97 protein-coding genes, 1 other RNA gene and 1 pseudogene (2 of these 99 only partly in view) are annotated in these 113,169 nt (G+C 67.7%); 60 read left to right on the top strand and 39 right to left on the bottom strand.

Annotated features, from left to right (window positions below):
• A protein-coding gene (locus AC07YZ_RS10775) for a molybdopterin-containing oxidoreductase family protein (RefSeq protein ID WP_494794738.1) crosses the window boundary here: on the bottom strand, positions 1–970 show its 5' portion. Its footprint begins 1,109 nt before the window's first position; the window shows 970 of its 2,079 coding nt (coding positions 1–970); its start codon is at positions 968–970; its stop codon lies off the left edge, out of view.
• Between the two features lie 94 nt (positions 971–1,064).
• Here AC07YZ_RS10775 and AC07YZ_RS10770 point away from each other — a divergent pair, with 94 nt between their 5' ends.
• The 3 genes from AC07YZ_RS10770 (at position 1,065) to AC07YZ_RS10760 (ending at position 4,641) form a co-directional block, all read left to right on the top strand.
• The gene (locus tag AC07YZ_RS10770; RefSeq protein WP_264181818.1) at positions 1,065–2,216 is read left to right on the top strand and encodes an ABC transporter substrate-binding protein; all 1,152 of its coding nucleotides are present in this window, start codon (positions 1,065–1,067) and stop codon (positions 2,214–2,216) included.
• A gap of 101 nt (positions 2,217–2,317) precedes the next feature.
• Positions 2,318–3,535 carry a M20 aminoacylase family protein gene (locus AC07YZ_RS10765; protein ID WP_494794737.1) on the top strand — a complete coding sequence of 406 codons (1,218 nt, stop codon included), beginning with the start codon at positions 2,318–2,320 and terminating at the stop codon, positions 3,533–3,535.
• Positions 3,532–4,641 carry a M14 family metallopeptidase gene (locus tag AC07YZ_RS10760; RefSeq protein ID WP_494794736.1) on the top strand — a complete coding sequence of 370 codons (1,110 nt, stop codon included), beginning with the start codon at positions 3,532–3,534 and terminating at the stop codon, positions 4,639–4,641. The genes AC07YZ_RS10765 and AC07YZ_RS10760 overlap by 4 nt, the downstream gene beginning before the upstream one ends.
• Positions 4,642–4,758: 117 nt before the next feature.
• Here the strand turns inward: AC07YZ_RS10760 and AC07YZ_RS10755 are convergent, their stop codons facing one another.
• The 3 genes from AC07YZ_RS10755 to AC07YZ_RS10745 all read right to left on the bottom strand — a co-directional run bounded on the left by AC07YZ_RS10755 (position 4,759) and on the right by AC07YZ_RS10745 (position 7,344).
• On the bottom strand, positions 4,759–5,418 hold the full coding sequence (locus tag AC07YZ_RS10755; protein WP_226491411.1) for a TetR/AcrR family transcriptional regulator: 660 nt from the start codon (positions 5,416–5,418) through the stop codon (positions 4,759–4,761).
• A gap of 3 nt (positions 5,419–5,421) precedes the next feature.
• Positions 5,422–6,681 carry a patatin-like phospholipase family protein gene (locus AC07YZ_RS10750; RefSeq protein WP_226491412.1) on the bottom strand — a complete coding sequence of 420 codons (1,260 nt, stop codon included), beginning with the start codon at positions 6,679–6,681 and terminating at the stop codon, positions 5,422–5,424.
• Positions 6,682–6,810: 129 nt separating this feature from the next.
• Entirely contained in the window at positions 6,811–7,344 is a 534-nt protein-coding gene (locus AC07YZ_RS10745; protein ID WP_494794735.1) for a phasin family protein, read from the bottom strand.
• Positions 7,345–7,553: 209 nt separating this feature from the next.
• Here AC07YZ_RS10745 and AC07YZ_RS10740 point away from each other — a divergent pair, with 209 nt between their 5' ends.
• The 11 genes from AC07YZ_RS10740 to AC07YZ_RS10690 all read left to right on the top strand — a co-directional run bounded on the left by AC07YZ_RS10740 (position 7,554) and on the right by AC07YZ_RS10690 (position 21,071).
• Complete coding sequence (locus AC07YZ_RS10740) at positions 7,554–9,539, top strand: SDR family oxidoreductase (RefSeq protein ID WP_226491414.1); 1,986 nt, start codon at positions 7,554–7,556, stop codon at positions 9,537–9,539.
• A gap of 158 nt (positions 9,540–9,697) precedes the next feature.
• The gene (argB, locus tag AC07YZ_RS10735) at positions 9,698–10,609 is read left to right on the top strand and encodes an acetylglutamate kinase (protein ID WP_494794734.1); all 912 of its coding nucleotides are present in this window, start codon (positions 9,698–9,700) and stop codon (positions 10,607–10,609) included.
• A gap of 126 nt (positions 10,610–10,735) precedes the next feature.
• Complete coding sequence (locus AC07YZ_RS10730) at positions 10,736–11,428, top strand: response regulator (protein WP_226491416.1); 693 nt, start codon at positions 10,736–10,738, stop codon at positions 11,426–11,428.
• On the top strand, positions 11,412–12,944 hold the full coding sequence (locus AC07YZ_RS10725; RefSeq protein WP_413465717.1) for an ATP-binding protein: 1,533 nt from the start codon (positions 11,412–11,414) through the stop codon (positions 12,942–12,944). The genes AC07YZ_RS10730 and AC07YZ_RS10725 overlap by 17 nt, the downstream gene beginning before the upstream one ends.
• A gap of 124 nt (positions 12,945–13,068) precedes the next feature.
• Positions 13,069–13,722, top strand: a complete 654-nt coding sequence (slmA, locus tag AC07YZ_RS10720) for a nucleoid occlusion factor SlmA (RefSeq protein ID WP_226494645.1) — start codon at positions 13,069–13,071, stop codon at positions 13,720–13,722.
• 283 nt (positions 13,723–14,005) lie between these two features.
• On the top strand, positions 14,006–14,698 hold the full coding sequence (locus tag AC07YZ_RS10715; protein WP_494794733.1) for a TetR/AcrR family transcriptional regulator: 693 nt from the start codon (positions 14,006–14,008) through the stop codon (positions 14,696–14,698).
• A 39-nt stretch (positions 14,699–14,737) separates the two neighbouring features.
• On the top strand, positions 14,738–16,534 hold the full coding sequence (locus AC07YZ_RS10710; RefSeq protein WP_494794732.1) for an acyl-CoA dehydrogenase C-terminal domain-containing protein: 1,797 nt from the start codon (positions 14,738–14,740) through the stop codon (positions 16,532–16,534).
• 5 nt (positions 16,535–16,539) lie between these two features.
• Positions 16,540–16,977 carry a DUF2147 domain-containing protein gene (locus AC07YZ_RS10705; protein WP_226494646.1) on the top strand — a complete coding sequence of 146 codons (438 nt, stop codon included), beginning with the start codon at positions 16,540–16,542 and terminating at the stop codon, positions 16,975–16,977.
• 31 nt (positions 16,978–17,008) lie between these two features.
• Positions 17,009–19,408 carry a 3-hydroxyacyl-CoA dehydrogenase/enoyl-CoA hydratase family protein gene (locus tag AC07YZ_RS10700; protein ID WP_494794731.1) on the top strand — a complete coding sequence of 800 codons (2,400 nt, stop codon included), beginning with the start codon at positions 17,009–17,011 and terminating at the stop codon, positions 19,406–19,408.
• 4 nt (positions 19,409–19,412) lie between these two features.
• Entirely contained in the window at positions 19,413–19,847 is a 435-nt protein-coding gene (locus tag AC07YZ_RS10695; RefSeq protein WP_494794730.1) for an endonuclease domain-containing protein, read from the top strand.
• A gap of 18 nt (positions 19,848–19,865) precedes the next feature.
• The gene (locus AC07YZ_RS10690) at positions 19,866–21,071 is read left to right on the top strand and encodes an acetyl-CoA C-acyltransferase (protein ID WP_494794729.1); all 1,206 of its coding nucleotides are present in this window, start codon (positions 19,866–19,868) and stop codon (positions 21,069–21,071) included.
• A 22-nt stretch (positions 21,072–21,093) separates the two neighbouring features.
• Here AC07YZ_RS10690 and AC07YZ_RS10685 read toward each other — a convergent pair whose 3' ends face one another.
• Positions 21,094–23,409, bottom strand: coding sequence for a patatin-like phospholipase family protein (locus AC07YZ_RS10685; RefSeq protein WP_494794728.1), 2,316 nt, complete (start codon positions 23,407–23,409; stop codon positions 21,094–21,096).
• Positions 23,410–23,641: 232 nt separating this feature from the next.
• Here AC07YZ_RS10685 and AC07YZ_RS10680 point away from each other — a divergent pair, with 232 nt between their 5' ends.
• The gene (locus AC07YZ_RS10680; protein WP_494794727.1) at positions 23,642–24,406 is read left to right on the top strand and encodes an enoyl-CoA hydratase; all 765 of its coding nucleotides are present in this window, start codon (positions 23,642–23,644) and stop codon (positions 24,404–24,406) included.
• 6 nt (positions 24,407–24,412) lie between these two features.
• Here AC07YZ_RS10680 and AC07YZ_RS10675 read toward each other — a convergent pair whose 3' ends face one another.
• From AC07YZ_RS10675 to AC07YZ_RS10660, 4 genes are read right to left on the bottom strand one after another with little or no spacing between them, the layout of a single operon-like run.
• On the bottom strand, positions 24,413–25,012 hold the full coding sequence (locus tag AC07YZ_RS10675) for a PqiC family protein (protein WP_494794726.1): 600 nt from the start codon (positions 25,010–25,012) through the stop codon (positions 24,413–24,415).
• Positions 25,009–26,043 (bottom strand): MlaD family protein, encoded by a 1,035-nt coding sequence (locus tag AC07YZ_RS10670; protein ID WP_494794725.1) that lies wholly within the window; start codon positions 26,041–26,043, stop codon positions 25,009–25,011. The genes AC07YZ_RS10675 and AC07YZ_RS10670 overlap by 4 nt, the downstream gene beginning before the upstream one ends.
• The gene (locus AC07YZ_RS10665; RefSeq protein WP_494794724.1) at positions 26,040–26,858 is read right to left on the bottom strand and encodes an ABC transporter ATP-binding protein; all 819 of its coding nucleotides are present in this window, start codon (positions 26,856–26,858) and stop codon (positions 26,040–26,042) included. Before AC07YZ_RS10665 ends, AC07YZ_RS10670 begins: the two co-directional genes overlap by 4 nt.
• Positions 26,858–28,027, bottom strand: a complete 1,170-nt coding sequence (locus AC07YZ_RS10660; RefSeq protein ID WP_494794723.1) for an MlaE family ABC transporter permease — start codon at positions 28,025–28,027, stop codon at positions 26,858–26,860. The genes AC07YZ_RS10665 and AC07YZ_RS10660 overlap by 1 nt, the downstream gene beginning before the upstream one ends.
• A gap of 149 nt (positions 28,028–28,176) precedes the next feature.
• On the opposite strand from AC07YZ_RS10660, the gene AC07YZ_RS10655 reads away from it, so the two are divergent.
• The 6 genes from AC07YZ_RS10655 (at position 28,177) to AC07YZ_RS10630 (ending at position 35,066) form a co-directional block, all read left to right on the top strand.
• On the top strand, positions 28,177–30,327 hold the full coding sequence (locus AC07YZ_RS10655; protein WP_494794722.1) for an AsmA family protein: 2,151 nt from the start codon (positions 28,177–28,179) through the stop codon (positions 30,325–30,327).
• 186 nt (positions 30,328–30,513) lie between these two features.
• Entirely contained in the window at positions 30,514–31,542 is a 1,029-nt protein-coding gene (locus AC07YZ_RS10650) for a sulfate ABC transporter substrate-binding protein (RefSeq protein WP_494794721.1), read from the top strand.
• A complete protein-coding gene (locus AC07YZ_RS10645; protein WP_226491430.1) occupies positions 31,539–32,102 on the top strand; it encodes an RBBP9/YdeN family alpha/beta hydrolase in 564 nt (187 codons plus the stop codon). Before AC07YZ_RS10650 ends, AC07YZ_RS10645 begins: the two co-directional genes overlap by 4 nt.
• A gap of 20 nt (positions 32,103–32,122) precedes the next feature.
• Positions 32,123–32,968 carry a sulfate ABC transporter permease subunit CysT gene (gene cysT / locus AC07YZ_RS10640; protein WP_494794720.1) on the top strand — a complete coding sequence of 282 codons (846 nt, stop codon included), beginning with the start codon at positions 32,123–32,125 and terminating at the stop codon, positions 32,966–32,968.
• The gene (cysW, locus tag AC07YZ_RS10635) at positions 32,965–33,921 is read left to right on the top strand and encodes a sulfate ABC transporter permease subunit CysW (RefSeq protein ID WP_494794719.1); all 957 of its coding nucleotides are present in this window, start codon (positions 32,965–32,967) and stop codon (positions 33,919–33,921) included. The genes cysT and cysW overlap by 4 nt, the downstream gene beginning before the upstream one ends.
• A gap of 53 nt (positions 33,922–33,974) precedes the next feature.
• Positions 33,975–35,066: a sulfate/molybdate ABC transporter ATP-binding protein gene (locus AC07YZ_RS10630; RefSeq protein ID WP_494794718.1), complete on the top strand. Its 1,092-nt coding sequence runs from the start codon at positions 33,975–33,977 to the stop codon at positions 35,064–35,066.
• A 16-nt stretch (positions 35,067–35,082) separates the two neighbouring features.
• On the opposite strand, the gene AC07YZ_RS10625 is transcribed toward AC07YZ_RS10630, so the two are convergent.
• From AC07YZ_RS10625 to AC07YZ_RS10605, 5 genes are all read right to left on the bottom strand, one after another.
• Positions 35,083–35,568: a GNAT family N-acetyltransferase gene (locus AC07YZ_RS10625; protein ID WP_494794717.1), complete on the bottom strand. Its 486-nt coding sequence runs from the start codon at positions 35,566–35,568 to the stop codon at positions 35,083–35,085.
• Positions 35,569–36,101: 533 nt separating this feature from the next.
• On the bottom strand, positions 36,102–40,013 hold the full coding sequence (locus tag AC07YZ_RS10620; RefSeq protein WP_494794716.1) for an ATP-binding protein: 3,912 nt from the start codon (positions 40,011–40,013) through the stop codon (positions 36,102–36,104).
• A gap of 408 nt (positions 40,014–40,421) precedes the next feature.
• Positions 40,422–42,482, bottom strand: a complete 2,061-nt coding sequence (gene fusA, locus AC07YZ_RS10615; protein ID WP_494794715.1) for an elongation factor G — start codon at positions 42,480–42,482, stop codon at positions 40,422–40,424.
• A 588-nt stretch (positions 42,483–43,070) separates the two neighbouring features.
• Positions 43,071–43,424, bottom strand: coding sequence for a hypothetical protein (locus tag AC07YZ_RS10610; RefSeq protein ID WP_494794714.1), 354 nt, complete (start codon positions 43,422–43,424; stop codon positions 43,071–43,073).
• A 222-nt stretch (positions 43,425–43,646) separates the two neighbouring features.
• Positions 43,647–44,435: an NIPSNAP family protein gene (locus tag AC07YZ_RS10605; protein WP_494794713.1), complete on the bottom strand. Its 789-nt coding sequence runs from the start codon at positions 44,433–44,435 to the stop codon at positions 43,647–43,649.
• A 158-nt stretch (positions 44,436–44,593) separates the two neighbouring features.
• On the opposite strand from AC07YZ_RS10605, the gene AC07YZ_RS10600 reads away from it, so the two are divergent.
• The 5 genes from AC07YZ_RS10600 (at position 44,594) to AC07YZ_RS10580 (ending at position 47,805) form a co-directional block, all read left to right on the top strand.
• Positions 44,594–44,959, top strand: a complete 366-nt coding sequence (locus AC07YZ_RS10600; protein WP_494794712.1) for a YciI family protein — start codon at positions 44,594–44,596, stop codon at positions 44,957–44,959.
• 152 nt (positions 44,960–45,111) lie between these two features.
• Positions 45,112–45,555, top strand: coding sequence for an SRPBCC family protein (locus tag AC07YZ_RS10595; RefSeq protein WP_494794711.1), 444 nt, complete (start codon positions 45,112–45,114; stop codon positions 45,553–45,555).
• 19 nt (positions 45,556–45,574) lie between these two features.
• Positions 45,575–45,997 (top strand): YciI family protein, encoded by a 423-nt coding sequence (locus AC07YZ_RS10590; protein ID WP_494794710.1) that lies wholly within the window; start codon positions 45,575–45,577, stop codon positions 45,995–45,997.
• Positions 45,998–46,051: 54 nt separating this feature from the next.
• Positions 46,052–46,462: a VOC family protein gene (locus AC07YZ_RS10585; RefSeq protein ID WP_494794709.1), complete on the top strand. Its 411-nt coding sequence runs from the start codon at positions 46,052–46,054 to the stop codon at positions 46,460–46,462.
• An 80-nt stretch (positions 46,463–46,542) separates the two neighbouring features.
• Positions 46,543–47,805, top strand: a complete 1,263-nt coding sequence (locus AC07YZ_RS10580) for an RNA polymerase sigma factor (protein ID WP_494794708.1) — start codon at positions 46,543–46,545, stop codon at positions 47,803–47,805.
• A 6-nt stretch (positions 47,806–47,811) separates the two neighbouring features.
• Here the strand turns inward: AC07YZ_RS10580 and AC07YZ_RS10575 are convergent, their stop codons facing one another.
• From AC07YZ_RS10575 to AC07YZ_RS10560, 4 genes are all read right to left on the bottom strand, one after another.
• Entirely contained in the window at positions 47,812–49,863 is a 2,052-nt protein-coding gene (locus AC07YZ_RS10575) for a sensor histidine kinase (RefSeq protein WP_494794707.1), read from the bottom strand.
• 41 nt (positions 49,864–49,904) lie between these two features.
• Positions 49,905–51,221 (bottom strand): ABC transporter substrate-binding protein, encoded by a 1,317-nt coding sequence (locus AC07YZ_RS10570; protein ID WP_494794706.1) that lies wholly within the window; start codon positions 51,219–51,221, stop codon positions 49,905–49,907.
• Positions 51,222–53,159 (bottom strand): sensor histidine kinase, encoded by a 1,938-nt coding sequence (locus tag AC07YZ_RS10565; protein WP_494794705.1) that lies wholly within the window; start codon positions 53,157–53,159, stop codon positions 51,222–51,224.
• A gap of 251 nt (positions 53,160–53,410) precedes the next feature.
• Positions 53,411–54,322 (bottom strand): Tim44 domain-containing protein, encoded by a 912-nt coding sequence (locus AC07YZ_RS10560; protein ID WP_226491454.1) that lies wholly within the window; start codon positions 54,320–54,322, stop codon positions 53,411–53,413.
• A 177-nt stretch (positions 54,323–54,499) separates the two neighbouring features.
• Here AC07YZ_RS10560 and AC07YZ_RS10555 point away from each other — a divergent pair, with 177 nt between their 5' ends.
• The 3 genes from AC07YZ_RS10555 to AC07YZ_RS10545 all read left to right on the top strand — a co-directional run bounded on the left by AC07YZ_RS10555 (position 54,500) and on the right by AC07YZ_RS10545 (position 56,522).
• Positions 54,500–54,937 (top strand): VOC family protein, encoded by a 438-nt coding sequence (locus AC07YZ_RS10555; RefSeq protein WP_494794704.1) that lies wholly within the window; start codon positions 54,500–54,502, stop codon positions 54,935–54,937.
• 64 nt (positions 54,938–55,001) lie between these two features.
• Positions 55,002–55,286, top strand: a complete 285-nt coding sequence (locus AC07YZ_RS10550; RefSeq protein ID WP_494794703.1) for a hypothetical protein — start codon at positions 55,002–55,004, stop codon at positions 55,284–55,286.
• Positions 55,287–55,475: 189 nt separating this feature from the next.
• Entirely contained in the window at positions 55,476–56,522 is a 1,047-nt protein-coding gene (locus AC07YZ_RS10545; RefSeq protein ID WP_494794702.1) for an AI-2E family transporter, read from the top strand.
• Between the two features lie 30 nt (positions 56,523–56,552).
• Here the strand turns inward: AC07YZ_RS10545 and AC07YZ_RS10540 are convergent, their stop codons facing one another.
• Positions 56,553–57,158 (bottom strand): hypothetical protein, encoded by a 606-nt coding sequence (locus tag AC07YZ_RS10540; protein WP_226491459.1) that lies wholly within the window; start codon positions 57,156–57,158, stop codon positions 56,553–56,555.
• Between the two features lie 113 nt (positions 57,159–57,271).
• On the opposite strand from AC07YZ_RS10540, the gene AC07YZ_RS10535 reads away from it, so the two are divergent.
• From AC07YZ_RS10535 to AC07YZ_RS10505, 7 genes are all read left to right on the top strand, one after another.
• The gene (locus AC07YZ_RS10535; RefSeq protein ID WP_494794701.1) at positions 57,272–57,985 is read left to right on the top strand and encodes a TetR/AcrR family transcriptional regulator; all 714 of its coding nucleotides are present in this window, start codon (positions 57,272–57,274) and stop codon (positions 57,983–57,985) included.
• Complete coding sequence (locus AC07YZ_RS10530; protein ID WP_494794700.1) at positions 57,982–58,947, top strand: SDR family oxidoreductase; 966 nt, start codon at positions 57,982–57,984, stop codon at positions 58,945–58,947. Before AC07YZ_RS10535 ends, AC07YZ_RS10530 begins: the two co-directional genes overlap by 4 nt.
• Before the next feature lie 118 nt (positions 58,948–59,065).
• Positions 59,066–60,769 (top strand): acyl-CoA carboxylase subunit beta, encoded by a 1,704-nt coding sequence (locus AC07YZ_RS10525; protein WP_494794699.1) that lies wholly within the window; start codon positions 59,066–59,068, stop codon positions 60,767–60,769.
• Between the two features lie 72 nt (positions 60,770–60,841).
• Positions 60,842–62,014 carry an acyl-CoA dehydrogenase family protein gene (locus AC07YZ_RS10520; RefSeq protein WP_494794698.1) on the top strand — a complete coding sequence of 391 codons (1,173 nt, stop codon included), beginning with the start codon at positions 60,842–60,844 and terminating at the stop codon, positions 62,012–62,014.
• Positions 62,015–62,204: 190 nt separating this feature from the next.
• The gene (locus AC07YZ_RS10515) at positions 62,205–63,089 is read left to right on the top strand and encodes an enoyl-CoA hydratase/isomerase family protein (RefSeq protein ID WP_494794697.1); all 885 of its coding nucleotides are present in this window, start codon (positions 62,205–62,207) and stop codon (positions 63,087–63,089) included.
• Entirely contained in the window at positions 63,086–65,104 is a 2,019-nt protein-coding gene (locus tag AC07YZ_RS10510; protein ID WP_494794696.1) for an acetyl/propionyl/methylcrotonyl-CoA carboxylase subunit alpha, read from the top strand. The genes AC07YZ_RS10515 and AC07YZ_RS10510 overlap by 4 nt, the downstream gene beginning before the upstream one ends.
• 36 nt (positions 65,105–65,140) lie before the next feature.
• A complete protein-coding gene (locus AC07YZ_RS10505; RefSeq protein ID WP_494794695.1) occupies positions 65,141–66,307 on the top strand; it encodes an acyl-CoA dehydrogenase family protein in 1,167 nt (388 codons plus the stop codon).
• A gap of 72 nt (positions 66,308–66,379) precedes the next feature.
• Here AC07YZ_RS10505 and AC07YZ_RS10500 read toward each other — a convergent pair whose 3' ends face one another.
• Positions 66,380–66,748, bottom strand: a complete 369-nt coding sequence (locus AC07YZ_RS10500; protein ID WP_494794694.1) for a DUF4148 domain-containing protein — start codon at positions 66,746–66,748, stop codon at positions 66,380–66,382.
• Between the two features lie 209 nt (positions 66,749–66,957).
• On the opposite strand from AC07YZ_RS10500, the gene AC07YZ_RS10495 reads away from it, so the two are divergent.
• From AC07YZ_RS10495 to AC07YZ_RS10465, 7 genes are all read left to right on the top strand, one after another.
• On the top strand, positions 66,958–67,644 hold the full coding sequence (locus AC07YZ_RS10495) for a heavy metal response regulator transcription factor (protein WP_226491468.1): 687 nt from the start codon (positions 66,958–66,960) through the stop codon (positions 67,642–67,644).
• Positions 67,641–69,050, top strand: coding sequence for a heavy metal sensor histidine kinase (locus AC07YZ_RS10490; protein WP_494794693.1), 1,410 nt, complete (start codon positions 67,641–67,643; stop codon positions 69,048–69,050). Before AC07YZ_RS10495 ends, AC07YZ_RS10490 begins: the two co-directional genes overlap by 4 nt.
• Positions 69,051–69,253: 203 nt before the next feature.
• Entirely contained in the window at positions 69,254–69,736 is a 483-nt protein-coding gene (locus AC07YZ_RS10485) for a thioesterase family protein (protein WP_494794692.1), read from the top strand.
• A gap of 26 nt (positions 69,737–69,762) precedes the next feature.
• Positions 69,763–70,188: a signal peptide prediction gene (locus AC07YZ_RS10480; protein ID WP_494794691.1), complete on the top strand. Its 426-nt coding sequence runs from the start codon at positions 69,763–69,765 to the stop codon at positions 70,186–70,188.
• Between the two features lie 356 nt (positions 70,189–70,544).
• Entirely contained in the window at positions 70,545–71,618 is a 1,074-nt protein-coding gene (locus AC07YZ_RS10475) for a hypothetical protein (protein ID WP_494794690.1), read from the top strand.
• A 917-nt stretch (positions 71,619–72,535) separates the two neighbouring features.
• Positions 72,536–73,054, top strand: a complete 519-nt coding sequence (locus tag AC07YZ_RS10470) for a hypothetical protein (protein ID WP_494794689.1) — start codon at positions 72,536–72,538, stop codon at positions 73,052–73,054.
• The gene (locus AC07YZ_RS10465) at positions 73,051–73,320 is read left to right on the top strand and encodes a hypothetical protein (RefSeq protein WP_494794688.1); all 270 of its coding nucleotides are present in this window, start codon (positions 73,051–73,053) and stop codon (positions 73,318–73,320) included. The genes AC07YZ_RS10470 and AC07YZ_RS10465 overlap by 4 nt, the downstream gene beginning before the upstream one ends.
• Before the next feature lie 23 nt (positions 73,321–73,343).
• Here the strand turns inward: AC07YZ_RS10465 and AC07YZ_RS10460 are convergent, their stop codons facing one another.
• On the bottom strand, positions 73,344–74,228 hold the full coding sequence (locus tag AC07YZ_RS10460) for a LysR family transcriptional regulator (protein WP_494794687.1): 885 nt from the start codon (positions 74,226–74,228) through the stop codon (positions 73,344–73,346).
• A 77-nt stretch (positions 74,229–74,305) separates the two neighbouring features.
• On the opposite strand from AC07YZ_RS10460, the pseudogene AC07YZ_RS10455 reads away from it, so the two are divergent.
• A pseudogene (locus AC07YZ_RS10455) lies at positions 74,306–75,007 on the top strand (glutathione S-transferase family protein); the annotation flags it as partial.
• 22 nt (positions 75,008–75,029) lie between these two features.
• Here the strand turns inward: AC07YZ_RS10455 and AC07YZ_RS10450 are convergent.
• The 7 genes from AC07YZ_RS10450 to AC07YZ_RS10420 form a co-directional block, all read right to left on the bottom strand.
• Entirely contained in the window at positions 75,030–75,431 is a 402-nt protein-coding gene (locus tag AC07YZ_RS10450) for a DUF2784 domain-containing protein (protein ID WP_226491477.1), read from the bottom strand.
• A 103-nt stretch (positions 75,432–75,534) separates the two neighbouring features.
• On the bottom strand, positions 75,535–76,707 hold the full coding sequence (locus AC07YZ_RS10445) for an ABC transporter substrate-binding protein (protein ID WP_494794686.1): 1,173 nt from the start codon (positions 76,705–76,707) through the stop codon (positions 75,535–75,537).
• A 71-nt stretch (positions 76,708–76,778) separates the two neighbouring features.
• Complete coding sequence (locus tag AC07YZ_RS10440; protein ID WP_494794685.1) at positions 76,779–78,635, bottom strand: AMP-dependent synthetase/ligase; 1,857 nt, start codon at positions 78,633–78,635, stop codon at positions 76,779–76,781.
• A 2-nt stretch (positions 78,636–78,637) separates the two neighbouring features.
• Positions 78,638–79,426 (bottom strand): ABC transporter ATP-binding protein, encoded by a 789-nt coding sequence (locus AC07YZ_RS10435; protein WP_226491480.1) that lies wholly within the window; start codon positions 79,424–79,426, stop codon positions 78,638–78,640.
• Between the two features lie 79 nt (positions 79,427–79,505).
• The gene (locus AC07YZ_RS10430) at positions 79,506–80,336 is read right to left on the bottom strand and encodes an ABC transporter ATP-binding protein (protein WP_494794684.1); all 831 of its coding nucleotides are present in this window, start codon (positions 80,334–80,336) and stop codon (positions 79,506–79,508) included.
• Positions 80,333–81,409, bottom strand: coding sequence for a branched-chain amino acid ABC transporter permease (locus AC07YZ_RS10425; RefSeq protein ID WP_494794683.1), 1,077 nt, complete (start codon positions 81,407–81,409; stop codon positions 80,333–80,335). The genes AC07YZ_RS10430 and AC07YZ_RS10425 overlap by 4 nt, the downstream gene beginning before the upstream one ends.
• Before the next feature lie 58 nt (positions 81,410–81,467).
• A complete protein-coding gene (locus tag AC07YZ_RS10420) occupies positions 81,468–82,343 on the bottom strand; it encodes a branched-chain amino acid ABC transporter permease (RefSeq protein WP_226491483.1) in 876 nt (291 codons plus the stop codon).
• A gap of 238 nt (positions 82,344–82,581) precedes the next feature.
• On the opposite strand from AC07YZ_RS10420, the gene AC07YZ_RS10415 reads away from it, so the two are divergent.
• From AC07YZ_RS10415 to AC07YZ_RS10405, 3 genes are read left to right on the top strand one after another with little or no spacing between them, the layout of a single operon-like run.
• Positions 82,582–83,985, top strand: a complete 1,404-nt coding sequence (locus AC07YZ_RS10415) for an acyclic terpene utilization AtuA family protein (RefSeq protein WP_226491484.1) — start codon at positions 82,582–82,584, stop codon at positions 83,983–83,985.
• Positions 83,982–84,431 carry an AtuA-related protein gene (locus AC07YZ_RS10410; protein ID WP_494794682.1) on the top strand — a complete coding sequence of 150 codons (450 nt, stop codon included), beginning with the start codon at positions 83,982–83,984 and terminating at the stop codon, positions 84,429–84,431. Before AC07YZ_RS10415 ends, AC07YZ_RS10410 begins: the two co-directional genes overlap by 4 nt.
• Position 84,432: 1 nt before the next feature.
• On the top strand, positions 84,433–85,233 hold the full coding sequence (locus AC07YZ_RS10405) for a crotonase/enoyl-CoA hydratase family protein (RefSeq protein WP_494794681.1): 801 nt from the start codon (positions 84,433–84,435) through the stop codon (positions 85,231–85,233).
• A 38-nt stretch (positions 85,234–85,271) separates the two neighbouring features.
• Here the strand turns inward: AC07YZ_RS10405 and AC07YZ_RS10400 are convergent, their stop codons facing one another.
• Complete coding sequence (locus AC07YZ_RS10400) at positions 85,272–86,069, bottom strand: MipA/OmpV family protein (RefSeq protein ID WP_494794680.1); 798 nt, start codon at positions 86,067–86,069, stop codon at positions 85,272–85,274.
• 44 nt (positions 86,070–86,113) lie between these two features.
• Positions 86,114–86,797, bottom strand: coding sequence for a TetR/AcrR family transcriptional regulator (locus AC07YZ_RS10395; RefSeq protein ID WP_226491488.1), 684 nt, complete (start codon positions 86,795–86,797; stop codon positions 86,114–86,116).
• 88 nt (positions 86,798–86,885) lie between these two features.
• Between AC07YZ_RS10395 and AC07YZ_RS10390 the strand changes: the two genes are divergently transcribed.
• The 4 genes from AC07YZ_RS10390 to AC07YZ_RS10375 all read left to right on the top strand — a co-directional run bounded on the left by AC07YZ_RS10390 (position 86,886) and on the right by AC07YZ_RS10375 (position 93,467).
• On the top strand, positions 86,886–88,436 hold the full coding sequence (locus AC07YZ_RS10390; RefSeq protein ID WP_494794679.1) for an efflux transporter outer membrane subunit: 1,551 nt from the start codon (positions 86,886–86,888) through the stop codon (positions 88,434–88,436).
• Positions 88,429–89,550, top strand: a complete 1,122-nt coding sequence (locus AC07YZ_RS10385) for an efflux RND transporter periplasmic adaptor subunit (RefSeq protein WP_494794678.1) — start codon at positions 88,429–88,431, stop codon at positions 89,548–89,550. Before AC07YZ_RS10390 ends, AC07YZ_RS10385 begins: the two co-directional genes overlap by 8 nt.
• Positions 89,547–92,624, top strand: coding sequence for an efflux RND transporter permease subunit (locus AC07YZ_RS10380; RefSeq protein ID WP_494794677.1), 3,078 nt, complete (start codon positions 89,547–89,549; stop codon positions 92,622–92,624). Before AC07YZ_RS10385 ends, AC07YZ_RS10380 begins: the two co-directional genes overlap by 4 nt.
• 105 nt (positions 92,625–92,729) lie before the next feature.
• Positions 92,730–93,467 (top strand): type 1 glutamine amidotransferase, encoded by a 738-nt coding sequence (locus AC07YZ_RS10375; protein ID WP_494794676.1) that lies wholly within the window; start codon positions 92,730–92,732, stop codon positions 93,465–93,467.
• A gap of 14 nt (positions 93,468–93,481) precedes the next feature.
• On the opposite strand, the gene AC07YZ_RS10370 is transcribed toward AC07YZ_RS10375, so the two are convergent.
• A complete protein-coding gene (locus AC07YZ_RS10370) occupies positions 93,482–93,922 on the bottom strand; it encodes an acyl-CoA thioesterase (RefSeq protein WP_494794675.1) in 441 nt (146 codons plus the stop codon).
• 36 nt (positions 93,923–93,958) lie between these two features.
• On the opposite strand from AC07YZ_RS10370, the gene AC07YZ_RS10365 reads away from it, so the two are divergent.
• Entirely contained in the window at positions 93,959–95,821 is a 1,863-nt protein-coding gene (locus AC07YZ_RS10365; RefSeq protein WP_494794674.1) for an ABCB family ABC transporter ATP-binding protein/permease, read from the top strand.
• 112 nt (positions 95,822–95,933) lie between these two features.
• Here the strand turns inward: AC07YZ_RS10365 and scpC are convergent, their stop codons facing one another.
• Positions 95,934–97,484: a succinyl-CoA:acetate CoA-transferase ScpC gene (gene scpC, locus AC07YZ_RS10360; RefSeq protein ID WP_494794673.1), complete on the bottom strand. Its 1,551-nt coding sequence runs from the start codon at positions 97,482–97,484 to the stop codon at positions 95,934–95,936.
• Positions 97,485–97,589: 105 nt separating this feature from the next.
• Here scpC and AC07YZ_RS10355 point away from each other — a divergent pair, with 105 nt between their 5' ends.
• The 6 genes from AC07YZ_RS10355 (at position 97,590) to htpX (ending at position 103,483) form a co-directional block, all read left to right on the top strand.
• A complete protein-coding gene (locus tag AC07YZ_RS10355) occupies positions 97,590–98,516 on the top strand; it encodes a LysR substrate-binding domain-containing protein (RefSeq protein ID WP_494794672.1) in 927 nt (308 codons plus the stop codon).
• Positions 98,517–98,528: 12 nt separating this feature from the next.
• Positions 98,529–99,575, top strand: coding sequence for a dihydroorotase (gene pyrC / locus AC07YZ_RS10350; RefSeq protein ID WP_494794671.1), 1,047 nt, complete (start codon positions 98,529–98,531; stop codon positions 99,573–99,575).
• Positions 99,572–100,342 (top strand): NYN domain-containing protein, encoded by a 771-nt coding sequence (locus AC07YZ_RS10345; protein WP_494794670.1) that lies wholly within the window; start codon positions 99,572–99,574, stop codon positions 100,340–100,342. The genes pyrC and AC07YZ_RS10345 overlap by 4 nt, the downstream gene beginning before the upstream one ends.
• Positions 100,339–101,094 (top strand): DUF3025 domain-containing protein, encoded by a 756-nt coding sequence (locus tag AC07YZ_RS10340; protein ID WP_494794669.1) that lies wholly within the window; start codon positions 100,339–100,341, stop codon positions 101,092–101,094. The genes AC07YZ_RS10345 and AC07YZ_RS10340 overlap by 4 nt, the downstream gene beginning before the upstream one ends.
• Positions 101,095–101,169: 75 nt before the next feature.
• Positions 101,170–102,555: a glutamine synthetase family protein gene (locus AC07YZ_RS10335; RefSeq protein WP_494794668.1), complete on the top strand. Its 1,386-nt coding sequence runs from the start codon at positions 101,170–101,172 to the stop codon at positions 102,553–102,555.
• Positions 102,556–102,613: 58 nt separating this feature from the next.
• Positions 102,614–103,483 (top strand): protease HtpX, encoded by an 870-nt coding sequence (gene htpX, locus AC07YZ_RS10330; protein WP_226491501.1) that lies wholly within the window; start codon positions 102,614–102,616, stop codon positions 103,481–103,483.
• Between the two features lie 73 nt (positions 103,484–103,556).
• On the opposite strand, the gene AC07YZ_RS10325 is transcribed toward htpX, so the two are convergent.
• Both AC07YZ_RS10325 and AC07YZ_RS10320 read right to left on the bottom strand, forming a co-directional pair.
• Positions 103,557–104,231, bottom strand: coding sequence for a glycine zipper 2TM domain-containing protein (locus tag AC07YZ_RS10325; protein WP_494794667.1), 675 nt, complete (start codon positions 104,229–104,231; stop codon positions 103,557–103,559).
• Positions 104,232–104,347: 116 nt separating this feature from the next.
• Entirely contained in the window at positions 104,348–106,180 is a 1,833-nt protein-coding gene (locus tag AC07YZ_RS10320; RefSeq protein ID WP_494794666.1) for an NAD(P)/FAD-dependent oxidoreductase, read from the bottom strand.
• 114 nt (positions 106,181–106,294) lie between these two features.
• On the opposite strand from AC07YZ_RS10320, the gene AC07YZ_RS10315 reads away from it, so the two are divergent.
• Together AC07YZ_RS10315 and rnpB are read left to right on the top strand one after the other, a co-directional pair.
• Positions 106,295–107,680: an MATE family efflux transporter gene (locus AC07YZ_RS10315; protein WP_494794665.1), complete on the top strand. Its 1,386-nt coding sequence runs from the start codon at positions 106,295–106,297 to the stop codon at positions 107,678–107,680.
• Between the two features lie 28 nt (positions 107,681–107,708).
• Positions 107,709–108,109: RNase P RNA component class A (gene rnpB, locus AC07YZ_RS10310), an RNA gene on the top strand.
• Positions 108,110–108,122: 13 nt separating this feature from the next.
• Here the strand turns inward: rnpB and AC07YZ_RS10305 are convergent.
• From AC07YZ_RS10305 to AC07YZ_RS10285, 5 genes are all read right to left on the bottom strand, one after another.
• Entirely contained in the window at positions 108,123–108,923 is an 801-nt protein-coding gene (locus AC07YZ_RS10305) for a metallophosphoesterase family protein (RefSeq protein WP_494794664.1), read from the bottom strand.
• Between the two features lie 18 nt (positions 108,924–108,941).
• Positions 108,942–110,642: an MBL fold metallo-hydrolase gene (locus AC07YZ_RS10300; RefSeq protein WP_494794663.1), complete on the bottom strand. Its 1,701-nt coding sequence runs from the start codon at positions 110,640–110,642 to the stop codon at positions 108,942–108,944.
• A 163-nt stretch (positions 110,643–110,805) separates the two neighbouring features.
• On the bottom strand, positions 110,806–111,543 hold the full coding sequence (locus AC07YZ_RS10295; RefSeq protein WP_494794662.1) for an aspartate/glutamate racemase family protein: 738 nt from the start codon (positions 111,541–111,543) through the stop codon (positions 110,806–110,808).
• Between the two features lie 2 nt (positions 111,544–111,545).
• Entirely contained in the window at positions 111,546–112,265 is a 720-nt protein-coding gene (locus AC07YZ_RS10290) for a GntR family transcriptional regulator (protein ID WP_494794661.1), read from the bottom strand.
• A 112-nt stretch (positions 112,266–112,377) separates the two neighbouring features.
• Positions 112,378–113,169, bottom strand: partial view of an ABC transporter permease gene (locus AC07YZ_RS10285; protein ID WP_494794660.1) — the 3' portion only. It continues 81 nt past the right edge of the window; 792 of the gene's 873 nt are visible here — the last part of the coding sequence; its start codon lies beyond the right edge, outside the window; its stop codon occupies positions 112,378–112,380.

Here is a 113,169-nt window from a genome sequence, read left to right as displayed (position 1 = left end):
GGCAGGCGATGGCGCGCACCGCGTTGCCGCCGCCGCGCACCCGCTGCATGCCGTAGTTCAGCCGGATCGCCGCGGGTTGGGTGTTGCCATAGGCGCGCGCCAGCTCGGTGATCTGCTGAACGGGAATGCCGCAGACCTCGGCGGCGCGCTCGGGCGGCCACTGCAGGGCACGCTCGCGCAGGCCTTCCCAGCCCAGGGTGTGGTGCTCGATGTAGTCGTGGTCCAGCCAGTCGTGCACGATCAGCTCGTGCATCAGCGCCAGCGCCAGCGCAGCGTCGGTGCCCGGGCGCAGGGCAATGTGTTCGTGGCACTTGTCGGCGGTCTCGGTGCGGCGCGGGTCGATGCAGACCAGTCGCGCACCGTCGCGTTTGGCCTGCTGGGCCAGGCGCCAGAAATGCAGGTTGCTGGCGATGGAGTTGCTGCCCCAGATCAGGATCAGTTTGGCCTCGGCGAAGAACTCGACCTTCATGCCCACTTTGCCGCCCAGGGTGTGGGTCAGGCCCTCGCCGCCCGCGGTGGCGCAGATGGTGCGGTCCAGGTGCGAGGCGCCGAGCCGGTGGAAAAAGCGCGCCGCCATGCCTTCGCCCTGTACCTGGCCCATGGTGCCGGCGTAGCTGTAGGGCAGGATGGCCTGCGGGTCGCGCGCGGCGATGGCTTTGAGCCGGGTGGCGATGTCGTCCAGCGCGTCGTCCCAGCCCACGGGTTCAAACCGGCCACTGCCCTTGGGGCCCACGCGCTTGAGCGGTTGCAGGATGCGCTCGGGGTGGTAGCTGCGCTCGGTGTAGCGCGATACCTTGGTGCACAGCGCACCATCGGTGTGCCGGTGCGCCGGATTGCCCTGCACCCGCAGGGCCACGCCGTGGTTGACCGTGGTCAGCAGGGCGCAAGTGTCGGGACAGTCGTGTGGACAGGCGCCACGCACCACGGTGTCCATCGGGTCGCCGCCGCCGGGGGTCGGGGTGTCGATCATGGGTGTAAAAAAATGTTGTACGCTGGGCATCCTGTTGAGCATGGTTTTTGCTGTGCACAAACCGGTCCCAAATCAGCATAGCAGGAGATTCAGTATGCAACGTCGCCAGGCACTTTCAACCGTGTGCAAGCTCGTGGGTTCCTCTGCCTTGGGGGTATGGGGAGGGGCGGCACAGGCGCAAAGTCAGGGTGTGAGCGACAGTGCCATCGTGCTGGGGCAGTCGGGGCCCTTCACCGGCCCTTCGGCCCAGTTGGGCCTCCAGTTCCATATCGGGGCTCAGCTGTACCTGGAGCAGGTCAACGCTCAGGGCGGTGTTCATGGGCGGCGCATCGAGATCAAGCGCCTGGACGACGGCTACGAGCCCGAGCGCTGCGTGGCGAACACGAAGCAGTTCATTGCCGACGGCGTGTTTGCCCTGTTCGGCTATGTGGGCACACCCACCAGCCTCGCGGCCCTGCCGGTGGCGACCGCGGCCAAACTGCCCCTTTTTGCGCCTTTCACCGGTGCGCAGGCGCTGCGCGAACCGTTCAACCGCTACGTCATCCACGTGCGAGCCTCGTATTTCGAAGAGACAGCCGCCATCGTGCGCCAGATCACTTCGGTAGGCATCAAGAGGGTGGCGGTCTTCTACCAGAACGACGCTTATGGCGCGGCAGGCCTCGAGGGCGTGCAACGTGCGCTCAAGACGCTGGACCTGGAGCCCGCCGTGGTCGGCACCGTGGAGCGCAACAGCACCGACGTGACCCAGGCGCTGAAGGACATCTTGGCCGTCAAGCCCGAAGCCGTCGTGCAGGTCGGTGCCTACAAGGCCTGCGCGACCTTCATTCGGTTGGCGCGGCAGCAAGGGTACTCCGGCAATTTCTACAACGTCTCCTTCGTCGGCACCCAGGCCTTGCTCGATGAACTGGGTTCCGTGGCGAAAGGGGTGTCGGTCAGCCAGGTGATGCCCTTCCCCTATTCGCCGGCCACCCCGGTGTCGGGCGAGTACCTGACGGCGCTCAAGGACAAGCGGGGCCTGTCGCCGAACTACTCGGGCATGGAGGGCTTCGTCGCGGCCAAGGTGCTGGTCGAGGCGCTCAAGCGCGCGGGGCGCGGCGTCACCCGCGAGGGCTTCATCGACGCCATCGACGGCATGAAGAACGTGAACCTGGGTGGTTTCCCGGTCGATTTTGGCCCTCAGAAGCACACCGGCTCGCGCTTCGTTGAGCTCACCCTGCTGACCGAAGACGGTCGCGTGCGGCGCTAGAGCGGCTGCCCCGCCGGGCAGCAGGGTTGTCGCCTGGCGGACCACCCGGTTGTGTTGCTTGGGTACCATGGGCGCTTGATTTCCAGCCCTCCAAGGTTCCCATGAAACTGATCGATTCCATCCTCACACAGGCCGCCGGCATCGCCGCCCTGCGGCGCGACATCCACGCCCATCCCGAGCTCTGTTTTGAAGAGGTGCGCACCGCCGACGTGGTGGCGCAACAGCTCACCGACTGGGGCATTCCGGTGCACCGCGGCATGGGCACCACCGGGGTGGTGGGCATCGTGCATGGCCGCGATGGCGGGGCCTGTGGCCGGGCGATCGGCCTGCGCGCGGACATGGACGCCCTGCCCATGCAGGAGCACAACCACTTCGCCCATGCGAGCCAGCATGCCGGCAAGATGCACGCCTGCGGCCACGACGGCCACACCGCCATGCTGCTGGCCGCGGGCCAGCATTTCGCGAAACACCGCCACTTCGACGGCACGGTCTACCTGATTTTCCAGCCGGCCGAAGAGGGCGGAGGCGGTGCGCGCGAGATGATCAAGGACGGCCTGTTCGAGCAGTTTCCGGTGGAGGCGGTGTTTGGCATGCACAACTGGCCGGGTCTGCCGGTGGGCAGTTTCGCCGCCAGCACGGGGCCGGTGATGGCGTCGAGCAACGACTTTCGCATCGAAATCCGTGGCAAGGGCGCACACGCCGCGTTGCCACACAACGGCATCGACCCGGTGCCCGTGGCCTGCCAGATGGTGATGGCCTTCCAGACCATCATCACGCGCAACAAAAAGCCGCTGGATGCGGGTGTGATCTCCGTGACCATGATCCACACCGGCGAGGCCAACAACGTGGTGCCCGACCACTGCGTGATCCAGGGCACGGTGCGCACCTTCACCTACGAGGTGCTGGACCTGATCGAGCGCCGCATGCGGGAGATCGCCGAACACACTTGCGCGGCCTTTGGTGCGGGCTGCGAGTTCCACTTTCACCGCAACTACCCGCCCACCGTCAACCACGCAGAGCAGACCGCGTTCGCGCGCGGCGTCATGGCCGACATCGTGGGGCCCGACCGGGTGCTGGACCAGGAGCCCACCATGGGCGCGGAGGACTTCGCCTACATGCTGCAGGCGCGGCCGGGCTGCTACGCCTTCATCGCCAACGGCGACGGCGTGCACCGCGACATGGGCCACGGCGACGGGCCCTGCATGCTGCACAACCCGAGCTACGACTTCAACGACGACCTGATTCCGCTGGGAGCGACCTACTGGGTGCGGCTGGCCGAACAATGGCTGGGCCAGCCGCGCACCGGGGACGCGGCGTGATAGGCCCGCAGCGCGCTTTTTCGTCCTCTTACGCTCGGGCCCGGGTGCAGTTCCTGGAAAGCGCCGCCGCGGCCGGCATGGCCATCCGCAGCCACAACCACCCCCTCCTGGGCCGGGACGGCGAAACACTGGCGATGGACGTGGCGCTCGACGGTCCGGCCGACGCCCGGCAACTGCTGATCGTCAGCAGCGCCTGCCACGGGGTCGAGGGCTACTGCGGCTCCGGCGTGCAGGTGTTTGCCGTCCACGACGCCGAGTGGCGCGAGCACGCGCGTGCGGCCGGCGTGGCCGTGCTCTACATCCATGCGCTCAACCCCCATGGTTTTTCCTTCGTGCGCCGCGTGACGCACGAGAACGTGGACCTGAACCGCAACTTCCAGGATTTCTCGCAACCCTTGCCCGCCAACCCGGCCTATGCGGATCTGCACGCGCTGCTGTTGCCCGACACCTGGCCGCCCGGGCCCGACAACCAGGCCGCCGTCGGCGCCACCATCGAGGCGCACGGACTGGCGGCCTACCAGGCGGCGGTGACGCAAGGGCAGCACCGGTTTCCCGACGGGCTGTTCTTCGGCGGCACCTCGCCCACCTGGAGCAACCGGACCCTGCGCCAGGTGCTGCGCCAATACGGTGGCCAGGCCCGGCAGATCGCCTGGATCGATCTGCACACCGGCCTGGGGCCCAGCGGCGTGGGCGAGCGCATCTTCGCCTGCCGCGATGACGCGGTCGCGTTGGCGCGCGCGCGGGCCTGGTGGGGCGGTGACGGGCAGACGCCGGTGACGTCCATCTACGACGGCACCTCCACCTCGGCCCGGCTCAGCGGCCTGATGTGGGGCGCGGTCTACGAAGAGTGCGCGCAGGCCGAGTACACCGGCATCGCCATGGAGTACGGCACGGTGCCGATCCTGGACGTGATCGACGCCCTGCGGGGCGACCACTGGCTGCACCTGCACCCCGATGCCCCGGCCGAGCTGCGGCGGGCCATTCAGCAGCGCATGATGGATGCGTTTTACGTGGACACCGACCTCTGGCGCGCCCAGATCGTGGCGCAGGCGCGGCAGGCGCTGTTCCAGGCGGTGGACGGCTTGAAGGCATCTGTCCTGGGTTGATATGCGTGGGGCCAGGGCTCCGCGCCGCCCCGGCGCAGCCGGCCCCAGTGGGGTGTCAGGCTCGCGCTGTCGACCGGTATTCACCGGCGTGGCGGCCGCGGGTTCCTTGGGCCGGGGTCACGCGGGGCTGTTGTAGGGGCCGCTGAGCTGCAGCAGGTGCTGTCGCTGGTCGGCACCGAGGTAGGGGGCCAGCAGGTTGAGCACGTGGTGGGCGCCGCGCATGAGCGCCTGCTGGGCCTGCTCGGGTTCCAGGGCGTGGCGTGGATCGCGCACGTATTCGAAGCTCAGCCAGTAGGTGAGCACCACCACCATGCAGTTGGCCGTGGGCTCCAGCTCGCGGGCGTCGATGTCCAGCCCGCCATGCCGGCCCATGCCGGCGAGCAGGGTGCGCACCGCGCGGGTCTTGTTTTTCAGCACGGTCTGGAAATGGGTTTCAAGCAGCCGGTTCTTGGACAGCAGGTCGTTGAGGTCCCGGTACAGGAAACGGTATTCCCAGATGAGCTCGAACAGCGAGTGCATGAAGAACCAGGCGTCCTCCACGTTGCGCACGCCATCGGAGGCGCCCAGCAGATCGCCGAGTGCGCGCTCGTAGCGCTCGAACAGCGAGTTGATCAGCTCGTCCTTGGCCGGGTAGTGGTAGTACAGGTTGCCGGGGCTGATGCCAAGTTCGGCCGAGATGAGCGTGGTCGAGACATTGGGCTCGCCAAAGCGGTTGAACAGCTCCAGCGTGACCTCCAGGATGCGTTCGGCGGTGCGGCGGGGGGCTTTCTTCACCATGGGTCAGGCCCGCTTGGGCAGGGTCTGCAGATGCTGCTGCAGGCGGTCGAGGGTGGCATGGAGTTGGTCCACGGCGCTCGGGGTTGGGGCGGCCTCGGGCATGGCGGGGATCAGGTGGCGTTCGGTGTCGTTGAGCGCCACCGGGTCCAGGGTCACGCCATGCCGAAGCAGGCGCGGTGCCAGTTCGGCCTGGCGCTCGCGCAGCATTTGCCGGGTCTGCTGGTAGGCGTGTTCGGCCAGCTCGCGGCGCTGGCGGTAGCTGAAGGTGTTGGCGAAAAACAGTTCGGCGTCGCGCTGGTCGGGCTCGATGAGCACGATGTCGGTGTGCGGATACGCGCGTTCGTAGTGCTTCATGCCCAGCGCCAGCCGCGAATGGATCATGGAGCGGAAGGTCTGGCTCATCACCGTGGGCAGGCCGCCTTCGACCAGCGACGGGATGCGGCGCGAGCGACCTTCCTGGGGCGCCGCATGGAAAGGCACCAGCGGGTTCAGGCACAGCAGCAGGTCCACCCCTTCGTCGAGTGCCACGGTGGCGTGCAGGGTCTTCTTGAGGGCGCCGTCCACGTAGTGCTTGCCGTCGATGTTCACCGGTGGAAACAGCCCTGGCAGGGCGGCGCTGGCCTGAATGGCGCGCGAGATCGGCACGTGGTCCCAGCCGGGCCGCCCGAACGGCGCCGCTTCGCCGGTGTCGAGCTGGGTGGCCACCAGGGTCAGGCGCGCGCGCAACTGGCGAAAGTCGTTGCTGCGGCCGGGCTTGTTGAACAGGTGCTCGATCTGGCGGTGGATGTCCTCGTTGTCGAGCACGCCCGTGGGCAACAGCGCGCCCAGCCGTTCAAAGGCATTGGTCAGCGGGCGACCCTGCACGCCCCAGGCCCACAGGGCCTCGCCCAGCAGACCGGGCAGTCGGCGCAGACGGCCCCCCATCTCGGCCCAGGCGGGTTTCAGGAGCAGCGAGGGGTCGAAGCTTTCTTCCGTGGGGCGGTCTTCGATGAAGGCGTGGCAGAGCTGGTGCGGCGTGAAGCCGTTGGCCAGTCCGGCGGCGATGAAGCCGCCCGCCGACACGCCCACGTAGTGATCGAAGCCGTTGAAGTCGATCCCCTGCAGGCAGTCGTCGAGGGCGCACAGGGCGCCGATTTCATAGATCGCGCCGAGCGGGCCACCGCCCGCGAGCGCCAGCGCGGTGCGCGGGCGGGCGGGTTTTGACGCGTGGGGGTGCGCCGCTTGCGCGGCAGATCGGCCAGTGGCTTTGCGGGGGGGCGTCATGCGTTCGAGTGTAGACCGCAGGGGTGGGTGGGATTGCTGCGTCGCAACAAATGGGACGGGCATGAAAAAGGGGCGCCTGGCGCCCCTCTCGTCGCGGCGCAGTGCGCCGCTCGCTCAGCTCTCAAGCGTTCAGGCGGCCTTGGCGCGGCTGGGGGCCTTGCGTGCGGCGGGCTTGGCCACTTTGGCCGGAGCCGCCTTGGCCGCAGGCTTCGCCGCAGCCTTGGGGGCCGCGGCCGCCTTGGGGTTCAGGCGGTGCACCTGCTGGCTCAGCGCGTCGATGCGCTCCATCAGGGCCTCGATGTCGCGCGCCGATGGCACGCCCAGCTTGTTCAGCGCCTTGGCGACGCGGTCTTCGAAGATGTTCTCCAGCTTGTCCCATTGGCCCGCCGCCTTGGCGGAAATGTCGGTCGCCATGCTGCTCATGCGGTTGGAGGCTTCGGAGATGCGCTCTTCGGCCACGGCCTGGGTCTTGCGCTGGATCGACAGACCTTCCTTGACCAGGGATTCAAAGGCCTTGCCGCCTTCGGCCTGTGCCTTGGAGAACGCGCCCAGACCGGCCAGCCAGATCTGCTGGGCCGAGTCCTTGATCGCGCCCGACAGCGGCGAGTTGGCGGGGGCGCCGGCCTTGGCGGCGCTGCTGGACTTCTGGATTTTCTTGACCATGTGGGACTCCGTTGGTGGAAAAAATGGGGGTGTGGGCATCGGCCCACAGCGTGCAGGCACTTTACGGGCTGCGCGCGGGGCCTGTGTAGGGGCGCGCGACTAATCCCCGAGGGGCCAAACACGGGTTTCTGCGGAATCGTTTGCACCTGCCGTTGGGGAAGAATGGCGGGTTGTTGAATAACCCGAACCACACGCTCAGGAGAACCTCGATGCATTATTTCGTCACCGGTGCCACCGGTTTCATCGGCAAACGCCTTGTCAAAAAACTGCTGGAGCGCAAGGGCTCGGTGGTGCACTTCCTCATCCGCCAGGAGAGTGCGGGCAAGGTGGCCGGGCTGCGCGAATACTGGGGCGTGAGCACCGCGCGCGCGGTGCCGGTGTACGGTGACCTGACCGCGAAGAAGCTGGGGGTGAGCGCCGACGCGGTGAAAGCCCTCAAGGGGCAGATCGACCACTTCTACCACCTCGCCGCCGTGTACGACCTGGAGGCCGACGCCGAGAGCCAGATCGCCGTCAACATCGACGGCACGCGCAACACGGTGGAGTTCGCCCGGGCCATCGGCGCCGGTCATTTCCACCACGTGTCGTCCATCGCCGCCGCGGGCCTGTACGAAGGCGTGTTCCGCGAGGACATGTTCGACGAAGCGGAGAACTACGAGCACCCGTACTTCATGACCAAGCACGAGAGCGAGAAGATCGTGCGCACCGAATGCAAGCTGCCCTGGACGGTGTACCGGCCGGCGGCGGTGGTGGGCGACAGCCGCACCGGCGAGATGGACAAGATCGACGGGCCGTACTACTTCTTCAAGCTGATCCAGCGCATGCGCCAGATCCTGCCGCCGTGGATGCCCAGCGTGGGGCTGGAGGGCGGGCGCATCAACATCGTGCCGGTCGACTTCGTGGTCGATGCGCTGGACCACATCAGCCACCAGAGTCGCAATGCCGGTGCCTGCTTCCACCTGGTCGATCCCATGGGTTACCGCGTGGGCGACGTGCTCGACATCTTGAGCAAGGCCGCGCACGCGCCCAAGATGAACCTGTTCATCAACGCCGCGCTGATGGGCTTCATCCCCAAGAGCGTGAAGAAGGGCCTGATGGCGCTGGCGCCGGTGCGCCGCGTCTACCGCGCGGTGATGCAGGACCTCGGCCTGCCCGAGGACATGATGACTTTCGTCAACTACCCCACGCGCTTCGACTGCCGCGACACGCTGGCCGCGCTCAAGGGCAGTGGCATCGCGTGCCCCAACCTGAAGGACTACGCCTGGCGCCTGTGGGACTACTGGGAGCGCCACCTCGACCCCGACCTGCACATCGATCGCAGCTTGAAGGGAACGGTGGCGGGCAAGGTGGTGCTGGTCACCGGCGGCAGCTCGGGCATTGGCCTCGCGGCGGCGCACAAGTTCGCCGAGGCCGGCGCGGTGACGATCATCTGCGGGCGCGACCAGGACAAGCTGGACGAAGCCTGCAAGGAAGCAAAAGACAAGGGTTACCAGTTCATCGCCTACCCGGCCGACATCGCCGACATGGCCGACGCGGACCGCTTCGTGAAGCTGCTGATCGACAACCACGGCGGCGTGGATTTCCTGATCAACAACGCCGGCCGTTCGATCCGCCGCGCCATCGAAGGCAGCTACGACCGTTTCCACGACTTCGAACGCACCATGCAGCTCAACTACTTCGGCTGCCTGCGCGTGACCATGGGCCTGCTGCCCGGCATGGTGGCCAAGAAGAAGGGCCACATCGTCAACATCAGCTCCATCGGCGTGCTGACCAATGCACCGCGCTTCTCGGCCTACGTGGCCAGCAAGGCCGCGCTGGACGCCTGGACGCGCTGCGCCAGCAGCGAGTTCGCCGACCAGGGCGTGACCTTCACCACCATCAACATGCCGCTGGTGCGCACGCCCATGATCGCGCCCACGCAGATCTACAAGAACGTGCCCACGCTGGCGCCCGAAGAAGCGGCCGACATGATCGCGCAGGCCTGCATCTTCAAGCCGGTGCGCATCGCCACGCGCCTGGGGGTCACCGGCCAGGTGCTGCACGCCTTCGTGCCGCGCATCGCGCAGATCGTGATGAACACCAGTTTCCGCATGTTCCCGGATTCGTCGGCGGCGAAAGGGGAGAAGGGGGCGAAGTCGCAGCTGTCGCCCGAGGCGGTGGCCATGCAGCAGATGATGCGCGGGATTCACTTCTGACGGCCTTCGCCCACCCCCGGGGCGCTGCGCGCCACCCCCTCAAGGGGGCAACACCAGCGGACCGGCAGAGCCGGATCCGCGGTGTTTCTAAACAGAGGGGTTGGTGGGCGGTGCGACCTACAATTTGGTGGCCATCGTTTTTCATCTGCCCACCCGCCATGACCAGCACCCACCACACCCCCATTGACCTCTCCCACGTGAAGCCCCGCGAAAAGGCCGAGATCCTGGCCGAGGCGCTGCCTTACATCCGCAAGTACCACGGCAAGACCATGGTCATCAAGTACGGCGGCAACGCCATGACCGACCCTGCCCTGCAGCAGGATTTCGCCGAGGACGTGGTGCTCCTGAAGCTGGTGGGCATCAACCCGGTGGTGGTGCACGGCGGTGGCCCGCAGATCGAGACCCTGCTGCAGCGCCTGGGCAAGAAGGGGCAGTTCATCCAGGGCATGCGCGTGACCGACGCCGAGACCATGGAGGTGGTGGAGTGGGTGCTGGCTGGTGAGGTGCAGCAGGACATCGTGGGCCTGATCAACGCCGCGGGCGGCAAGGCCGTGGGCCTGACCGGGCGCGACGGCGCCATGATCCGCGCGCGCAAGCTGCGCCTGGCCGACCCGAAGGACCCGAGCCTGGAACACGACGTGGGCCAGGTGGGCGACATCGTGAGCATCGACCCCAGCGTGGTCAAGGCACTGCAGGACGACGCCTTCATTCCGGTCGTCAGCCCGATCGGGTTTGGCGAGAACAACGAGAGCTACAACATCAACGCCGACGTGGTGGCGGCCAAGCTGGCCACGGTGCTGCAGGCCGAAAAACTGCTCATGCTCACCAACATACCCGGCGTGCTCGACAAGGCCGGCCAGCTCCTGGCCGAGCTCACCCCGCGCCGCATCGACGAACTCGTCGAGGACGGCACCATCTCCGGTGGCATGCTGCCCAAGATCGCGGGTGCGCTGGACGCGGCCAAGAGCGGCGTCAACGCGGTGCACATCATCGACGGCCGCGTGCCGCACGCGCTGCTGCTCGAAGTGCTGGGCGACCAGCCTTTCGGCACGATGATCAAAAGCCACTGAAATGGAAGCGCACACGCTCTTTTCCGGGGCCTGGCACCGGTTCCAGGGCGCCCGAGGATCCGGCTTCGCCGGTCCCAGGGTGCGTCCCTCTCGGGGGGAACGCGCGAAGCGCGGCAGGGGGGGGCGATGAGACTCTTGCTGGTCGAAGACGACGTGATGGTTGCCAGCGGCATCAAGCTGGGGCTGTGCAACGCCGGTTACACGGTGGACTGGGTGGGCAGCGCCGAGCGGGCCGAGCAGGCGCTGGAGAGCGACAGCTTCGACCTGGCCATCGTCGACATCGGCCTGCCGCTGATGGACGGGCTGGAGCTCACGCGGCGCTTGCGCACGCGTGGCCTGGCCATGCCGGTGCTGATCCTGACCGCGCGCGATGCGCTGCAGGACCGGGTGCACGGGCTGGACCTGGGTGCCGACGACTACATGCTCAAACCCTTCGAGCTGCCCGAGCTGCTGGCGCGGCTGCGTGCCTTGCTGCGGCGCTCGCAGGCCGCCACCTCGGCGGTGCTGGGCTTCGGCCCGCTGGAGATGGACACCGCGCACCGGCGCGTGACCCTGGCCGGGCAGCCCATGGAGCTGGGTCCGCGCGAGTGGACGGTGCTGGAATACCTGCTGCTGCAGGCGCCCAAGCCCGCGGCCAAGGACAAACTGCTGCAGGCCCTGACCGGTTGGGACAAGGAGATCACGCCCAACGCGATCGAGGTCTACGTCTCGCGCCTGCGCGCCAAGCTCGACCCGGCCGGGGTCGCCCTGCGTTCGATCCGCGGTTTCGGCTACCGGCTGGAACTGGCCAAGCAGCCCGACCATGCGCCACGGGCCTGAAGGCCGCACCACCGAGGGCATGATCTGGGGCCTGCAGCGCCGCCTGCTGGTGCTGCTGATGCTGCCGCTCGGGCTGGTGGGCATGGTCAGCGTGTTCTTTCACTACCAGAGCGCGGGCACCGCCGCCTTGCAACAAGACCAGCAGCTGCTGCGGCTGGTGCCCCTGCTGGCCGACTCGGTGGTGGTCACGCGCGCTGGCGAACAACACCGGGCCCCCGACTCCCCCATGGCGGCGCCCGGCGTGGCGGGGCTGGACGGTGGGCCGGGGTTGGCCCTGTTGCTGGCGCCGCCGGTGGAGGAATTTCTCAAGGAGCGCGAGGGCTTTTCCGCCTACGGCCTGCAGGACGCCAACGGCCGACCCCTGTTGGGCGAAGGCTGGCTGCCCACCGTGCTGCCGGCGACCGACGGCGCGGAGTTCCTGAGCGTGGTCGAAGGGGGGGTCACCTACCGCGTGGTGGCGCAGCGCTACCACACCGCCGCCGGCGAGCTCATCGTCATGCTGGCCGACGGGTCGGACGCGCGCCAGAACTGGTTCGAGTCGGTGCTCACGCGGGTGCTGTTGCCCAACCTGCTGCTGCTGGTGCTGGCCGGCATGGCGGTGACCTGGGCCGTGGCGCGCGCGCTGCGCCCCCTGATCGATCTCAAGCAGGCCGTGGAGCGGCGCTCGCCGCGCGACCTCAGCCCCATCGACACCGACAGCGCCCCCACCGAGGTGCGCCCCCTGGTGTCCGCGCTCAACCGCCTGTTCTCCCTCGTCAACGCCCAGACCGAGGCCCAGCGCCGCTTCGTGGCCGACGCGGCGCACCAGCTGCGCACGCCGCTGGCCGGCCTGCAGGCGCAGGTCGAGGCCTGGGCGCAGGCCGCGCGCCGCATGGACGCTGGCGAGCAGATCAGCTTGCGCGTGGACCAGGTGCGGCGTCTGCGCGATGCCACGCGCCGCACCTCGCAGCTGGCCAACCAGTTGCTGGCGCTGTCGCGGGCCGATACCGTGAGCGCCGACAGCCAGCCGCTGCAGCAGGTCGACCTGAAAGAACTGTGCGAGACCATCCTGTCGCTGTTCCTGGACGCGGCGGGCGACAAACACATCGACCTGGGCCTGGAGAGCCAACCGGCCCAGACCCAGGGCCACGCCTGGTTGCTGCGCGAACTGCTCATCAACCTGGTGGACAACGCCGTGCGGTACACCCCCGAGGGTGGGCGCATCACGCTGCGCTGCGGCCAGGAAGACACGGCATCGGGCCCCTGCGCGTGGATCGAGGTGGAAGACGATGGCCCGGGCATCCCCGTCGAGGAACAGGCGCACGTGCTGCAGCGCTTCTACCGGGTGCCCGGCACCGAGGGCGAGGGCAACGGCCTGGGCCTGGCGATCGCCGACGAAATCGCCCGTGCGCACCACACGCACTTGCAACTGGGCGCGGGCGCCCTGGGCCGCGGTCTGCGTGTGCGTGTGGCATTCGTGGCGATCGCGCCGACGCAGGGTCCGCATCCGGCGCCCTCGGCCCGGGCCGAGGTGTAACGGGCTGTGTCGCTGTGCGAGAATCAAAAGAGGGATGACAACCAACGGGCTCCGAACGGTGCCCACCCGCTGACCACCGACGGACCGACTGCCCATGACCTCCAGCGCACCCGAGCCCTTGCCCATGGCGGGCCCTTCTGCCGACGCCACCCACGATGATGGGGGCCACGTGGAGGGCAACGGTCGCAAACGTCCCAAACCCGGTGAGCGCCGCGTGCAGATCCTGCAGGCCCTGGCCACCATGCTGGAACAGCCCGGCGCCGAACGGGTCACCACCGCCGCGCTTGCCGCGCGGCTGGAGGTGAGCGAGGCCGCCCTCTACCGCCATTTCGCCAGCAAGGCCCAGATGTTCGAGGGCCTGATCGAGTTCATCGAACAGGCGGTGTTCGGCCTGGTCAACCAGCTGGGCGAGCGCGAGCCCGACGCCATGGTCCGCTCGCGCAAACTGGTCACCCTGCTGCTGCAGTTCGGGGAAAAGAACCCCGGCATGACGCGGGTGATGGTGGGCGACGCCCTGGTGTACGAAAACGAGCGCCTGCAGCAGCGCATGAATCTGTTCTTCGACAAGATCGAATCGGCCCTGCGGCAGAACCTGCGCGAGGCCGCCGTGGTGGTCGGCGCGGCCACGCCCACGGTGGACGCGCAGGCCGACGCCTCGGTGGTCACGGCCTTCTGCGTGGGCCGGCTGCAGCGCTTCGCGCGCAGCGGCTTCAAGCGCTCGCCCAGCGAAAGCCTGGAGCACAGCCTGGCGCTGCTGCTGCCCGGCGCGCATCTTTAAACACCCCCGCAGCGCTTCGCGCTACCCTCTCAAGGGGGCAACGCGGTGCGGCCTGGCGAAGCCAGGACCAAAGCGTTCTGGGCGGTGCCCCTCGGCTGGGCTGTTTCATGCGTTGCGGGTTAACCCGCTGAGCGATTAGGGCCACGGCCCTAATAAATTTCTGGAAATTTGGGTGCCAACCGATCACGGGCTGGCTTTTGCGGTAAAAATAGCACGACCGTTCGATTTATCGAGCGGTTTGCTTTTGGACCCAACCCTGTCCGGTGCCGCCGGACCCCGCCGCATGAGCCCTACCCCTCCGATCAAGCGCCAGCGCAGCGACGCCGCCCGACCGCTGCAAAAAGGCCAGCAGACCAAAGCCGCCATCGTCGATGCCGCGCTCGGGCTGGCCACGCAGATCGGCCTGGAGGGCCTGTCCATCGGCGCGCTGGCCGAGGTCATGCAGATGAGCAAGTCGGGCGTGTTCGCTCACTTCGGCTCGCGCGAAGAACTGCAGATTTCGGTGGTGCGCGAGTACCACGCGCGCTTCGAGGAAGAGGTGTTCTATCCTGCCATCCACACCCCGCGCGGGTTGCCGCGCCTGCGTGCGCTGTTCGACAACTGGATGAAGCGCACCTCGGTCGAAATCGATTCGGGCTGCATCTACATCAGTGGCGCGGTGGAGTTCGACGACCGGCCCGGCCCGGTGCGTGACGCGCTGGCCAGCTCGGTCAACACCTGGCTCACCGCCATGCGCCGCGCCATCGAGATCGCTGTGGAAGAAGGTCACTTGCGCGCCGACACCGATGCCGCACAGATGGGCTTCGAAATCCATGCCCAGATCCTGGCCTTGCACTACGAGGCGCGCTTCCTGCGAAGCCCCAATTCGCTCCAACGCGCCCTCGCAGCGTTCGAGGGCATCGTCACCCGCTTCAGCGCGGTGCCTGCCTCACCCCCTGCGGCGCGCCCGCGAAAGACGGCCGCACCCAAGGCCTGAACGTTCCCCTCTCTTCACAAACCCCACAGGAGTTCCCCCATGCCCGTTTACAACCCGCCCCTGCGTGACATGCAGTTTGTGATGCACGAAGTGCTGAACGTGACCGCCGATCTGCAGTCCATGCCGCAACACGCCGAGATGGACGCCGAGACCATCAACGCGGTGCTCGAAGAGGCTGGCAAGTTCGCCTCGCAGGTGATCTTCCCGCTGAACATCAGCGGTGACACCGAAGGCTGCACGCTCGACAGGACCACCCACGAGGTCAAGACGCCGACCGGCTTCAAGGCGGCCTACAAGACCTACGTGGACGGCGGCTGGGCCGCGCTCAGCTGCGACCCGGCCTACGGCGGCCAGGGCCTGCCACTGGTGGTGAACCAGTGCCTGTACGAAATGATGAACTCGGCCAACCAGGCCTGGACCATGTACCCCGGCCTCACGCACGGCGCCTACGCCGCGCTGCACACCTACGGCACCGACGCGCAGAAAGACACCTACCTGCCCAAAATGACCAGCGGTGAGTGGACCGGCACCATGTGCCTGACCGAACCGCACTGCGGCACCGACCTGGGCCTGATGCGCACCAAGGCCGAGCCGTTGGCCGACGGCAGCTACAAGATCACCGGCAACAAGATCTTCATCAGCGCCGGTGAGCACGACATGGCCGACAACATCATCCACCTGGTGCTGGCCCGCCTGCCCGACGCGCCTCCCGGCATCAAGGGCGTGAGCCTGTTCATCGTGCCGAAATTCCACGTCAAGGCCGACGGCTCGCTGGGCGAGCGCAACGGCATCTACTGCGGCGGCCTGGAGCACAAGATGGGCATCCACGGCAACGCCACCGCGCAGATCGTGATCGATGGCGCCATCGGCACCATCGTGGGCCAGCCCAACAAAGGCATGCAGGCCATGTTCGTGATGATGAACGCCGCCCGCCTGGGCGTGGGCAACCAGTCGCTCGGCCTGACCGAAGTGGCTTACCAGAACGCCCTGGCCTACGCCAAGGACCGCATCCAGATGCGCAGCCTGACCGGCCCCAAGGCCAAGGACAAGCCGGCCGATCCGATCATCGTGCACCCCGACGTGCGCCGCATGCTGCTCACCGCCAAGGCCTACGCCGAAGGCGGCCGCGCACTGGCCATCTACAGCTCGGTGCTGCTGGAAAAAGCGCACAACCACCCCGACGAAAAAGTGCGCAAGGACAGCGACGAGATGCTCTCGCTGCTCACGCCCATCACCAAGGCTTTCCTGACCGACAACGGCTACAACGCCGCCACGATGTGCCAGCAGGTGTTTGGTGGCCACGGCTACATCAAGGAATGGGGCATGGAGCAGTTCGTGCGCGATGCCCGCATCAACATGATCTACGAAGGCACCAACACCATCCAGAGCCTGGACCTGCTGGGCCGCAAGGTGCTGGGCAACAACGGCGCAACGCTCAAGAAGTTCGGCAAGCTGGTGGGTGCGCTGGTGATGGAAGAAGGCGTCAACGAAAAGATGGCCGAGTTCATCAACCCGCTGGCGGTGCTCGGTGAGCAGATCACCAAGTTCACCACCGAGATCGGCTTCAAGGGCCTGCAGAACGCCGACGAAGTGGGCGCCGCCGCGGTGGACTACCTGCGCGTGGCCGGCCACCTGGTGTTCGGCTACTTCTGGGCCCGCATGGCACAGGTGGCGCTGCGCGAGATCGCCGCCGGCAACACCGACCCGTTCTACACCGCCAAGCTGCAGACCGCGCGTTTCTATTTCGCCAAGCTCTTCCCCGAGACCGCGACGCTGATGCGCACGGCACGCGCGGGCAGCAAGGTCCTCATGGACACGGACGCGGCACTGGCATGACCGCCATGAAGAAGACGGCCCTGACCGCGATGCTGAGCCTTGCCGCCGTGTCCGCCTTCGCGCAGACGACGCCGGTGGGCCTGTGGAAGACCATCGACGACGACACCAAGAAAGAGAAGTCGCTGGTGCGCATCACCGAGAGCAACGGCGTCTTCTCCGGTCGCATCGAGAAGCTCCTGGACCCCGAGGCCAAGCAGGATTCGGTCTGCGAAGACTGCACCGACGACCGCAAGGACAAACCCGTGCTGGGCATGACCATCCTGCGCAACCTCAAGCAGAACGCCGACGACAAGGTGGTCTTTGATGGCGGTGACGTGCTCGATCCAAAGAACGGCAAGCTCTACCGCGCCCGCCTCAAGCCGGTGGACGGCGGCAAGAAACTGGAGATGCGCGGCTACATCGGCCCGTTCTACCGAACCCAGGTCTGGTTGCGAGTCGAGTGACCGCGAGCCTTTCCCTATTCATGGAAAACCAATGAACCGATTTCAAGTGAAAAAAGTCGCCGTGCTCGGCGCGGGCGTGATGGGCGCGCAGATCGCTGCGCACCTGGTCAACGTCAAGGTGCCTGTTGTTCTCTTTGACCTACCGGCCAAGGAAGGTCCGAAGAACGGCATCGTCACGCGCGCCGTCGAGAACCTCAAAAAGCTCAAGCCCTCGCCGCTGGGTGTGGCGGCCGATGCCGATCTGATCGGCCAGGCCAACTACGAAGAGCACATGGAGCAGTTGAAAGACTGCGACCTGATCATCGAGGCCATCGCCGAGCGCATGGACTGGAAGCTCGATCTGTACACCAAGATCGCGCCCTTCATCGCCGAGCACGCCATCGTCGCGTCCAACACCTCGGGCCTGTCGATCACCAAGCTCAGCGACGTGCTGCCCGAGGCGATCAAGCCGCGCTTCTGCGGTATCCACTTCTTCAACCCGCCGCGCTACATGACGCTGGTGGAGCTGATCGCCACGCCGACCACCGAGCCGAAAATTCTCGACGACCTCGAAACCTTCGTCACCAGCGGCCTGGGCAAAGGTGTGGTGCGCGCCAAGGACACGCCCAACTTCATCGCCAACCGCATCGGCATCGCCGGCATGCTGGCCACGATGAAAGAGGTGGAGAACTTCGGCCTGACCTACGACGTGGTCGACGACCTCACCGGCAAGCGCCTGGGCCGCGCCAGCAGCGGCACCTTCCGCACCGCCGACGTGGTGGGTCTGGACACCATGGCCCATGTGGTCAAGACGCTGCAGGACAACCTGAACGAACAGACCGACCCGTTCTATGGCAGCTTCGGCACACCGCCCGTGCTGGCCAAGCTGATCGAGATGGGGAACCTGGGCCAGAAGGCCAAGGCCGGCTTTTTCAAGAAGGTGGGCCGCGACATCCAACGCTTCGATCTGGAGAGCGGTGAGTACGTACCCGCTGGCGAGAAAGCCGACGAGGTGTATGGCCGCATGCTCAAGCGCCCGGCCGCCGAGCGCCTGAAGCTCTTGCGCAACGCCGAAGGTCCGCAGGGCCAGTTCCTCTGGGCCATCCTGCGCAACAGCTTCCACTACGCCGCCGTGCACCTGGCCACCATTGCGGACACCGCCCGCGACGTGGACCAGGCCATGCGCTGGGGCTTCGGCATGAAGCAGGGCCCGTTTGAGCTCTGGCAGGAAGCCGGCTGGCTCGAGGTGGCGAAGATGGTCCAGGAGGACATCGATGCCGGCAAGGCGCTGAGCAAGGCGCCGCTGCCCGAGTGGGTGTTCAAGGGCCCGGTGGCCGAGGCCGGTGGCGTGCACACCGCCTTGGGTTCGTGGAACCCGTCCAGGGGCGTGTTCGAAGCGCGCCGCAGTCTGCCGGTGTACGGGCGCCAGCACTTCCCCGAGCTGCTGCTGGGCGAAGCCGGTCCGAAGTTCGAGACCGCGGGCACCACCATCGAAGAGAACGACGCCATCCGTGTGTGGACGCTCGACGGTGAGGTGCTGATCGCCAGCATCAAGACCAAGATGCACGCCATCAGCCCCGACGTGTGCGAAGGCCTGATGGCCGCCATCGATCTGGCGGAAAAGGCATACCAGGGTCTGGTGGTCTGGTCGGGCGACGAGCCCTTCAGCGCCGGCGCCGACCTGCAGGCCATGCTGCCGGCCTTCATGGCGGTGGGCGTGAGCGCCATCGAAGACGCCGAAGGTTTCATGCAGCAGACCATGCTGCGCCTGCGTTATGCCAACGTGCCGGTGGTCAGCGCCGTGCGCGGTCTGGCGCTGGGCGGCGGCTGCGAGCTGGCCGTGTACAGCGCGCGCCGCGTGGTGCACATGGAGAGCTACATCGGTCTGGTGGAAGTCGGCGTGGGCCTGGTGCCTGGCGCCGGCGGCCTGACCTACATCGCCCGCCGCGCGGCCGAAAACGCCGAGACCTCCACCGGCAAGGACCTGCTGCCTTTCCTGACCGAAGGCTTCACCGCAGCGGCCATGGCCAAGGTCGGCACGAGCGCGCTGGAATCGAGAAAGCTCGGCTACGTGCTGCACTCCGACGTGATCGTGCCGCACAAGGACGAGCTGCTGTTCGTCGCCATCAACGAAGCGAAGGCCTTGTTCAACGGCGGCTACCGCGCACCGCACAAGCGCCCGTTCCCCGTGGCCGGTCGCGACGGCAAAGCCACCATCCTGGGCAGCCTGGTCAACATGCGCGATGGCGGTTTCATCAGCCAGCACGATTTCCACATCGCTTCGCTGATCGCGGGTGTGGTCACGGGCGGTGACGTGGAGCCGGGCACGCTGGTGAACGAGGACTATTTGATGACGCTGGAGCGCCGCGCGTTCTGCTCGCTGATCGTGCATGCGAAGACGCAGGAGCGGATCCTGGGGATGCTCAATACGGGCAAGCCGCTGCGGAACTGATGTCATGAAACCCGCCGAGGCCGAAGTGACTTACCCCCTCTCCCGCGTGCGGGAGAGGGTTGGGGTGAGGGCGGAGGCCAAGGCGAAAGCGCGTGAGCTGCGCGGCCGGATGACTGAAGCTGAAAGCCTGCTGTGGCTGCAGTTGAAGGGGCGCCGCTTTCAAGGCTTCAAATTCCGCCGTCAACGCGCACTGGGTCCCTACATCCTGGACTTTGTCTGTCTTGAAGCCGGTCTTGTCATTGAGATGGACGGCGGCCAACACACCGAACAACAAGCGTATGACCAGGCGCGAACCGCGTTGATTGAATCCCAGGGCCTGACCGTGATCCGGTTCTGGAACCACGAAGTGATGAACGAAACCCCTGCTGTGCTGGAGAAGATCTGGCAGTCGCTGCAGGCCCTCACCCCAGCCCTCTCCCGCACGCGGGAGAGGGGGTAATACCGAAAGCACCTTGCCATGAAACAAATCCAAGACGCCTACATCGTCGCCGCCACCCGCACCCCCATCGGCCGTTCGCACAAGGGCTCGTTCAAGCACCTCCGTCCGGACGACCTGCTGGCCCATGCCCTGCGTTCGGCCATGGCCCAGGTGCCGGGCCTGGACCCGAAAGCCATTGAAGACGTGATCTGCGGCTGTGCCATCCCCGAAGGGCAACAGGGCCTGAACGTGGCGCGCATCGGCGCCATCCTGGCCGGCCTGCCCAACAGTGTGGGTGGCATCACCGTCAACCGCTTCTGCGCCTCCGGCCTGTCGGCCGTGCAGATGGCGGCCGACCGCATCCGCGTTGGCGAGGCCGAGGTGATGATCGCGGCCGGTGTGGAGAGCATGAGCATGGTGCCCATGATGGGCAATTCGCCCAGCCTTTCGCCCACCATCTTCACCAACACCGACGACGTGGAGAGCTACGGCATCGCCTACGGTATGGGCCTGACGGCCGAGAAAGTGGCGCAGCAGTGGAAGGTCTCGCGCGACGCGCAGGACGCGTTTGCGGTGCAGTCGCACCAGCGCGCCGTGCTGGCCATGAAGAACGGCGAGTTCAGCGACGAGATCACGCCGGTGGAAGTGACCGAGCGCAGCGTCAATCTGGAAACCGCCGAGGTCAGCACCCGCAGCCGCATCGTCAGCCTGGACGAAGGCGCGCGCCCCGACACCTCGCTCGAAGGCCTGGCCAAGCTGCGCACCGTGTTCGCTGCGCGCGGCTCGGTCACCGCGGGCAACAGCTCGCAGACCAGCGACGGCGCCGGCGCGCTGGTCCTGGCCAGCGAGGCCGCCGTGAAACGCTACAACCTGCAGCCGCTGGCGCGCTTCGTGAGCTATGCCAGCCGTGGCGTGCCGCCCCACCTCATGGGCATCGGCCCGATCGAGGCCATCCCGGCCGCGCTGCGTTATGCGGGCCTGAAGCAGGACGACATCGACTGGTTCGAGCTCAACGAAGCCTTCGCGGCCCAGTCGCTTGCGGTGATGAACACGCTGGGTCTGGACCCGGCCAAGGTCAACCCCATGGGCGGCGCCATCGCCCTGGGCCACCCGCTGGGCGCCACCGGTGCCATCCGTTCGGCCACGGTGGTGCACGCGCTGCGCCGCCACAACAAGAAGTACGGCATGGTCACGATGTGCGTGGGCATGGGGCAGGGCGCCGCCGGAATCTTCGAACGCGTGTGAACACGCGTGCCCTGCGGCGGCCCTACGGCCGCCCCAGCAGCAGGTACAGCCCGGTGTAGCCGCGTGCGGCGTGTACCAGGCTCAGGTAGAACGGGCCGACGCCGGTGTCCGCGCCCACGAACAGGCTGGAGCCGGTGCGCAGGCCCTTCAGGCCGATGTCGTGCCGGTCGGCCCAGGCGTTGCCCACTTCCAGTGAGCCGCCCGCGAACAGCGCACGCGCCACCCCGACGTTCCAGGGCATGCGGCGGTAGTAGGTCAGGCGGCCGAACAGCAGGTAGTTGCCCGTCACCTGGCCCACGCGGTAGCCCGAGAGCTGCTGGAAGCCGCCGAGCGAATACTCGTCGAGCGCGCCCAGCGGGATCTGGTTGGCGTAGGCCAGCCGCGCGCCGGCGTTCAGGGTGTGCGGCCCCCACGAACCCACCGCGTTGAAGTTGCTGTCCAGCCGGATGAAGTCGGTGCCGGCGGCGCCTTCGGCGTTGCGCCGGCCCACCACCAGGTCGCTCTTGATCCGGTGGCCGGCCGAGGGGAAGTTGGCGTGGTCCAGCTGGTCGGAGATCAGCGCCATGCGAACGCCCCCCTCGCGCCAGCGCTGCGTGCTCAGGCCGGCGGTCTGGTCCACCACGCTGGCGCTCACCAGCTCCGGTTCGGCGCGCCGTGCACTGCCCGTCAGCCCCAGCCGGAACTCGCCCAGGTGGCCCTGCAGACCGATCGGCCAGCCCACGTCGACGCCGGCCTGCACCCCGCGGCGTTTGCCGGTGGCCACCGCGTCGCCCTGGGTGTCGTAGAGCTCGATGCGCTTCAAGCTGGCGTCGGCCCAGGTCGCCACGAACCAGTTGGCCCGGCGGTCCAGCGGCTGGTAGAACTCGGTGAACGCGCCCAGCGTCTCGCCGAGCTGGAAGCGGTTGCGCCACTCGGCGCCGCCGCTGTTGACCCAGTGGCGGTTGTGGCTCAGGCGCAGGTTGAAAGCGCCCTGGCCGTCGAAATCGGTGCGCAGGTCCAGCCCGAGCCGCACGTAGTTCGGGCCCCAGCTGTTCTCGCGCAGCTGGAGCACCAGCGCCTCGTCCGAGCGGCTGCCGATGCGCTCCAGCCGGTAGTCCACCTGCTCGTAGTCGCCGGTGGCGGCGAGCTGCTGCAGGTCGCTTTCGATCCGCGGCAGGTCGATGCCCTGGTCCGGCCGGCTCTGCACCAATTGGTTCAGGCGCTGGGCGCGCGTGGCGTCCACGCCCTCGAAGCGCACGGCGCCCACATGGCCGCCGCGGGTCAGGCCGGTGTCGGCGATGGCCTGGCGCTGGGCGGCCCAGGCGGCGTACTGCGCCGGGGGCACGGCGAAACGCGCCAGCGCTTCGCGCACCGACTGCGCGTAGTCGTGGCCGATCTTCACCAGCTCGGGCGCCCGGTTGAAATCGGCCGAGGTGATCTTGCCCAGGGGCGGCGTGAGCAGCAGGTCTTCCTTGGTCAGCGTGGCGATGCTGGCCTGCACGTTCTGTTCGGTCAGGATGTTGACCATCTGGGTGGTGATGCCCAGCAGGTTGCCCAGCGTCTCGCGCCCGGCCAGCGGCGTGCCGATGTTCACGGCGATCACCACCTCGGCGCCCATGCGCCGCGCCACGTCCACCGGCAGGTTGTTCACCAGCCCGCCGTCGCCCAGGATGCGGCCGTCGAGCTCCAGCGGCGCGAACACCCCGGGAACCGACATACTGGCGCGCAGCGCGGCGGCGAGGTCACCGTGTTCCATCACCACGGCCTGGCCGGTCTCCATGTCGGTGGCCACCGCGCGAAACGGGATCGGCAGGCCGTCGAAGCTGGCCTTGTGGCGCGTGGGCAGGGTGTAGCGGCGCAGCATGGCCTCCAGCGCGCGGGTGGACACCGCGCCGCTGGGCAGGCGGAACTCGCCGTCGCGAAAACCCAGCCGCAGCACCGGCGAGAACTCGAAGTCTTCCTCTTTGCGGCGCTGCGACAGCAGTTGCCGCGGCTCGCGCGGGTCGAACAGGTCGCCCCACTCCAGCGCCAGGATCTCGTGCTCCAGCTCGTCGGCGCTCATGCCGCTGGCGTACAGCCCGCCGATGATCGCGCCCATCGAGGTGCCCACGATCAGGTCCACCGGCACCTGCGCCTGTTCCAGCACCTTGAGCACCCCCACGTGCGACAGCCCACGCGCGCCACCGCCCGAAAGCACCAGGCCCACCGTGGGCCGTTTCGTCGTGGGCGCGGCGGTGGCCACGGGCGGTGCGGTGGGCTGCGGATCGGCCGCGTGCGACAGCGCGGGCAGCCACAGGCCCAGGGCCAGCAGGCCGGCGCTCAGGCAGCGGAACACGGAGGGCAGACGAGGGGGAGGCATGGGTGGAACCTATCGTGAATGGCGCGGCCTGCGAGAGGCCCGGGCAGCGGCGTGGGCCTGCCTGCGCGAAGTGTAGGCCGCGGCCATAGGCCTTGTCGCGCAGTGGGCAGCGCACTCCAGACAATGCGGGCGGATCGTGGTAATTTGGCGGCCCCGCGCACCCGCCCGGACCGTCGGCCCACCGAAGGGCGCCGGGCCCGCGATTCCCCGCACAACCCACACGGACCCCTCCATGAGCGACATCCTCGTCCACACCGAAGACGGCGTCACCACGCTGACCTTCAACCGCCCCGACAAGAAGAACTCCATCACCGCCGCCATGTACGCCGCGCTGGCCGATGCGCTGGCCGCCGCCGAAGCCGACCCCGCCGTGCGCTGCGTGGTGTTCCAGGGCCACGAGGCCATCTTCAGTGCAGGCAACGACATCGCCGATTTCCTCAACGCCCCACCGGCCACGCAGGACTCGCCGGTGTTCCGCTTCCTGCGCGGCATCGCGTTGTTTCCCAAGCCCGTCATCGCCGCCGTCTGCGGCCCGGCCGTGGGCATCGGCACCACCCTGCTGTTCCACTGCGACCTGGTCTACGCCGGCGACAACGCCGCGTTTTCCATGCCTTTCGCGAACCTGGGCCTGTGCCCCGAAGCGGCCTCCAGCCTGCTGGTGCCGCAGATGCTGGGCTACCACCGCGCCGCCGAAGCCCTGCTGCTGGGCGAGCCCTTCATGGCCGAGGCCGCGCTCGAAGTGGGCCTGGTCAACCGCGTGCTGCCGCCACTGGAAGCCGCGGGCTACGCCCAGGCCGTGGCGCGCAAGCTCGCGGCCAAGCCCCTGAGCTCGCTCATCGAAACCAAACGGCTCATGAAAAAAGGCCAGACCGAGCAGGTGCTGGCGCAGATGGCCGAAGAGGGCGCCAGCTTTGGCCGCATGCTGCGCGAACCCGCGGCCAAGGAAGCCTTCACCGCCTTCATGGAACGCCGCAAGCCGGACTTCTCGAAGGTCTGAGGTCGCCTAAGCGGGTGTTGATGCCACGATGTGCAGCGCGAGCTGCCACAGCGCCAGCCGGTGCGCGGCGGCCAGCGCGTCGACCGAGGCATCGGTCAGCGGGATGTTGATGTCGGCCTGATCGAGCGCGGGCGCGGTGCCGCCCGGGCGGGCGTCGCCCAGCCACCAGCGCGCCTGCAGGCGCAGCGTGTGGCGCCCGGCGTCGGCCATCAGGGTGACGATCTCCACCCGCAAGCGCCGCGCGGGGTTCACCCCGGGCGGCACGGGGGCCCGCCAGACCAGGCCCGGCCCGCGCAACACCGCCAGGTCGGCCACCAGCAGGCGTGGAATGGCGTCGCGCAGCGGCTCCACCCAGCGGTGGCCGGTCAGCGGTTCCAGTCCGGCCGCGCCGCTGGCGACCACCAGGGTTTCGCGGTCCAGAGCACCCGGCAAGCCCACCGTGCGGGCCACTTCCCACAGCGCCCCGTCGCCCGCCCGCGCGGCGGGCACCGGCCCCGGTGGCTGGCTGCGCAACTCGTACCAGCGCGTGGCCGCCGGCGGGCGGGCGCATGCCGTCAACAGCCAGGACGCTGCCGCCAGGCTGGCCAGTGCGAGCCGGCGCTTCATGGCTTCACCTCCTCACGGCCGCGCAGCAGCGCGTCGGGCTGCTGCTCCAGCGTCTCGGCCAGGTCGCGCAGCGCGCGGGCCGCGCGGGACAAGTCCTCCAGGGCCCGGTCGGCCCCGACCATGAGCCCCGAGTCGCCCGCGGTGGCTTCGCGCAGCGCCGCCGCGGTGCGCCCCACCTCGTCGGCGGCGCGCTGCAGGTTGCTCACCAGCGGCGCGTCGGGCGCCAGCAGCTCGGACACACGGTCCGAGGTGCTTCCCACCCTGGCGGCGTTCTGGTTCACCGATCGCGCGGACGCTCCCACGGCGTCCATGGCCTGGCGCGTGGCGGCCAGCGAGCGCTGCAGTTCGTCGGCCAGCGGGTCCATGCGCTGGTCCAGGCGCGACGACATGCGCTTGAGCGACGCGGTGATGGCGGCCAGATCGTCCAGGGCCTGCTTGAGCTGCGGGCCCGACACGATGGTCCGGGCCGAGGACGCGATGGCCGCCAGGTCGTCGGCAATGGCGCGGAAGTCCATGCCTTCGAGCTGCTCCCGCAGGTTCTGGATGGCGGTGACCGTGGTGGGGATTTCGGTGACGCCCTGGTAGGTGCCGCGCACGCTGCTCTCGCGCTGCGGGCGCAGATCGAGGTCCACGTACAGCAGGCCGGTGAGCAGGCTCTGCGTGGCCAGCTGCGCGCTCAGCCCCCGCTTGATCAGGGCCGGCAGCGCCAGACCCACATCCACGTCGGCGCGCTTGCCGTCGAGCCCGCCGACGGCATCGCTGTCGAGCGCGGCGACCACGGGAATGGAGAAGCTGTCGGTGGCGCGGTCGTAGAACACGTCGATCGACTCGACACTGCCGACCCGCACGCCCCGAAACACCACGGGCGCCCCCACCTGCAAGCCATAGACCGATCCACTGAAATGCATGACGACGCGCTCCTGGCTGGTGAAAAAGCGGTTGCCCGCAAGGGCAATGATGGCGGTGGCGATCAGGGCCAGACCGGCCACCACGAAGCCGCCGATCAGCGTGGCGTTGGCCTTGCGTTTCATGCGCGATCCTCCGCAGCGCCGCGGCGCAGGAACTGCTGAACGCCTTCCGGGCCTTCGCGCATGAGATCGCGCGGCGGCCCCAGCGCGGTCATGGTGCGCGTCTGGGCGTCGAGGAACAGCAGCCGATCAGCCAGGGCAAAAATGCTGTCCAGCTCATGGCTGACCATCACGACCGTGGTGCCCAGGTCGTCGCGCAGGTGCCGGATGAGCTCGTCCAGGTTCGCCGAGGTCAGCGGGTCCAGGCCCGCGGAGGGTTCGTCCAGAAACAGCAAGGGCGGGTTCAGGGCCAGCGCCCGCGCAATGGCGGCGCGCTTCTTCATGCCGCCGCTGAGCGCGGCGGGCTCCACGTCGAAGCTGCCGGCCAGCCCCACGAGCGCCAGCTTGAAGCGCGCTTCCTGTTCGCATTCGGCCGCGCCCATGTCGGTGAACACCTGCATCGGCAGCATCACGTTTTCGCCCACGGTCATGCTGCTCCACAAGGCGCCGGCCTGGAAGGTGACGCCGAACGCCTGCATCAGCGTGCGCTGGGTTGCGGTGTCCGCCGCGTACAGGTCGCGCTCCCCGTAGAGCACCTGGCCCGCCGCCGGCTCCTGCAGGCCGATGAGGTGGCGCATCAGCGTGCTCTTGCCGCAGCCACTGCCGCCGGCGATGGCCAGCACCTCGCCGGGCAGCACGTCGAACGTGAGGTCGTGCTGAACCACGTTGTCGCCGAAGGCCATGGTGAGTTCGCGCGCCCGCACCAGAGGGGCCTGCGCGCCGGCCTGGGCGGCGCGGGCTGGTTCTGTTGCGGAAGGCGGGTGGGCGAATTCGGTCATCAGACATCCAGACGTTGAAACACCACGGTGAGCACGGAGGCCGCCACGACGATCCAGACGATCGCTTGTACCACCGACGCGGTGGTGGCGTCGCCCACGGCCTGCGCGCTGCGCCCGGCCGCCATGCCCTGGCGGCAGCCGGCCAGCGCCACCAGCGCGGCGTACACCGTGCCCTTGATCAGCCCCACCAGCACGTGGGGCAGCGTCAGCGACTCCACGCTGGCATACACGTATTCCAGCGGCGTGACGCCATAGATGACCACGGCCACCAGCCAGCCCACCGCCATGCCCACCACGGCACCAAAGGCCGTGAGCATGGGGCCCACGATGAGCAGCGCCAGCACACGCGGCAACACCAGAAAGTCGAACGGGTTCACACCCAGGGTGGTCAGCGCGTCGATCTCTTCGTTGGCGCGCATGCTGCCGATCTGCGCCGCGAAAGCCGCGCCCACGCGCCCGGCCAGCACGATGCCCACCAGCAGGGCCGCCACCTCGCGCACCACGCCCACCGTGACCAGGTCGGCAATGTAGGTCTGGGCGCCGAAGCGTTGCAGCTGCGCGGCGCCCATGTAGGCCACGATCAGGCCCACAAGAAAACTCACCAGCGCCACGATGGGCAGGCTGCGCGGCCCGGTCTGTTCGATCTGCCACATCAGGTCCGACGCGCGCATGTCGCTGGCCCCGCGCAGCCAGCGGCCCAGCGAGAACAGCACCTCGCCCACGAAGGTGAGCGACTGACGGCGCGTGTCCCAGGCGCCCACGGCGCGCGCACCCACACGGGTCACGAGCCCGGGCGGCGGGTTGTCGTCCGCGGCCTCTTGCGCCGGTGGCGCGGCATTCAGGGCCAGCGCCAGGATCTCCTGCAGGCCCTGGGGCAGGCCCTGCAGATCCACCGACACCTCGCGGCGCACGAGGGGCTCCAACTGCTGCCACAAGCGCCCGGCGAGCACGGCGTCCCACGAGTGCAGCGCCAGGGAAGTCACCGCCACCGGTCCTGCGAGGTCTGGGGCGGGCAGGTCGGGCAAGGCACCGCGGTGCCCGCGCCATTCACCGCTGAGCTCCAGCACCCACGCCTCGCCCTTCGAGAGCCAGCGTGCCCCGGGAGGCTGCGTCTCGTCGTTCACCGCCATCGTGTCCGACGAGGCGTTTCCACTGGGGGCATGGCGCATGAAAAAAACCGCCTCTTTGTTGGAGTTTCGAGTTCGCCCGACCGCGCCGTCTGTGCGTTGGCGAACGAAGGATGACAGGCCCGGCTTCTATGATCAAGTCGCAACCATCCCGTCGGAACCCCGCGCCGTTGGCGCGGTTCCAAACGCATGTGAACACATCACCCCACGCTCCCCCTGCGCCGCCCCCGGCTCCCGAGCGGAACCGGGCGGTCTGGGCCCGTCGGCCCGCCCTGTGGGCTTCGGCGGGTGTGGCCGGCCTGCTGGTGGCCCTGGTCGTGGTGGGCGAGGTGACCGGGTGGCCGTTCTTGCGGCAGCCGCTGGAGCGCGCCATGGCGCGCGGGGCCAACGCGCCCGTGCAGTTGCAGGGCGCGGTGAAGCTGCACCTCATCTGGCGGCCGCGGCTGGAAGTCGAACACCTGCACATCGCCTCCGATCCCCGCTTCAAGGCCCCGCACCTGCTGGACGCGCAACGCGTCACCCTGGCCTGGCGCTGGGGCGATGTGTGGCGCTGGCGGCGGGGCGACACCCTGCACCTGCAAGCCCTGCGCGCGGACGTGCTCGACGCGCATCTGGTGCGCAGCGCCGACGGCGCGGCCAACTGGCGGTTGGGCGCCAAAGAAGCACCGCCGGAAAAAGCCGACGCTTCGGCCGAGGCGGCGTTGCCGAGTTTCGGGAACCTGACCGTGGGCCAGGGGCAGATCGCCTGGGTCGATGCCCTGCGGGACGCGGACGTGGCCGTGCGGGTGCGGGGCAGCGAAGGCAGCGCCGCGAGCGGCCCTGGCACGGGCTACACAGCTTCACTCACCGGGCGCTACCGCGCCTTGCCGCTCAAGCTGGACGTGCGCGCCGGCAGCACGCTGCCCCTGCTGCAGGACCCTGGCAGCGCTGCCGACGCCCCCTGGGTGCCGGTCATGATCAAGGGCACGGTCGCGTCCACCCGCGTGCTGTTCGACGGCCAGGCCGCTTCGCTGCTGGGCACGCCGCGCATGCAGGGCAGGGTGGAAGTGGCCGGCCCCTCGCTGGCGGACGTGGCCAAACCCCTGGGGCTGACCCTGCCGCGAACACCGGCCTTCGATCTGCGCGGCGAACTGCAGCAGGACGCCGGCGTCTGGCGGCTGAAGACGACGCGCGCCCACATCGGCAGCAGCCGCCTCCAGGGCGATCTGCAATACCAACAGCGCACCCAGCCGCCGCGCCTTACCGGCACGCTCACCGGCCCCAAGCTCGCCCTGGCCGATCTGGGACCGGCCATCGGCGGTGGCGGCAAGGCGGCGCCTGCCGGCACGCCAACAGGCCACGCCTTGCCGCAACGCCGCTTCGACCTGCCCTCGCTCAAAGCCATGGACGCCGATGTGCAAGTGGCGATCCAGGAGCTGGACTTCGGCACCCAGGCCATGGCGCCCCTGCGGCAGCTCAAAACCCGCGTGCTCCTGGACGATGGCGTGTTGCGGCTGGAGGACTTGCAGGCCGTGGTGTCGGGCGGACAGGTCAAGGGCATGACGGCGCTGGACAGCAACGCCAACCCCGCGAAATGGGAAGCCCGCCTGGCGTTCGAGGGCATCGACATGGCGGGATGGATCCGGGGGCTGCGCCCCGATTCGGCCCAAGGCAAAGCCCCGCCCGCCACCGCAACGGCCGCGCTCAAGCGCGAGCGTCAAGCGGCCCGCCAGGGCGGAGAGCAGCCGGTGCAGGCCTACCTCACGGGCGAGCTCTTTGGCAACCTGCACCTGCGGGGAGCCGGCAACTCGACGGCGGACATCCTGGGCTCGGCCGACGGCCCGCTCAAGCTCGCGCTGCGCGAAGGCACCCTGTCGCACCTGATCACCGAAGCCATGGGCCTCGACCTCGCCCAGGCCCTGCAAGTGGTGATCACCGGGGACCGGCCTTTGCCCCTGCGCTGCGCCCGGTTCGATCTGGTGGCGCGCAACGGCGTCGTCCGGCCCACCCTGGCCGTGATCGACAACGAGGACAGCACGGTGTGGATCACCGGCCAGGTCAGCCTTCGCGACGAATCGCTGGACTTGCACGTGGTCACGCGGCCCAAGGACTGGTCTTTGCTGTCGCTGAGAACGCCCGTCACCGTGACCGGCACGCTGGCCAATCCGGCCGTGGGCCTCGAACCCAAACGGCTCGCCGGGCGCGTGCTCGGCGCGCTGGCCCTGGGGGCGGCGGCAGGCCCCGCGGCGGCCATCTTGCCGCTGCTCGAAACCGGCAGCGCCCGCGCCAAGGACCCGTGCAACCCGCCCGCCGCAGCGGGCGCGCCCCGTTCGCCTTCGACCCCGGCCCAAAAGCCGCGTTGATCGGGCACTGCGTTCGCGCCCGGTTTTACAGGCGCTGAAACATCACCAGCGCGTCGGTGTCGCCGGTGGGCCAGACACTTCTACTTAGTTGTTTTCGTTATAAACAACTGAGAACGTATTCGTTCCAGTTTCGTTGCTGGCGTTTCATGATCCGCTCCGTTGTCATCAGATCCCCGGAGAAAACCCATGAAAACCCGCCGCAACTTCACCACTGCCCTGATCGCCGGTGCCCTGGCCGTCGCCGCCTGGCCCGCGCTCACGCAGCCAGCCCCCATCACCCTGCTCAACGTGTCCTACGACCCGACGCGCGAGCTCTATGGGGAATACAACGCCGCCTTCGCCAAACACTGGAAGGCCAAGACGGGCCAGGACGTGACCATCAAGCAGAGCCACGGTGGCTCCGGCAAGCAGGCCCGTTCCATCATCGACGGGCTGGACGCCGACGTGGCCACCCTGGCCCTGGCCGGTGACACCGACGCGCTGCACACCAACGGCGGCTGGATTCCGAAAGACTGGCAAAAGCGCCTGCCGCTCAACAGCTCGCCCTACACCTCCACCATCGTGCTGGTGACCCGCGCGGGCAACCCCAAGGCCATCAAGGATTGGGACGACCTGATCCGCCCGGACGTGAAGGTCATCACCCCCAACCCCAAGACCTCGGGCGGCGCCCGCTGGAACTACTTGGCCGCCTGGGAATTCGCTTTGCGCAAGTACGGCGGCCCGAACCGTGATGTCAGCAAGGCCCAGGAGTTCGTGGCCAAGCTCTATGCCAACGTGCCCGTGCTCGACTCGGGCGCGCGCGGCTCGTCCATCACCTTCGCCCAGCGCGCCCAGGGCGACGTGTTCATCTCCTGGGAAAACGAGGCCTACCTGCTGGAGAAGGAATTCGGCAACAAGGTGGACTTCGTCTACCCCTCGTTGTCCATCCTGGCCGAGCCGGCCGTGACCGTGGTCGACAAGAACGTGGACAAGAAGGGCACACGCGCCGTGGCCGAGGCCTACCTGCAGTTCCTCTACACCGAAGAGGCGCAGGACATCATCGGCAAGCACTTCTACCGCCCGACCTCGGCCAAGGCCCAGGCCAAGTACGCCAAGCAGCTGCCCAAACTCAAGCTGTTCAAGATCGAAGAAGCCTTCGGCGGCTGGGAGCAGGCGGCCAAGGTGCATTTCGCCGATGGCGGTACGTTCGACCAGATCTACTCACGCGCCAAATGAGGGCCGCCCGCATTCTCATCGTGCCGGGTTGGCGCAACTCCGAGCCCGCGCACTGGCAAAGCCTCTGGGCTGATCGACTGCCCAACGCCCGCCGGGTGGAGCAGGGCGACTGGCTGTTCCCACGCCGGCAGGACTGGGTGGGTCGGCTCGCCGATGACATCCTCGCTTGCCGGGGCGAACGGGTCGTGCTGGTGGCGCACAGCCTGGGCTGCATGGCGGTGGCCCATCTGCCGCCAGAGGCCGCGGCGCGCACGAGCGCTGCGCTGCTGGTGGCGCCGGCCGACCCCGAGCGGCGGGCCCAACTGACCGATTTCGCGCCGGTGCCGTACCAGCGGCTGCCTTACCGCAGCATCCTGGTGGCCAGCAGCAACGACCCGTATTGCCCGGTGCGGCTGGCCGGCGCCTACGCCCGGGCCTGGGGCAGCGAGTTCGTGCGGCTGGAGAACGCGGGCCACATCAACGTCGCGTCCGGCTTCGGTGAATGGCCGCAGGGCCTGCAACTGCTGGCGCAGCTGGGCGTGGACGTGGACCCGGCCGAATGGTTGCGGCGCGCGGCATGACACTCGGACGGACATTGCCCATGAGGTTCTTGTTCACCGTTCGCAGCCGCGTGCTGCCCGGCTTCAACCTCACGCTGGGCTTCACGATCTTTTACCTGTGCCTGATCGTGCTGATTCCGCTGTCGGCGTTGATCTTCAAGACCTTCACGCTGACTTGGCCGCAGTTCTGGGAAGCGGTCACCGGGCCGCGCGTGCTGGCCTCGTACCGGCTCACGTTCGGCGCGTCGTTCATCGCGGCGCTGGTCAACGTGGTGTTCGGCCTGCTGGTGGCCTGGGTGCTGGTGCGCTACAGCTTCCCGGGCAAGAAGATCGTCGACGCGCTGGTGGACCTGCCGTTCGCGCTGCCCACCGCCGTGGCCGGCATCTCGCTCACCGCGCTGCTGGCGGGCAACGGCTGGATCGGCTCGTTGCTGGAGCCACACGGCATCCAGCTCGCGTTCAACCCCAACGGCATCGTGATCGCGCTGATCTTCATCGGCCTGCCCTTCGTGGTGCGCACGGTGCAGCCGGTGCTGGAAGACGCCGAGAAGGAGTTGGAAGAGGCCGCCACCTGCCTGGGCGCCACGCGCTGGCAGACCTTCAGCCGCGTGATCTTCCCGAGCATCGCGCCCGCGCTGCTGACCGGCTTTGCCATGGCCTTTGCCCGCGCCGTGGGGGAGTACGGCTCGGTCATCTTCATCGCCGGCAACATGCCCATGTTGTCCGAGATCACCCCGCTGATCATCATCAGCAAGCTGGAGCAGTACGACTACGCCGGCGCCACCGCGGTGGCCACGGTGATGCTGATCATTTCCTTCATCCTGCTGCTGGTCATCAACGGTTTGCAGAGCTGGCAGCGCAAGCGCTCGGCAGGGAATTCGCAATGAGCTCGCAGAACAGCATCCGCACCGCCCAACGCGGCACCACCGAAGCGCCCTGGGTGCGTTACACCCTCACCGGCGTCGCACTGGTCTTCATGTTCCTGTTCCTCGTGCTGCCGCTGGCGGCCGTGGCGACCGAGGCCCTGCGCAAGGGCTGGGAGACTTACTGGGAAGCGCTGCAGGAGCCCGACGCCTGGTCCGCTATCCGCCTGACCTTCATCACCGCCCTGGTGGCCGTGCCGCTGAACCTGGTGTTTGGCGTGGCCGCGGCCTGGTGCATCGCGAAGTACGAGTTCAAGGGCAAGTCCTTCCTCACCACGCTGATCGACCTGCCGTTCTCGGTGTCGCCCGTGGTGGCCGGTTTGATCTACGTGCTGGTGTTCGGCGCGCAGGGCTGGTTCGGCCCCTGGCTGGCGGAGCACGACATCAAGATCGTTTTTGCCGTGCCCGGCATCATCCTGGCCACCATCTTCGTCACCTTTCCCTTCATCGCGCGCGAACTCATCCCGCTGATGCAGGCGCAGGGCAACGACGAAGAACAGGCGGCCCAGGTGCTCGGCGCCACCGGCTGGCAGACCTTCTGGTACGTGACCCTGCCCAACATCAAGTGGGGCCTGATCTACGGCGTGATCCTGTGCAACGCGCGGGCCATGGGCGAGTTCGGCGCGGTGAGCGTGGTCTCGGGCCACATCCGCGGCCAGACCAACACCATGCCGCTGCACGTCGAGATCCTCTACAACGAGTACCAGTCGGTGGCCGCGTTCGCCGTGGCCTCGCTGCTGGCCCTGCTGGCGCTGGTCACGCTGGCCATCAAGTCGGTGGCCGAGTGGCGCATGGAGCGCTCCCTCTTGCTCCCTCTCCCGCTGGGAGAGGGCTGGGGTGAGGGCTCTCCGCCTGGCCAACACCTCCTCACGCCAGCCCCTCACCCCCACCCTCTCCCCAGAGGGGCGAGGGGGTAAGAAGGCTCCAACCCTCTCTCCAAAGGGGGAGGGAGTCAAACCTCGGCCATCTCATGAGCATTGAAATCCGCAACGTCAACAAGCACTTCGGCAACTTCCACGCGCTGAAGAACGTCAACCTCGACATCGCCTCGGGCGAACTGCTCGCGCTGCTCGGCCCCTCGGGCTGCGGCAAGACCACGCTGCTGCGCATCATCGCCGGGCTGGAAACGCCCGACACCGGCAGCATCCTGTTTGCAGGCGAAGACACCACCGACGTGCACGTGCGCGAGCGCAACGTGGGCTTCGTGTTCCAGCACTACGCGCTGTTCCGCCACATGAGCGTGTTCGAGAACGTGGCCTTTGGCCTGCGCGTGAAGCCGCGCGGCGAGCGCCCGAGCGACGCGCAGATCAAGGCGAAGGTGACCGACCTGCTCAAGCTGGTGCAGCTCGACTGGCTGGCCGACCGCTACCCCTCGCAGCTCTCGGGCGGCCAGCGCCAGCGCATCGCGCTCGCGCGCGCCCTCGCGGTGGAACCCCAGGTGCTGCTGCTCGACGAGCCCTTCGGCGCGCTCGACGCCAAGGTGCGCAAGGAGCTGCGCCGCTGGCTGCGCCGCCTGCACGACGAACTGCACGTGACCAGCATCTTCGTCACCCACGACCAGGAAGAAGCCCTGGAGGTGGCCGATCGCGTGGTGCTGATGAACCAGGGCGTGGTGGAGCAGAGCGGTTCGCCGCAGGACGTGTGGGACCACCCGGCGAGCCCGTTCGTGTACGGCTTCCTGGGCGATGTGAACCTGTTCCATGGCCGTGCGCACGAAGGTCTTCTGCACCTGGACGGTGTGGCGATCAACACGCCCGAACACGCCGACGCACAGAACGCCCAGGCCTTCGCCTACGTGCGCCCGCACGATCTGGACGTGCAGCGCCACACGCCGGGCGCGAGTGGCATCGTCGCCACGCTCAGCCGCGCCATCGTGGTCGGGCCTATCGCGCGGCTGGAGCTGCAGCCGGTGGAGAGCAACCAGCCCGCCGGGCACGACCCGCTGATCGAGGCGCAGATTCCCGCGCAGCAGTTTCGTGAGCTGGGCCTGCAGGAAGGCGAGACGCTGGTCGTGTCACCGCGCAAGGCGCGCGTGTTTTTGCAACCGCAGGTCGATCTTTGACGGGCCGTGCCCGGTTTTACAGGCGCTGAAACATCACCAGCGCGTCGGTGTAGCCGTGCACGGGGTGCAGAAACGCGCCGGGCAGGCGGCCCACGGTCTCGAAGCCCATGCCGGTCCACAGCTTCACGGCCCGGTGGTTGCTCGCGATCACGAAGTTGAACTGCATCGCCCGGAAACCCTGCGCCCGCGCCGTGTCCAGCGAGTGCGCGCACATGGCGCGCGCCACCCCTTGGCCCGTGGCATCGGCCGCCGTCATGTAGCCGCAGTTCGCCACGTGCGACCCACCGCCCTGGCGGTTCGGGTGCAGCACATAGGTGCCCAACACCCGCTGCCCGTCGGTGGCCACAAAACACTGGAAACCCGGCGCCAGCCAGGCGGCCAGTGCGGTGGCCCGGGTGGTGTCGCGCGGGAAGTCGTAGGTTTCACCCGCACGGATGATCGGCTCCATGATCTGCCAGAGGCTGTCGTCGTCGGCAGGGGTGGCGGGGCGGATCGTCAGCATGGGGAGCGTTTCCTGGTGGGGTGTTGAAGGGAGGGGGCATTTTCTCTTGCAACCCTCACGCTTGCGCCGCCTTGGTTTTGCGCTGAAACGATGGCTGGTGATATGGCCGCAGTTGTCAGTTGTGTCTGACAGATGGCGGCCTGGACGGGCCAACTTTCTGCAGCCTGAAAGGCAGATTCAGGCTTATTGTGTTGAAAAACTCGAGCGCCGCCCTCGGGGTCGTCGTAACTGGAAAATCGACCCCATAGAAGGGCCCAGGATCGACGATCTCACTTAAGGCAAGGGGTAAAGCACCCCCGAAAATGTGATGAACACTTACTCAGGGGAGTTTTTCAACAGAATAGGCTGACTGCAGACGGTCGTCCCACGACCGTGAGCGTCGCAAGGAGCTGGAAGCGGTCACACGCCCCCTGCGGCTCAATATTAGTTGGGGCACTTCAGGCGGTTCGAGATTCAAGTCGGAAAACGACTGCGGAATCGGGTCAAGTTCAACTCCACCCGCCGTTGCAGACACCGTGTACCCCGTAAGTCGACTAGACGTTGTAAAGAACGCCCAAAATAAGAACGGCGCTCTCCACTGTCTTGAAGCCCGCCTCTGCCTTGCCCACAGCAAGAACGTCCGCAGCGCCGAGTCCTCCGATGGCCTCAAACTGCCTGACATGCGACAGAGCGCCGCCCAGGCTCGCCCCGATGCGCTTGAACAGGGTGGTCCCATCGCTGAGGCTCAAGGCCGCGTACTTATCCAAGTTTGTCTCAAAGTCACCTGCAGTGAGCTTCGGGCCGCCGAGCGCAATCTGCCCCTCCAAGGCCAGCGGAATGGCACTCTGCTCCTCGACCCTGAAAGCGCTGCTGATTCGCTCGATCAGCACCTTGCCGTCAATCTGCACGGCTTCGTCTTTACCCTTGCCAGCCAGCCCGTCAGTATGAAAGAACATGCCGACCACCTTGTGGAGCGCCACCTCGCGCTGGTGAAACTGCAGCGTTTGCCGGCTAGCGCGAGGGTCGGGTGTCTCGGACGCAAGCGCGACATAGTCCGAGTCGAGGGGGCGCAGTAAGCGCCGCGCGAACACCTCATCTCCCCTGCGAGCGATGACCAATTGCCGGTCAGGAACAGCGCTAGGCTCGGCTTCAACGACCGCGACGCCTCCCGCAACAGTCGCGGCAAACCCGAAGTTGTGGGTACGAAGAAAGAAGAACGCCTTGTCCTTGAACCAGGTCTGGTCCAGGGTCCCGGCGCTCGTCTCCTGGGATTCGCCGGTTCCAGCGCCACGGACGAAGGCCAGCAGGTTCGGCCTCACGTTGACGTTGAAGACGGGAATCTCCCCGAGCTCCAGGCCTGGAACCGTCTCGAACTCATTGGGCAGGCGTTCGCGACGCAGGAAGAGGCGCAGCTGCTCGTGCGCCTTCTCGACTAGTTTGCGCACCCGCTCCAAATCGGCTCGGCAGGCCTTGACCTCGGCCGGCTGAATCAGCAGCTTCTGGTGATGGGACTTATTCAGAAGGGTCAGCGCAGGAGACTGTTGCTGCAAGGCCGGGTCATTGGCCAGCTCACGTAGGGCGGGGTTGCGGAAGAGGCCGTTGGCTGGAGTCTTGCAAGCACCTTTGAGCCGGTTGATATGGTCACCGAGCGTGGGCAACTGAAGGCTGCTTGCCGAAGAAGCCGGAAACGCGGGGTGGTCGAAGAAGTCGCCCAGACGAGTTTCGACGAAGACCCGGCATTCGGCCACGTAGTCGCGAGCCGTTACCGGGTCGTTCTCGTCCTTGACAGTCGCTTCATGCAGCCGCTGAATCTGCGCCACGCTGGGTGAGGTCCGGAGTGTTGGTCGGTCCTTGGACGGCGGGTGAACCGAGCGGTGGTCTACGTCCGCCTTCATGGCCCGCCCCGAGAGCACGAATAACTGGGCGAACACACGGTCATGGGTGGTGACGACCAACTGACCGCCTTCGTTTGCAAGCATGGCCAGAGAGTCAGCCAACCGGTTGCGGTTCTCACCGTCAAGCAGCTCCTGTGGGTCATCAAGGACCATCAGGCCCAAGCCACCGCGCTCAGCTTGGAGGTACTGCCAATACGCGAGGTAGAAGCCTATGAGGCTTGCCCGGAGAGCGGAAGCATTAGACACGTGCTGCGCAGGCGCCGTGACGCCAGCGTTCCCCACCTGGAACTCGAACTTGCCGTCTGTTCCCATCTTCAGAGCCTTGAGGTCCAGGTTCGTTGCAGGCCAGGCCCCCAAGTAGATGCGGTTTCGCCAATCCACGGTCTTCTGATGCAGCGTGGCCTGCAGTTGCGCGACTTGCTCTTCAGCAAGCGTTCCGAGCTGGGCGCACTCCTGCAGGGCTGCGCCGGCGAGCTTGTACTGCTCGATGCGTGCGAGCTTGCCTCTGCGCCGCTCATAGTCCTGCGTCATGCGAGCGCAGTACTCCAGTGCCTTTTTAATGGGCTCGACTGAGTCGACAATGACCCGCAGCTTGCGCAACTTTGCTGCCAGTGACGCTGTGTCGGTCGGGTCAGCATCCTTCAGCTTTCCGATGACGGCCAGAGCCACGTCGCGCATCGCATCATTGTTCTCCGAGCGCCATTGCGCAAACCGCAGGGCCTTGTCCAGGCGAGCGAGCAACTGGTGTAGCTGCAGCAGACCGGGAAGCGTGGCATTCAGGTCGGGAAGCTCTGAAGCTGGAAGCGGGCCCAAACTGGCTAGAGCTGCATCGCATGCGAGCTGAGTCTGCGCTTGCAATGTGGCGAGCACGCCCTTGAAGTGCGAACTGGCCCATAGCTCAGTGCCAAGAGTGGCCTTGACCAAGTCGCCAGGGTGTTCCGGCAGGTCTCGCTTTAGCTCGACCTGCAGCGGCGTCGGTAGCTGAGATGCAAGCTGCGCGGCCGCAGATTTGGCCCACTGAACAAGTGTCTGTGCGACAACTGCGGCATCGCCATGCTGCGCATTCTCCAAGTGCTTCTGAACGCTCTCGCTCGTCACGGCGTCGTACACGTCAGCTAGCGAGGCAGCGCAGACAGGACACTTATCTGGATCCACCTTGAACTCAGGGTGGGCCTGCATCCAGGAGGCAATGGCTGCGTACAGTCGCAGCCGCGCCGAGCGGCTCTCGTTTTGAGCCATAGCAACGAGGTCAGTCGCCTGATTGAGGAGGTCGGCTATCGCTTGGCGAGCTGCCGCATGCTCCTCCACAGTGAGTGCGCCCAGGTTCGATAAACGGGCAGCGGACGTTAGATTCTTGACATGGGCCAAGTCGCCAAATGCCGGTTCGATGGACTCCTGCAGGTCAAGCCGATCCTGGGCGGCCTCAGGGTCGAAGCCGTCCCCGAGCACCTCCTTTGCGTCGGCCAAGCGGGTTGCGCTCAGTTCGTCAAAGTGGTTTTTTGTGAGTGCCAGCGCCTCTTCGACCTTCTCGGCGTGGGGTTCTGGAAGAACATGGCTGAATGCGAGCGAAGCGTTGTCCGAGACGAGCGCGAGCAGGTCGGTGCGCGAACGATTGAACCCCTCATCGAGCTGCTTGATTTCGTTCTGCCGTTCCTTGGTGGCGTCACCTAAAAGACGCGTTCGCGCCTTGGTGGCGTGTTTCGTCAGCTGTACCAGTGGTGCCAAGCCTGTAAGTTCTGCGACGGCCTGCCCCAGAGCCGACGGCCCGGAAAACTGGATGTACGGCAGCATTGCCGCCATGGTGGTGCCGCTTCGGACAACGATTTGGTCGACGCCCAGCGTGCTCCAGTCAGGTTGTGTTTCGGTGAGCTTGCCCTTGCTCGTCCGAGACAACTGTCGCCGAATTGCCGGGAGTGCTTGACCGGTGTCATCGACGAATGTCAGCTCGACCCACGTGTCGACCACCAAGGGCCCGTTCGGTCGTTCCAGCTCGACGTCCGGCAGCGGAACAACAGCTGGTATGCGGAGCGTCTCGGACTCCTGAGCACCCTCGGCCGGCGCCAACTCGCAATCGAACTCAGTCTGGCCCGGCTCGGGAGCACGCTGCGGCCGCATCAGCTGCCCGGTGAGCGCCCAGACGATTGCATTCAGGATGGAGGTCTTACCGGCGCCGTTGGCGCCCTCTATGAACGTAATCGGCGCACGAAACTCCAGCTCAAACACTTCTGGCGCCTGAGCTGCCTTGCGATAGCGGTGAAGACCCGCGAAGCGATGAGCACGCAGGCATGCCAGTTTCAGAGTCTTCGCCTTGCCGTCACCTGCGAATGCGACCTCAGGCGAGATCTTTGGCTTCACAGACAGGCTTTCGGCAATAGCGTCGCAGTCCGCAGCCATGACGTTCCCCGACCACTTTGGCCGGTTAGCGGCGTACCACTGCAGCACTGAGCGAGCACCTTCGCTCGCCAGAGAAAAGCTTTCGTTCTTGGCTCCAACTCCCACTGCGCGACCAGACACCAAGTCCGCGCAGAGAGATTCGACGGTATGAAGATGCAACGACCGGACCGTGCTCACCCCACTCATTTCCTGCCTCCCTGACAATTTGGCTTCCACTTTGTCACAAGTTGTTAAGCAAGTCGAGGGGGAGGCGCACCCGATGGCTGTGCTTCACCACTTCAAGCAAAGAGTCGGCCTCGAACGTCATTGATTTCAATCTTCGTGACCCGGCCTCCATGCAGGTGGCGTTGGCCTGATCAGGCGTTGACCGAGAACTGTGCGCGTGAAGTGAACGTCTGATATGAGACAGGGAGCGAGCGCTCGTCTGCAGGGATTGAGTGGCGGCAATTGCTGCGTATCGGACATTTGCCACAAGAATTTGGGTGATCGCAATCGCCGGGCGATGGAGCATTTTGATCTCACGGTTCGCCCCAGTCGATTGCTCGGCAACGCGCGTGCAAGCTGAGCATCGGCGCTGTGCTTTTCCTAGTCGTCTTCGCGCACCCGGTACCGCCCCATCAACGTCTGTTGGACGGCCGGCGGAACGGCCTCGTAGTGCGACAACGCGACGGTGTAGCGCCCCTGGCCGCTGGTCATCGCATTGAGCCGCGACTGGTAGTCGGCCAGCTCGGCCTCTGGCACCTGACCGCCGATGGCCACGGTGCCGGCCCCCAGGCCCGATGTGCCAGTGACCAGGCCGCGCCGCAACGACAGGTCGCTCGTGACGTCGCCCACGGAATGCTCGGGCACGGCGATCTCGATCTGGACAATCGGCTCGAGCACAACCGGCCGGGCCTCGCGAATCGCCGCCATGAAGGCCTTGCGGCCGGCGGTCGCGAAGGCGATGTCCTTGCTGTCCACGCTGTGGTGCTTGCCGTCGTACACGACGACGCGCACGTCGGCCACGGGGAAGCCGGCGATTGCGCCGTACGCCAAAACCTCGCGCACGCCTTTCTCGACCGCGGGGATGAACTGGCCCGGGATCGCACCGCCCCTGACTTCGTCGGCGAACTCGAAGCCCGCGCCTCGCGCGAGCGGCTCGATGCGCAGGAAGACTTCGGCGAACTGGCCGGCACCGCCGCTCTGCTTCTTGTGGCGGTAGTGGCCCTCGGCCGGCGCGGTCACGGTCTCGCGGTAGGCGATGCGCGGTGGCCGAGTCTGGACATCGAAGCGGTAAACCTCGCGCAGGCGTTCGAGCACGATGCGCAGGTGCAGCTCGCCGAGCCCGTAGAGGACCGTCTCGTTGGTCGCGGCCACATGCTCGATGCGCAGGCACGGGTCCTCGGCCGCGAGCTTGCCGAGGATTTCCCAGGCGCGCTGCTCGTCGCCATGCCGCTTGGGCTCCACGGCCAGGCCGTACACCGGCACCGGGAACGGCAGCGGAGCGAGGTGCACATGGCTGTCTTCGGCCGCATCGTGCAACACGGCATCGAAATGGATCTCGTCGACCTTGGCCACCGCCACGATGTCTCCGGGCAGCGCGTGCGACACCTCGACGTGGTCCTTGCCCTGGAGCATGAACAGGTGCCCGACCTTGAACGGCTTGCGGCCGTCGCCGATGTAGAGCTGGCTGTCGCGCGTGACCGTGCCCTGGTGCACACGAAAGATGCCCATCTTGCCGACATAGGGGTCGATCGTGACCTTGAACACATGCGCCAGCACGTGCAGCGTCGAGTCAGGCTTGGCCTCCATGGGCATGGCCTCAGCGCCTTCGCCAACGATGAAGCTCGGCGGGTTGGCTTCGGTCGGATCGGGCAGGAGTTTGACGATCACGTCAAGCAACTCGGCCACGCCGGCGCCGCTGCGCGACGAGGCGAAACACACCGGGATCAGGTGGCCTTCGCGCAGCGCCTGCTCCAGCGGCGCGTGCAGCTCCGACGGGTCGACGTCGCCTTTCTCGAGGTAGCGGTCGACGAAGGCCGCGTCGACCTCGACCACCTGCTCCACCAGCGCGCGGTGCGCCGCTTCGACGGGGCCGAAGTCGGAGCGTCCGAAGCGGTTGAAGAAGCAGTCGATCACCTGCCGGTTGACCCCGTCGGGCACGTTCAGCGGCAGGCATTCGCGGCCGAAGGTGGCCTGGATGTCGGCCAGCAGCCCCGACAGCGAGACACCCTGCGCGTCGATCTTGTTGACGATGATCATGCGGGCGAGGCGGCGCGAGGCTGCGTATTCCATCATGCGCACCGCCATCGGCTCGATGCCGGTGGCGGCATTGATGACCACCGCCACCGTCTCGACCGCCTCCAGCGCCGGCAGGCTCTGGCCGAGGAAGTCGGGTCCGCCGGGCGTGTCGATGAGGTAGATGCGCGTGCCGGCATGCGTGAGGTGCATCACCGAGGCGTTGAGCGAATGCAGCATGCGGCGCTCGAGCGGGTCGTGGTCGCTAACGGTGCTGCCGCGCTCGACGCTGCCCCACGCGCCGATGGCGCCCGCCTTGTACAGCAAGGCCTCGGCCAGCGAGGTCTTGCCGGCGACTGCGGCGCCTACGAGCGCCAATGTTCGCACGGCTCTTGTTTCGGCCGTGAGGCCGTTCGATCGGCTTGGCATGGTTGGACTCCTTTGCACGTCCGGAAGGCCGGCCCGGCGGCCCGCATGGGCTCGGGCGTTGCGTGTGGACGTCGGGGCAGCGTACGGGATTGACCGCGCTAACGCAAATTGATTGCGCCGCCGATTTCCAATACCTGACCGGCATGCATGCCGCGTTGACCTCCCCCTTGTTGCCAGCGTGCTGAGACATGGGCTCACACTCAAGATGTCTTAACAACAACTCTCTGAGCCCGTCATGACCACTGTCACCGTCGACTCTGCATGCCGTTGCCGGCGACAGGTCATCGCGCTCGACATGTGTCGAGCGCTTTCAACGACTGCCCTGCGGCCGTCACCGTGAATTGACGGAGCGCACATCACCGGCGGTAATCGCTGCACTGCGGCTGTTCGCGTCCAATACCTCTCTGGTCGCTTGAGGTCGCGTTGTTGAGCTCGCCGCCTCAAAGACCAGCCGTTCTGCCAGCGTCGGGTCGAATGGCTGGTGTCGGCGTTGACCGCGAGCAGGAAGTTCCGGCCAGCAGCGGTCAATCCTCAGTCGCAGAAGCGGACCAGCCAGCGAAGTTGGCGCAGGCCTGCTTGACCAAAGGGTCATGCCTCACGGTGCTCTTTGAGACTCCAGATATCTGCAGCAAGAGCACGGTAAGCGGGAAGATCGCCTGCAGTCTCGATGCCGAACCAGGAACGGAACTCTTCGAGCAGAACCTGAGCAACGTCTTCGGTTGATCGGCAACCAGCTAGTCTGGGTATCACTGTGGCCGCCTCTGCGTCGTATTCGTCCGTGTTGTCGATGAAGTTGATGCCGATTGGGTCGCGCTCAAACATCGCCCTTGATACGGCCGCAAAAAACGTCGGATCCAAGGCTTGTACCGCGCGACGCTCAGCACGCCGCCTGTTCAACCGCTCTGACACCTCCGGTGGGAACTCGCTTTTGTTGTCGCTCATCGAAAAAACTCCGGCAAATCCGGCATCTCGCCGATTTCTCATCAAGCAGCGGAACCTGGAGCGGGCGCGCAACCGTTCTTGGCACTATAGCTTTCGGAATGAAAACACAGTGTCGGTTTCTCCCTCGTTTGCACGCGCGGCCCGGGTGCCCATGGCCGTCCCACTTCAGGGGGAGCCCAGATGATCGGCAAGAACACGATGTGTCTCTGCCCCGACGCCACCTCAGCCGTGGATCAATGACCGGGCGGTCGCCGCAAGGCGCAGGCTCTTTGGCGGTCCCATCAGCCATGGTTTGAGCGCTGGCTGCACGTTGCGTGCCCAAACGCCGCTGCGGGAAAACGCCTCGAACGCCGCGGGCGTGGCGAACATCGCGAAGCCCACGAGCACCTGTTCGCCTTGGCGCACAGGCAGGCGCGGGAAGTTGTTGGGCGCGTTCTCCGAGACATACCAGCCCAATACCTCGGCCCCGCCTTGGGTCAGTGTCTGCGTCATGGGCCCTTGGCAGTACCGCAGCAGCGCCGCGGGCGCCGGTTCGTGCAGATGATAGACGCTCACGTCCAGCAGGCCGGGCAGGGGTGTGCGCACCGGCCCGGTCGCCCGCTCGCGCCCGCGCATGGTGATGCCTGCGCCAGGCCATGCGGGGCGCAGCAAGAGCACGTCGTCGGAGTCGATCATGGTGGCGTTGGCCGCGTCGCGGTGCTGCCGCCACACCGGGCCGTCGTAGAAGGCGCTCAGGCCGCGTGCGCGGCTGTCCATGGTGGGAAAGCCGCGCAGCCAGACGAAACGGTCGGGGGCGTCCAGGTCGCGGAACTGGCCCATGACGGCCATGCCCACGGCTTCCTGCGTTTCCACGAATTCCCGGTCGAACAGATCGATCAGCACATCGCGCTGGCCGGGATGCAGGGTGTACTGGCGCAGCTCGACCACGTTGCAGTCGAGGTCAATCGCTGGCGGTGCGTCGACTTGCGCCGGCCGGGCTGCGCTGGGCGCCAGGGTGGGTGAGGGCTTCATGGTGGGGGCTCCTTGATGGTCGTCGAGGCGTGCATCCTGGCATGCATAAAGTGACACCTGACGTCATGATTGGGCCCGCGTCCGAGAAAAACAGGCCGTCTGGCGAGACCCGGGCGGTCTGTGTAGCATCGCCCTCTCCCTCATCGAAAGGCTCCGCCATGTCCTACATGCTCCTGATCCACGAACCGGTCGGCCAGCGCGCCACCCGCACCGAGGCCGAGGGCCGCGCCGCCTACGCCGCCATGCAGGCTTTTGGCGAGGGGCTTGCGGCCGTCGGCAAGCTCAAGGCGGTGGAGTCGCTGGCAGGGCTGTCCAGCGCGGTCCGCGTGAGCCAGGCCGGGGGGCGCCAGCAGGTGCTGGACGGCCCATTTGCCGAAGCCAAGGAAATGATCGGCGGCTTCTTTCTGTTGCAAAACGTGGACCGCGAAGAGGCCATCGCCATCGCCCAGCGCTGCCCCGCCGCGCAGTGGGCCACCGTCGAAGTGCGCTCGCTCGCGCCCTGTTTCGACGAGAGCCAGGCATAAACGGCTCCTAGGGTTTCTACCTAGTTGGGCGCTGTCGAAATCGCCCGGCCTGTTCCGTCGTACCCATAGAAGCCGCTGAACTGGCTTCATGCCATCGGCATTGCGGCTTTGCGGGCCGCTGACGACGCCCACTGAACCCAAGGAACCTCGCCATGAAAACCCAGCATTTCGACATCCTCATCCGGGCCCCGCGCGAACACGTGTGGCGCACCATGCTGCAGTCGCCCACCTACGAGCGCTGGACCGCCACCTTCTGCGAAGGCTCGCGCTTCGAGGGCTCGTGGGACCAAGGCCAGAAGATCCGTTTCGTCGATCCCAAGGGCATGGGCATGGTGGCCGAGATCGCCGAGCACCGCCCGGCCGAGTTCGTGTCCATCCGGCACCTGGGCATGGTCGACCAGGGCATCGAAGACACCACCAGCGAAGCCGTGCGGGCCTGGGCGCCCTGCTTCGAGAACTACAGCTTCACCGACGAGGCCGGCGGCACCCGCGTGCGCGTCGATTGCGACGTGTTCGGCACCTACGAGGACTGGATGGCGCAGACCTGGCCCAAGGCGCTGCAGTCCCTCAAGACCCTTTGTGAAACCCCAGCCTGACGGCTTTCAGGAGAACCCCATGCGATTCATGATCATCGTCAAGTCCTGCCCCGAGTTCGAAGCCGAACTCACACCCGAGGCCCCCGAAGAACTCATGGCCGAGATGGCGGCCTACCACGAGGAGCTGGCGCGCGCCGGCGTGTTGCTGGACGCCAGTGGCCTCCACCCCAGCCGCGCCGGCTGGCGCGTGCACTACGGCCCCGAGGGCAGACGCGTCGTGGACGGCCCCTTCACCGAGGCCAAGGAGCTCATCGCCGGCTACACCCTGATCCAGGTGCGCAACCGCGAAGAGGCCCAAGAGTGGAGCCGCCGCTATCCCAACCCCGCCGGCAAAGGCAAAGAAGCCGTGATCGAGCTGCGCCAGCTCATCGATCTCGACGAGTTCCCGCCCAGCGAGGCGCTGGACAAGTTCAAGCAGATGGAAGCCCGCCAGAAGGCCTGATCACCGCCCACCGATCGAACAAACCAGCCAACCATCCAACAAGGAGAACCCACCATGTTCCGCCAGATCTTCGTCAACCTGCCCATCAAGGACATGGCCCGTTCGCAGGCTTTCTTCAAGGCCCTGGGCCTCACCTTCAACCAGCGCTTCACCAACGAGCAGGGCGCCTGCCTGGAAATCGGCGAAAACTTCTTCGCCATGCTGCTGGTCGAGCCCTTTTTCCAGGGCTTCACCAAGAAGCCCCTGAGCGACGCGCACAAGAGCACCGAGGTGCTGATCGCCCTGTCGGTGGACAGCCGCGCCGAGGCCGAAGAGGTGGTGCGCAAGGCCGTGGCCGCTGGCGCCACCACGCCCAACCCGCCGCAGGACCACGGTTTCATGTACCAGCACGGCTTCGCCGACCTCGACGGCCACCAGTGGGAGGTGTTCTGGATGGACGACGCCGCAGCACCCGCGCGGATGTGAGGGCCAATTCCCCTCTCCCGCGCGCGGGAGAGGGGCGGGGGTGAGGGGCGCCCGGCGTCCCAACCCGTAAGCTCCAGCCCGTGCACTCCGCCGTCCACCAAACCATCGCCACCGTCTGGCGCCTCGAATCCGCCCGCATCGTCGCCGCCGTGGCGCGGCGCGTGCGCGACCTCGGCGTGGCCGAGGAACTGGCGCAGGACGCGCTGGTGGCCGCGCTGGAGCACTGGCCGAAAGACGGCGTGCCGAACAACCCCGGCGCCTGGCTCATGACCACCGCGAAGAACCGCTCGCTGGACTGGCTGCGCCACCGCCAGATGGCCGACGCGCGGCACGAAGACATCGCGCGCGACCTCGAAGCGCTGGACGCGCTCACCGTGCCCGATTTCGTGGACGCGCTCGACGCCGCGCGGCAGGACGACATCGGGGACGACCTGCTGCGCCTGATCTTCACCGCCTGCCACCCGGTGCTCTCCACCGACGCGCGCGTGGCCCTCACGCTCAAGCTGCTCGGCGGCCTGAGCACCTTCGAGATCGCGCGTGCCTACCTGGTGCCCGAGGCCACCATCGCCCAGCGCATCGTGCGCGCCAAACGCACGCTGGCCGACGCGAGCGTGCCTTTTGAAGTGCCGCGTGGCGGGCAACTGGCCGAGCGCCTGGGCTCGGTGCTCGAAGTGGTGTACCTGGTGTTCAACGAGGGCTACACCGCCAGCACCGGCGGCGACTGGATGCGCCCCGCGCTGTGCGACGAGGCCCTGCGCCTGGGGCGCATGCTGGCCGAGCTGGCGCCCGACCAGGCCGAGGCGCACGGCCTGGTGGCGTTGATGGAGATCCAGGCCTCGCGCACCGCCGCGCGCACCGATGCCCAGGGCAACCCGGTGCTGCTGACCGAGCAGGACCGCAGCCGCTGGGACCCGCTGCTGATCCGCCGTGGCTTGGCCGCGCTGGCGCGCGCCGAGGCGCTGGGCCAGCCCGTCGGCAGCTACCGGTTGCAGGCCAGCATCGCCGCCTGCCACGCCCGCGCGCCCACCGCCGAAGCCACCGACTGGGCGCGCATCGCCGCGCTCTACGGCGTGCTGATGCGCGTGGCGCCCTCGCCCGTGGTCGAGCTCAACCGCGCGGTGGCCGTGTCCATGCACGAAGGCCCGGCCGCGGGGCTGGCCATCGTCGAGACCCTGCTGCAGGACAAGGCCTTGCAGCGTTACCACTGGCTGCACGCCGTGCAGGGCGATCTGCTGCAGAAACTGGGGCGCCAGCAGGAGGCTCGGGCCGCGTTGCACCAGGCCGCGGCGCTGGCGGGAAACGAGAAGGAGCGGGCCTTGCTGGAGCGGCGCGCGCAGGGGTAGGGCGGGTCAGCCCTGGGCCTGCGGCAGCGCGAAGTAGAAGGTCGCGCCGCCGTCGACCTGGCCCTGCGCCCAGACCCTGCCGCCGTGTCGGGCAATGATCCGAAAGACATTGGCCAGCCCGATGCCGATGCCATCGAACTCGTCGACGCGGTGCAGGCGCTGGAAGACGCCGAAGAGCTTGTCCTGGAACCGCATGTCGAAGCCGGCGCCGTTGTCGCGCACGAAGACCACCGTCTCGCCCGGTTCGCCGGGCTGCGCGCCGATCTCGATCCGGGCCCGCGGGCGTTTGCTGCTGTACTTAAGGGCGTTCGAGATCAGATTGACCAGCACGACGCGCAGCATGGAGCGGTCGGCCGCCACCACCGGCAGGGGCGCGATGTGCCAGTCGATGTCCCGGCCCTCGGTCTCCGGCTCGAACCCCCGGATCACTTCGGCCACCAGGGCGCTCAGGTCCACCGGGGTCTTGTGCATCTCCTGGCGCCCCATGCGCGAGAAGGCCAGCAGGTCGTCGATCAGCACGCTCATGCGGCGGGCCGCGTGGGTGATGTTGCTCAGGTATTGCAGGTTCTCCGCATCGAGCGCCGGCCCGGCGCTTTCCTGGAGCAGTTCCAGGTAGCCGTCGATGTGGCGCAGCGGGGCGCGCAGATCGTGCGAGACGGAATACGAAAAAGCCTCCAGCTCCTTGTTCGCCGCCTCCAGTTGCGCAGTGCGTTCGGTCACGCGCTGCTCCAGCGTTTCGAAGGATTGGTGGAGCTGTTCGGTCATGAGCTTGAACGCGGTGGTCAGTTGCCCCACCTCGTCGCCCGCGCCGATGTTGATCTCGGCCAGCCGCTCAGGGGCCATGGGCTTGCCGGTGGATGGCATGCCCGCGCCCTCGGGGTGCAGGACGGTGCGGGCGACCGCCGTGGTCAGTGTCTTGATGGGCGCCGTGAGCCGCGCGATCAACACGTAGCCCAAGGCCCCGCCCACGAGGAGGATCAGCACCGATACCCCAACGATGCCGGCCACGGTCTGCTGGATGGTCCTGGTGGTGCTTTCCCGCGACAGCGCCAGGCTCAGCGTCAGCGGGGGGGCCCGCGCTTCCATCTTCCAGGGCATGAAGGCCTGGTAGTACGAGGCCGACCCGCTCGTCTCGGTCTGCAGCCGGATGGCGTTGCCGGTCGGCGGGAGTTGCGGCACGGTGGGGTTGCCCATGCCGACCAGCTGCACACGGTGTTGCCCGTCGGGGGAAAAGAAGGCCGGAATCACGCCGCTCCTGGAGGCCGTTTCCTCCAGGAAGGACTGGTCGAACACCCGGCTGAAGACGAACATGCCGATCACCGTCGGTGGCGCTTCGCCCGTCCCAGGGGTTGTCTCCGCCGGCGTGGCAATGCCCAGGTTTTCGACGATCGTCTCGCCAAACGATTCGCGGGGCGTGCCCTGGATCGGCACCCTCACCTGCATCACCATCGTGTGTTCGGCGGGGAAGTCCACGTGGCCCGCGACCTGATTCGCCAGCGGCAGGCTGCGGTCGATGTGGACCGGCAGCGGGGTTTGCTGCCAGCTCCACCAGTCGGTCAGTTGAACCCGGCCGTCTTCCTTGCGCCGGGTGCCGCTCAGCACGGGCTGGCCGCCGTGCCGCGTCACCATGCCGGCCCCGTCTGGCGTCACGTAGTGGGACAGGTCGCCGCCCAGGTAAACGGCCACACTGGAGAAGCGGGCCGACAGCAGGATCAGCTGCAAGCGGTTCAACGAGGTGATCTTGTTGTGGCCCAGGGTGAAGTCCAGGGTCTCGCCGGGCGCCCGGTCCAGCCTGAGCGTCTGGCTGTACAGGATCGCCATGTCGCTGAGGTTTTTTTCGTCGCGCGCGGCGTCCACCGCCACCGCCACCTGGGCCTCGCGCGAGGCCTGCAGATCACTCCTGAAGGACAACAGTTGCTGCGAAAGCCGGGTGAAGGCGTCCGCTTCGCCCTGGCTGTTGATCAGGAACGAGGTCAGGCCAGCACTGAGCGCGGTCACCACCAGCAGAAACGCCGCAAACGCCAGAAGCAGCTTGTGTTCGATGCTGGTGAATTTCATCGTCGAGGGGGCGCATGGCCGTCGCTTCGTTGGGACAACCGCTACCGGGCGGGGTAACCATTGTGCGCTTGAATGTCCTGGTCAATCTTCGTGGCGGCCTGGCTCAGTTCGGTCTGCACGTCCGCGCCTTGGATGATGTGGTCCACCGCTTCGGCGAAGGCCTTCGTGATGGCGCCGTAGGCCGGTGTGGGCGGGCGGGGGACCGCCCAGCCCTTTTCGATCTGCTGCACATAGAGGTGCAAGGGGCCGGCGGGCCGGTAGAGCTTTGACTGGGCCAGGGCCGATTTGCGAGCCGGCACACCGCCATGGATGTCGGTCCAGCGCGCGACATTGTCCGGCTGCAGGAGGGATTCCAGAAAGGCCCAGCTGCCTCTGGGGTCCTGGCAGGAGCTGGGGATGCCGAAGTTCCAGGTGCCCAGCCCGGTCTTGGGGCCGTGGCCGAAGTCGGGCATGGGGATGACGACCAGGTCCTGGCCCAGCGCTTCGGCGTATTTGTTGTAGAGCCAGTGGCCAACCCAGGAGAGCGCGGCCTTGCCGGAGGGGAAGTCGGTATCGCCCGCCGGTTTGGGGTTGGCCCAGCCCTTTTGAAACCAGCTCTGGAAGCGCTTCATCGCCGCGACGGACTGAGGGCCGTCCAGCACCCCTTTGGCGGACCGGTAGCTCTGGCGATCGATCAGGTCGCCGCCAAAGGACTGCAGGATGGGCGAAAAACCGTAGGTGAAGAATTCGCCCCGCCCGTAGTTGATCTTCATGTCCAGCGGGTACGCCACGCCCGGCACGGCGGCCAGCTTCTCCAGCGCGGCCTCGAACTCGGCCAGGTTCCATGGCTGTGCCACCGTGGGGACGCGCACGCCCGCGGCCCGCAGGTATTTGCGGTTGGCGTACATCGCCAGGCCCGAGTCGTAAATGCCCAGCGTGTAGAGTTTTTCCTGGTAGGTTCCCTGCGCAATGACCGAGGACAAAAAGTCGGCCTTCAGCTGTTTCGACACGAAGCGGTCGATGGGTTGCAGGTAACCGAGCCAGGCCAGGTTGGCGACCAGCGGGCCGTCAAAGAACAGCAGGCAAGGCAGATCGCCCGTCTTCCCGGCGGCCAGGATCCGGTCGGTGTAGGTGCCCTCGGGCACCAACGTCATCTCGATCTGGTACCTGTCCTGGCTCTTCTGGAAATCCTGGATGTTGGCCTCCATGACCTTCATCAGGGTGTTGCCCACGCCGGCGTGGAACCACACCGTCACGGTCTGCTTCTTCGCGGTGGGCGGCTCCTGGGGCGTGGCGATGCCCGCCGCCCCACAGGTCGTCAGCAGGGCCAGCGCCCAGGCGCGCAGCGCTTTGAGTCCCGCCATGGTGTGTCTGGGCATTCATGTCTCCTGACGGGGGGATGGGCGAAGCGAGAAATAGAAGGTCGCACCCTGGTCGATCTGGCCCTGTGCCCAGACCCTGCCGCCGTGGCGCGCGATGATCCGGGCGACATTGGCCAGCCCGATGCCGGTGCCCTCGAACTCGTCCACGCGGTGCAGGCGCTGGAAGACGCCGAAGAGCTTGTCCTTGAATCGCATGTCGAATCCGGCGCCGTTGTCCCGCACGAACACCACGGTCTCGCCTTCTTCGCTGGGCAGCGTGCCGATCTCGATCCGGGCCTGCGGGCGCTTGCTGCTGTACTTCAGGGCGTTCGAGATCAGGTTGAACAGCACCACGCGCAGCATGGCGAGATCGCCGGTGACCACCGGCAGATCGGCGATGCGCCAGTCGATGTTCCGACCTGCGGCCTCCGGCGCCAGCCCCCGGATCACGTCGGCCACCAGGGCGTTCAGGTCCACCGAGGTCTTGCTCATCTCCTGGCGCCCCATGCGCGAGAAGGCCAGCAGGTCGTCGATCAGCGTGCTCATGCGCCGGGCCGCGTCGGCGATGGTGCTCATGTAGTGCAGGCTCTGGTCGTCGAGCGCCGGCTCGACGCTTTCCTTGAGCAGTGCCAGAAAACCGTCGATGTGGCGCAGCGGGGCGCGCAGATCGTGCGAGACGGAATAGGCAAAAGATTCCAGTTCCTTGTTCGCCTGTTCCAGCGCGCTGGTGCGCTCGGCCACGCGCTGTTCGAGCGCCTGGTTGAGCGCGCGCACCTGCTCCTCGGAGCGATGCCGCTGCACCACCGCGATGACCAGCGACACGCTCACGCCGAGCAGCAGCACGAACGACACCCCGGCGATCCAGGCCGTCTCTTGCGAGATGCTGAGCGTGCTCTGCGGCGAAAAACGGACCACGGCGCCTGAAGGCAACTGAGACGCCGGGATGTCGAAGCGCACCAACTGCCGGTGGTCAAAGAGCAGGGTCTTGCCCGCCCCGCGACGCACCGGGATGGCCTCCGGGCTCACGCCGTGCATCACCTGCACCGCGATCTCGGCTGCCAGGCGCCCCTGCTCGACGCCGCTGATGACGCTGCCTCCCACGGCACCGTGCCCGACCAGGAAGTCCCAGCTCGTGAACAGCGGAACGTTGGCCGTCGATGACATCAGTTCGGCGGCGCGCTGGCTGCTGATGCCCTGGCCGTCGTGCGTGCGCATGTTGCCAATGGTGAAGATGGCGGAGTCGGGTGGAAGGGTCTTGAGGTCCTGCAGGAGAGCGTCCACGTGGGGGTATTCGCGGAACTCGGCCTTGACCTGCGTGGGGAGTGTCGCCAGGTCCTTGGTGACGGTGGCCCGGATGCCACGGTAGGTGAGGTCGTCGGCCATTCCGGGGAACACGATGCGTCGGGTCCGTGGTGCGAGCTGCAGCATCACCTGCAGTGTGCCGAACATGTCGCCGTCTTCGGCCACCCCGGTGATGCCGCTCTCGCCCTGCAGCATCGCATCGTTGTAGCCGTTCAGGCCCATGAACACGATGGGCACCCCGGGGAACAGCTCGGCGCGATGCGCGCGGGCGAAGTCGAACGCGGCGTTGTCCGAGGTCAGCACGACCTTGAATGTCTGCGCCGAGAGCTTGGCTCGGAGCAGGTCGAGCAGCAGCGGCCCCTTGAGCAGGCCCGGGTTGTGCACCGCGTCCAGGTACTCGATCCGCAGGTCGTACTCGGCGGCCAGAGGGCCGAAGACGGCATCGACGCCTTCCTGCTGCGAACGGGTCCAGACGAAGTCCGGGCCGTAGGAATGGAGCACGAGGACGTTGTCGTGGCCGTTGATGTGGGTGTCGGCATGGCCGGTGGCCGGCGTCAGCACCAACAGAACCGCCCACACCAGCAGCGTGACCCACACGGCGGTGGAGCGGCGCGGGAACGGACGGTGTGGGCTTTCCTGCTGCCTGAAAGTCATCGCGTGCCTCGGTCTTGGTGCCTGGACGGGAAAGATGGGGGAGTGCAACAAACTACTTACAAGTATCGGCGAGCCCCGCTGGCACGGTCAATCGCGGAACGGGCGTTGTGTGCCGGAACGCACGGAAAAGCCGTCCGGGCGGGTGCCCAAGGCAGCCGCCACCACCGCAAAAAAAAGCCCCGGTGCGGGTGCACCGGGGCCTGGGGTCTGCGAACCGGCGTTGCGCCGGTGGTGGGGGCGGGCTCAGCCGCTCAGTTCATCTGCTGAATGCCCGAGAGCACCCAGCCGCTGGCGCCCTGGCGTGGTTTGGTCAGGTGCCAGATTTCGTCAAACGCCTCGTTGGCGGGTTCGCCGCTGTCGCGGGTTTCGCCGGTGAAGCGCACGCTCACCAGGTAACGGTCGGCGTCTTCTTCCACCTCGATCACCTCGGCGTCGATCTGGACCACGTCGGTGTGCTGTTCGGCCGCGCCACGCTCGGACAGGTCCATCTTCAGCTCGGCGAACATCTCGGGCGTGGTGAAGGCGCGGATGTCGTCGAGGTTGCCGGCGTCGTTGGCGGCCTGCAGGCGGATGAAGTTGACCTTGGCGTTGCGCACGAAGCTGGCCACGTCAAAGTCGGCCGGGATGCGGCTTGGGGCCGGCTGCAGGTTGGCGCCGATGCCGGAGCCGATCATGGAGCCGCCCGCGCCCGCCTGGGACGGGGTGGCCGCCTTGTAGGCCTGCGTCTGCGGCGAGCCACCGGCGGCGCCCGCGCCTGCGTAGGCCATGCCGCCCGCTGATCCACCCTGTGCGGCGGCGCGCTTGCGCATGACGAAGCCGATGGCGGCGAGCGCGGCCATGACCAGCAGGCCGATCATGAGCATGTTGGCCAGGCCCTCGCCAAAGCCCAGGTGCGAGGCCAGCGCGGCCAGGCCCAGACCGGCGGCGAGGCCGGCGATCGGGCCCAGCCACTTGCTGCGGGTGGACGCGGCGGCGGGGGCGGCCGCGGCGCTGGCGGGCGTCTGGGTGGGCGTGGCGGTGGGGGCCTTGGCCGGCGGCGTGGCCTGGCGCTGCATGCCGATGGACTTGCCGCCACCCAGGCGGCGCGCGGCTTCGGCGTCCATGGCCACGGAAGACAGGCCGATGGCAAACACCATGGCCAGCAGGGAAAGAATCTTTTTCATGAGGTCTCCGCAAAAGGAATGGGGGAGCGCGCAGGGTAGGGCCTTCTTCATTCAAGAAAAAGCAGCGTTATCGGGATGTTTCGTTCGTTAAAAAGGGATGGTTAGAGGTCGGTCCCACCGCGGGCGCTTCCCTGCACACCGCCGTTGGCGCTATCGTGCGGTTTTTGGGGAGTGCCCATGATCCACCTCCGCGAAATCGACCACCTCGTGCTGCGCGTCGCCGATCTCGACGCCATGCTGCGCTTCTACTGCGATGTGCTGGGCTGCCACGTCGAACGCCGCCAGGACGGCATCGGGCTGGTGCAGTTGCGCGCCGGGCGCTCGCTGCTCGACCTCGTGCCGGTGAGCGGGCCGCTTGGTCGCGCCGGTGGGGCGCCGCCGGGTGCGCAGGGGCGCAACCTTGACCATTTCTGCTTCCGGGTGGAGCCGTTCGACGAGGTGGCGATCCGCGCCCAGCTCCAGACGCACGGCGTCGAGGCCGGCGCGCTGGCCTCGCGTTATGGCGCCGAGGGCGAGGGTCCCTCGATCTACGTCACCGATCCCGAGGGCAATGTGGTGGAGCTCAAGGGGCCACCGGATGGCGTGGCTGTGGGCCAGACGGGCGCGGTACAGTGAGGGCGCCCGCCATGCGGTCCGTGCCCGACGGCCGCGCGGGTTCGGCGTTTGGAGGCGCCTGGACATGAAACAACAGATCGCGCGTTTGTCCCCCCACCAGAATGGCAAGGTTTTCGCGGTGCTCATGGCCGTGAGCTCGCTGCTCTTCCTGATCCCGTTCTTGCTGTTCATGGCCACGGTCGTGCCCGCGGGCCAGCGCCCGCCCATGTTCATGATGGTGATCGTGATGCCGGTGATGTACCTCGTGATCGGTTACGTCGGCGTGGTTGTCGGTTGTTTCCTGTACAACTTCCTGTTCAGGTTCATCGGTGGCATCGAGTTCGAGTCCACGTCCGACCCGGCCTCTTGAGGCCCCGGTGCCCGTCTGTGCGCTACAAGACAGACAGCGGCCCGTGTGGGGCACACACTGGAACGATCCCGGGCCTGTGTTGCGCTCACTGGACCACCCTCCGTGCTGCGCACTGCGGGGCTGAGCGCCTTCGGAACGGCCGGGCGGCGCTCACGCGGTCGTGGCCAGGTTCCGGGCAAAGGACTTGCCATGACCCAGCTTCCCGCGTCGCCCCCCCTCCCCCCGCCACCGGCTTCTGCTCCCGTGCGGGGTTATCTGCGGCCCATGGTGTTGTTCGTCTTCCTGGGCGTGCTGCTGTCGCTGGCGTTTCGCCTGTCGGACCTGCTGCCGCTCTTGTTCGGGGCGGTGATCGTCGCGGTGGCGCTGCACGCCCTGGCCGCGCCCCTGGAACAGTTCCTGCGCCTGCCGCCCCGGCTGGCGGTGGGGGCGGCGGTGGCGCTCGTGCTGGTGGTGGTGGCGCTGGTGGTCTGGCTGATCGGCGACCGCCTGGTCACGCAGCTGGACGACCTGGGGCAGAAGCTGCCCGCCGCGCTGAACGCGCTGGTGCGCTGGGCGCGTGGCCACACACTGGGGGTCACGCTGCTTAAGGTGTGGGGCAGCGCGGACGCGGGCGATCTGCCGCTGGCCAGTGTGGCCATCGCCGCGACCCAGGCCCTGAGCGCCGTGGGCGGCATCGGCCTGATGCTGGTGGTGGGGGTGTACATCGCCGCCGACCCCGCGATGTACCGCGACGGGCTGGTCCGGCTGATCCCCCCAACCTACCGCGAGCGCGTGGGCGAGGCGATGCGCGCCAGCGGCCACGCGCTGTCGCGCTGGCTGATGGGGCAGGGCATCTCGATGCTGTTCGTGGGGCTGTCCACCACCGTGGGGCTGGCGCTGCTGGGCATGCCGCTGGCGCCCACGCTGGGGCTGCTCGCCGGCGCGCTGGCCTTCATACCGTTCTTCGGCCCCATCGCCTCGGGCGTGCTGGCCGTGCTGATCGCCTTCATGGAAGGGCCCACGCTGGCGCTGTCGGTGGCCGGCCTGTGCGTGGCGATCCAGGTGATCGAAGGCAACCTGCTGATGCCCCTGGTGCAGCGCTGGGCGGTGGAGCTGCCGCCGGTGCTGGGCATCACGGCGGCCATCATCTTCGGTCTGCTGTTCGGCCTGCCGGGCGTGATCCTCGCGTCGCCACTGATGGTGGTGGCGATGGTGCTGGTGCGCAAGCTCTACGTGGAAGGCGTGCTGGAGACGTAGCGCCGCCGCGGGCCTGCGGCGGCCTGGCGCTCAGGACCCGAGCAGCGCGCGCCAGGCCTGGCGCGTGGGGGACGACACCGAGTCCAGCACCTGTTCGTAGGGCGTCTTGTGCCGGGTCAGCAGCCGGGCCGAGGCCACCATCTTGGAGCGGCAGAACCAGTGGCAGGTGTGCTGGAACAGGAACAGCTCGGCCGACAGCATGTAGGCCTTGTCCTTGGGGCTGAGGTCTTGCGTGTTCTGCGCCACGAAGGCGATGCCCTTGGCGTGGATGGCCAGCGCCTCGCGCAGGTCGAAGGTGGCGCCCACGAACAGCCGGGTGGCCCAGGGCAGCGCCAGCGGCCAGGTGCTGACGCGGGTCTGCGCCTCGCCCAGGCGCGCCACGTCGGCGGCCAGGCGGTCGAACTGTCGGCACAGTGTCTGTTCGGTGGTGGCCAGCAGGTTCCAGATCTGTTGCCGCCGCTCGGGGTCGGCTTCGCCCAGGGCACGCAGGTAGCCCTCGGTCAGCTGCTCCATGAGTTTTTCCAGCTGGTAGGGCTGCAGGCAGTGCGCCAGCAGCGCGATGCGCTGGCGTTGTTCACGGTTCTTCGCGGCGTACACGCCCAGGCCGATCAGGATCAGCGTCACATAAATATCCATGCCGCTATTGTCCGGCCCTTTTGTGGGCCCGCTGGAACCGGGGAGAGTGCGGTTGATATTTATACAGAGCAAATGCTTGCTATAAATAGGCCGGCCTGCTAAGGTTCCGTGCCATGAGCACCGCCAGCCTGCCTTTGCCCACCCCCGCCGCGCCGCGCCGCGCCCGGGGCCGCCCGCCCAAGACCGCCGACGAACGCGACGACGGCAACCGCCGACAGGCCCTGCTGCGCGCGGCGGCGCGCCTGTTTCGCCAGCAGGGCTTCGCCGCCACCAGCACGCGCGACATCGCCGCCGCGGCGGGCATGCGCTCGGGCTCGCCGTTCTACCACTTCGACAGCAAGGAGGCCCTGCTCGCGGCCGTGATGCAAGAGGGCATGCAGAGCGCGCTGCGCCGCCAGACCGAGGCCATGTCCGCCGCCGCGGGCGCGCAGCCGCTGAGCGCGCGCGACTGCCTGCGGGTGCTGGTGCGCAACCACTACGAGGTGCTGCTTGGGCCCGACAGCGACTTCATCCCGGTGATGCTGTACGAATGGCGTTCGTTGTCCGAGGCGCAGCGCAGCGAGGTCAACCACCAGAAGGCCGACTACGAAGCGGCCTGGGTGCCGGTGCTGCAGGCCCTGCACGCCAGCGGCGAGCTGCGCGGCGACCCGGGGCTGGCGCGGCTGATGCTGTTTGGCGCGCTGAACTGGTCCGTGCAGTGGTACGACCCGGAGCGGCAAGCCTCGCTGGACGACCTGACCCAGACCACGCTGCAGCTGTTTCTGAAGGACCCGGAGGTGCCGAAGGGGGCTCGCACCACAGCGCGCCGCACGGAGGTACCCGAATGAGCGCGCTGACGCAAAAACCGCCGGGCTACCGTTCGGTGTTCGCGCCGGGCCTGCTGGCCGGGCGGGTGGTGGTGGTCACGGGCGGGGGCTCGGGCATCGGGCGCTGCACCGCGCACGAGCTCGCCAGCCTGGGCGCGCATGTGGTGCTGATCGGGCGCGATTCGGCCAAGCTGCAGGACACGGCGGGCGAGATTCTGCTGGACTGCGCCGGGGCCGGTGGGCACGCCAGCTTCCACGCCTGCGACATCCGCCAGGAAGCGGCGGTGCGCAGCGTGGTCACGGCCATCGTCGCCGCGCACGGCCGCATCGACGCCCTGGTGAACAACGCGGGCGGCCAGTACATCTCGCCGCTGGAAAACATCAGCGCCAAGGGCTGGCAGGCGGTGCTCGACACCAACCTCACCGGCGGCTTCCTGATGGCGCGCGAGTGTTATGTGCAGAGCATGCAGGCACACGGCGGCGCCATCGTCAACATCGTGGCCGACATCTGGGGCTCCATGCCCGGCATGGGCCACAGCGGCGCGGCGCGCGCGGGCATGGTGAGCTTCACCGAAACCGCGGCCGTCGAATGGGCGCGCAGCGGCGTGCGCGTGAACGCCGTGGCCCCGGGCTACATCGCCTCCAGCGGCATGGACCATTACCCACCCGAGGCCGGCCCCATGCTGCGCGAGATGCGCGACACCGTGCCGGCGGGCCGCTTCGGCAACGAGGCCGAAACGTCCGCCGCCATCGTGTTCCTGCTCTCGCCCGCGGCCAGCTTCATCAGCGGCACGGTGCTGCGCGTGGACGGCGCACGGCCGCAGGTGCGCATGGGCTGGGGCCAGGTGGCCGCGCCGGTGGCGGCGCAGGGGCGTGATGCGGTGAAGCCGTTTGAGGGGTTTCACCGGTATGTGACGCCGCGTGTTTTTGCGGGGGATGGCCCTCACCCCAACCCTCTCCCGCAAGCGGGAGAGAGGGCATGACACGGCGCTCGGGAGGGGGCATGTCATGGCGCTCCGGAGCGTGCAGGACTCAGTGGGGCGGAGGGGAAGTCCACTCCCTCTCCCGCGTGCGGGAGAGGGTTGGGGTGAGGGCCTCCGTATGAACTACCAGACCAGTTTTAACCCCCACAGCGAGCAAGCCCGACAACGCCGCGAAGCCATGCTCGCGCGCATCGCGCAACTGCGTGCCCTCGAAGACCGCGCGGCCCAGGCCTCGGCCAAATCGAAACCGGTGTTCGACAAACGCGGCCAGTTGCTGCCGCGCGAACGCATCGGCCTGCTGCTGGACCCGGGCGCGCCGTTCCTGCCGCTGTGTTCGCTCGCCGGCTTTCTGCAGGACAGCAAAAACCCGGAAAAGTCCGTGCCCGGCGGTGGCGTCGTGGCCGGCATCGGCTTCATCAGTGGCGTGCGCTGCATGGTGGTGGCCAGCGATTCGGGCATCGAGGCGGGCGCGATCCAGCCGCGTGGGCTGGAGAAAATTTTGCGCATGCAGGCGATCGCGCTGGAACAGAAGCTGCCCTTCGTGCACCTGGTGGAAAGCGCGGGCGCCAACCTCACCAAATACCAGGTCGAAGGTTTCGTGCTCGGTGGCGGCCTGTTCCGCAACCTCGCGCGCCTCTCGGCTGCAGGCCTGCCGGTCATCACCGTGCAGCACGGCTCGGGCACGGCGGGTGGCGCCTACATGCCGGGCCTCTCCGACGTGGTGATCATGGTGCGCGGGCGTTCTCGCGCTTTTCTCGCAGGCCCGCCGCTGCTCATGGCCGCGACCGGCGAGGTGGCGACCGAAGAAGAGCTGGGGGGGGCGGAGATGCACACCGCTGTGTCCGGGCTGGGGGAGTACCTGGCGGAGGACGATCGGGAGGCTTTGGGGATGGCTCGTTGGGTGGTGGGGCAGTTGGGTTGGGATGCGAAGGCCCTCACCCCGGCCCTCTCCCGCGAGCGGGAGAGGGGGCAGTTCACGCGCGCCGGAGAAGCTGCCTTACTCCCTCTCCCGCTTGCGGGAGAGGGCCGGGGTGAGGGTGCCCCCGATCCCATCTTCCCCGCCGAAGACCTGCTCGCCCTCATGCCCCCCCACCACCGCGAACCGGTGGACATGCGCGAGGTGATGCTGCGCATCGCCGATGCCTCCGACATCCTCGAATTCAAACCCCTCTACGGCGCCGCCACGGTCTGCGCCCAGGCGCGTATCGGCGGCCACGCGGTGGGCCTCATCAGCAACAACGGCCCCATCGACGTGGCCGGTGCCAACAAGGCCACGCACTTCATCCAGTGGATGTGCCAGCTCGGCCACCCGCTCATCTACCTGCAGAACACCACCGGCTACATGGTGGGCAAGGAGAGCGAGCAGGGCGGCATGATCAAACACGGCAGCAAGATGATCCAGGCCGTGACCAACGCCACCGTGCCGCAGATCACCATCCAGTGCGGCGCCTCGTTTGGCGCCGGCAACTACGGCATGTGCGGCCGGGGTTACGCGCCGCGTTTCCTGTTCAGCTGGCCCAACGCGCGCACCGCGGTGATGGGCGGCGAGCAGGCCGCGCGCACCATGCAGATCGTGGCCGAGGCCAGCATGGCGCGCAAAGGCATCACGCCCGACCAGGCACAGATGCAGGCCCAGTTTGACCAGATCGTGAACGTGTTCGAAAGCCAGGCCGATGCGTTTTACACCAGCGGCCTGGTGCTGGACGACGGTGTGATCGACCCGCGCGACACGCGCGCCGTGCTGAGCTTCTGCCTCGACACCTGCGCCGAAGCGGCGGCGCGCGAGCCCCGGCCCATGCAGTTTGGCGTGGCGCGAATGTAAGACCTTGTGGGACAGACCCAGGGACGCGCGCAGCGCCCCCTGACTCTGTCCCCAACCGAATAGGAGATCCAAATGCAGTTCACCCACGAACACCGCGAAATCCAGGCCACGCTCAAGCGCTACATCGACGAACACATCAACCCGCACGTGGACGAGTGGGAGGCGGCCGAGATCTTCCCGGCGCACGAGGTGTTCAAAGGCCTTGGACAGCTGGGCCTGCTGGGTCTGACCAAACCCGAGGCCTACGGCGGCGCGGGGCTGGACTATTCGTACAGCCTGGCCATGGCCGAGACCCTGGGCCACATCCACTGCGGCGGTGTGCCCATGGCCATCGGCGTGCAGACCGACATGGCCACTCCCGCGCTGGCGCGCTTCGGCAGCGACGAGCTGCGTGCCCAGTTCCTCGCCCCCGCCATCGCGGGCGACATGGTGGGCTGCATCGGCGTGAGCGAGCCCGGCGCGGGCAGCGACGTGTCGGCCATCAAGACCACGGCGCGCAAGGACGGCGACGACTACGTCATCAGCGGCCAGAAGATGTGGATCACCAACAGCCTGCAGGCCGACTGGATGTGCATGCTGGTCAACACCAGCGATGGCCCGGCGCACAAGAACAAGAGCCTGGTGATGGTGCCCATGCGCGAGGACGGCAAGCTCGTCAAAGGCATCGAGGTGGCGCAGAAGATCAAGAAGATCGGCATGAACAGCAGCGACACCGGTCTGATCTATTTCGACGAGGTGCGCGTGCCGCAGCGCTACCGCATCGGCGCCGAGGGCGCGGGCTTCGTCTACCAGATGCAGCAGTTCCAGGAAGAGCGCCTGTGGTGCGCCGCGAGCACGCTGCAGAGCCTGTCCAACTGCATCGAATGGACCATCGAGTGGGCGCAGGAACGCAAGCTCTTCGGCGCCACGCTGGCCGACCAGCAGTGGGTGCAGTTCAAGCTGGCCGAGCTCAAGACCGAGGTGGAAAGCCTGCGCGCGCTCACCTATTTGTCTTGCGAACACTATGTGGCCGGTGAAGACGTGACCGAGTGGGCCACCATGGCCAAGCTGAAAGCCGGCCGGCTCAACAGGCTGGTGCCCGACACCTGTTTGCAGTTCTGGGGCGGCATGGGCTTCACTTGGGAGAACAAGGTTTCGCGCATGTTCCGCGACGGGCGGCTGGCGTCGATCGGTGGTGGGGCCGATGAGGTGATGTTGGGGATCTTGGCCAAGACCATGGGGATTGCGAAGAGGGCGGTGAAATGAAGCTGCTTTTCGCGGGCCCCCACCCCAACCCTCCCCCAGAGGGGGAGGGCGCAAAGTCCAGAGTCCCCTTCTTTTCCCCTCCCATGCAGAGCGAGGGAGTCAGAGCAGAACTATCCCTCTTTCTCCCTCCCCCTCTGGGGGAGGGCAGGGGTGGGGGCTCCCCCGCCAACACCTCACAGGACAGCCAACCATGACCCCCTTCCACACCACCCGCCACCAAGACGTCGAACACTGGACGCTCAACGACCCGAGCACCCGCAATGCCCTCAGCGACGCCATGGTGCTCGGCCTGTTCGAAGCCTGCCTGCGCGCCAAGCAAGACACCACCTTGCGCGGCATCGTGCTCACCGGCGCCAGCGGGGCCTTCAGCGCCGGCGGCAGCCTGGGCGGTTTCGCCAGCGCCATCGGCCAAGCCTTGCAGCCCGGTGAAGACGACCCGCTGATCGCCATGAACCGTGGCTTTGGCGACGTGCTGCACGCGCTCACCGAGCTGCCGCAGTGGCTGGTCATCGCGGTGGACGGCCCGGCCATGGGCGGGGGCTTCGGCCTGGTGTGCTGCGCCGATCTCGTGATTGCCACCGAGCGCTCGGTGTTCGCCACACCCGAGGTCACGCTGGGCCTGCCGCCGGCGCAGATCGCGCCCTTCGTCTGGCAGCGCCTGGGCGATGCGGTGGCGCGTCAGTGCCTGCTGAGTGGTGTGCGCTGGAGCGCCGCCCAGGCGCAGACGGCCGGCCTGGTGAACACCGTGGTGGCCGACGACGCGCTCGACGCCGCCGTGGCCGACGCCGTGCGGGCCTTGCGCGCCGCGGCCCCGGGCGCGGTGGCCGCCACCAAACAGCTCCTGCACCGCCTGCGCGCCAAGGTGCCCGATCTGCGCACCGAAGCCGCGATCGCCTTCGCCGCCGCGCTGCGCGGCCCCGAAGCCGCGGCCGGCCTGAGCGCCTTCGCGAAGAAGCAGCCCGCGCCGTGGTTGGATGTACCCCCACGCGCCACCGCTGCGCGGGTCGCTGCCCCCCAAGGGGGCGGATCCGGCTTGGGGCGGCCCGGCGCCGGATCGAAGGACGGCGCTGCATGAAAAAACTGCTGATCGGGAACCGGGGAGAGATCGCCCGCCGCATCATCCGCAGCGCCCACGCCATGGGCATCGCCACGGTGGCCGTGTATTCCGACGCCGACCGCGACGCTCTGCACGTGCGCGAGGCAGTCAGTTCGTTCGCTCTCGGCGGCCTGGCCTCGGCCGACTCCTACCTGCGCGTGGACAAGCTGCTCGAAGCCGCGCACGCCACCGGCGCCGACGCCGTGCACCCGGGCTACGGCTTTCTGAGCGAAAACGCCGACTTCGCCCAGGCCGTGATCGACGCCGGCCTCACCTGGGTCGGCCCGCCGCCGGCGGCCATCCGCGCGCTGGGCAGCAAGTCGGCGGCCAAGGCGCTGGCCCACGCGCACGGCGTGCCCTGCCTGCCGGGCTACAGCGGTGACGACCAGCGCGACGAGACCTTCATCGCCGAAGCGCAGTGCATCGGCTTCCCGCTCATGGTCAAGGCCGTGGCGGGCGGCGGCGGGCGCGGCATGCGGCTGGTGCACGGGGCGGCGCAGTTGCTGCCGGCCCTGCACGGCGCGCGCTCGGAAGCCTTGTCCGGCTTCGGCAACGCCGAGCTGCTGATCGAGCGCGCCCTGCTGGCGCCGCGCCACGTGGAGGTGCAGGTGTTCGCCGATGCGCAGGGCCACTGCATCCACCTGGGCGAGCGCGACTGTTCGGTGCAGCGCCGCCACCAGAAGATCATCGAAGAAGCGCCCAGCCCGGCGGTGTCGCCCGCGCTGCGCGCCGAGCTCGGCCGCTGTGCCGTGGCGCTGGCGCAGGCGGCGGGGTATGTGGGGGCGGGCACGGTGGAGTTTCTGCTGGACGACGGGTGGGGGGAGAGCCCTCATCCCAGCCCTCTCCCGCAGGCGGGAGAGGGGACCATGCCCTTTTTCCTGATGGAGATGAACACCCGCCTGCAGGTCGAACACCCGGTCACCGAGATGATCACCGGGCTCGATCTGGTCGAGTGGCAGATCCGCGTCGCGCGTGGCGAGCCGCTGCCGCTGGCCCAGGAGCAGGTGCGGTTCAGCGGACACGCCATCGAGGTGCGCCTGTGCGCCGAAGACGAGCACCACACGCCGCACACCGGCCGTGTGCGCCACTTCGCCGAACCGCCGATGGCGCCCGGCCTGCGCTTCGACCACGCGCTGGAAACCGGTGCCGAAGTCACGCCGCACTACGACGCCATGCTCGGCAAGCTCATCGCCCACGCGCCCACGCGCGCCGAGGCCGTGCACCGGCTCGCCCACGCGCTGGACCACACCCGCGTGCTCGGCTTGCCCACCAACCGCGCTTTTCTCGCCGCCTGTCTGCGCCACCCGGTGTTCGGCGCGGGCGGGGCGCGCATCCCGTTCCTGGCCGAACACGGCGACGCGCTGCGCGAAGGCCTGCGGCCCGCGACCGATGCGCAGCGGGTGGCGGCGCTGGCGCTGCTGTACGCGCAGCGGCCACCGGTCAGCGCCCTGGCCTGTCCGTTCCCGCGTGGCCTGCGGCTGGGCCTGGGCGCCGAGCTGCTGGAGCTGGCCGTGCAGGAAACCGCGGGCGGTCAACTGGTGGTGACGCAGGGCGAGCAGGCTTGGCACGCCCAGCTGCGGCCCGACGCGGGCGGCCTGCGCATCACGCTCGACGGTGTGGGCTGGGTGGCGCACGCCGTGCCCGTGGTCGGTGCCGGCGGCGCCGCGCAGCGCTGGCAGGTGCAACTGAGCGGCGGTGGGGCGGGCGAAGCCACCCGCGCCGAACTCTGGCTCGACGACCTGAGCCACATCCCGCGCGAGCGCGCCGGCGGCACGGGCGCCACGCGCGAGTTGCGAGCCCCTTTCAACGGCAAGCTCGTCGCCCTGCACGCGCAGGAAGGCCAGGCGGTGCTGCGCGGTGCGCCGCTGCTGGTGATCGAGTCCATGAAGCTGGAGCACACCCTGGCCGCGCCGCGCGACGCGGTGATCGAAAGCCTGAACGTGGCGCCCGGCCAGCAGGTGTCTCCCGGCCAGTTGCTCGCAACCTTTGAATGAAACACCCCCGCAGCGCTTCGCGCTACCCCAACTGACATGAACAGTCCTCGGCCTGACAGCTTCACCCCCGAAGACCGCGGCGCGCTGCTCGACACCGTGCAGCGCTTCGCCACCCAGGCCATCGCACCGCACGTGAGCGCCTGGGATGAGGCGGGCGAGTTCCCGCGCGCGCTCTACGCGCAGGCGGCCGATCTGGGCCTGCTGGGCCTGGGCTACCCCGAGCATCTGGGCGGCACGCCCGCGCCCTGGGCCGTGCGCAACGCCGTGTCGCAGGCGTTGGCGCGCCATGGCGGCAGCGGCGGCGTGATGGCCAGTCTGTTTTCACACAACATCGGCCTGCCCCCGGTGCTGGCGCACGGCACGGCGGCGCAGCAGGCCGAGATCGTTCCGCCGGTGCTGCGCGGTGAGCAGATCGCGGCGCTGGGCATCACCGAGCCCGGTGGCGGCTCCGACGTGGCCAGCCTGCGCACCACCGCGCGGCTCGACGGCGGCGACTACGTGATCGACGGCGAAAAGGTGTTCATCACCTCGGGCATGCGCTGCGACTGGATCACACTCGCCGTCAGAACCGACTTGAAGAGCAAAGGCGCCAGCGGCCTTTCCATGATCGTCGTGCCGTGCGACGCGAAAGGCCTCTCGCGCACGCCGCTGCAGAAGATGGGCTGGCTCTGTTCCGACACCGCGCACCTGCGCTTCGACGGCCTGCGGGTGCCGGCGCGCTACCGCTTGGGCGAAGAGGGCGCGGGCTTTCGCATGGTCATGGGCAACTTTAACGGCGAGCGTCTGGCGCTGGCCGCGATGGCGCTGGGTTTTGCCGAGGCCTGCTACGACGAGGCCCTGGCCTGGGCGCGCCAGCGCCAGACCTTTGGCGCGCCGCTGATCGAGCGCCAGGTGATCCGCCACAAGCTCATGGACATGCGGATGCGCATCGCATCCACCCAGGCCTGGGTCGATGCGCTCGGCGCCCGGGCCGACGCGGGCGACACCGGGCCGGAATGGGTGGCCCAGGTGTGTCTGCTGAAAAACCACGCCACCCAGGCCATGCAGTTCTGCGCCGACGCCGCCGTGCAGATCCTCGGCGGCATGGGCTTCATGCGCGGCACCGTGAGCGAACGCATCTACCGCGAAGTCAAGGTCCTGATGATCGGTGGTGGCGCCGAAGAGATCATGAAAGAGCTGGCCGCGCGGCAACTCGGCCTTTGAAAACAACAAAGCCCCGCTCAGTAGGAGCGGGGCCGTGGATCGGGAGCCTGCGCACAGCGCAGGGGCTCGGGTTCAGCGCGTGGCGGTGAAGCTGCCGCCCATGGTGGGGGCGGGGTAGCGGCTGGGGTACAGCTCCTTCAGCTTCTTGCCCGACTCGCCGTCGGCCACCACGTCGCCGGTGCGAATGGCTTCGGCCAGTTCGGCTTTCACCTGTTCACGGGTCTTGCCGGCCGACTGCTCTTTGGCGGGGTACAGGTCGGGGCGGGCCTGGTTGAGCATGAGGCCGCTTTCGTTGTTGGCGATCATGTTGCCGGTGCGGATGGCTTCGGCCAGCTCGGCCTTCACTTGTTCGCGGGTCAAGGGGCCGTCGGCGGCGAACACCTGGCTGGCGGACAGGGCGAGGAGGGCGACGGCGATGGCGGAGAGGTGCTTGCGGTTCATGGTGAAACTCCTTGGAGGGCTGTGAAACGGTGGGTCGAATCCTGTTGGAGGGCTTCGATGGGAAAGCCGTTGTGCCTTCCCTGGGGATGAATTCTTGACAACCAAAACCACGTTTTCCGAACCGCCAGATTACAAATATGTCATCACGCGCTGGCACGGCATATGCGACCATTCCGGCCTGATCGGTCAACCCCTTTGTGAGCCCAGCGATGCGTGTCCTTGTCGTCGAAGACGAACCCAAACTGGCGCAGTACCTGCACCAGGGCCTCAGTGAAAACGGCTACGTCGTGGACGTGGCGCGCGACGGCATCGAAGGCCGCCGCCTGGCCACCGGCGGCAGCTACGACCTGATGCTGCTCGACGTGATGCTGCCCGGCGTGGACGGCTACGGCGTGCTCGCCGCCCTGCGCGCCGAAGACAGCAAGACGCCCGTGCTTATGCTGACCGCGCGCGACAAGATCGAAGACCGCGTCAAGGGGCTCGAAGGCGGGGCCGACGACTACCTCGTCAAACCCTTCGCCTTCTCCGAACTGCTCGCGCGCATGGGTGCGCTGCTGCGCCGCGGCGCCTTCGCCAGCCCGCAGGCCGCCACCGTGCTGCGCCTGGCCGACCTGGAGGTGGACCTCGTCTCGCGCCGCTGCTCCCGTGGCGCGCAGCGGCTGGACCTCACCGCCAAAGAGTTCAACCTGCTCGCGCTGCTCACGCGCCGGCGCGGCCAGATCCTGTCGCGCACCACGCTGGCCGAGCAGGTCTGGGACATGCATTTCGACTCCGACACCAACGTGGTGGAGGTGGCGGTGCGCCGCCTGCGCGCCAAGCTCGACGACCCCTTCCCCACCCGGTTGCTGCACACCGTGCGCGGCATGGGCTACGTGCTGGAGGAGCGCGCCGAATGAACCCCGCCACCGGGCTCGCCCAGCCCACCCCCCAGCCAGCCACCGAGCCCACCGGGCTGTGCCTGCCCCTGCCGTGCGGGCCGTCCATCGCGCGGCGCCTCTCGCGCGCCATGGCCCTGCTCATGTTCGTGGCCCTGGGTGTGCTCAGCGTGGCCAAGTATTCGGCCATCGCCATGCGCATGGAGGTGGACCAGCAGACAACGCTGGACGACAAACGCGAGTACCTGTCTCATGCAATCGGGGTTGCCTGCGAAACCGGCGAGGCCGGCCTGCTCCAGCGCATGACCCTGTTCGACCCCGTGCGCTCGTCCACCCGCCTGCAGCTGTGGCGTGGCGACGGCACCGAACTCTTCCGCGACGAGGTGGCTCCGTTCGCCTCCAGCCGCAGCCTGGAATTCGACGTGCCGGCCGAACGCCTGCCCGGCGGCAAGGTGCGCGTGCGGCTGGAAATGGACACCACGCACGACCACCGCATCCAGCGCGAAGCCGCCATCACCCTGCTCATGACCACGCTGTTCGGCTCGGCCGCGGCCGGCTTTGCGATCCAGTGGCTGGTGCGCCGCGAGCTGCGCCCGCTGCTCTCGCTGACCCGGCAGATGAACGGTATCTCGCCGCGGCGGCTCGACCAGCGCCTCGTGGTGGAGCGCTCGTCCGAAGAGCTCGACCCCTGGGTGGCCCAGTTCAACGCCCTCATGGAGCGGCTGCAGAAAGCCTACGAACAGCTCGAAGCCTTCAACGCCGACGTGGCGCACGAACTGCGCACGCCCCTGACCGCCCTGATCGGCCAGACCGAGGTGACCCTCTCGCGCGAGCGCAACGTCGAGTCGCTGCGCGACACGCTGGCGTCCAACCTGGAAGAAATGCAGCGCCTCTCGGCCATCGTCAACGACATGCTCTTCCTCTCGCAGGCCGACCGCGGCGCCACCGCCCGGCGCAGCGAGCCAGTGAGCCTGGCCGAGCTCGCCCACCAGGTGGCCGAGTTCCACGAAGGCGTGCTCGACGAAGCAGGCCTGCACTTCACGGTGGAGGGCGACGCCCGCGTCGCGGTGGACGCGGCCCTCGTCAAGCGCGCCATGTCCAACCTCATGGGCAACGCCTCGCGCTTCGCCGAGCCCGGCTCCACCGTGCGGGTGAAGATCGAGCCCCGCACCGACGGGGCCGCCAGCAGCGAGGTGCAGGTCGTGGTGGAAAACCAGGGCCCCCCCATCGAACCGCAGCACCTGCCCCACCTGTTCGACCGCTTCTTCCGCGCCGACGCCGCGCGCTGTTGCCCCAATGAAACCCACCACGGCCTGGGCCTGGCCATCGTCGCGGCCATCGCCCGCATGCACGCCGGCAACACCTTCGCCCGATCGCAAGACCGCGTGACGCAGATCGGCTTCACGCTCGGCCCGCAGACCGCTTAGGACGAAACACCCCCGCCGCGCTTCGCGCGACCCCCTCAAGGGGGCGGCACTGGCCGTCCGGCAAAGCCGGCCCGGCGGTGCCCTGGGCTGGACCGCTTCCTGCGTTGCGGGGGGCGCTCCGGCTGACCTGTGCGCGACAACCGGGCCCGCTCGCCGTGCGGCCGGAGTGTGTGGCCGCGAGCCGCATCGGCCACAATGGCCCGATGCGCACCCCACCCCCGACACCCGCCGAATTCGAACCCGAATTCGTGGCCGGCCTGCGAGCCATCTTTGAAGAAAAAATCGTCTTCAACCAGGTGCTCGGCCTGAAGATCACCAGCCTCAAACCCGAACGCGTCGCCGCGCGCATCGACATGCGGCACGAGCTCGTGGGCCACTACAGCTACAACCGCATCCACGGCGGCGTGATCAGCGCCGGGCTCGACGCCATGGGCGGCCTGGCCTGCATGGCCGCCATCGGCGCGCGCCACATGGACGAAGCGCCCGAGCAGCGCCTGCACCGCTTCGCCAAGCTCGGCACCATCGACCTGCGCATTGACTACCTGCGCCCCGGCATCGGCGAGTTCTTTGAACTGCGCGCCGAAGTCATGCGCCTGGGCTCGCGCGTGGCGAGCACGCGCATGGAGTTCCTGGGGGCCGACGGGAAGTTGCTGTCTTGTGGCTCGGGCGCGTACATCGTGTCGTGAAGCCGGACGCGCATTCAACTGCCGCCATGCCGTTCGGGCTGAGCCTGTCGAAGCCGCAGCGAAACCGTCGTCTGTTGCACTGGGCCCGCGTGCTCTGGGCCTCGCCCAACACCCTCATCGGCCTCGTGCTCGGCCTGCTGCTGCTCCCGCTGGGCGCGCGCTTTCGGCGGGTGGACGGTGTGCTCGAAATCGCCGCCCTGCGCAGACAGCCCAGGCACCGCTGGCCCTTCGCCGCCATCACCTTCGGCCACGTGATCCTGGGCACCCACGCGCAGGAACTGGAACACCTGCGCGCCCACGAGCGGGTGCACGTGCGGCAGTGCGAGCGCTGGGGGCCGCTGTTCCTGCCGGCGTATTTGCTGGCTGGGGCTTGGCAGTGGGTGCGCGGGCGGCGCGCCTATTGGGACAACCCGTTTGAAGTGGAGGCTCGGCGGGCTGGGGCGGTTGAGTAGGAGATTTCGACCCTGAAGAGTCATCCACAGTCCTGATCTCGTCCCCGCGAAGCTGACGATCGGCCCCCGCACGCATGCGCCCGTTGGTGACCCCTCAGCAGCGGGCACACATTGGCGGACAGCACTCATGGCGATTCGTTGCTGTCACCGACGCGCCGACGTTTCCCCGGCACGGGCGTGGCTGAATGGCACGCGGGCGGCAGCCTCCGTGTTGCTAAACTCGGCCTGGAGCGGACGCTGCAATCGGTAAGTCTCACCCTCGCCCGCGTGGCCCTGGCCGGTACTCTGGCCACGCGCCGCCGCCGCACCCCTGGCGGCTGATCCAGAATCGAGGCCCCCCGGCCTCGCCCTGACGCATGAACAACGACCTCAGTCTCTGGGACAGCGCACTGCTGCTGCCCGCCAGCTTCGATCAGGCCTGCCTGGGCCTTGAGCGGTTGGAGGCCCAGCGGCCGGGGCCCAACCCCAAGTTCCTCGCCTTGGCGCAGGCGCTGCAGGCCCAGCCTCGCGTGGAGTCCGGCTGGTCGGCCCCGCTGGCCGAACGGGTGCGGCGTGCGCCGGAAGCGGTCTGGAACCTCAGCCTGCCTGCCGACGATCTGGTCTCCGCACTGCAGGCCGTCGTCAACCAGGCCACGGCGCTGGGCCTGGTCGTCTTCTCCGAGCCGCTGGCCATGGTGTTCCTGCCGGGCGGTGGCGTGCTGCCGCCCGAGATGCAGCCGCAATGGGCGGAGCTGACGGCCCAGTTGCAGGACTCGCCGCCGCTCACCAAGACCGAGGTGGCGCAACTCACCGCAACGCTGCTGCGCGAGCGGCTGGCGCCCCATGGTTTCGTGCCTCGCATGATCGGCACGGGCTGGGATGCCGGGTTCGTGCGGCCCACACTCGACGGCTATCAGAGCGTGCAGATGCGCGTGACGGGCAGTGGCCCCGATTTCAAGTGCATGCTGCGGTGCGGCCATCGCAGCGACGAGGTCGAAACGATCTTCGAGCAGATCTTCGGCAATGAGGTCCGGATACCGGAGACCTTCTGGTTCCATCCGACCGCGTTTGTCGGCGCCAAGTCCGGGTCGGTGCCCATCGAGAACTCTGGCGAAATCCGCGCACTGCTCGACCTCTTCGACCGCCACGCCCTGCCGGTGCTCGAACTGGCGCGTCAGCCTGGAGGCCTGGACCAGGTCATGAACGAGCCGCAGCGGTTCCCGTTCGACTACCCAGGCCTGCATCCGCTCGCGTCGCAGAACCTGGCCGATGAATATGTCTCCTATGGCCGCAACCTGAGCCTGAAGCCACTGATCGTCGCCTGGCTGGCCAGGAACCCGGCGTTCAAGAACCGTGTCGCTGATCTGCGCAAGTTCGTCGAGCAGCGTGTCGACGTCTCGCAAAAGGATCTCGCCCGCGTGGTCGACCATCTGCGCACCATGCCGGCCTGACGCTTGTGTGCCTGCGGCAGCGTCGACCGGCGCGCGGCGCCCGCTCCAACCGCTGAACGGCTTCGCCAGGCCATGGCGGACCGCGAGGCCGCCTCGGTCGCGCTGGCCAGCGCCGAGCTGCAGGGCGCCTAAGGCCAGATGACGCTCGCGGAGACCAAGCTGGCGCGCGCGCCTGGTCGCGCCGATGGACGGCCTGGTCGTCACCGCCGACGGGGTGCAGCAGCTGGGCAGCCCGTGGAACTGGGCAAGGAGATGTTCAAGGTCGCCTCCGAAGGCTACCGCGTCGTCAGAAGGTTGGAGCGGCCGACGAATCGCGACCCGGCCCAACTACTTTGTCGACCTGCCGACTGCGGGTCACTGCGAAGGTCTTCCACAGGGAGGGGCAAGTTCACGAGGCTGGTGGTTGATTTCGGTGGAGAGGCTGTTGGCCTGACCGAAAGCTTCCGGCCCCGACTGGCGACTCCTGGCCTATTCTGTTGAAAAACTCTTCTCGCTCAACTCCGCACGCGCCACCGGAAAAATCGACCTCTCAGATCGATCGAGGATCGACGATCACAGTCCTGCCAAGGGTTCAAGCACTCCCAAAAAAGAGGTCTTCATCACTGTCGACGAGTTTTTCAACAGAATAGGCCGACTGCAGGCATCCGCCCAGCGCTCCCTCACAGCGGTCGCGAGCGCCCGTGTTCGATGAATTTCTAGCCAGTAGTGCCTTGTCTGGCCAGGGGCCGCAGGTCCCGTCCTGGCCATAATGACTGCGCCGAAAAGTGGGGGAGGCCATCCACTCCCAGCGTTTTGCCAACCCAATCCGATCACACCACCGCCACCTAGGCGGTTCAGCTCAACATGGCTCATCTTCCGCGCACTCGCCTTGCCTCGCTTCGGTGGCGTCTTGTCGCGGTGGACAAATGCTGATGGTTATGTCTCACAAGATGCGCTTCATCGTGGCTGTTTTCGTTGCCGTCGGCATAGCCGTGGCTGGCTTCTTCACAGGTAGGGCCTATGAGGCCCGACAAATATCACCAGACGGCCGGATCGAAGACTACGCGTTGCAAAACGTCCTCGCCGACCTTGCGTACGCCGGCTACGCAGAGAAGGGCGACTTGACGGCGATACGCAGCCTTTCTGACATGAACCTCAATCTGAATCTCACCCTCGTTCGGCAACATGCCGGAAGCATCCAAGACGCTGGATTCACAGAGGCGAAGATCCGCACGCTGAATGCCGTGGCGCTGCGCTGGCAGGCCGAAGCGCCATTCACGGGGTCGGACTACCAGCCGACACCGACGAACGCTTTCTGGTTGCCCGAGTGGACCGAGAACCATGAGAAGAACCTGCAGATGCTGGCGTGGGCGCAGAGCCAATGCGCGTCCAGTCCCTCGCTTCACTGCAAAACGAGCCTGCGTTCAAACGACAGTGACACCCCGTCCAAGCCATGAAAACCGCACCAGCGAAAGCCAAGGCCTTGTTCTCGAATCGCCGGTTCTATCTGGCGTGGGCTTTGGTGTCGGCCGCCGGGCTCACCGTGGCGCGGTACGTCGACCCGTATGTGTTCGGCTTCTCCGCTTTCGGTGCGGCCTTTGTGTCGGGTTTTCTCATCCTGGGTACCGTGGTTCTGAGCTGGCGCCTTTGGCCTTGGGCCGTTTTGAGCGCCATTCCCACGGTGTTGGCGTTCATGCTGCTGTCCACCTACAAGTGGGCGTAGCCTGGCGCGGGCGGCTGGCCGCCTCAATCCAGCGCCAAGCTGGCCGCCAGATGCCCATACACCGCCGCCACGCGCCGCAGGTGCCGTGACTCCGGGTGCGTCAGCAGCCAGAGCTCGGTCTGGGCGTCGTCCAGCGGCTCGGTGAGTCGCACGAGGTCCGTCCGCGTCTCGGCCAGGAACAGGGGCAGGATGCCCACGCCCAGCCCGAGCGCCACCAGCTCCGCCACGGTCAGGATGCTGTTGACCCGGTAGGCCGGCACGGCCTTGGGGTAGTGGCGCTTGCGCCAGACCACCGAAGGGTGGTCGGGCAGGGCCTCGTCTGGTGCGATCCATGCCGCGTGGCCGGCCTCCACGTCGGCGAGCCGCTTGATGCCGCCCCTCTTCGCCGTGTACAGCGCCACCCGGATGGGGCCAATGCGCTTGCCCACCAGATGCTGTGGTGGCCGCTTCGTCGCCCGCACCGCAATGTCGGCGTCGCGCCGGGTCAGGCTGGCGAGTTCGTTGCCCGTCTGGAGCTCGTAGTCCAGCCGCGGGTGCGCGGTTTTCAGGGCCTTGAGCGCCGGGGCGACCAGGCCGTGCAGCACGGTGTCGGTGGTGGTGATGCGCACCCGGCCCGACACTTGCTCCGGCCGCTGCTGTGCGGCCGTGCGGGCCGCTTCGATCGAGGCTTCCATCTGCTCGGCATGCTCCACCAGCGTCTGGGCAAGCTCCGAGGGCAGGTAGCCGGAGCGTGTGCGCTCAAAGACGCGTTGCCCCAGGCCGCGTTCGAGCCGCTGCAGCGAGCGGAAGACCGTGGACGAATCCACCCCGAGCCGCTCACCGGCGTCGGCCAGCGTGCCAGCCCGGGCCAGCGCGAGCATGGTCTGCAGGTCGGCGGCGCTCAGGTTGTATTGCGTTGGTGCATGCATGGTTTGTCCGTTCGCCATTGCTGATGCGATACCGCAATCCTACAGTGCAGCCTTCCTGGCTTCACTTTCTTCGTCACATGCACACCACGACCTCCCTCGAGCCCGGCGCCCGCCGCGACACGACTCAGCCCACCGGCCTCGTGCTGGTGTCCCACGCGCTCTGCCCGTATGTGCAGCGCGTCGCCATTGTCCTGGCGGAGAAGGGCATTCCCGTCGAGCGCCGCGACATCGATCTCGCCAACAAGCCGGCCTGGTTTCTGGACATCTCTCCGCTGGGCAAGACGCCGGTGCTGCTGGTGGATGGCGAGCCGGTGTTCGAGTCCGCCGTGATCTGCGAATACCTCGACGACACGCTTCCGCCCAGGCTGCACCCCGAAGACCCGTTGCAGCGGGCGCGCGACAGGGCCTGGATGGAGTTCGGCTCCACCGTGTTGAACAGCATCGCCGGCTTCTACAACGCCGCCGACGAAGCCGCGCTCCAGGGCCGGGCCCGCGAGATCCGTGGGCGGTTCGAGCAACTGGAGCATGCGCTGGCGGCCGGGCCGTTCTTCCGCGGCGAGGCGTTCTCGGTGGTGGACGCCGTTTTCGGCCCGGTGTTTCGCTACTTCGATACCTTCGACACCATCGCCGAATTCGGCTTCATGGAAGGGCTCCCGCGCGTGACGCGCTGGCGCGGCGCGCTGGCGGCCCGAGCGTCCGTCCGCGATGCCGTGCACCCGGACTACCCCGAGTGGCTGATGGCGTTTCTCCAGCGGCGCCCATCGGCGCTGGCCGCGCGGGCTGTGGCCAGCGCCCTCTGCATCAACGCCGGGGCCGCACCCACCACCAGGCCACCGCCACCAGCACCGCAAACGACGTGTAGGCCACCTCGAACACCCACCAAGGCGCATCCCAGTACAGCAGGCGCGAGAGCCAGTGTTCGATGAAGCCTTCCCGGTAGCCGCCTTGTCCGGCCAGGCGCCGCAGGTCCTGTTCCCACACGGTCAGCGGGCAGAGCTGGCCGAGCCAGGTCTGCGCGGCGATGTACAGGATCAGCCCCAGATGCGTGAACCTCAGGCCGCGGTGGTGCACCCAGCGCCAGCCCAGCGCGCCGCCGATGAGCACCAGCGGCAGCAGGCCGACCACAAACACCACCACGCCCACGTGCAGTGTGAGCAGGGCGTCGGCCAGCAGGGCGGCCCACCTGGGGCTGATGGGGTTCATGCGGCCATGGTACGAGGACGCAAAAAAACCGCCAGCACACAAGGCACTGGCGGCTGCTGCGCATGGCCTACCGAGGCAGGCGGCGCGACATCAAAACCGGGCTTTATTTGGCGTCGATCTGCATGTATTCCGAGACCACTTTCCAGCGGTTCTCCTGCAGTTGCGACAGGCGCGTGGCGTTGCTGCCCAGGCGCTTGGTGGGGCTGAAGGTCATCTCGGCGCTGCCGAAGATGTCGGGCGGGATCTTCATGGTGTCCATGGCCTTGATGAAGCTCTCGGTGCTGAGGTTGGGGCCGGCCTTGCCGGCGGCCTTCAGGAAGGTGTCGACCAAGCTGTAGCCGTAGACGGAGAACACGGTCGGGTCTTCGTTGAACTTGGTCTTGTACTTGTTGGCCCAGAAGCGGATCGGCTGCGAGGCTTCGTCGGTGTAGGGGTTCTGCACCGTCATGGTGGCGTACAGGCCGTTCATGGCCGGGCCGCCGAGCTTGTGGATCAGGTCGGTGTAGGCCGCGCTGGAGCCGACGAAGGTGGGGTTGAAGCCCAGGCGCTTGGCGGTGGCGATGCCGCCAATGGTCTCGCGGATGATGGTGCCCAGCACGACCATGTCGCAATGGCTGGCCTGCAGCTTCTGCATCTGCGAGGCGAAGTCGGTGGCGCCGCGTTTGTAGCTGGTTTCTTCGGCCAGCGCCATGCCGATGGACTTCAGGCCTTCTTCGGCGCCGCGTTTCACTTCCAGGCCGAACTCGTCGTCCTGGTACATGGTGCAGACCTTCTTGGCGCCCTTGTCTTTCACCAGCTTGGGCACGGCGATCTTCATCTGGTCGAAGTAGGGGGCGGCGAAGCTGTACTTGAGCTTGTGGAAGGGCTCGTACATCTCGCGCGCGGCGGTCACGGGGAAAAAGTTGACCACGTTCTTCTGGAACTGCACCGGCATGGCGGCCATGTTCTGCGCGGTGCCGATGTGGCCCACCATGGCGAAGATCTTGTCCTGGTTCACCAGTTTCTGCGCGGCCAGCACGGCGCGGCGCGGGTCGTAGGCGGAGTCTTCCACCAGCAGCTTGATCTTGCGGCCGTTGACGCCCCCCTGCTCGTTGACCTCGTCCACGCGCAGCATCATGCCCAGGCGCACCTGCTTGCCAAAGCCGGCGATGGGGCCGGACAAGTCCTGGATCGAGCCCAGCACGATTTCGTCTTTGCTCACGCCCTGCGACTGGGCCAACGCGGTGCCGCCGGTCAGCGCCAGCGCGGCGCCGATCAAAGAGAGTCTGGCTTTCATGGGGGTGGTCTCCTGGGGTTGTTTCGGGCGGTTGTTGTGGGGTGACAGGCTGGGTCGGTCTGCAGGGCGCTCTAGCGGTACATGGCGTCGATCTGCGGGGCGTATTTCTGTTGCACGAGTTTGCGCTTGAGTTTCATGGTGGGGGTGAGTTCTTCGTCTTCGGCGCTGAGCTGGGTGTCGAGCAGGAAGAACTTCTTGATCTGTTCCACGCGGGCAAATTTCTTGTTCACGCGGTCGATCTCGGTCTGGATCAAGGCCTGCACCTCGGGCGCGCGGGTGAGGCTGGCGTAGTTCGAGAACGGCACGTCGTGGTCCTGCGCATACTTTTCCACGTTCTCCTGGTCGATCATGATGATCACGGTGAGGTAGGCCCGCTGGTCGCCGATCACCACCGCGTCGGTCACGTAGGGCGAGAACTTCAGTTCGTTTTCGAGCTCGCTCGGGGTGATGTTCTTGCCGCCTGCGGTGATGATGATGTCTTTCATGCGGTCGGTGATGCGGAAAAACCCTTCCTCATCGACCGTGCCCACGTCGCCGGTACGTAGCCAGCCATCTTTGTCGAAGGTCTCGGCGGTCTTTTCCGGCTGGTTCAGGTAGCCCATGAACACGTTGGGGCCGCGCACCAGGATCTCGCTGGTGAGCGCGTCCAGCCGCACCTCGTTGTACGACGCGGCCGGCCCGATGGAGCCGGGTTTGATGCGGCTGGCGGGGATGCCGGTGGCGGCGCCGCAGGTCTCCGTCATGCCCCACACCTCCAGCATGGGCACGCCCAGCGCCAGGTACCAGCGCACCAGGTCGGGCGAGATGGGTGCGGCGCCGGTGACGAGAAAGCGCGCGCGGTGGATGCCGATGATCTTGCGCACGTTGTCCAGCACCAGCAGGCGCGCCAGCCGGAACTGCAGCCGCAAGCCACCGGGCACTTCCTGCCCCGCCATCACGTGTTCGGCCACGCGCTGGCCCACGCCGATGGCCCAGGCGTAGGCGGCCTGCTGCAGCGCGCTGGCCTCCTTGAGCGCAATCATCACGCCCGAGTAGAACTTTTCCCACACGCGGGGCACGGCGGTGAACACCGTGGGCGCGATCTCGCGCACGTTCTCGGGCACGGTCTCGGGGTTCTCCACGAAGTTGAGCTTGGCGCCGGTGTAGAGCGAAAAATACTCGCCACCCAGGCGCTCGGCGATGTGGCACAGCGGCAGGAAACACATGCACTCGTCGCGCTCGTCGCGCGCGATCAGCGTGTTGTAGCCGTGCACGGTGTAGACCAGGCCCTGGTGGCTGTGCATGGCGCCTTTCGGCTTGCCGGTGGTGCCCGAGGTGTAGACCAGGACCGCGAGGTCGGCGGGGTGGCAGCCGGCCACGCGCTCCTGCAACAGGCTGGTGTGGGTCTGCGCATGTTCGCGGCCCAGGGCGCGCAGGGCTCCGAGGCTGATCACCTGCGGGTCGTTCAGCTCGCGCAGGCCCTCCATGTCGAACACCACGATCTTCTTCAGCCGGGGCAGCCGCTCGCGCACTTCCAGCGCCTTGTCGAGCTGTTCGTCGTCTTCCACGAACAGCACGGTGGTGCCCGAGTCTTCGCAAAGGAACTGCACCTGCTCGGCTGCGTCGGTGGGGTAGACGCCGTTGGACACGCCGCCCGCGCTCAGCACGGCCAGATCGGCCAGCACCCATTCCACGGTGGTGTTGGAGAGCACGGAGGCCGTCTCGTGCGGCGCAAAGCCCAACGCCATCAGCCCGTGGGCGATCTCGCGCACGGCTTCGCCGGTTTGGTCCCAAGTCCAGCTGCGCCAGATGCCGAACTCCTTCTGCCGCATCCACACATGGGGGCCGCGCCGCTGCACCGCGTTCCAGAACAGCGTGGGAATGGTGTCGCCGGGCAGCACGACCTCGGTCTGCGGGCGGATGTGGGAGAGGTCCCAGAGGTAGCTCATCGTCATCTCCAGTTCTTCTTCTTTTTCCAGCGCCGGTCGGCGCGCACGCCCGCTTCCTTCATCCCCAGGTAGAACTCCTTGATGTCGTCCTTCTCGCGCAGGCGCGCACAGGTGTCTTCCATCACGATGCGGCCGTTTTCCAGCACGTAGCCGTAGTCGGACGCGTTGAGCGCCATGTTGGCGTTCTGCTCGACCAGCAGGATGGTGGTGCCGCGCTCGCGGTTGATGCGCACCACGATCTCGAAGATCTCCTTGGTGAGCTTCGGGCTCAGGCCCAGGCTGGGTTCGTCCAGCAGGATCAGGTCGGGGTTGGCCATCAGCGCGCGGCTGATCGCCAGCATCTGCTGCTGCCCGCCCGAGAGCAGGCCGGCGTCCTGCACGGCGCGCTCGCGCAGGATGGGGAAGTAGGTGAACACCGCCTCCATGTCGCGCGCCACGCCGTCGCGGTCTTTGCGGGTGTAGGCGCCCATGAGCAGGTTGTCGCGCACCGAGAGCAGCGGGAACACCTCGCGCCCCTCCGGCACGTGGCTCAGGCCCAGCTGCACGATGGCGGCCGGGTCCTGGGCGGTGATGTTCTCGCCCTTGAACTCGATGCTGCCCTTGCGCGGGTCGATGATGCCGCTGATGGTCTTGAGGATGGTGGTCTTGCCCGCGCCGTTGGAGCCCAGCACGGTGGCGATCTCGCCACGGCGCACCTGCAGGCTCACGCCGCGGATCGCCTTGATGGGGCCGTAGGCGCTCTCGACGTTGAGCAGCTTGAGCACCGCGTTGTCGGTCACGGGCGCGGTCATAGGGCCCCCACGCTTGTCGCTGCGCGTACTGCGCTGCCCCCCAGGGGGGCGTTCGAACCTTGGGGCGGCCCGGCGGTTCTCATGCTGTCGTCCTCACGTGGTTCTCCCGGCGCAGGCTGGACACGTCGTCCACCGTGCCCAGGTAGGCCTCGATCACGCCGGGGTCGTTCTGCACCTCGGCCGGCGTGCCGGTGGCCAGCTCTTCGCCCATGCTCATGGCCAGCACGCGGTCGGACACCTTGGACACCAGCGTCATGTCGTGTTCGACCATCAGCACCGTGATGCCGAGCTCGTTCTTGATGTCGGTGATCCAGAACGCCATGTCTTCGGTCTCCTCCACGTTCAGGCCCGAAGACGGCTCGTCCAGCAGCAGCAGCTTGGGCTCGGTGCACAGCGCCCGCGCCAGCTCCACCACCTTGCGCACGCCGTAGGGCAGGCCGGCGATCATCGACTCGCGGTGGTGCTGCAGGTTCAGGAAGTCGATCACCTGCTCGACTTTGGCGCGCGCCTCGATCTCGGCGGCGCGCGTCTTGCCGGTGAAGAAGATTTCGCTCCACAGGCCGGTGCGGCGGTGCGTGTGGCGGCCGATCAGCAGGTTCTGCAGAACCGTTGCATGCTCGAACAGCTCGATGTTCTGGAACGTGCGCGCGATGCCCAGGCCGGCGATCTTGTGCGGTGGCTGCTCGGTGAGCCGCAACGTACCGTTCGGGCCCGCGAAATCGATGTGGCCGGTGGTGGGCGTGTAGATACGGCTGATGAGGTTGAACACCGTCGTCTTGCCCGCGCCGTTGGGCCCGATCAGGGTGAACACCTCGCCCTTCTTCACGTCGAAGCTCACGTTGTTCACCGCGAGCACGCCACCGAAGCGCACGCTGAGGTGTTTCGCTGAAAGAAGGATGTCGTCGTTCATTTCAACCGGTCCGATTTCTGGAACGTCTTCTGGCGTTTGAACAGGCCACGCCGGTAGAACGGAAACAGCTGGAACCAGGTGCGCACCTTGAGCCAACGGCCGTACAGGCCCATGGGCTCGAACAGCACGAAGGCGATCAGCACCAGGCCATACACGGTGCCCTGCAGGCCGGCGGCCTGACCGATGGCGTCGGGCAGGTGGTCCTTGCCCAGGGCGATCAGCTGCGGCATCACGATGAGGAAGATGGCGCCGAGGAAGGCGCCGTGGATCGAGCCCAGGCCGCCGATCACCACCATCAGCAGCAGGTCGATCGACTGGATGATGCTGAACTGCTCGGGCGAGAGGAACTGGATCTTGTGCGCGTAGAGCGCGCCGCCGATGCCCGCGAGCGCGGCCGAGAGCGCGAACGACAACGTCTTGTAGCGCGCGAGGTGGATGCCCATGCTCTGCGCCGAAATCTCCGAATCGCGGATCGCCACGAAGGCGCGCCCGGTGCTGGAGCGCATGAGGTTGACGATGGCCAGCGTGGCGCCCACCGTGACCACGAGGCAGAGGAAATAGAACTCGTTGGTGCTCTCCAGCTCCCAGCCGAACAGCGCGGGCGGGTTCACCGACAGGCCCGAGTTGCCGCCGGTCACGCTTTCCCAGCGCGCCAGCGCCTCCTCCACGATGAAGCCGAACGCCAGCGTGGCCATGCCGAGGTAGATGCCCTTGACGCGCAGCGCCGGCAGCCCCACCACCATGCCCACGGCCGCGGACAACAGGCCCGCGCAGGCCAGCGCCAGCGGAAACGGCAGCCCGGCGTTGACCATCACGGCCTGGGTGTACGCACCCACGCCGAGGAACGCCGCATGGCCCAGCGAGAACAGGCCGGTGAAGCCGGCCAGCAGCATCAGCCCCAGGCCCACCACGGCGTAGATCAGCACAAAGGTGAGCTGCGCCAGCCAGTACTCCTCGATCACCCAGGGCGCGGCCAGCAGGAACAGGCCCAGCAGGCTGTACCAGAACACGTGCCCGCCGTGTTTGGCGAGCTGGATGTCCTGGTTGTAGTCCGTTTTAAAAATGAAGCGCATGTTCTTGATCGGTTGGGGGCAGAGCACATCGCTTCGCGAGTGGTCTGACCCGCAAGGTCTAGACCTTTTTCCTGAGTTTCTCGCCAAAGAGGCCGTTGGGCTTGAGCACCAGCATGATCAGCACCACGATGTAGGGCGCGATGTCCTTGAAGCCTTCGGGCAGATAGAAGCCCGAGAACGCTTCGACGATGCCGATCACCAGCCCGCCCACGATGGCGCCGGGCAGGCTGCTGAAGCCGCCCACCACGGCAGCGGGGAAGGCCTTGAGGCCGATGAAGCCCATGTTGGCGTGCACGAAGGTGATGGGCGCGAGCAGCAGGCCGGCGATGGCCGCCACGCCCGCGGCCAGGCCCCACACCAGGCCGTTGAGCCGCTTGACCGGAATGCCCATGTAGTAGGCCGCGAGCTGGTTTTGCGACGAGGCCTGCATGGCCAGACCGAGCCGGGAGTAACGGAACATGGCGAACAGCCCGGCGCACAACACGCCGGTGACTCCGATCACCACGATCTGCTCGGCCGAGACCACCAGCGTGCCCAGGCGCAGCACCTCGCCCGCGTAGGGAACGGCCAGGGTGTGGGTGTCGGTGCCGATGTTGGGAATCATGGTGATCGCGCCACGCAGCACATAGCCCACACCGATGGTGAGCATGACGATGGAGAAGGCGGGCTGGCCGAGGATGGGGCGGATCACCAAGCGTTCCAGCGCGACACCGAACGCGCCCATGCCGACGATGGCGGCCGGCACCGACAGCCAGAACGGAAAGCCCAGCACGGTCATGGCGGCCAGACCACCGAACGCCCCCACCATCATCAGGTCGCCCTGGGCGAAGCTCACCGTTTCGGTGGCCTTGTAGATCAGCACGAACCCCAGGGCGATCAGGCCATAGATGCAGCCCTGGGCCACACCGCTGATGAGCAGTTGCAGCAGTTGCACGCTTGTCTCCTGTGGAGCCCGGACACGCTGGCCGCTGCTGCTGGCAGGGTGGCGGGACGTCCTGTTGTTGTGGGCTGTTTATAGCTGGCCGACCCCACTCTGGCGCTAGGGGTTGACCCCCATCCGCAGTCGCCCAGGTTCCAGCGCCGGGCGGGTTGGCTCATATTTATGAAAAGCAAATGCTTGGCAAAAATAGGCCGGGGCCGTATCCTGTCGCTTCCACTTTGTTGGGCATGCCATGAAGTCCATCCGCATCGGTGCCGGCCTCGGTTTTTACGGCGACAACTGGGAGCCCGTGGCCGCGAGCATCGAGCGCGGCGGCGTGCGGTTCATCGCCAGCGACCACCTGGCCGAACTCACCCTCGCCATCCTGCAGAAAGACCGCCAGCGCGACCCGGCGCTGGGCTACGCGCGCGACGTGGTGCCCATGCTGCTGCGCCTGTGGCCGCTGATGCGCGAGCGCGGTGTGCGCTTCGTCTGCAACGCGGGTGGCCTGAACCCGATGGGCGCGGCGCAGGCGGTGCTGGCCGCGTTCGCCGCCAAGGGCTGGCAGGCGCGCATCGCGGTGGTGAGCGGCGACGACGTGTTGCCGCGTTTGCTGGACGCTTCGACCCCGTCGGACGAACTGACCCATCTGTTCACCGGCGAGTCGGTTTCGCAGGTGCGCGAGCGGCTGGTGTTCGGCAACGCCTACCTGGGCGCGGCGCCCATCGTGCAGGCGCTGGACGCCGGGGCCGACATCGTGATCACCGGCCGCGTGGCCGACGCGGCGCTCTTTCTCGGGCCACTGGTGCACGGCCTGGGCTGGACGCTCGGCGGCGCCACCGAGCCGCAAGACCTGAACCGCCTCGCGCAGGGTCTCACCGTGGGGCACCTGCTCGAATGTTCGGGCCAGGGCAGCGGCGGCAACTTCGGCAGCCAGGGCGCGTGGCAGGCCATCCCCGATCTGGCGCACATCGGCTATCCCATCGCCGAGGTCTGGGAAGACGGCACGGCGCTGATCACCAAGGCGCCCGGCACCGGCGGGCGGGTGAACTTCGACACCGTGCGCCAGCAACTGCTCTACGAGGTGCACAACCCGCACGCCTACCACTCGCCCGACGTGGTGCTGGACATGGGCGGCATCGTGCTGCACGACGAGGGCCACGACCGCGTGCGCCTGACCGGCGCGCGCGGCCAGGCGCCGGGGCCGATGCTCAAGGTGGTGGCGGGTTACCGCGATGGCTACAAGGCCGAGGTGACCTGGGGCTTTTCGTGGCCCGACGCCTGGGACAAGGCGCAGGCCGCCACCGCCACCATCCGCCAGTTGCTGCAGGACAAGTGCATCCCGCACGACGAGTTGTTCGTGGAGTACCCGGGCCTGAATTCGGCCCACGGCGCGCTGGCGCCGCTGCCCGACGCGGCCGCGCTCAACGCCATGAACGAGGTCTGGACGCGGCTGGTGCTGCGCACGCCGGCGAAGTCCGCCGCCGACGGCTTTGGCCGCCTGTTTCCCTGGCTGGCCTTGAGCGGCCCCGCCTACACCTGCGGCTTCAACGGTCTGCACAACACCAGCGAGCTGCTGGGCATCTGGCCCACGCTGATTGCGCGCGCGCTGGTGGAGCCGAACATCCAGGTAGACCTGTTGGGAGGTGCCCCATGAGCAAGACCTTGTGCGCTCCCCTGGCCCGCATCGCCCACGCGCGCAGCGGCGACAAGGCCGACTGGGTGGACTTCGGCCTGTTCGCCTGGAACCTGGCGGGCTACCGGCTGCTGGAGCGCGAGGTCACGGCCGCTCGCGTGCGGGCGCACTTCGCGCCCTGGCTGCCGGGCGAGGTGGACGCCTGGGCGCTGCCCAACATCCTGGCGCTGAAGTTCGTGCTGCGCGGCGCGCTGCAGGGCGGCGGCGCGCGCAACCTGCGGCTGGACAACCTCGGCAAGGCCATGGCGGGCGCGTTGCTGCGGCTGGAGATCGCGGTGACGGAGGCCGAGTTGGCCGAGGCGCTGGACACGCCGCGCGTGGGCTGGTGGGGCGATGTTCCTCCCCCTCCCTCTGGGAGAGGGTTGGGGGGAGGGCCCGTCCGCCCGCCCGTCCGTTCGAAAGACTGAAATGAAGTCCTCCGCCGTCACAACCGAAAAACAGGGCGACATCTGGGTCGTCACCCTGAACCGCCCCGAGGTGCGCAACGCCGTCGACAGCCCGACCGCGTTGGCCCTGCACGCCGCCTTCCTGGCCTTCGAAGACGACCCCGACGCGAAAGTCGCGGTGTTCCACGGTGCCAATGGCCACTTCTGCGCCGGCTGGGACTTGCAATACGGCGCCCGGCTGGCCGCATCGGGCGGGTCCGGCGGGCTGGACCAGCTGGACTTCGATGCGGAAGACCCGCGCGCCCTGGGCCCCATGGGCCCGTCGCGCCTGCGCCTGTCCAAACCGGTGATCGCCGCGGTGAGCGGCGCGGCCGTGGCCGGCGGCATGGAACTCGTGCTCTGGTGCGACCTGCGCGTGATGGAAGAAGACGCCTACTTTGGCGTCTATTGCCGGCGCTTCGGCGTGCCGCTGATCGACGGTGGCACGGTGCGCCTGCCGCGCCTGATCGGCATGGGCCACGCCATGGACCTGATCCTCACCGGTCGCCAGATCGAAGCGGACGAAGCGCTGCGGATCGGCCTGGCCAACCGCGTGGTGCCCACCGGCACGGCGCGCGCAGCGGCGATCGCACTCGCGCAACAGCTGGCGGCCTTCCCACAGGCCACGATGCGCGCCGACCGCGAGAGCGCTTTCGCCCAGTGGGACCTGCCGCTGGGCGAAGCCCTGCAGCAGGAGTGGCAACGCGGCAAGGCCTGCATCCCCGATGCGCTGGAAGGGGCCACGCGCTTCGCGCAAGGGCAGGGCCGCCACGGCCGGTTCTGAACCGGTCGGGAGCCCCAGGCTCTGCGCTATGAGGCCGATCAGAACCGATAGATGTATCCGACGCTGACCCTCGACTGGCTGGACTTCTCAACCAGCGGGCTGTCCTTGATGGCGTCGCCATATCCCGTGACGCCGAGGTCGAGGAACACGGTGTGTTGGCGCGCAGGGCTGTAGTCGACGCGAAGTCCTGCCTCCACGCCGGTGCTGGAGTCGCCCTGGTAGGCGCTGCGCGTCGCGGTCGCCTCCGAAGCCTTCACGCCGTAGTAGTACTCGACATATTTGCGGTCGTAGAACTCCGCGCCCAGGCGGGGGGTGATCCCGAACGGTCCCATCCCAAAGCGGTGATCCACCTGGAGCTTGAAGCGCGAACCCTTGCTGTTGCCCGAAGCGTCGCCCAGCAGTTCGGCGGAGACGTTCGCGATGTCGTTTTTCCAGATCGCCGCGCCGCCGGCCCAGACGCTGCCCTTGCGTTCGTCCATGCCAGCGAGATAAGGGGAGTCTTCGCTCTCGTATCCGTCGCCCGCGTAGCGCGCCCTCAGCCGGAAGGACAGGGCGGGGGAGGTGTACAGCTTGACATCCACCCGGGGGACACCAACGCTGACCCACTTGTTCTCGAAGTTGAGAATGGGCAGGGGAGTGTTGTCCCTGTCGATGTCGCGATAGGCCTTCTGCACGCTGGCGGCACCCAGGCCCAGCGACCACTGCGACTCGGAGCCGCCTGCGCTTGGGGCGCTCTGGGCCATGGCCACGGACGACCCGCACAGGATGACGCCCAGCGTTGTCGCCGCTGCGCGCGTGGTGCGCACGGTCGCCGTGGTGTGGAAGAAGCGATTCATGATGTGCCTTTTCATTCAAGAGTGGTGGTAAAAGCAGCCGCCGTTCAGGCGGCCGAAGGGGATCGATAGGCCCGAAGAAAGACGTCCACCGCGCGGTCGACGACCTCTGCGATGTGTGCTTCTTCCAATGTGGTTCTGACGTTGAACAGGCCGGCTTCATGCACCTCGGACTGCAGCAGTCCACGGAAATGGCGCGCGACCACGACGGGGTCTGCCTGGCGGAGCTGACCGGAGGCGATGAGGCTGCCGAAGTAGCCCTCCGTGAGCTTCATGGCCCGCACCGGTCCTTGTTCGTAGAACATCCGGCCGATGTCGGGCTTGGCCGCCGCTGCGATCACCATGCGGGCAGCCGCGAAGCGCTGGGGGGTGTGGAAGTGCGTCAGGGCATGCCGCCCGAATGCCTTGAGGGTCTGCTCGATGTCGCGGGTGGGGTCGAGCAGCGAGATGACGTCCATGGCCTCTTTGGGCAGCTCCGCTCCCGCGCTCGCGCCGATGCTCTTGTACAGAAAAGACATCGCGTCGCCACCAAACTCATTGGCCATCCGGCTGATGAGTTCCTGGAACAAGGCTTCCTTGGTGTCGAAGTAGCGATACAGCGTCGCCTTTGAACTCCCGACGCGCGCAGCGATTTCGTCCATCGACGCGCGGTCAAAGCTGACTTCCTGGAAGACTTCCTTCGCCGCGGCCAGGATGGCCTCGCGGCGGGCTTCTGTTTTCACTCTGACCATTTCAATGCTCCTGCTGCTGTGTGGGTCCGCACTGCAAAAGGCTCTTTGCAATGCGGCTTGATTCAATACGATACTTTGAGGTATCGTTATGTTTTTCGAAACTATACCGTTTCGTTTTGTCATGGTCAAGATTCTTTTCCTTCATCCCGACATGTCTGAGAATCACCGATCCCGTTGCGGGCCCCCGCCTTTGGCGCTGTTCCTGGCCACCGCAGTCCTCGCATCCAGTGGCTGCGCGCTTCAGGGGGCGTACAAGTCACCGAACCGGCACGGCGTGGCGCCCGCGGCGTGGTCTGTTGGAGCGGGGACCGTGGATGTCCCCGGACGCTCGCCGACCGAACGGTGGTGGTCCGAATTGCACGACCCCGCGATCGACCGTCTCGTGGAGGTGGCGCTTGCCGATGGTCCGACGCTGGCAGAGGCCGTCGCCCGCGTTGACGAAGCACAAGCCCTGTTGCGTGCGAAATCGGCGCAATCCACGCCGACCGTTGGCGCGAGTGCAGACGTCATCCGTGCCCGGCAACAGAACACCTCCAGCGCGGCGACGGAACCGACTCTGCTGGTCACGGCGGTCTCGCCGGGCCTGAGCTTCAGCTGGGAGGTCGATCTCTTCGGGCGAATACGCCAGTCGGTCGAGGCCGCCCGCAGCCGGATCGACGCCCGAACGCTCGACGCGGCGGCGATTCGCCTGAGTCTTGCGGCCGACGTCGCCAGTGGAGTGCTCGCCTTGCGCGCCTGTCAAAGCGCTCAGTCCGTGTTGACCGCGGACATCGCATCCCGAGAGCGCAGCCTGGCGCTGACGCGACGCCGATGGGCCGCAGGGTTCGCCACGGCGGCTGACGAGACGCGCGAGCGCATCGGGTTGGCGTCGGCACGCACCACCTGGTTCAGCCGGCAGGAGCAGTGCGCGCTCCAAACGAATGCCCTGGTCGCGCTGACGGGCCAGGACAGCAGCACCATCCGGGCCCTCGCCGCACCCAGCGACGAAAAGACGCTGACCGACCCGACGCTGGGATTCGTGCCCACGGTCCCGGGCGCTGTGGCCGAGCTTCCCGCTGAAGTCCTCAGCCGGCATCCGGCGATCCTCTCTGCCCAGCGGGAGGCGCAGGCCGCCTGGGCGGAAATCGGTGTGGCCCGGGCCGAGCGCCAGCCCCATCTGGATGTCGCGGCACTGCTGACCGGCCAGTGGTTGCGTGTGGCCGGTGTCGGCCAGCATCTGACCACCTGGTCGGTCGGACCCACGCTGTCCGGCACCCTGTTCGACGGTGGCGCCGGCGCGGCCAACGTGAGCGCTGCCGAGGCCCGTTACCGCCGTGCGCACGCAGTGCTCCAGCGCACCTTGCGCACCACTGTGCAGGAAGTGGAGAACGCGCTGGCCGAGCAAGTCTCTGCCGAGGCACGCGCCAGTTCGGCCGGCGAAGGCATTGCGGGCGCGCAAGCCCTCCTGGCCAACTCGCAGGCGCGGTGGCGCGCCGGTGCCATCAGCCAGCTCGAACTCGAAGACAACCGACGGCAACTGACTTCCATGCAGGACGCCCTCATCACCGCACGGCGCGACCAGGCGCACTCATGGGTGGCATTGGTCAAGGCCACCGGCGGAGCCGTCACCCTATCTGTCCAGGAACCACCCCATGAATGAACCCCGATCCGAAACGTCGAGCAGCACCCGGCGAAGCCGCATGGTCGCAGCCATTCTGGCCACCGCAGTTGTCGCTGGCGGTCTCACCTTCTTCTCTGCTCATACCGCAACCAAACCCGAAGCAACTCAGGCGCCACCGCCTGCAACCGCGATGGTGGCCAACGTGGCCCCGGCCGCGGAAGTCCGCTGGCCGGTTGCGTTGCAGGCGATGGGACCCATCGCTCCCTGGCAGGAGGCGTCGATCGGCGCCCAGGTCGCAGGCCTGCGACTGGCCGAGATCAAGGCCGATATCGGCGACCGTGTCCGGCGTGGCCAACTCCTGGCACGCTTTGACCGCGCAGCGCTGGAAATCGAACAGGCTCGGCTACAGGCCCAGTGGCGACAGGCCGAGACCAACCGCGGGCGCGCCCTTCAACTCGAAGGAACCGGTGGCATCAGCGAGCAGGAGCTCCTGCAGCATGTGACGCAAGCGGACGTTGCCAAGGCGCAGCTGCAATCCGTTCAGCTGCAGATTCGCCAGACCGACGTGGTCGCGCCGGACGACGGCGTCGTCAGCGCGCGCAGCGCCACCCTCGGTTCTGTGGCCACGTCCGGGCAGGAACTCTTTCGCCTCATCCGGAAAGACCGCCTGGAATGGCGAGGCGAGCTGACCGCGGAGCAGCTGGGGCACGTCCGGCAGGGTCAGCGGGTCCGGCTCGCCTTGCCGGGCAGCGGTTCCGCCACGGCCACCGTTCGCCAGGTGGCGCCGACGCTGCAAGCGCAAAATCGTTTGGGGATCGTGCTGGCCGACATCGATGCCGGTAGCCACGCGCGCGCCGGCATGTATGCCCAAGGCGTCGTGGAATTGGCGGAGAGTCGCGCGGTCATCGTCCCGGCCAACAGCATCGTGCTTCGCGACGGTCGCAGCTACGTGATGACCCTGACCGATGACAGCCGGGTGCAGGAGCGCCGTGTCGAGGTCGGGCGCCGTCGTGGTGTCATGGCTGAGATCCTGTCCGGTCTGGAGGCTGGTGAACGGGTGATCACGCAAGGGGCCGGCTTCTTCAATGAGGGGGACACCGTCCGTGCCGTTCCGGCGGCGGGCGAATCGGCCAAGGGGAAGGGCCGGTCATGAACTTCGCCACGTGGTCCATTCGAAACCCGGCACCCGCCATTCTGTTGTTCATCTTCCTGACACTGGTCGGGCTCTACAGCTTTCAGCAACTCCCGGTCGCCAATCTGCCGGACATGGACGTGCCGACCGTCACGGTCAGTCTGAGTCAGCCCGGCGCGGCGCCCGTCCAACTCGAAACGGAGGTCGCACGCAAGGTCGAAAACTCCCTGGCGACGCTCTCCGGCCTCAAGCACATCAAGACCTCGATCACCGACGGTCAGGTCCAGATCCGGGTTGAGTTCGTTCTTGACAAAGGCGTCTCGGACGCCCTGATCGAGACCAAGGACGCGGTCGACCGCGTGCGCTCCGATCTGCCGAGTGATCTGTTGCAGCCCACGGTCAGTGCCGTGCGCGCGGGGAGCGATCCTCTGTTGATCTATGCCGTGTCATCCCCCCGAATGGATGAGGAGGCGCTGTCGTGGTTCGTCGACGACGTTGTCAGCAAGGCCGTGATGAGCGTGCCCGGCATCGGGCGGTTCGAGAGAACGGGCGGGGTGCAGCGACAGGTGCGCGTGGAAGTGGATCCGGTCCGGCTCACGTCCCTGGGGACCACGGCCGTCGATGTGTCGAAGGCCCTGCGCGCGGTCCAGCAGGAGGCCTCGGGAGGGCGCGCCCAGCTGGGCAAAGGTGAACAGGCGCTGCGCACGACCGCCACCGTCGCACAGACCGACGCGTTGCGCAGCCTGCCCATCGTGACCAGCGATGGGCGGCGTATCGGCCTGGACCAAGTCGGGGAGGTGGTGGACACCCATGCCGAACGCATGCAGATCACCCTGCTCGACGGGAAACCGGTCGTCGGGTTCAGGATCTACCGTGCGGCCGGATTCGATGAGGTGCAAGTCGCCGAGAGCGTGGAGGCCGCAGTGGGTCGACTCCATGCCACCCATGGCTCGCTGGCATTCACCAAGGTCGCCGGCTCGATCGAGGGCACACGTGAGCAGTTCGATGGTTCCATGCGCATGTTGTACGAAGGCGCGCTGCTGGCGATGCTGGTCGTCTGGTGGTTTCTGAGGGACTGGCGTGCCACGGTGATCTCGGCATCGGCGCTGCCTTTGTCGATCCTTCCGACGTTCGCCGCCATGCATTTTCTGGGCTACTCGCTCAACACGCTCACGCTGCTGGCGCTGGCCGTGATCGTCGGCATCCTGGTCGATGATGCGATCGTCGAGATCGAGAACATCGAGCGGCATCGGCGCATGGGCAAGCCCATCATGCAGGCGGTGGGCGATGCGGTGACCGAGATCGCCACGGCCGTCATCGCCACCACCATGACGCTGGTCGTGGTCTTTCTTCCCACCGCCATGATGGGCGGCATCGCAGGCAGGTTCTTCCAGCAATTCGGCTGGACATCTGTGGTGGCCGTGCTGTCTTCCTTGCTGGTCGCGCGGCTTCTGACGCCCATGATGGCGGCATACCTGCTCAAGGATGGCCAACCAGGCCACGAGGAAGCGGCGCCCACGCGCGACTCGCGACTGATGCGCACCTACCTGTCGTGGGCCAGATGGTGCCTGGCCCACCGTCGCACCACGCTCGTGGCCTGCATGGCGATCTTTGCGGCGTCGCTCGCGCTGATTCCGCTGATGGACAAGGGTCTGATTCCTCCGCCCAACAGTGGGTACAGCAATGTCAGCATCGAGTTGCCTCCTGGCAGCGGTATTGACGGCACTGTTGCGGTGGCGGAAACGGCACGCGTGGCCTTGCTGGACATCCCGGGCATCAAGCGGGTGATGACCAGCGTGGGCGGAGGGGCGGAACAAGCCGCGAACGTGCGTCGCGCCACCCTTACGCTGGTCCTGGGACCACGTGGCGAGCGACCCGATCAGACGGTCATCGAGGCCCGCGTGCGCGAGGCGCTGGCCGATGTTCCCGGTGCCCGCTTTTCGCTCGGTGCCGGGGGACCTGGCAAGAAGATGTCCTTGATCCTGGCCAGCGACGCTCCTGAGGCGCTGAAAACCACCGCCAGAGCGTTGGAGCGCCAATTGAGAACCATCCACGGGCTGGGCAACGTGACGTCCACGGCGACGCTGGAGCGACCGGAGATTGTGGTTCGTCCGGACGTTCAGCAAGCGGCGATGCACGGTGTGACCACATCAGCCATCGCAGAAACGGCGCGCATCGCCACCACCGGTGATTTCGATGCCCGACTGGCGAAGCTCGATCTGGATCGCCGCCAACTGGGCATCCTCGTGCGCGTTGCGGACGCCGATCGCCAGGACCTGGACGCCATCAACGCTTTGCGCGTGCCTGGACGAGACGGCCTCGTGCCGCTGGCCAGCGTCGCGCAGCTGTCCGTGGAAAGCGGTCCGTCCGAGATCGAGCGCTACGACCGGCGGCGTTACGCCACGGTCACCGCCGATCTCGGCGGCATGTCGCTGGGCGCGGCGCTCGAAGCGGCCAAGGCCTTGCCCGCCGTGGCCTTGATGCCCGCCAGTGTCGAGCTGGTCGAGACGGGGGATGCGGAGATCATGGCGGAGCTGATGGGCGGGTTCGGCCTGGCGATTGTCGTGGGCTTGTTCTGCGTCTATGGAGTGCTCGTGCTGCTGTTCCACGATTTCTTTCAACCGCTGACCATCCTCTCGGCAGTGCCGCTGTCGCTCGGTGGCGCGTTCGTCGCGCTGCTGGCGACCGGCAGCATGTTGAGCCTCCCCTCACTCATCGGTCTGGTCATGCTGATGGGCATCGTCACGAAGAACTCCATCCTGCTGGTGGAGTACGCCGTTCTTGGCATTCGAGAACGTGGACTGTCCGTGCAGGATGCGCTGCTGGACGCTTGCCACAAACGCGCCAGGCCGATCGTGATGACCACCATCGCCATGGTGGCCGGCATGGCCCCGATCGCGATAGGGCTGGGGGCCGATGCGAGCTTTCGCCAGCCGATGGCGGTGGCGGTCATCGGCGGGCTCGTCACATCGACGGCGCTGAGTCTGCTGGTGGTGCCTGTTGCATTCACCTATGTGGCCGGCGTGGAACGCCGTGTGCGGGGCTGGTTCGGGCGCAAAGGGAATCGGCAAACCTTCGTCCCTCGCAGCCCATGAACGGGCTTGGTCGGGAGCGGCGCAACGATCCATCCGTCGGCGGCCTCCGCCATTCACACCCAATTGGTCCCCCACACAAGCCCTTGCCAGCCCATCATCGGCACCATGAACGCTCCCCCGAACGACGGCACCGAGGTGCTGGTGCTGCAGCACCTGGACGAAGACGGCCCAGGTTATCTTGGCCAGTGGCTCGACGGGCAGGGCGTGCGCTGGCAGGTGCGCTGTGCCGAAGCCGGCGAGGCCTATCCGGCGTCGGTGCGGGGTTTGAAGGGGCTGGCGGTGCTGGGCGGCGCCTGGAGCGCCAACGACGAACGCCCCACGCTGCGCCAGGCCGAAGCCCTGATCCGCGAGGCCGATGCGCTGGGCATTCCCGTCATCGGCCATTGTCTGGGTGGCCAGCTCATGGCGCGGGCGTTCGGTGGTCGCGTCGAGACGCTGAAGCAGCCCGAGATCGGCTGGCTGCCGATCCGGCACAACGGCAGCGCGACCGCGCGTGAATGGTTCGGCGACACATCCGAGGCCACGGTCTACCAGTGGCACCACGACGGCTTCGTCGAGCTGCCGCCCGGGGCCGAGCTGATCGCCGGTTCACCCGCCTGCGCCCACCAGGCCTTTGCCCTGCGGCAACACCTGGCGATGCAGTTCCACATCGAGATCACGCCGGCCAAGATCGCCGACTGGCTGGAACACCCGGGCCAGGCCTATCCGGTGCAGGTGCTGCTGCACCGCGACAGCGTGCAGGACCCGGCCGGCATGCACGCCGCCACGGCCCGGCACCAGGCGGGCAGTGAAGCGCTGGCCCGGCGCATCTACGAGACCTGGCGCGCCCGCTGGCGGGGCTGATTCGGCTCAGACCCTCAAACCACCAGACCCGGAATGTTCAGCCCATCCCTGGGAATCGGCCGCGGCCGGCCGTCGTTGTCGATCGCCACATAGGTCAGGCTGGCCTCGGTCACTTTCACGTACTGGCCCTGGGCCGAGAAACGTTCGGCGAACACCTCCACCTGCACCGTGATGGACGTGTTGCCCACGCGCGTGACGTGCGAGAAGAAGCTCAGGATGTCGCCCACGCGCACCGGCTGCTTGAAGATGAACTGGTTCACCGCGACGGTCGCCATGCGGCCACGCACGTAGCGCGCCGGCAGCACGGCACCGGCCAGGTCGACCTGGGCCATGACCCAGCCGCCAAAAATGTCGCCGTTGCCATTGGTGTCGGCCGGCATGGGAATCACCTTGAGCACCAGTTCGCGGTCTTGGGGCAGGGGGGTTTGTGGGCGGGGGCTTGATTCGCTGGACATGGGCACAATCTCCGGATAGTTGTCCGATTGTCCCGCATGCGCCACGCCCATTCCTCCCAAGCCACCATTCCCCTGCCGGCCAGCGTGCCCCCCGCGGGCGCGCCCGCGGCGCGCCGTTCCGACTGGGCCACGCTGGCGCGCCTGCTGCCTTATTTGTGGCAGTACAAATGGCGCGTCGTGCTGGCGCTGGGCTTCATGGTGGGCGCCAAGGTGGCCAACGTGAGCGTGCCGCTGCTGCTCAAGGAGCTGGTGGACGCGATGACCATCCGGCCGGGCAGTGTGGAGTCGATGCTGGTGGTGCCGCTGGGCCTGCTGTTGGCCTACGGCGGGCTGCGCCTGTCCACCACGCTGTTCACCGAGCTGCGCGAGCTGGTGTTCGCCAAGGCCACCGAAGGCGCCACGCGCAGCATCGCGCTGCAGGTGTTCGGCCACCTGCATGCGCTGTCCCTGCGCTTTCACCTGGAGCGCCAGACCGGCGGCATGACGCGCGACATCGAGCGCGGCACGCGCGGCGTGCAGTCGCTCATTTCGTACTCGCTCTACAGCATTTTTCCCACGCTGATCGAGGTGGTGATGGTGCTCGCGCTGCTGGGCACCAAGTTCGACATGGGTTATGTCTGGATCACCCTGGTGGCGCTGGTGCTGTACGTCACCTTCACCGTGACCGTGACCGAGTGGCGCACGAAGTTCCGGCGCCAGATGAACGAGCTGGAGTCGGTGAGCCAGACGCGCGCCATCGACTCGCTGCTGAACTACGAGACCGTCAAATACTTCAACAACGAGGCTTTCGAGGCGAGCCGCTACGACGAGGCGCTGGAGAAGCTGCGCCGCGCCCGCATCAAGAGCCAGACCACGCTGTCGCTGCTCAACGCTGGGCAGCAGTTGGTGATCGCCATCGCGCTGGTGCTCATGCTCTGGCGCGCCACCCAGGGCGTGGCCGAAGGGCACATGACGCTGGGCGATCTGGTCATGGTCAACGCCTTCATGATCCAGCTCTACATCCCGCTGGGTTTCCTGGGCGTGCTCTACCGCGAGATCAAGCAGAGCCTGACCGACCTGGACAAGATGTTCGTGCTGCTGGAGAAAGAGCGCGAGATCGCCGACGAGCCGGACGCCCAGCCGCTGCAGCTCGCCGGTGCGCCGTCGGTGAAGTTCGAGAACGTGCGCTTCTCGTACGAGCCGGCGCGCGAGATCCTGCACGGCATCAGCTTCGAGATCCCGGCCGGCAAGACGGTGGCCGTGGTCGGGCCGTCGGGCTCGGGCAAGAGCACGCTGGCGCGGCTGTTGTACCGCTTCTACGACGTGACGAACCACGAGGCGGGGGGGCCGCACGGCGGTGGCCGCATCACCATCGACGGCCAGGACATCCGGCAGGTGACGCAGTCCAGCGTGCGCCAGGCCATCGGCATCGTGCCGCAGGACACGGTGCTGTTCAACGACACCATCGAATACAACATCCTCTACGGCCGGCCCGACGCGGGCCACGACGCGGCGGTGGCGGCCGCCCAGGCCGCGCACATCCACAGCTTCATCCAGCGCCTGCCGCTGGGTTACGCCACCATGGTCGGCGAGCGTGGCCTGAAGCTCTCGGGCGGCGAAAAGCAGCGCGTGGCGATTGCGCGCACGCTGCTGAAGAACCCGCCCATCGTGATTTTCGACGAGGCCACCTCGGCACTGGACTCGGCCAACGAGCGTGCGATCCAGGCCGAACTGAAGAGCGCCGCGCGCAACAAGACCACGCTGGTGATCGCGCACCGGCTGTCCACGGTGGTGGACGCGCACGAGATCCTGGTGCTGGTGAACGGCGAGATCGTGGAGCGCGGCACGCACGCCCGGCTCATCGCCCTCGGCGGGGTCTATGCGGGGATGTGGGCGTTGCAGCAGTCCGGGACGGACTGATCCCGCGTCATCGTTGGTTTGTGGGCTTTCGTGACGTGCCGGGTCTCGGCCCGGCGGCCGTGCTTTTACCCCCTCTCCCGCCAGCGGGAGAGGGTTGGGGTGAGGGTGGCGCTCAGACCGCCAGCATCTTCCCCGTCCGCTCATACCGGCTGTGCCAGGACAGCGCCTCGTCCAGCAGATGCGGCGTGTGCAGGCCGCCGTGCCCGGCGCGGGCGTTGGCCTCGCTGCGTTCCACGTAGTCCAGCAACGCGGGCCTGAAGTCCGGGTGGGCGCAGCGCTCGATGATCAGGCGTGAGCGCTGGCGCGGCGAAAGGCCGCGCAGGTCGGCCAGGCCTTGTTCGGTCACGATGATCTGCACGTCGTGTTCGGTGTGGTCCACGTGGCTGACCATGGGCACGATGCAGCTGATGCTGCCGCCCTTGGCGGTGGACGGCGTCATGAACACCGAGAGGTAGGCGTTGCGCGCGAAGTCGCCCGAGCCGCCGATGCCGTTCATGATGCGCGTGCCCATCACGTGCGTGGAGTTCACGTTGCCGTAGAGGTCGGCCTCGATCATGCCGTTCATGGCGATCAGCCCCAGGCGGCGAATCACCTCGGGGTGGTTGCTGATCTCCTGCGGCCGCAGCACGATGCGCTCGCGGTAGAAGTCCAGGTTCTCCACGAATTCCTGCATCACCGGCGCCGAGAGCGAGATGGCGGTGGACGAGGCCATGCGCATCTTGCCGGACTTGAGCAGGGCCAGCATGCCGTCCTGCAGCACCTCGGTGTAGCCCTGCAGGTCGTTGAACGGGCCCTCGTTCAGGCTCTCCATCACCGCGTTGGCGATGTTGCCCACGCCCGACTGCAGCGGCAGCAGCTCGGGCGGCAGCCGGCCTTGTTTCACTTCGTCCTGCAGGAAGGCCATCAGGTGGCCGGCGATGCGCTTCGAAGCCTCGTCGGGCGCCGAGAAGCGGGTGTCGCGGTCGGGCAGATGCGTCTCGACGATGGCGACGATCTTGCCCGGGTCGCAGCGCAGGTAGGGCTCGCCGATGCGCTCGCCCGCGTGCGTCATCGGGATCGGCTTGCGGTGCGGCGGGCGCTCGGTGCCGTAGTAGATGTCGTGCATGCCTTCCAGCCCCAGGCTGTGGCCGTGGTTGACCTCCAGGATCACCTTGTCGGCCTGGTCCAGCCAGGTCTTGTTGTTGCCCACCGAGGTGGCGGGGATCAGGCGGCCGTCTTCCAGGATGCCCGCCACCTCGATCACCGCCACGTTGAGCTGGCCCAGGAAGCCGAACCACACGTACTGCGCCACGTGCGAGAGGTGGATGTCGATGTAGGCCATCTCGCCGTCGTTGATGCGCGCGCGGCAGGTCGGGTCGGACTGGTAGGGCAGGCGCATGTCCATGCCGCCGACCTTGGCGAGCGCGCCGTCCAGCTCGGGCGCGGTGGAGGCGCCGGTCCAGACGCCGATGCGGAATTCTCTGCCGGCGTCGTGGTGCGCCTGGATGTGGCGGGCCAGCGCCAGCGGAATCGCTTTCGGGTAGCCGGCGCCGGTGAAACCGCTCATGCCGACGTGGTCGCCGTGCTGGATGAGGGCGGCGGCCGCCTCGGCCGACATGATCTTCTGGCGCAGGCCGGCGTGGGCGATGCGGGACGGGCTGATGGGGGGCGGATTCTGGGTCATGGGGTGGTGTTAGGGTTAACCCTAGGTTTTGCTATCGTAACGGATGCCCGTGTCGGCAAAGCGCCAAAAAGCACCGTTTTTGACGGGCGCGCATAATCCGCCGCCATGGAAACCAAGTGGCTGGAAGACTTTGTGAGCCTGGCTGAAACCCGCAGCTTCAGCCGTTCGGCGCAGCTGCGCCACGTCACCCAGCCCGCGTTCTCGCGCCGTATCCAGTCGCTCGAGGCCTGGGCCGGCACCGATCTGGTGGACCGCTCCTCGTACCCCACGCGCCTCACGCCCGCGGGCAAGACCCTGTACGAGCAGTCGCTGGAGATGCTGCAGGCGCTGCAGAGCACGCGCGCCATGCTGCGCGCCCACACCGCGGCGGCGCAGGACGTGATCGAGTTCGCCGTGCCGCACACGCTGGCCTTCACCTTCTTCCCCTCCTGGCTCTCGGGTCTGCGCGAAACCTGCGGGCCGATCAAGAGCCGCCTGATCGCGCTCAACGTGCACGACGCGGTGATGCGCCTGGTGGAGGGCAGCTGCGACCTGCTGATCGCCTACGACCACCTGGCGCAGCCGCTCCAGCTCGACGCCGAGCGCTACGAAATGCTGCCCCTGGGGCGCGAACTGCTCGCGCCCTACGTGCGACCCAACGAACAGGGCGGGCCGCTCTATGCCCTGCCGGGCACCGTGGGGCAGCCCCAGCCCTACCTGGCCTACGCGCCGGGCGCCTACCTCGGCCGGGCGGTGGACCAGATGCTCAAGCAGAGCAAGACCCCGGTGCACCTGGACCGGGTCTATGAAACCGACATGGCCGAGGGCCTCAAGGCGATGGCGCTGGAAGGCCACGGCATCGCCTTTCTGCCCTCCAGCGCGGTGCGCAAGGAAGTGCGGGCGAAAAAGCTGGTGTCCGCCGGCGGCGGGCTGGAGACCGAGCTGGACATCCGCCTCTACCGCGCCCGCACGCTCGACCCGCAGAAGGGCAAACGGGCGGTGCAGCAGTTCTGGAACCGCCTGAGCGAAACCCTGGTCCGCCCACCGGTTTGAGACAATCGGGGCATGAACGCCACAGCCCCCACCGCCACCCTGACCCTCACCCGCCCGGACGACTGGCACCTGCATGTGCGCGACGGTGAGGCGCTGCGCACCGTGGTGCCGCACACGGCGGCCCAGTTCGGTCGCGCGATCATCATGCCCAACCTCAAGCCGCCGGTGACCACCGCGGCGCAGGCCCTGGCCTATGCCGAGCGCATCCGCGCCGCCGTGCCCGCGGGCATGGCCTTCGAGCCGCTGATGACGCTGTACCTCACCGACAAGCTGCCGCCCGACGAGATCGCCCGCGCCAAAGACGCCGGCGTGGTCGCCGTCAAGCTCTACCCGGCCGGCGCCACCACCAACAGCGACGCCGGCGTGACCGACATCCGCAAGACCTACCCCACGCTGGAAGCCATGCAGCGCGCCGGCATGCCGTTGCTGGTGCACGGCGAAGTCACCAGCCCCGAGATCGATCTGTTCGACCGCGAAGCCGTGTTCATCGACCAGCAACTGATCCCGCTGCGCCGCGACTTCCCCGAACTCAAGATCGTGATGGAACACATCACCACGAAGGAAGCCGCGCAGTACGTGGCCGAAGCCGGCCGCTTCACCGCCGCCACGCTCACCGCGCACCACCTGCTGTTCAACCGCAACGCCATCTTCACCGGCGGCATCCGCCCGCACTACTACTGCCTGCCGGTCCTGAAGCGCGAAACCCACCGCCTGGCCCTGCTGGCCGCGGCCACCAGCGGCAGCGACCGCTTCTTCCTGGGCACCGACAGCGCGCCCCACCCGGCCCACCTGAAAGAACACGCCACCGGCTGCGCCGGCTGCTACACCGCGCACGCCGCCATCGAGATGTACGCCGAAGCCTTCGACAACGCCGGTGCGCTCCACCAGCTCGAAGCCTTCGCCAGCTTCCACGGCCCGGCGTTCTACGGCCTGCCGCGCAACACAGGCACCATCACCCTGAAGCGCGAGAACTGGACGCCGCCTGAGAGCTTCGCCTTCGGCGAAGCCGAGCTCAAGCCGCTGCGCTCGGGCGAGGCCCTGCCCTGGAGGCTGGTGTGAGCGCGCGCGAGGCGCTGCGCGCCGAACCGCACATCGCCTTGCTGATCGATGCCGACAACTCGCCCGCGGCCAAGATCGACGTGATCCTGACCGAGCTCTCCACCTTCGGCGTGACCAATGTGCGGCGCGCCTACGGCAACTGGAAGAAGAGCGAACTCAAAGGCTGGGAAGAGAAGCTGCACGAACACGCGATCCGGCCCATGCAGCAGTTCGACTACTCCAAGGGCAAGAACGCCAGCGACATGGCGATGGTGATCGACGCGCTGGAACTGCTCTACACCGACCGCCCCGACGCCTTTGGCATCGTGTCCTCGGACGCCGACTTCACCCCGCTGGTGATGCACTTGCGTGCCAAAGGCGCCGCGGTGTACGGGTTCGGTGCGCAAAAGACGCCCGAGCCCTTCGTGAACGCCTGCTCGCGTTTCCTCTACCTCGACAAACTCGGCACCGACGTGGCCGCCGAGACGGACGAGGCGGTGCCGATGGCGCCGCTGCGGGTGCCTACGGCCCAGCTCAAGCAGGACGCCCGGCTGGTCGGTCTGCTGCGCAACGCGGTGCAGGCGGCGGCCGACGAGACCGGCTGGGCGCGCGTGGGCGCGGTGGGGCAGCAGATCGGCAACCAGGCCTCGTTCGACTCCCGCAACTACGGCTACTCCACGCTGACCAAACTGCTGGCGGCTTCGCAGCTGTTCGAGCTGGCCCACGAAGGCACCTCCCAGGTCGCGGTGCGCGACAAGCGGCAAGGCAAGGCGGCCCGCGCCGGATGAACCCCGGGCTGGCCCACATCGACTGGCGGGCGCCCTGGCTGGCGCCGTGCCGGGCGCTGGGCGAACCCCTGGCGCAGCAGGTGGTCACCGGGCACTGTGGCCGCGCGGCGCTCAACGTGGCCGGCGCGGCCCCGGTGCGTTTCGTGCCCCAGGCCGATCTGCCCCCCGGTATGGCCTACGAGCAGTTCATCCACGACACCGGCTGCGTGCCCACGCGCGACGGCCTGCACGACTTCTTCAACGGCCTGTGCTGGATGTGTTTCCCGCGCACCAAGCGCCTGCTCAACCGCTTGCAGGCGGCCGAGATCCAGGCCGCTGGCGTGGGCCCGGTGCGCGGGCCGGTGCGCGACGCCCTGACCCTGTTCGACGAAAACGCCGCGCTGCTGCAGGCGCCCGATGCGCTCTGGGACGCACTGCTGGCGCGCGACTGGCAGCGCCTGTTCGTCGACCTGCGGCCGCTCTGGGCGCAGGCGCGGCTGGACCTGTTCGGCCACGCCCTGCTGGAAAAACTGGTGGCGCCCTACAAGTCCATCACCGCCCACGTCTACCGCGCGCCCGTGCCCATCGAGCTGGGCGGCGACACGGCCGGCTGGGACGCCTGGCTGGCGGGCCGCCTGAGCGCCGCCGAACTGGGCACCAAGCCCTTCACGCCGCTGCCGGTGCTGGGCGTGCCCGGCTGGTGGCCCGCGAACGAAGACCCCGCGTTCTACACCGATGCCACCGTGTTCCGGCCCGCGCGCGTGAGCGCCTGACCCCCTGACCCCCTTCGCTGACACCCCTTCACCGTCCGGCGACGGCCTCGCAACACCATCCCTTGCAGCAACCCCATGACCTTGCCCGCTTCGCCCTCGTGGTCCCATCTGAACCTGGCGCAGGACGCCGACCGCGCCCAGCTCGCCGCGCACTTCAAGGCCGTCGGCGTGCGCGACGTGGAGTGCCTGTTCGCCGACGTCACCGGCTACCCGCGCGGCAAGCTCATGCCAGCGGCCAGCTTCGCGGCGGGTAGCGAGCTGCGCATCTGCCAGGCCATTCCCATGCAGTGCGTGACGGGCGAATACAGCTACGACCCGATCTTCCCGGACAGCGACCCGGACGTGCGCCTGGTCCCCGATCTGGCCACGCTCAAGCCCGCGCCCTGGGCCAGCGTGCCGCGGTATCTGGCGGTGCACGACTGTTATGAGCTCGACGGCAGCCTGTGCGAGTTCGCGCCGCGCTCGGTGCTCCAGCAGGTGGTGGCGCGGTACCAGGCGCGTGGCCTCAGGCCGGTGATCGCACCCGAGATCGAGTTCTACCTGACCGCCGCGATGACCGACCCGGCCCAGCCCCTGACCTACCCGGTGGGCCGGGGCGGCCGGCCCGAAGTGGGGCAGTCGGCCTTCAGCTTGAACCAGCTCAACGAGCTGGCGCCGTTCTGGGACGCCTTGCACGCCGCCATCGACGGCCTGGGCATCCGCGCCGACACCTGGCTGCACGAGGTGGGCCAGAGCCAGTACGAGATCAACCTGCTGCACGGCGACCCGGTGGCCGTGGCCGACCAGGCCTTTCTGTTCAAGACGGCGGCGCGCGAGATCGCGCTGCAGCACGGTCTGAACGCCGTCTTCATGGCCAAGCCCATCAGCGGCCGGGCCGGCAGCTCCATGCACCTGCACCAGAGCGTGGTGGACGCACAGGGCCGCAACATCTTCAGCCAGGCCGACGGTGCGGCCAGCGAAGCCTTTTTCCACTACCTCGGCGGCCTGCAGGCCTACACGCCCGACCTGGCGCTGATCTACGCGCCGTCGGTCAATGCCTACCGCCGCTACGTGGCGGGCAGCCAGGCGCCGATCAACGTGGCCTGGGGCCACGACAACCGCACCACCGGCCTGCGGGTGCCCGACAGCCCGCCAGCGGCCCGCCGGGTGGAAAACCGCCTGGCCGGTGCCGACGCCAACCCCTACCTGGCGATGGCCGCCACGCTGGCCGCCGGGCTGGCGGGGATCGACGAGCGCCTGCCGCCCAGCGAGCCGGTGCAGGGCAACGGCTACGACCTCGCGCGTGGCCTGCCGCGAACTTTTTCCACCGCCCACGACCAAATGGCGCACAGTGAGCACGCGCCGCGCCTGCTGGGCGAGCGCTTCGTCCGGGGCTATCTGGCGGTGAAAGCGCTGGAGCACGACCACTACCTGAACGAAGTGAGTGCCTGGGAACGGCGTTACCTGCTGCCACAGGCTTGAAATACACCCCGTTCACCCTCACCATGATCTGGCCGTTTTTTCTACCTTCGGAGACTTCATGAAACGCATCCTGCTGTTCGTCCTGACCAACTTTGCCGTCATGGCGGTGCTGTTGATCACCACCCGCATCCTGGGCGTGGACCGTTTCCTCACGGCCAACGGGCTGAACATGACGGCGCTGGCCGGGTTCTCGCTGGTGATCGGTTTTGGCGGCGCCATCATTTCGTTGCTCATCAGCAAGCCCATGGCCAAGTTCAGCACCGGCGCGCGGGTCATCAACCAGCCCCAGACCGCCGACGAGGCCTGGATCGTGCAGACGGTGCAGAACTTCGCCAGCAAGGCCGGCATCGGCATGCCCGAGGTGGCCATCTACGAGGGCGCGCCCAACGCCTTCGCCACCGGCGCCTTCAAGAACTCGGCCCTGGTGGCCGTGTCCACCGGCTTGTTGCAGAACATGACCAAGGAGGAAGTCGAGGCCGTGATCGGCCACGAGGTGGCCCACGTGGCCAACGGCGACATGGTCACCATGACGCTGATCCAGGGCGTGATGAACACCTTCGTGGTGTTCCTGAGCCGTGTGATCGGCTATGCGGTGGACGCCTTCCTGCGCCGAGGCAGCGACAGCCATTCCGGCCCCGGCATCGGCTACATGGTCACCACCATCGTGATGGACATCGTGCTGGGTTTCCTGGCCGCCATCATCGTGGCCTGGTTCAGCCGCCAGCGCGAGTTCCGCGCCGACGCCGGTGCCGCCAACCTGATGGGCCGCAAGCAGCCCATGATCAACGCCCTGGCCCGCCTGGGTGGCCTCACCCCCGGTGAGCTGCCCAAGACCATGCAGGCCATGGGCATCACCGGTGGCCTGGGCAAACTGTTCTCGACCCACCCGCCGATGGAAGAGCGCATCGACGCGCTGCAAAAGCTCTGAAACCGAACCGTTGAAAGCACGCAAAAAGGGCGACCCGAGGGTCGCCCTTTTTTGTGGACCGATGCCCGGGGGCTCAGCGCCAGTCACGGTCCCAGTGGTCGTCCGCCGAGCGGCGGGGGTAGTCTTCTTCATACGCGATCTGCGCCTCGACCGGTTCGGCCTGGTAGGCGCGGGAGCCGTTCACCACACGCGTCACCACGGGTTGCAGGTCTTGCCGCTGCTGATAGCGGCCGTATCCGTCGTGGCGCGGGTACGGGCTGGCCATGGCCGGCGTCACGTTCACCCGCACGAAGCGTCCCGGTTCTTCCGGCATCTGCACCTTGTATATGACGCCGGCGTATCGGTAGACCACGTCGTAGCCCACGGTGCGGCTCTGGTAGTGGGTCTGGGTCTGGCACTGGCGCACCACCTGCGTGCTGGGTTGTCCATGGCCTTCGATGCGGTTGCCCACCACGGCACCGCCCACCAGGCCGATCACGGTGGCCAGGGCGCGGCCGTTGCCGTCACCGATCGCGTTGCCCATGGCGCCGCCAGCGATGCCGCCGATCACCGCGCCAGCGCCCGTCTTGCGCCCGGGCACCACGACGGTCTCGTCGCGGCAGACCTCGCGCGGCACGGCAATGCGCTCGACCACGGGCGTGCTGCTGAGCACACGGGCCTTTTCCATCCGGGCTTGTGCCAGGCCGCTGGCGCTCACGCCGATCAGGCCGGCAAGGACGGGAATCAGGACGGGCTTGTTCAGAGTCATGGAGAGCTCCTGTGTTGAGGTGCCTCCATGGTGCGCAGCCTGTGTCAAGCCCACTTGGGGCCTGTGTAAAGCTGCCCGGCCAGTTGTAACGGCCGGTGTCCGCCCCGGCCCTGGTCTCAGGCGGCTGCTTGCAGGCCCAGCAGGTCGTGTGCCAGTGCCTCGGCCACCTTGAGGCCGTCCACCCCGGCCGAGAGGATGCCGCCGGCGTAGCCCGCGCCTTCGCCCGCGGGGTACAGGCCGCGCGTGTTCAGGCTCTGGAGGTCGGGGCCGCGCGTGATGCGCAGCGGCGAGCTGGTGCGCGTCTCCACGCCGGTGAGCACGGCGTCGGCCATGTCGTAGCCCTTGATCTTGCGGCCGAACACGGGAATGGCCTCGCGCATGGCCTCGATGGCGTAGGCGGGCAGGGCGGGGGCGAGGTTGCCCAGTTTCACACCCGGCTTGTACGAGGGCACCACGCCGCCCAGCGCCGTGGACGGCCGCTGCGTCACGAAGTCGCCCACCAGCTGGCCGGGCGCCTCGTAGGTGGCGCCACCCAGCTCGTAGGCCCGGGCTTCGAGCTGGCGCTGCAGCACGATGCCGGCCAGCGGATGCGTCTGGCCCTGCGCCGCCAGCGCCTGGGCCTGCTGGGCGTAGCGCGCGCCGTCGGCATCGCCGAAGGCGGCGGTCCACAGCGGGGTGTCTTGCGGAAACTGTTGCGGGAAGTCGGCCGGCTCGATGCCCACCACCAGGCCGGCGTTGGCGTTGCGTTCGTTGCGCGAATACTGGCTCATGCCGTTGGTGACCACGCGGCCCGGCTCGCTGGTGGCGGCCACCACGGTGCCGCCCGGGCACATGCAGAAGCTGTAGACCGCGCGGCCGTTCTTCGCGTGGTGCACCAGCTTGTAGTCGGCCGCGCCCAGCAGCGGGTGGCCGGCGTGGCGGCCCCAGCGCGCGCGGTCGATCACGCTTTGCGGGTGCTCGATGCGAAAGCCGACCGAGAACGGCTTGGCTTCGAGGAACACGCCCGCATCCCACAGCAGCGCGAAGGTGTCGCGCGAGCTGTGGCCCAGGGCCAGCACCACGCGCCGCACCGGCATCTCCAGCGTGTCACCGCTGTCGAGCCGGCGCACCCGCAGCGCCGCGATGCGCTGGCCGTCGCCGTCGGGCGCCAGCGTGAGGCCGCAGACCTGGTGCTGGAAGCGGATCTCGCCACCGAGCGCGACGATCTTGTCGCGCATGGCCTCGACCACCTTCACCAGCTTGAAGGTGCCGATGTGCGGGTGGGCCTGGTAGAGGATCTCGGGCGGCGCGCCGGCCTCCACGAACTCCTGCATCACCTTGCGGCCGAGGAAACGCGGGTCCTTGATCTGGCTGTAGAGCTTGCCGTCGGAGAACAGGCCGGCGCCGCCCTCGCCGTACTGCACGTTGCTCTCGGGGTTGAGCTGGCGCTTGCGCCACAGGCCCCAGGTGTCCTTGGTGCGCTCGCGCACCGGTTTGCCACGCTCCAGCACGATCGGCCTCAGGCCCATCTGCGCCAGCGCCAGCGCCGTGAACAGGCCGCAAGGCCCCAGGCCCACCACCACCGGCCGGTCGGACTCGTCCGCGGGCCAGCCGGCGGGCGCGTGGCCGGGCGGCTGCCAGGCCATGTCGGGCGTGGGCTGGATGTGCGGGTTGGCGGCGTGTTGCGCGAGCAGGGCCGCTTCCTGCGCCGGGTCCGCCAGCGTCAGGTCCACGATGTAGACGGCGAGCAGGTCGGCCTTGCGGGCGTCGAAGCTGCGCTTGAAGACCTGCAGGTGGGCGATGGCGGCGGTGTCCACACCCAGGGCTTGCGCGGCCAGCCGCGTCAGGGCTTCGGTCGGGTGGGGCGGCGGCTCGCGGTCGGCGTCGGTTTCGGTGGGCGCGTCGGCGGCGCGGCGGTGTTCGGCCGGCACCTCGGCCAGGGGCAGTTTGAGTTCGGCAATGCGGATCATGGCGGTGGCTTGTGTTTATCAAGCAGCGGGGGCGTTATTGTCGCCGTTCCACCGGCGCGCTTGCGCTGGACAATATATCCGGGTAGAATTATTTCATCCGGGTAAAATAAAACCATGCCGCCTTCTCAATCCTCCTCGCTGTCCGCTGTGCCACCACGGGTCCCCGCGCTGTGGCGCGTCTACCTGGTGTTCCTGGCGCCCATGGTGCTGTCCAACATCCTGCAGGGCCTCTCGGGCACGCTCAACGGCATCTTCATCGGGCAGATGCTCGGCACCCACGCGCTGGCGGCGGTCTCGGGCATGTTTCCCATCGTGTTCTTCTTCATCTCGCTGGTGATCGGGCTGGGCGCGGGCGCCTCGGTGCTGATCGGCCAGGCCTGGGGGGCGCGCGAACCGCACAAGGCGAAGGCCATCGCGGGCACCGCCATCACGCTGGGCGCGCTCATCGGGCTCGTGGCCGCGGTGCTGGGCACCGCCTTCGCCCGCGAAGCCATGCTGGCGCTGGGCACCCCGGCCGACGTGCTGGCCGACGCCGTGGCCTACGCGCGGATGATGATGCTCTTCATGCCGCTGCTGCTGGTGTTCATCCTGCTCACCCAGCTGCTGCGCGGTGTGAGCGACACCGTTTCGCCCCTGCTGGCGCTGCTGCTGTCCACCACCGTGGGGCTGGTGTTGACGCCGGCGCTCATCCAGGGCTGGCTGGGCCTGCCCCGGCTGGGCATCCAGAGCGCGGCGGTGGCCGGCTTCGTCTCCACCGCCGTCGCGCTGGTGTTTCTGGCGCTGCGCCTGCGCCGCCTGGGCCATGTGCTGGCGCCCGACCGCGAGCTGCTCAAGGTCCTGCGGCTGGACCGCGCCATCCTGGGCAAGGTGTTGCGCATCGGCCTGCCCACCGGCCTGCAGATGGTGGTGATCTCGCTGTCGGAGCTGGTGATCCTGGCGCTGGTCAACGGCCACGGTTCGCAGGCCACCGCGGCCTATGGCGCGGTCACGCAGATCGTCAACTACGTGCAGTTTCCCGCGCTCTCGATCGCGATCACGGCCTCGATTCTGGCGGCGCAGACCATCGGCGCGGGCCGGGTCGAGCGGCTGGGCGCGATCCTGGGCACGGGCCTGTGGCTCAACGCCGTGCTCACCGGCGGCCTGGTGCTGCTGGGCTACGCCCTCTCGCACACGGTGTTGGGCCTGTTCCTCACGCAGGCGCCGGTGCTGGCGCAGGCCGAGCACCTGCTGCACCTGATGCTCTGGAGCATCCTGGTGTTCGGCTTCCAGGCCGTGATCGGTGGTGTCATGCGCGCCAGCGGCGACGTCTTGGTGCCCATGGCCATTTCGGTGTTCTGCATCCTGGGCGTGCAGCTGCCGGTGGCCTACGCGCTGAACGCCCGCCTGGGGCTGGAAGGCATCTGGATCGCGTTCCCGGTGGCCTATGTGGCCATGCTGGGCCTGCAGACGGCGTATTACCGGGGCGTCTGGCGTCACCGCAAGATCCGCCGCCTGGTCTGAGAGGCTGAGTGCGGGATAATCCGCCGGTGAAGCGCGCCAGGCCGTCGCTGGCACAGCCCGCAAGGGAACCCGAAAGGGAGTGCTGGAGGAACGTCCGGACTGCACAGGACAGCGTAGGAGGTAACACCTCTCCACCGACAAGCCAGAAGGGTTCGCCCGGATGGCCCTAAGGTGAGGATCAGAGCAACAGAGACGAGTCACCTGGGGTGCCGCGGCGTAGGCGAAAGCCGAAGCTACGAGCAACCAAGGTGGGTGAAACGGGCAATCTCTACGCGCAGCAATACCAAATAGGCCAGCGTTGACGTGGTTCCGCGGAGCTGGCGGGTAGGTAGCACCGAGCCGATTGGGCGACCATCGGCCCAGATGAATGGCGGTCACACCGGGGGAAACCCCGGTGCACAGAATCCGGCGTAACGGCGCGCTTCACACTATTTTTCTTCGATCAACCGCGTGGCATGTGGCCCGTGCGCAGGGCGTATGCCCAGTCGGGGCGGTCCCGTTGATCGGCCAGCAAGGCCATGGACTCGTGGTCGTACGGCACGCTGATCAGGTCGCAGATCCAGCGCCCGTTGTGTTTCTCGACCACCGCGTAGCGTGCGTGCGGGCTGCCGGTTTCGATGCGGTGGTAACGCGACAGCGGGTACGGGTGGTCGTCGTCGTAGGCGGGCAGGCCCACGCTGCCCGGGTTGACGATCAACAAGCCCCGGGCGAGCCCCACGGACCGGGGCACATGGGTGTGCCCGCAGGCGAGCAGACCGATGTGCGGCGGAAGGCGCCCATCGAGCCGTTCCTCGATTTCGGCCGGCGTGGCCAAGCGGGCCTCTTCGCCCACCGGCGTTTCCAGCAGGTACTCGATGTCGCTGCGCGGGCTGCCGTGGCACAGGGCCACGTCGCTGCCCAGGCGCTCGGGCCACATCTCACCCCGATGCAACCGGGGGTCGCAGGGGTCCGCGTGGCTGGCCAGCCAGGTCTTGTCAGCGTCGGCCAACTGGCCGCTGGTGTAGGCGTCCGACAGGTTCTGGCGCGGCAGGGGCAGTTGCAGGACCTGCCGTTCGTGGTTGCCCGCGACATGCAGCCAGGGCAGGGGGCTCAGGCGCTGAGCAGTTTCCAGCGGCAGCAAAGGGCCACTGAGGGTGTCGCCCAGATTGATCACCTGGTGCACCTGGCGGCGTTCGATGTCTTGCATGACGGCCTCCAGGGCGGCCAGATTGCCGTGGATGTCGGATACCAGTGCCAGGCGCATACGTCCTCCTGTTTGTGTTCAGAGATTGAAACCACCCAGGCTCTGGAGGCGCTCCACGTGGGCCAGCAGCGAGCGCTTGGCCACCGGCCACAGGCGTTCGGGCACGTCGTCGTAGGCCAGCTTCACCCAGTCGTCCATGGTGCCTTCGGGTTGGTGTTGCATGGCGCGCGCCACCTTGGCTTCGCGCGCCAGGCGGTGGGCTTTCAGGTGGGCGATGGCTGCGCGGGCGCCGCCGTGTTCCGGTGCGCTCGGACTGTCCGCGGTTCGCCTCAGGTCGCCCAGCACGTAGCCGTGCGCGGGCAGGATGAATTCGACCCCGTGTTGCGCGCACAGCCGGTCCAGCTTGTCCAGCGAATCGAGGTAGTCGCCCATGTGGCCGTCGGGCGGGTCGATCACGGTGGTGCTGCCGTTGAGGATGTGGTCGCCGCTGAACAGCAGGCCGTCTTCTTCGAGCAGCAGGCAGAGGTGGTTGGCCGCGTGGCCGGGGGTGTGCACCACCTGCAGCGTGTGGGTGGCGCCGTCCTGGCCTTTGAGCACGAGGCGTTCGCCATCGGTCAGCGCGCGTTCGGGCATGAAGCGGCTGTTCTCGCGCGAGGTGGGCGCGCTGGGCAGACCGAGGATGGGGGGCTTCTCGGCACACAGGGCCTGCAGCCGCGCGGCGCCGGGCGAATGGTCGGGGTGGGAGTGGGTGCAGACGATGGCGCGGATGTCGCCGCCCGCGGCGCGCCACAGGCGTTCGATGTGTTCTGGAATGTCCGGTCCGGGGTCGATGGCGATGTGGCCGCTCACCGGGTCGCCCACCAGGTAGCTGTTGGTGCCCGGGCCGGTCATGAAGCCGGGGTTGGGCGCGGTGAGCCGTTGCACGTTTTTCAGCAGCGGCACCGGGCGCTGTGTCTGCCAGGCCAGCTCGTGCACGATCTGCCCGTGGGGGCTGACGAGCGCCAGTTCGCCAAACGGGGCCTCGTGTTCCATATGGCGCGATTCGTGGCCGTTCAGCAGGCCGGCACGCGGGCAACTGGTGAACAGCGGCTCATCGTTGACCGCACAAGCGTTCAACAGCTCATCGACCGAGGCAAAGGCCTGCAACCGCTCCAACGTGCGGGCGGTCGGGAAGATGATGAAGAAGTCGCCCGCCGCGTGGCGCGCCAGGGCGTCGGCCGGGCGCACCCAGACCGGTTCGAACTGCTCGGTCTCATCGGCCACCGGCTCCTGACCTTCGGGCATGCGCGCGACGAGGAAGGGCACGTCGAAGCGGCGTGGCAGGTCGCGGTCGGTGATCCAGTGGGCGAGCACGAAGACCTCGGCGCCGGACAGCGTGAGGCCTTGTGTGGCGCATTGGTCAGAGAAGGGCGCCTGGCGGTCGAGCGCTGCGATGTCGGCAGTGCCCAGGTGCGAGCCGTCGGCGCGGCGCGCGAGCAGGATGCCGAGCTCCTCGAAGCTCTCGCGGATGGCGGCGATGGCCTGCGTCAGGTGCAGGTCGCTTTGTGTCGCGCGGCGGGTGGACTGGCCATGCGATTGCGCATCGGCGGCGTCGATGCCGCCGCCCGGAAACACGTAGGCGCCGGGCGCGAAACTCGCCGTCATGGAGCGGCGTGTCATCAGCACTTCGATGCCCGGGTTGGCGGGCTCGGCGCTGTCGCGCAGCAGCAGCACGGTGGCGGCGGGGCGCACGGCGGCGGGCGTGCGGACGGGGTGGAGGCGTTGGGATGAGCGGACCATGCCGCATTGTGCTGCGCCCTGCCCATGGGCGCTGTCGCCCCGGTGGATGCACTTTCGCCAGCGTCAGAATCCGTTCGCACCGAGCTTGTCGAAGGGCATGCACCACGCGAGGCTTCGACAGGCTCAGCCCGAACGGTTTTGACGGATGGCGCGCAAAGCGCTGTCAGGCGGTTCCGAGCGCCGCCATCTCGGGCGACAGGCCCTGCCAGGCGATGTCGAAACCTGGGGTGTGGCGCGCGGGGGGCAGCGGCGGCGTGCGCAGCGCCCAGTGGGTACCGGCGGTGACGCTGTCGATCACCGGCACCGGCACATCACTCTGGATGGTCGCGGCCATGCCGGCCAGGCCCGCGCCACCGAGGATGACGGCCTGCACGCCGAGCTGGTGCGCCGCATCGCGGCAGGCCTGGGCCAGCAGGCGGTGAGCGGCGGCCGGGTCGGCGGCGAGCTGGGCACCGGTGGGTACCACGGTGTGGATGCCCGCGAGCTGCTGCGCCTGACCGAGCGCCTGCGCGAGGCGCTGCAGCATCGGTCCCCAGCGCTCGCCGCCGGTGACGATGGCGTAACGGCCGTGGCGCGCGGCTTCGATGAAGGCGGCCTCGGCCAGACCGGTGACCGGCGCGGGGCTGGACTCGCGCAAGGCCATCAGGCCCGGGTCGCCGAAGCAGCCGATCAACACCGCGTCGGGTGGGGCTTCTGCGCTCGCCAGCGCAGAAGCCCAGGCGTCGAGCGCGGCGTGGGCGGCCACGGCGTAGCTGGCTTCGTCGGCGATGTAAGGCGCGCCGAAGCGCGCGGTCACGGTGCGGACCTGCACGTGCAGACCGGCGGCGGCCTGTACATGGGTCTGCAGCAGCGCGCTCACGCGCTCCGAGGTGTTGGGGTTGATGACCAGCAGCTGTTTCATGTTCAACCGAACAGTTGCATCAGGTCCGGCGCGCCGTCGCGTGTGGGCTGAAAGCTCAGTTGCGACTCCAGCCGCTCCAGGTGCTCGCGCATCAAGCGCGAGGCCTCGCGTGCATCGCGCAGCTTGATCGCCGAAAGCAGGGCGCGGTGCTCCTGGCAGCCGCAGGCGGTGGCGTCTTCGCGCGCCTGGTTGTGCGGCGCGCTGTAGGTCATGAGGATCAGCGAGGTGCGCGAGACCAGCTCGCGCAGGATGCGGCCGAGCGTGCCGTGGCCGGCGTGGTCGGCGATGTGCAGGTGGAAGTCGCCCGAGAGCCGGATCGCGCGCCGCATGTCGCCCGCGGCGCGCGCCGCCTCTTCGTCGCGGATACAGCGGGTGAGGGTCTGGATGTCGGCCGTGGTGGCCGAGGCAATGAAGCGCTCCACCAGCGTGGGCTCGATCATGCGCCGCACCTCGAACACCTCGCGCGCCTCCTGTTCGCTGGGCTGGGCGATGGACGCGCCGCGGTTGGGCGTGAGCGTCACCACCTGTTCGTTGGCGAGGCGCACCAGCACCGGGCGGATGCGCGTGCGGGAAACGCCGAAGGCCTCGGCCAGCCGGTCCTCCACCAGCTTGGTGCCGGGCGGCAGCCGGTGGTCGAGGATGGCCGAGACCATGCGCTCGTAGATATCCTGATCGGACAGCGGCGTCATGGTCGTGGCGGGTGGAGCCTTCGGCTTCGTCATAGGGGGCATTCTCCGGCGCCACGGTCCAGCACACACCGTGGAACGGGCTTTGCCCGGCCACGGGTGTGGTCCCCCCTCCTGAGGGGGGAAGACGCGAAGCGGCGCAGGGGGGTCATCGCTTTTTCAGGAGCATGGCCACACCCACGGTGACGCCGATCACCGCGAACGACACCACGGTGGTCACGGTGCCCAGCGCGTAGATGGCCGGTGTGGTTACGGTGGAGGTGAGGCCCTGCAGCTCCAGCGGCAGGGTGTTGACGTCGCCGATGGCCTGCGAGGTGCGGGCGATCTCGTCCCAGCTGAGCGTGAAGCCGAACATGCCGATGCCGACCACCGAGGGGCCGATCAGGGGCAGTACCACGTGGCGGAAGGTCTGCCAGGGCGTGGCGCCCAGGTCGCGCGCCGCTTCTTCATAGGCCGGGTTGAAGCGGTTGAACACCGCGAACATGATCAGCAGGCCAAACGGCAGGGTCCAGGTGAGGTGGGCACCGAGCGCCGAGGTGAACAGGCCGAGTGCGGTGCCGTATGCCTCCAGCGTGCCGGTCGCGCCCACCGCTTCGAGCAGCCACTTGAGGCCACCGTCGAGCAGGCGGAACTGCAGGCCGATGCCCAGCGACACGATGATGGACGGCATGATCAGGCTGGCCACCGTCACATAGAACAGCGCGTTGCCACCGCTGAGCTTCTTGCGGAACGCCAGCCCCGCCAGCACCGAGAACAGCACGGTCAGCAGCATCACCACGCCACCCAGCATGAGCGAGCGCAGGAAGGCCGCGCCGATGTCCACCGTGCCCAGGCCCCCGGCGAGCTGGCGAAACCAGTGCAGCGACAGACCCCGCAGCGGGAAGGTCAGGCCGCCCTCCGGCCCTTGGAACGAGAGCACGAAGATGACGAACATCGGGCC

The organism is Hydrogenophaga sp. GW101-3F08, assembly GCF_059424585.1.
Note: the sequence above shows the minus strand (reverse complement) of the source record. Positions and strands in the feature narration are given on the sequence as shown.

Excerpts from the sequence above, each read along its gene's own strand:
- AC07YZ_RS10770 (WP_264181818.1), top strand. The coding sequence starts at position 1,065 with ATGCAACGTCGCCAGGCACTTTCAACCGTGTGCAAGCTCGTGGGTTCC.
- AC07YZ_RS10765 (WP_494794737.1), top strand. The coding sequence starts at position 2,318 with ATGAAACTGATCGATTCCATCCTCACACAGGCCGCCGGCATCGCCGCC.
- AC07YZ_RS10755 (WP_226491411.1), bottom strand. The coding sequence starts at position 5,418 with ATGGTGAAGAAAGCCCCCCGCCGCACCGCCGAACGCATCCTGGAGGTC.
- AC07YZ_RS10750 (WP_226491412.1), bottom strand. The coding sequence starts at position 6,681 with ATGACGCCCCCCCGCAAAGCCACTGGCCGATCTGCCGCGCAAGCGGCG.
- AC07YZ_RS10745 (WP_494794735.1), bottom strand. The coding sequence starts at position 7,344 with ATGGTCAAGAAAATCCAGAAGTCCAGCAGCGCCGCCAAGGCCGGCGCC.
- AC07YZ_RS10740 (WP_226491414.1), top strand. The coding sequence starts at position 7,554 with ATGCATTATTTCGTCACCGGTGCCACCGGTTTCATCGGCAAACGCCTT.
- argB (WP_494794734.1), top strand. The coding sequence starts at position 9,698 with ATGACCAGCACCCACCACACCCCCATTGACCTCTCCCACGTGAAGCCC.
- AC07YZ_RS10730 (WP_226491416.1), top strand. The coding sequence starts at position 10,736 with ATGAGACTCTTGCTGGTCGAAGACGACGTGATGGTTGCCAGCGGCATC.
- AC07YZ_RS10725 (WP_413465717.1), top strand. The coding sequence starts at position 11,412 with ATGCGCCACGGGCCTGAAGGCCGCACCACCGAGGGCATGATCTGGGGC.
- slmA (WP_226494645.1), top strand. The coding sequence starts at position 13,069 with ATGGCGGGCCCTTCTGCCGACGCCACCCACGATGATGGGGGCCACGTG.
- AC07YZ_RS10715 (WP_494794733.1), top strand. The coding sequence starts at position 14,006 with ATGAGCCCTACCCCTCCGATCAAGCGCCAGCGCAGCGACGCCGCCCGA.
- AC07YZ_RS10710 (WP_494794732.1), top strand. The coding sequence starts at position 14,738 with ATGCCCGTTTACAACCCGCCCCTGCGTGACATGCAGTTTGTGATGCAC.
- AC07YZ_RS10705 (WP_226494646.1), top strand. The coding sequence starts at position 16,540 with ATGAAGAAGACGGCCCTGACCGCGATGCTGAGCCTTGCCGCCGTGTCC.
- AC07YZ_RS10700 (WP_494794731.1), top strand. The coding sequence starts at position 17,009 with ATGAACCGATTTCAAGTGAAAAAAGTCGCCGTGCTCGGCGCGGGCGTG.
- AC07YZ_RS10695 (WP_494794730.1), top strand. The coding sequence starts at position 19,413 with ATGAAACCCGCCGAGGCCGAAGTGACTTACCCCCTCTCCCGCGTGCGG.
- AC07YZ_RS10690 (WP_494794729.1), top strand. The coding sequence starts at position 19,866 with ATGAAACAAATCCAAGACGCCTACATCGTCGCCGCCACCCGCACCCCC.
- AC07YZ_RS10685 (WP_494794728.1), bottom strand. The coding sequence starts at position 23,409 with ATGCCTCCCCCTCGTCTGCCCTCCGTGTTCCGCTGCCTGAGCGCCGGC.
- AC07YZ_RS10680 (WP_494794727.1), top strand. The coding sequence starts at position 23,642 with ATGAGCGACATCCTCGTCCACACCGAAGACGGCGTCACCACGCTGACC.
- AC07YZ_RS10675 (WP_494794726.1), bottom strand. The coding sequence starts at position 25,012 with ATGAAGCGCCGGCTCGCACTGGCCAGCCTGGCGGCAGCGTCCTGGCTG.
- AC07YZ_RS10670 (WP_494794725.1), bottom strand. The coding sequence starts at position 26,043 with ATGAAACGCAAGGCCAACGCCACGCTGATCGGCGGCTTCGTGGTGGCC.
- AC07YZ_RS10665 (WP_494794724.1), bottom strand. The coding sequence starts at position 26,858 with ATGACCGAATTCGCCCACCCGCCTTCCGCAACAGAACCAGCCCGCGCC.
- AC07YZ_RS10660 (WP_494794723.1), bottom strand. The coding sequence starts at position 28,027 with ATGCGCCATGCCCCCAGTGGAAACGCCTCGTCGGACACGATGGCGGTG.
- AC07YZ_RS10650 (WP_494794721.1), top strand. The coding sequence starts at position 30,514 with ATGAAAACCCGCCGCAACTTCACCACTGCCCTGATCGCCGGTGCCCTG.
- AC07YZ_RS10645 (WP_226491430.1), top strand. The coding sequence starts at position 31,539 with ATGAGGGCCGCCCGCATTCTCATCGTGCCGGGTTGGCGCAACTCCGAG.
- cysT (WP_494794720.1), top strand. The coding sequence starts at position 32,123 with ATGAGGTTCTTGTTCACCGTTCGCAGCCGCGTGCTGCCCGGCTTCAAC.
- cysW (WP_494794719.1), top strand. The coding sequence starts at position 32,965 with ATGAGCTCGCAGAACAGCATCCGCACCGCCCAACGCGGCACCACCGAA.
- AC07YZ_RS10630 (WP_494794718.1), top strand. The coding sequence starts at position 33,975 with ATGAGCATTGAAATCCGCAACGTCAACAAGCACTTCGGCAACTTCCAC.
- AC07YZ_RS10625 (WP_494794717.1), bottom strand. The coding sequence starts at position 35,568 with ATGCTGACGATCCGCCCCGCCACCCCTGCCGACGACGACAGCCTCTGG.
- fusA (WP_494794715.1), bottom strand. The coding sequence starts at position 42,482 with ATGCCAAGCCGATCGAACGGCCTCACGGCCGAAACAAGAGCCGTGCGA.
- AC07YZ_RS10610 (WP_494794714.1), bottom strand. The coding sequence starts at position 43,424 with ATGAGCGACAACAAAAGCGAGTTCCCACCGGAGGTGTCAGAGCGGTTG.
- AC07YZ_RS10605 (WP_494794713.1), bottom strand. The coding sequence starts at position 44,435 with ATGAAGCCCTCACCCACCCTGGCGCCCAGCGCAGCCCGGCCGGCGCAA.
- AC07YZ_RS10600 (WP_494794712.1), top strand. The coding sequence starts at position 44,594 with ATGTCCTACATGCTCCTGATCCACGAACCGGTCGGCCAGCGCGCCACC.
- AC07YZ_RS10595 (WP_494794711.1), top strand. The coding sequence starts at position 45,112 with ATGAAAACCCAGCATTTCGACATCCTCATCCGGGCCCCGCGCGAACAC.
- AC07YZ_RS10590 (WP_494794710.1), top strand. The coding sequence starts at position 45,575 with ATGCGATTCATGATCATCGTCAAGTCCTGCCCCGAGTTCGAAGCCGAA.
- AC07YZ_RS10585 (WP_494794709.1), top strand. The coding sequence starts at position 46,052 with ATGTTCCGCCAGATCTTCGTCAACCTGCCCATCAAGGACATGGCCCGT.
- AC07YZ_RS10575 (WP_494794707.1), bottom strand. The coding sequence starts at position 49,863 with ATGAAATTCACCAGCATCGAACACAAGCTGCTTCTGGCGTTTGCGGCG.
- AC07YZ_RS10570 (WP_494794706.1), bottom strand. The coding sequence starts at position 51,221 with ATGCCCAGACACACCATGGCGGGACTCAAAGCGCTGCGCGCCTGGGCG.
- AC07YZ_RS10565 (WP_494794705.1), bottom strand. The coding sequence starts at position 53,159 with ATGACTTTCAGGCAGCAGGAAAGCCCACACCGTCCGTTCCCGCGCCGC.
- AC07YZ_RS10560 (WP_226491454.1), bottom strand. The coding sequence starts at position 54,322 with ATGAAAAAGATTCTTTCCCTGCTGGCCATGGTGTTTGCCATCGGCCTG.
- AC07YZ_RS10555 (WP_494794704.1), top strand. The coding sequence starts at position 54,500 with ATGATCCACCTCCGCGAAATCGACCACCTCGTGCTGCGCGTCGCCGAT.
- AC07YZ_RS10550 (WP_494794703.1), top strand. The coding sequence starts at position 55,002 with ATGAAACAACAGATCGCGCGTTTGTCCCCCCACCAGAATGGCAAGGTT.
- AC07YZ_RS10545 (WP_494794702.1), top strand. The coding sequence starts at position 55,476 with ATGACCCAGCTTCCCGCGTCGCCCCCCCTCCCCCCGCCACCGGCTTCT.
- AC07YZ_RS10540 (WP_226491459.1), bottom strand. The coding sequence starts at position 57,158 with ATGGATATTTATGTGACGCTGATCCTGATCGGCCTGGGCGTGTACGCC.
- AC07YZ_RS10535 (WP_494794701.1), top strand. The coding sequence starts at position 57,272 with ATGAGCACCGCCAGCCTGCCTTTGCCCACCCCCGCCGCGCCGCGCCGC.
- AC07YZ_RS10530 (WP_494794700.1), top strand. The coding sequence starts at position 57,982 with ATGAGCGCGCTGACGCAAAAACCGCCGGGCTACCGTTCGGTGTTCGCG.
- AC07YZ_RS10525 (WP_494794699.1), top strand. The coding sequence starts at position 59,066 with ATGAACTACCAGACCAGTTTTAACCCCCACAGCGAGCAAGCCCGACAA.
- AC07YZ_RS10520 (WP_494794698.1), top strand. The coding sequence starts at position 60,842 with ATGCAGTTCACCCACGAACACCGCGAAATCCAGGCCACGCTCAAGCGC.
- AC07YZ_RS10515 (WP_494794697.1), top strand. The coding sequence starts at position 62,205 with ATGACCCCCTTCCACACCACCCGCCACCAAGACGTCGAACACTGGACG.
- AC07YZ_RS10510 (WP_494794696.1), top strand. The coding sequence starts at position 63,086 with ATGAAAAAACTGCTGATCGGGAACCGGGGAGAGATCGCCCGCCGCATC.
- AC07YZ_RS10505 (WP_494794695.1), top strand. The coding sequence starts at position 65,141 with ATGAACAGTCCTCGGCCTGACAGCTTCACCCCCGAAGACCGCGGCGCG.
- AC07YZ_RS10500 (WP_494794694.1), bottom strand. The coding sequence starts at position 66,748 with ATGAACCGCAAGCACCTCTCCGCCATCGCCGTCGCCCTCCTCGCCCTG.
- AC07YZ_RS10495 (WP_226491468.1), top strand. The coding sequence starts at position 66,958 with ATGCGTGTCCTTGTCGTCGAAGACGAACCCAAACTGGCGCAGTACCTG.
- AC07YZ_RS10490 (WP_494794693.1), top strand. The coding sequence starts at position 67,641 with ATGAACCCCGCCACCGGGCTCGCCCAGCCCACCCCCCAGCCAGCCACC.
- AC07YZ_RS10485 (WP_494794692.1), top strand. The coding sequence starts at position 69,254 with ATGCGCACCCCACCCCCGACACCCGCCGAATTCGAACCCGAATTCGTG.
- AC07YZ_RS10480 (WP_494794691.1), top strand. The coding sequence starts at position 69,763 with ATGCCGTTCGGGCTGAGCCTGTCGAAGCCGCAGCGAAACCGTCGTCTG.
- AC07YZ_RS10475 (WP_494794690.1), top strand. The coding sequence starts at position 70,545 with ATGAACAACGACCTCAGTCTCTGGGACAGCGCACTGCTGCTGCCCGCC.
- AC07YZ_RS10470 (WP_494794689.1), top strand. The coding sequence starts at position 72,536 with ATGTCTCACAAGATGCGCTTCATCGTGGCTGTTTTCGTTGCCGTCGGC.
- AC07YZ_RS10465 (WP_494794688.1), top strand. The coding sequence starts at position 73,051 with ATGAAAACCGCACCAGCGAAAGCCAAGGCCTTGTTCTCGAATCGCCGG.
- AC07YZ_RS10460 (WP_494794687.1), bottom strand. The coding sequence starts at position 74,228 with ATGCATGCACCAACGCAATACAACCTGAGCGCCGCCGACCTGCAGACC.
- AC07YZ_RS10450 (WP_226491477.1), bottom strand. The coding sequence starts at position 75,431 with ATGAACCCCATCAGCCCCAGGTGGGCCGCCCTGCTGGCCGACGCCCTG.
- AC07YZ_RS10445 (WP_494794686.1), bottom strand. The coding sequence starts at position 76,707 with ATGAAAGCCAGACTCTCTTTGATCGGCGCCGCGCTGGCGCTGACCGGC.
- AC07YZ_RS10440 (WP_494794685.1), bottom strand. The coding sequence starts at position 78,635 with ATGAGCTACCTCTGGGACCTCTCCCACATCCGCCCGCAGACCGAGGTC.
- AC07YZ_RS10435 (WP_226491480.1), bottom strand. The coding sequence starts at position 79,426 with ATGACCGCGCCCGTGACCGACAACGCGGTGCTCAAGCTGCTCAACGTC.
- AC07YZ_RS10430 (WP_494794684.1), bottom strand. The coding sequence starts at position 80,336 with ATGAACGACGACATCCTTCTTTCAGCGAAACACCTCAGCGTGCGCTTC.
- AC07YZ_RS10425 (WP_494794683.1), bottom strand. The coding sequence starts at position 81,409 with ATGCGCTTCATTTTTAAAACGGACTACAACCAGGACATCCAGCTCGCC.
- AC07YZ_RS10415 (WP_226491484.1), top strand. The coding sequence starts at position 82,582 with ATGAAGTCCATCCGCATCGGTGCCGGCCTCGGTTTTTACGGCGACAAC.
- AC07YZ_RS10410 (WP_494794682.1), top strand. The coding sequence starts at position 83,982 with ATGAGCAAGACCTTGTGCGCTCCCCTGGCCCGCATCGCCCACGCGCGC.
- AC07YZ_RS10405 (WP_494794681.1), top strand. The coding sequence starts at position 84,433 with ATGAAGTCCTCCGCCGTCACAACCGAAAAACAGGGCGACATCTGGGTC.
- AC07YZ_RS10400 (WP_494794680.1), bottom strand. The coding sequence starts at position 86,069 with ATGAATCGCTTCTTCCACACCACGGCGACCGTGCGCACCACGCGCGCA.
- AC07YZ_RS10395 (WP_226491488.1), bottom strand. The coding sequence starts at position 86,797 with ATGGTCAGAGTGAAAACAGAAGCCCGCCGCGAGGCCATCCTGGCCGCG.
- AC07YZ_RS10390 (WP_494794679.1), top strand. The coding sequence starts at position 86,886 with ATGTTTTTCGAAACTATACCGTTTCGTTTTGTCATGGTCAAGATTCTT.
- AC07YZ_RS10385 (WP_494794678.1), top strand. The coding sequence starts at position 88,429 with ATGAATGAACCCCGATCCGAAACGTCGAGCAGCACCCGGCGAAGCCGC.
- AC07YZ_RS10380 (WP_494794677.1), top strand. The coding sequence starts at position 89,547 with ATGAACTTCGCCACGTGGTCCATTCGAAACCCGGCACCCGCCATTCTG.
- AC07YZ_RS10375 (WP_494794676.1), top strand. The coding sequence starts at position 92,730 with ATGAACGCTCCCCCGAACGACGGCACCGAGGTGCTGGTGCTGCAGCAC.
- AC07YZ_RS10370 (WP_494794675.1), bottom strand. The coding sequence starts at position 93,922 with ATGTCCAGCGAATCAAGCCCCCGCCCACAAACCCCCCTGCCCCAAGAC.
- AC07YZ_RS10365 (WP_494794674.1), top strand. The coding sequence starts at position 93,959 with ATGCGCCACGCCCATTCCTCCCAAGCCACCATTCCCCTGCCGGCCAGC.
- scpC (WP_494794673.1), bottom strand. The coding sequence starts at position 97,484 with ATGACCCAGAATCCGCCCCCCATCAGCCCGTCCCGCATCGCCCACGCC.
- AC07YZ_RS10355 (WP_494794672.1), top strand. The coding sequence starts at position 97,590 with ATGGAAACCAAGTGGCTGGAAGACTTTGTGAGCCTGGCTGAAACCCGC.
- pyrC (WP_494794671.1), top strand. The coding sequence starts at position 98,529 with ATGAACGCCACAGCCCCCACCGCCACCCTGACCCTCACCCGCCCGGAC.
- AC07YZ_RS10340 (WP_494794669.1), top strand. The coding sequence starts at position 100,339 with ATGAACCCCGGGCTGGCCCACATCGACTGGCGGGCGCCCTGGCTGGCG.
- AC07YZ_RS10335 (WP_494794668.1), top strand. The coding sequence starts at position 101,170 with ATGACCTTGCCCGCTTCGCCCTCGTGGTCCCATCTGAACCTGGCGCAG.
- htpX (WP_226491501.1), top strand. The coding sequence starts at position 102,614 with ATGAAACGCATCCTGCTGTTCGTCCTGACCAACTTTGCCGTCATGGCG.
- AC07YZ_RS10325 (WP_494794667.1), bottom strand. The coding sequence starts at position 104,231 with ATGACTCTGAACAAGCCCGTCCTGATTCCCGTCCTTGCCGGCCTGATC.
- AC07YZ_RS10320 (WP_494794666.1), bottom strand. The coding sequence starts at position 106,180 with ATGATCCGCATTGCCGAACTCAAACTGCCCCTGGCCGAGGTGCCGGCC.
- AC07YZ_RS10315 (WP_494794665.1), top strand. The coding sequence starts at position 106,295 with ATGCCGCCTTCTCAATCCTCCTCGCTGTCCGCTGTGCCACCACGGGTC.
- AC07YZ_RS10305 (WP_494794664.1), bottom strand. The coding sequence starts at position 108,923 with ATGCGCCTGGCACTGGTATCCGACATCCACGGCAATCTGGCCGCCCTG.
- AC07YZ_RS10300 (WP_494794663.1), bottom strand. The coding sequence starts at position 110,642 with ATGGTCCGCTCATCCCAACGCCTCCACCCCGTCCGCACGCCCGCCGCC.
- AC07YZ_RS10295 (WP_494794662.1), bottom strand. The coding sequence starts at position 111,543 with ATGAAACAGCTGCTGGTCATCAACCCCAACACCTCGGAGCGCGTGAGC.
- AC07YZ_RS10290 (WP_494794661.1), bottom strand. The coding sequence starts at position 112,265 with ATGACGAAGCCGAAGGCTCCACCCGCCACGACCATGACGCCGCTGTCC.